The sequence below is a fragment of the Klebsiella sp. CN_Kp075 genome, assembly GCF_040065055.2.
Taxonomy (GTDB): domain Bacteria; phylum Pseudomonadota; class Gammaproteobacteria; order Enterobacterales; family Enterobacteriaceae; genus Klebsiella; species Klebsiella aerogenes.
Genome location: NZ_CM198050.1, coordinates 2,592,426 through 2,705,559, shown reverse-complemented (window position 1 = coordinate 2,705,559; position 113,134 = coordinate 2,592,426). Strand labels below are relative to the sequence as shown.

Genomic DNA, 113,134 nt, shown 5'->3' with positions numbered 1-113,134 from the left:
CGCGCAGAAAGTTGAACACTATGAAATTGCGGCCTACGGTACGCTGTGTACGCTGGCAGAGCAACTCGGCTATAAAGCCGCGGTGAAACTGCTGGCGGAAACGCTGGAAGAAGAAAAAGACGCTGATATGAAATTAACGTACATCGCCGTTGGACACGTCAATCAGGATGCCCAACAGTCCGCTTAATCCTATCTAAGGCATCAGGCAAAAAAATGAGTCTTAGTCCGGTTGTAATAAAAAGGTGTCATCTCGTCGCGGCGATAATGTGGTTTGTACTTGCTATACCGTCGGTAATATGGTGGAAAGACAGTGTCCTGTGGGTCATCATTATTAGTATTTATGCAAATATTGTCGGCCACTTATCCGGGTATAGCGCAGCGCGAGCCGACCAGGCCGCAGAAGAAAATGAAGATAAGGCTGAAGAGTAATTATCTTTTTATAAAGAGGTTGTTATGACTGATATTGAAAACTATCACGATTGGTTGCGTGACGCGCACGCTATGGAAAAGCAGGCTGAATCAATGCTTGAATCAATGGTAAAACGAACCGACAGCTACCCGGAATTATGTACCCGCCTTGAGCAGCATCTTTTTGAAACCCGTCGGCAAATTACCGTGCCGGATGATATTATTGCGCGCAATAATATTTCCCGCTCGGTTCTTAAAGACTCAATGAGTAAAATCGCCGCGATGGGACAATCTATTGGTGGAATGTTTCCACAAGATGAAGTGGTGAAAGGGGTGATCAGCGGTTACGTTTTCGAGCAGTTTGAGGTCGCCTGTTATACCTCCTTATTAACCGCCGCGCACAAGGTCAACGATCATGATTCGATTGCTGATTTAGAAAGTATTCTGGCGGAAGAAAGAGGCATGGCCGAATGGTTGCTGCATCATATACCCGATATTACGGAGCAATATATTATTCGCTCCGAAACGCCGGGTTTTGATGCCAAGCGTTAGCGGCAAAAGGTTTATAAATGATACGCCTCCTTGCCATCTTGTCACGAATTAACCAAAGCTCGCTGGCTCTAACGAGGGCGGAAAAGCAGATTATGTTAGAGATAAATTTCAGCGAGCACTGTCAGTGTCCGTCATTGACCCCGAGGCAGCAAATGATGGTAGATAAACTTGCCACACGTCCGAAGCCTGCGCAGAGAAAATAAGAGCTTATACCTCGGGTATGCTTCGGGCGCTCGTGATGTTCTGCTGATACGAGGGGGAATAATGCCTCGCCAACCGTGGTTTCAAAACGCTGTAATTTATCAGGTTGATACCTCGCTGTTTTATGATGCCAATGGTGATGGCTGTGGCGATCTGGCCGGGATAAGGCAAAAACTCTATTACTTACGTAGCCTTGGGGTGACGGTATTGTGGTTAACCCCCTTTTATCTGACCCCATTTCTCGATGACGGTTACGATGTGCAGGATCATCTGCAGCCCGATCCGCGTTTTGGGCAAATTAGCGACGTTATTCGACTGATTGATGACGCGCGCGAATTGGGGATACGCGTAATCATCGAGTTGGTTATCCAGCATAACTCTTCGCAACATCCCTGGTTTCAAGAGGGGCGTAAAAACAGGCATTCTCCTTTCCGGCAATATTATCTCTGGGCCGATTCGCCGCCCGAACAGGACGATCCGCCAATGTTTCCCGGTGTCGAAAAGAGCGTCTGGCGCTGGGATCAACAGGCGGGACAGTATTATCGCCACATGTTCTATCGCCACGAGCCGGATCTCAATCTGGTGCACCCTCCGGTGATAGACGAAATTGACAATATTGTGCGTTTTTGGCTACGCGTAGGGATTACGGTTATCGCTGATTTAGCCGCCAGCACGATTAACGGCGCTTGCGCGGGCGGCGTAGTAGTCCGCGTAATATCATCAGTCCAAATGCGATCCCTACGCCAGATGCGACTTTACCAGGCAAATCGGCGCTGACGTTAAATGAACGCTGGCGAGCGCCGGCGCTAAATGTCCCGCGAGAGCTGTGCTCGCCCCGCACGGCAGAATAGAGATCGTCTGGCTTTTCGCTACGTTTTGCTTGCGCTGTCAGCTGACCTTCCCAGGCTTTGTTAACCATCAGGCGGTCAAGTAGTGAAGGGAAGAAAAACTGGCCAACGATGGATTGAATGGTGCTTTTACCTACCCACAATTCGCGAACGGGGCGCTGAACGACGCTGAAAATCGCCTCTGCCGCCACCTCCGGCTGATAAACCGGGGGAACGGGCTGCATCTCTTTATCCATTTTATTCCTTGCCCAACCAAACTGTGTCGTATTCATTCCGGGCAGTTGCACCATGGTTAATTGGATCCGGCTGCGTTGATGCATCAGTTCGGTTCGCACTGCATCGGTAAATCCGCGAATCGCCGCCTTCGCGCCGCAATACGCCGATTGCAAAGGGATGGAACGCCAGGCAAGCGCGGAGCCCACCTGGATTATTATCCCGCGGTTTCTGGGGCTCATGACCTCCAGCGCGGCGCGTGTGCCGTTGACATAACCCAGATAGGTCACCTCCGTCACACGGCGAAATTCCTCATCACTCATCAGATGGAAGGGCGCTAACACCGTGGCCATGGCATTATTGACCCACACCTCAATGGCGCCGAGCTGGGTTTCGATTTCTGCCGCGGCCTGTCGCAGCGAGCGGGCGTCAGCGACATCAGCGCTGATAACCTGCGTCCGCACGCCGAACTGGCGGCATGCGTGTTCGGCCTCCTGTAACCCACTTTCATCGCGCGCAATAATCGCCACGTCATAGCCGGCTTTCGCAAAGCGTAGCGCCGTCGCTTTACCGGCGCCCGCACTACCGCCGGTGATAACCATTACCGTCATAGTCGCCTCGATTGGTCTGAACATGGCATTTCGCCATGGTGTATTGGTCATGAGTAATTGAGTATTATTGATTCATTGCTGGCTGGTGGTCGGAAATATCTGAGAGTACTTATTATGGCTAACAAGCGACATTATTTATTATGGCAATGGATAAATTTCGTGGTAACGCTACCTTTATAATTCAATGCCGCAAGGTTGGAGGTGGTATGTATATTAATTATGTTACTGAAAAAGAAGAAGACGACCCGACACGGGCACCTGAGTCGGGCGATAAACAACCGGAACGTGATAAGTAACGTCTCACGTTTCGGTCGGAATAATTGAAATCTGGCCGTTACGTTCGAGGATCGCAAATTTAATCTTCTCAAGTTGATATATACCATGGTGCTGTCGCGCGGCGAGCAATATGTCATCCACAGAGATATTGACCATTTTCATTTTATCGTCAGCGACAACACCATTTTCTACGACGATCGTCGGCGAACCATCAAGATAATTCTCAGCCTGCGAAAAGCGTTTCTTAATATAGCCAAATAAAATATCTACGCTGACCAGCGTGACAATCGTCAGCATTGAACCGGTGACAGAATAGTCGGTACTGAGCATGGCCTGCTGGGTGGCCTCACTGATAATCAGCAGTAAAATCAGATCAAAACTGGTGAGTTGCATAAGCGTTCTTCTGCCAGCAACTTTAAAAATAATCAATAAGATAAGATAGATTGCGACAGCTCTGAGCACCATTTCCATCGTTGTGGCTCCTACGGAAAGACAAATTGGTTAAAGGTGACGGCGGGTTGCTGATTCGCCTGCAGTGTCGTGGAAAGGTTGCCGAAAGTTTTTGGCGTGATGGATAACCACACTGAAAGCGGCGCGCCACGGCTATTTTCATTGTAAACCAGGATCAGATGACCGTTAGCGCTGTACATTTTATCGGGCTGCGGTCGAATATCGCCAATTTGGTAATGGCTTAATAACGTGGGTGAAAAATCCACTGAGGTATGAGCGAGGCTACTGTTTTTCACCTGAATATTGACTTCGGTTTCGCTCATTAGTCTGGCAAAACGGTCATAGTCTACCGTTAACGATGAAGCGGAATTCTCATGATGGGCGGAACTCAGGATGCCAGATGAAAATAAACCGCATAATGCAGCAATGATAATAATGGCGAGAAAAACCACCCCGTAGCGCCGGAAGTTATACTCGAAGCGTAGCGCCTGTAGATTCTCGTTTATCTCTGGCGGATCCTGTTGATTATTGTCCATTATTTGGGCTCCAGCATGATGTTTATATTTAACGCAGCGATAGCGACGTTGTTATTTTAGCTGATATCAGAATTATTGACGTTGTTAAAATCGCTATCAGCGGCCAGACTTTAATAACAGTCTGCTGACATGAAAGGTGAAATAATGAGGAAAAAGCTAATCGCGACACTCTGTTTGTTACTCACCGCTGGCGTCTGGGCTGAAGAAAAGGGCGGTTTTAAAAACGATGCCGCGCCGCCGCCACCGCACCAGCTGGACGACGGCTATCGCGGTATGGAGGATGGCCGGATTATGACCATTGAGCAGGCGAAAACCATGCACGACGGCGCGACTATTTCCCTGCGCGGCAATGTGATTAAGCATGAAGGCGACGACCGCTATCTGTTCCGTGATAAAACCGGCACCATTGCAGCCATTATTCCGGCAGCCGTTTTTGATGGTCAGGAAATCAAGCCGGACAAACTGGTGAGCATTAACGGAAGCCTGGATAGCAAAATGACGCCGCCGCTGGTGCGGGTTGATAAGCTGCGCCAACAGGCGCCCAATTAACCGGAGAGCCAGACGATGAGCAGAGCGCATCACTATGAACTGGATAAACGCGGTAAACACCCGGCGCGCGAAGAGCCGGGTAAACACGGTGAGATCCCACGTAAACGGGATGATAGCGACGATCACAAAAGCGATCCCTATCATCCGACGGAAAACGCCAAAGCGGTATGTTTCTGCTGAGGCTCATGATACCCCGCGCGGTGCGCGGGGTTAGCGTTTACTCACGTAACGCGTTTCGCCAGTCAGCAATCAGGTCTTGCGGATCTTCAATACCTACCGAGAGTCGGATCAACTGCGGCGTTATGCCATTCGCCAGCCGCTGTTCCAGCGGAATGGAGGCGTGCGTCATGCTGAATGGCTGGCTCACCAGGCTTTCCACGCCCCCCAGGCTTTCCGCCAGCGTAAATAACCGTAGTTTTTTGATGATGCGCCCGGCGTAGTCATCATCTCCTTTGACCACAACGGAAATCATACCGCCTGGCAGGGCCATCTGTCGGCGAGCCAGATCGTGATGAGGATGGCTGGCGAGCCAGGGGAACCACACTTTCTCGACCTGCGGCTGCTGCTCCAGCCATTCCGCCAGCAGCAGAGCGTTGCTGCTATGACGTTCCACCCGTAGAGCCAGGGTGCGAATGCCGCGCAGGGTCAGGAAGCTGCTGAATGGGTCAAGTACGCCGCCGACGGCGTTTTGCAGATAGCCCAGCTTCTCGGCCAGCGCGGGGTTGTCGCCAACCACCGCCAGACCGGCAACCACGTCCGAGTGGCCGTTGAGATATTTGGTCGCCGAATGCACCACGATATCAAAGCCCAGTTCGATAGGGCGATGAATGATCGGTGAGGCGAAGGTATTATCGGTGACGCTGATAATGTTATGTCGACGGGCAATCGCGGCGATGGCGGTAAGGTCCGCCAGCTTTAATAACGGATTGGTCGGCGTTTCTACCCAAATCATCCGTGTATCAGGGCGGATTGCGGCTTTGATGCCTGGCAGATCGTCAGGTTTGACCCAGGTGACCTGTAACCCGGCACTACGACGGCGAACATTTTCAATCAGTCGGTATGTGCCGCCATAAACATCATCTACCGCTACCAGGTGGCTGTTCTTATCCAGCAGTTCCAGTACCGTGGAAATGGCTGCGAGGCCTGAAGCGAAAGCAAAACCCCGGCTACCGCTTTCCAGCTCAGCGATGGCCGTCTCCAGCGCGTGGCGGGTCGGATTACCGCTACGTGAATATTCATAGCCGGTATGCTGGCCCGGCGCGGGCTGGGCAAAGGTGGAGGTGGCATAAATCGGCGGCATCACCGCGCCATGCTGGTCGTTAAAAATGCCGCTATGGACGCTGAGCGTCTGTAGGTTTTTCATGTTCGTTCCTTATTGTTCCAGTCGGTTACGCCAGGTGGTCAGGACGTCGCTACGGGTGATCAGGCCGATAAACCGATCGTTATCGGTGACGACCACGACGTGTCCACGGTCGAAGATATCTTTAAGCGCACTTTCCGGGGCGTGCTTATCGAGGGTTTCGACATGGCGGGTCATCGCCTCTCTGACCGGCAGCGCGAAACGCTGGCTGTCGCCCTGGACGTGGCTTATCAGATCCCATTCGTCGACGATGCCTACCACGTGACCGTTTTCCAGCACCGGCAGTTGGGAAAAATCGTACAGGCGCATACGAGCAAGGACGGCAGCCAGCGTATCGTCGGGCGCGGCGGTGACGGTTGCGCCTTCGTCATGACGCAGGGCGATAAAATCGCTAAGATCGCCGCGCGTCGGACGGCTTAGCAGACCTTGCTGGCGCATCCAGTCATCGTTGAACATTTTCGACAGGTACTTGTTACCGCTATCGCAGGCGAAGGTCACCACCCGTTTAGCGGTGGACTGCGCCTGGCAGTAACGCAGGGCTGCTGTCAGCAGGGTGCCCGTTGACGATCCGGCGAGGATACCTTCCACCTGCAGCAGTTGCCGGGCGGTGGCGAACGCTTCACGATCGGTCACCCGCCATGCTTTGCGTACTTTCTCCAGATGGGCGAGCGGGGGAATAAAATCTTCGCCGATCCCCTCCACCAGCCAGGAGCCGGTTTCACCGTATTGCCCGGTCTCTACCTGATCCGCCAGAATCGACCCCGCAGGATCGGCAAGAATAAATTCGGTTTTCGGCGAATGCTCCGCAAACCACGCCTGCAAACCGCCCAGGGTACCGCCTGAGCCGACACCGACCACCACGGCGTCAATATCGCCATCGAGCTGCTCAAACAGCTCCGGCGCGGTAGTGGTGGCATGAGCCAACGGGTTGGCTTCATTGTTGAACTGGTCAATATAAAACGCGCCCGGCGTTTCCTCCGCCAGACGGCGGGCGTAGTCCTGATAATAGGCGGGATGGCCTTTGTTGACGTCCGAGCGGGTTAACTGCACGGTGGCGCCCAGCGCGCGCAGATGGAAAATTTTCTCGCGGCTCATTTTGTCCGGTACCACCAGGATCAGTTTGTAGCCTTTCTGGGCGGCAATCAGCGCCAGCCCCAGCCCGGTATTACCGGCGGTGGCTTCAATGATGGTGCCGCCGGGGCGCAGTTTTCCCTGGCGCTCGGCTTCATTAATCATCGACAACGCCACGCGATCCTTTATCGAACCGCCGGGGTTTTGGTTTTCCAGTTTCAGGAACAGGCTGCACGGGCCGGTATCCAGTTTATGCAGCTGTAACAGCGGGGTATGACCAATCAGGTCGCTTACAGAGTGAAAGAGTGACATAACCATTTACCCATTCGTATCGAGATAGCTGAATGGTAGAACTGTAAAAACGGCATTTTAAAGAACATAAATCTGCCGTTTAGCGCAAAATGGAATATAAGATGCTTTTTAGCCATCCAGAAGGAAAGCAGGTTATCCGCCCGGGCGTATCGATTGCTGGAATAGCGGTTTTTTGCCTTGTTTTTAAGCAAATTAGCCGCTGTCTTTAACCTGTCTATGCGTTTTCCGGCAAAGCATTACTGAAAATTATCGATAGCTTGACTCTCCAGGCATAGCGATTATAAATAAATTGACTATGCCGATACGGCAAGGCTATGACCGTCACTGGATTACCACCTGGACCGATAAGGGAATACTGATGAAACTGTGGAATAAAACGCTGATTACCTCTGCATTGTGCCTGGCGTTGTTTGGCTGCGATGACTCATCGAAAGTCGACAATAAACTGGATCAGGCTAAAGATAACGCGGAACAAATTAAAGATGCGGCTGCCGATAAAGCGCGGGCCATTAAGCAAGAAGCGGATAAGCAGATCGACGACATCAAAACGCAGGCCAATAATGAAGCGGATAGCCTGAAAAACCAGGCCAGCAGTATTAAATCTGAAGCCGACAAGAAAGCCGACGCGATTGCCCAGGATGCGAAAAATAAAGCGGATGCGGTTAAACAGGATGCGCAGCAAAAAAGCGATGCGATCATGAAAGAGGCGGGAAAAATTAAAGATAACGCCATCGTTGAAGCCAACCAGCTTTCCGCCGATGCCGCCAATAAAACTAAAGAGATAAAAGAGAGTATCGCGCCGGAGCAAGCGCCAGCTCAGCAGGCGCCGGCCGGCCAGCAGTAAGATACTGGACTGCTACCGCGGCGATACCATTCTCGCCGCGGTGTATTTTATCAGGAAATAAACAGACTCAGTAATAACACCATCAACAGACCCACCACCGAGTTGATAAGCTCCAGTAAGCCCCAGGTCTTAAAGGTATCGCGCATCGAGATACCAAACGTTTCCTTAAATAGCAGAAACCCGCCGTCATACATCAGAGTAATGGTATTGCTACCGCAGGCCACCGCCAGACACATCAGCGCCGGATTAAGGTGAAACGCGGTCACCATCGGCGAAACAATGCCGGCTGAAGTAATTGCCGCCACGGCGCCCTGGCCGGTAAGAATACGAATAATCGCCGTAATCAACCAGGCGATAATAAACGGCGACAGCGGGACGTGGCTCATCATCGTGACGATATGGTCGCCGACGCCGGAATCGATAATAACCTGTTTGAGAATGCCGCCGGCGCTGATGACGAACAGGACGTTGGCAATTCTGGCGACCGAATCCGTTACGCAGTGGTTAACCTGAACGGCATTCATACCGCGGCGGCAGCCGAGCAGCCAGATTGCGGCGCCGGTCGCCAGCAGCATGCTAATTTCCGCGCTGCCGAGAAACTGGAAGAATTTTGCCGCAGAAGAGGTCGCGCCAAACAGAGACTGAATCAGCGAAGACGCAATCATTAATATCGCGGGGATCAGCGGAATAGCAATACTGACCGCAAACGACGGCAGCGCCTCGGCGGGTTTCTCCTCCTGTGGTTTAATCATGGCATTCAGCTTCATCTCGCGGATGCCCGGAAGCCAGGCGGGTAATAAAATCCCCGCACAGAACAGCGCCGGGATGATAACGATAATTCCGTACAGATAAACCTGAACAATATCTGCCTGGAAGGCGCTGACTAATGCAACCGGCCCCGGCTGTGGCGGAAATAAACTATGGCCCATGGTGGCGCCGACGACCGTCGGTATAACCAGTTTCATCCACGGGATATTGGCTTTGCTGGCGATGTTGAGAACCAGCGGCATGGCAATCAAAAACGCCACTTCATAAAACATGGCGATGCCGAAGATGACGCCGATAAACATCAAGCCGACCGCCAGATAACGGGTGCCGCAACGCCTGATGACCGTATCGGCAATCTGCTGGCTGGCGCCGGATTCAGTCATGAATTTGCCGATGATAGCGCCGAATATAATGATCAGCGCCAGGTGTCCCATTATTCCGCCCAGTCCTTGCTGAACCATCGAGACGATTTTATCGAGGGGCACGCCCTCCATAATGGCGACAAACAGGCCGGCAATTAACAAGGCGAAAATATTGTGGACTTTGTATTTCAGATTCATGATGACCAGTAGCGCAATACCGACCACCACCCATAGCAGAGCCAGGGCTGGAGACATGGCATCCTCCCAACAGAGATTTTATTATATTTTCAGTGCCGGAGAACTCCGGCACCTGAGTGAAGAGCGGATCAGGCGTGCTGGTTTTCCAGCGCTTCCCATAATCCCAGCAGGTAAGTGGCGCCGAGCGCGCGATCGTACAGGCCGTATCCCGGGCGGCCGGTTTCACCCCAGATAAAACGGCCATGATCGGGACGAATATAGCCGTCGAAGCCGTTGTCGTGCAGCGCCTGCATCACCCGGTACATATCGAGCGAGCCGTAGCGGGTAGGGTGCGCCGATTCGTAGAAATCTTTATCTTTTATGATTTTAATATTTCTGACATGAGCGAAATGAATGCGCCCGCGCTGGCTGAATTCCGCGAGGATTTGATAAACGTTATTTTGCGGCTCCTCGGCAATAGAGCCGGTACATAAGGTAATACCGTTTGCCGGTGAATCCACCGCGCGACACAACCAGTCGAGGTCGTCGCGGTTTTTAATAATGCGCGGCAGACCAAAAATGGAATACGGCGGATCGTCCGGATGAATGGCCATTTTCACGCCGACCTCTTCGCAGACCGGGATAATTTTCTCCAGGAAATAGAGCAGATTTTCTCGCAGTTTGTCATCATCGACCGCTTTATAGCTGTCGAATAACGTCTGTACCTGCGCTAAACGTTCTGGCTCCCAGCCCGGCAGGGCATAGCCGTTGGCGTTGCTGAGCACTTCCGAGACGACCTGTTCCAGCGTTTTATCGATGCCGGCTTTTTCAAAAGCCATCGTCAGCGACCCGTCCGCCAGTCGGTAGTTCATGTCGGTTTTCATCCAGTCGAAAACCGGCATAAAGTTGTAGCAGATGACCTTAACGCCAAAGGCGGCGAGGTTACGGATAGTTTGCTGATAGTTGGCGATATAGCGATCGCGCTCCGGCAGCCCGATTTTAATCGCGTCGTGAATATTCACGCTTTCGATAACTTCCATCGTCAGACCGTTAGCGTGGGCCTGCTCGACTAACGCCTTAATTTTCTCCCGCGGCCAGACTTCGCCAACCGGAACGTCGTACAGCGCGCCGACCACACCTTCCACCCCCGGAACCTGACGGATCTGTTCAAGAGTGACTTTATCTTCGTCTGGCCCAAACCAGCGCATCGTCATTTGCATGAAAACTTTTCCTTACCGCGTTGTTTATAGTCTACTACCATACAAGTTGAATTAAGGATAACGACAATGCGTAGTGGAGGACATGATCGAACTCACAAAACCATACATCGGATGAATTGCACTCGCTGACGCAATAGTCATTACAAGATGCGTAAAATCGGGTAAAAAGGGCGGCTAACGTGGCGGCATCAGGTAGAATTACTATGCTTAGAGACGAGGTCTCTTTTTTAAGTCGTTAATTTTGTTTGTATGGAGAGTGTATGGGTTTCTGGAGAATCGTATTTACTATCATCCTGCCGCCGCTGGGCGTACTGCTGGGTAAAGGTTTCGGCTGGGCATTCATTCTGAATATAATTCTGACCTTGCTGGGCTACATTCCTGGTCTCATCCACGCGTTCTGGGTGCAAACCCGCGATTAACCCTGCCGTAATCTAGCGGCGCTGATGCGCCGCTATCATTCGCTTCGTATAGTCTCAGCAATTAGCTTTTAACGTACCTTTTAGACCATGCGGCTCCGAGCGCAGATATTGCGGCGGCACGCTAACCTGGGCCCCCAGAGCAGCCGCAGCCTGCCACGGCCAGTGTGGGTTGTAGAGCGCAGCGCGGGCGATGGCAATCAGATCGGCGTCGCCGTTTACCAGGGCATCTTCAGCCTGCTGCGGTTCTGTGATTAACCCTACGCCAATGACCGGAACGTTGATCTGCTGGCGGATTTCATGGGCGAACGGTAATTGATAGCCAGGACCGACCTGAATCGCCTGCTGTGGCGACAATCCGCCGCTGGAAACGTGAATATAGTCGCAACCCAGCGCTTCAAGCTGCTGACTAAAGACGATGGATTGCGCGGTATCCCAACCGCCGTCCACCCAGTCCGTCGCCGAAAGTCGCACGCCGACGGCGATATTTTCGCTGACCGCCTCCCGTATTGCCTGGAACACCTCCAGCGGGAAACGTAAGCGGTTCTCCAGCGAACCGCCGTATTCATCTGTACGCTGGTTGCTCAACGGGGAGAGGAACTGATGCAGCAGATAGCCGTGCGCGGCATGCAGCTCTATCAGTTCAATTCCCAGGCGTTCGGCGCGCCGCGCGCTATCAACAAAGGCTTGCTTAAGCCGCGCCAGATCGTCATGGCTCAGCGCTTTCGGCGCCCGGTCGCCGTCATGGAATGCCAGCGCGGATGGGGCGACGGTTTGCCATCCGCCGTTATCCAGCGCTAACTGACCGCCGCCAAGCCAGGGTGCAGCGGCGGAAGCTTTGCGCCCGGCATGTCCCAGTTGGATACCGATGCGGGTTGCTGAATAGGCGCGAACATCTTCCAGTACCCGGTACAGGGCGGCTTCGGTTTCATCGTCCCACAAGCCGACGTCCGCCGGGGAGATGCGGCCCGCAGGCTCGATGGCGCTGGCTTCGATAATTAATAAACCGGCGCCGGAAAAAGCCAGTTGTCCGAGATGAATGCGGTGCCAGGCGGTTGCTTTGCCATTATCCGCTGAGTACTGGCACATCGGGGCGATGACAATACGGTTTTCCAGCTCCAGTTTACCAATTCGCGCAGGGCTAAATAGTTGACTCATAAGTACCTCGTAAGCGTTGTGCTGCCTGATGACCTTTAGTTGTAGCATGCCTGAATGGCGGCCTCTTTTCCGTTGTTGCGCTTAAGACGCTGTTCGTCGTTATTCGCATGCTGATGGATCACCACTCATCGCTGAACCACAGCTTGCGCCGGCGACCGCTGGCCTGTTGTGAAACCGCTCTCGCCATCGCGGCGCCGATTTCCGCGCTGGCGACGAGGCCCTGAACGAAAGGGCGGTCATGCATCAACCACGGCAGCGCGCCGAAGGCAATGCGTCCGCGAGCGCACGCCGGCGCCTGCAGGGTGTAATCGTCACCAATATCCGGGATTTCATCACCACAGGCGAGAAGCTGCTGGCGCAGCGTCGGGAAAGGGATGTCTTTACTCTTCAGCGCCTTTTGGCCTCTGGCGTCAATAAAGACGTCAAATTCGCTGCGTTGATTGTGATGGTGGATGACCGTTCGTTGTGGTTGAACTTCCAGTTGATAATCGGACCCCAGCGGCAGAATACTAATAAGCCCTGCCTCCCGTAACGCCAGCAGGCGGCGAATCGATTCCGACGGAATGGCCGCGTAATTATCGATAAATACCCGGGCGAGCCCTGTTTTAAAGCGTTCACGATCGCGTTCGTTAAGATGCGGCGCAATCATCTCAATCACTTCATGCAATCGCAGAATGGTATACCGCCACGGCACGGTATGCTGTTGCTGTTTGTTGCGTTCCACTTCCTGCAAATTGGCTTGCGCCCAGGCGAAGGGATCGTGGCGTTTTCTGTCGACAAACCAGGCGTCGCTGAATGTATCCGCGGTGAGCTGGCGTAACCCTATCTGCTTGCACCAGTGCGGCGCGGCGAGTTCCAGCTCTTTGACGATAAGTTGGAATACACGATCCAGCAATCCCTCGCTCCCCTCGGCAATGGCCGCTTCCAGCGCCTGATGGGTGACTATCTCCAGCGGTTCATAGGGGATGGGGCAGTAGAAATCGGCCTCGGGCAGAATGCCGTTTCGCGACATCAGAGTAATGTGGAGTTTGTGGCTGGCGTCATTAAGCCGAAAATGGACGCTCTCATCCTCGTCAGTCGTAAAGTGGCCATGCTGAATGACGACGGCGACGGCGGCATCAATGCCGCTGAGTGACGTCCCCATGATACCGACCCGACACGGGGCTATCTGCGCCTGCATCAAGCCGCTCCAGGGACTGGGATAAAATTCGCGGGGGGAATCATCATCCTGCGGCCAAAGATGTCCGGTGGCGATAACGGCAAAATCCGCGCGTTCCGCTGTGGGCGCGTGGTTAACCCACAGTTTGACGCCATCCTGTTCTGCCTGGATATCGGTCACCTCGCAGGACTCGCGCACGCTAACTTTGAACCCCGCTAACCTTGCTTTCTCTAACAGCGCGAGAAACCGATCGCGATAATAGTCGCCGAGGATCACACGCGGTAAAAACTGCCGCTCATGTAAGGCCTCACGCTCAATGCCATACCGGGTGAGCCAGTCTTCGCTCTGATTTTGTAGCCACGTCAGATAGGTAATATAGATGGGGGGGATTTCGATACTGGCGATATTCGCCAGCATTTGCGCTGAATTATGCTCATCGTTATAAGGCATGCCGACGCCAGCCTCTTCACCCTGCTCGTAGAGCACTATCTCCAGCGGCTCACCCCGTTCAACCAGGGAATGAAAGGTATATATCCCGGTCGGCCCGACGCCGACAATCGCCACTTTCTTCATCGTTATCCTTCCTTTGGTGCGGTTCCCGAACTGAAAGATAAGTGTGGTAGAGAAAATGACGAAAGGTGGAGTTATTTAGGCAAAGCGAGGAAAAGTGTGCGTTCCTGGGTGGTTGAGGCTTTGAATCCGTGGTGTAGATAGAATCGTTTCGCGCTATCGGTCAGAGCATGGACCATCAGGGCACGTACGCCAACATTTTCGGCAACGCGATAACTGCGTAAGAGCGCATCATGGAGTAGATCGGCCCCCAGCCCCTGTCCGTGAAAAGCGCAGTCGATCGCCAGGCGGGCGAGAATGATGACCGGGATAGGATCGGGCATATTGCGCCGCAGGCCGCCAGTGGCTTCCGTGTGATTAACGCTGCCGGTTGCTAACGAATAAAACCCCACCACCTGGTGGCTATCTTCCTTGCAGACCACAAAGGTTCTCGCGGCGCCCTGAGCCTGGTTTTTCAATCCTCGCTGTTTTAGCCATTGATCGAGAACCGTTTCTCCACAACAAAATTCCGCAATCTGGTGGTGTGAAGATAGCGGCGTCGGCGCGCTTACTTTTCCCATTGCGGTTTTCTCGCCAGCAATTTATCGAGAGCGGGGTTAGCTTCAACCGGCGCATCCAGCATGTCGATAAATTCGGCGTATTGTTCATCGCTTAAGTTAAACACCCGACGGTCGAGAATGACGTTTTCTGCCGCCTGGCAGGCCATCTCAAGAATAAAGTCGGTCCGCGATTTATGCAGAATTTCAGCGGCCGCATCAATCAGCGCCCGCTGGGACTCCTTCGCCCGGATGTTGAGTTGGATATCTGATTTCATCTTCTTTTCCCGTATAGCAATTGGTATACAGCTCATTGTAGAACAGCTGTATATCAAATGCTATACATTCTGCCTGCGCGGGGTATCAGGGGACATATACTTAATTTGAAACAAATTAGCATGCTAATTAACTTGCAGCCATACGATTGTTGGGTGTATTTAACATATGGGTAACTTAAGAAACTTTACATTTACATATGCAGTTGGCCCTGCATGTTCTTTCGGCTAGCTGCTACATCTCCAGGCCGCTGTGCCAGGATAGGGATAACACGATGTTAGGCTGGACTTCACTACAGCGCAATGCCGCCATTGCCAGCTTCTTAAGCTGGACACTTGATGCCTTCGATTTTTTCCTCCTCGTCTTCTTACTGAGTGACATTGCCCAGACGTTTCACGTTGGGCTGGAAAAGGTCACGCTGGCGATATTACTGACGCTTGCCGTACGGCCTATCGGCGCGCTCATTTTTGGTCGGCTCGCCGAGAAATATGGCCGTAAGCCGATCCTGATGTTGAATATCATCTTCTTTTCGATATTCGAGCTGTTGTCCGCCGCGGCGCCGTCATTAATGATTTTTCTGGTGTTAAGAGTGCTGTATGGCGTGGCGATGGGCGGTATTTGGGGCGTGGCGTCGTCGCTGTCAATGGAAACCATTCCGGATCGTTCCCGGGGGCTGATGTCAGGAATTTTCCAGGCCGGTTATCCGTTTGGCTATCTGATTGCCGCCGTCGCTTATGGGCTGCTATTTGATTTACTCGGCTGGCGCGGGATGTTTGTTATCGGCGCTGCGCCTATTTTGCTGTTGCCGTTTATCTGGTTCTGCGTGCAGGAGTCCCCGGTATGGCTGGCGTCACGGGCGAAAAAGGAGAGCACGGCGCTACTGCCGGTACTGAAAACGCACTGGAAATTGTGCTGTTATCTGGTGGTACTGATGGCGGCGTTCAACTTCTTCTCCCACGGCACCCAGGACCTGTATCCGGTATTTTTGAAAGTGCAGCACGGCTTTGATCCGAAAACGATCAGTATTATTGCGGTCACTTACAATATTGCGTCGATCATCGGCGGGGTGCTGTTCGGTTCGCTTTCCGAGAAGATTGGTCGTAAAAAGGCCATTATAACCGCCTCGCTGCTGGCGCTACCGGTTATCCCGCTGTGGGCATTCGCTAGCGGTTCACTGATGTTGGGAATCGGCGCATTCCTGATGCAGTTCATGGTTCAGGGCGCCTGGGGCGTGGTCCCGACCTATCTGAATGAACTGGTTCCAGCGAATACCCGGGCGGTGCTGCCGGGCTTTGTGTATCAACTGGGTAATCTTATTGCTTCGGTTAATGCGACTTTGCAGGCCACGATCGCGGAACATCATGGTCAGAACTATGGGCTGGCGATGGCAATTGTTGCCGGTACGGTGGCGATCATTATCGCGATACTGACCTTCTTTGGTCAAGAAAGTCGGGCGAAGAAGGTAAGCGGGGCGGTTGAGCAAAACGCCATGCAGCATGTGAGTCGGTAACCCGCTATGGCAAAGCGGGTAGCAATAGTCTACCCGCGCTTTGGATTAGCCCTGGTTAAGTTCGCCTTCGATAGATTTCAACCCGGCAATTGCGCAGGCTTCGTCAAAATTTCCCCCCGGCGCGCCGCCGACGCCAACCGCGCCAATGACCTGGTTGCCCATCTTAACCGGCACTCCGCCAGCTAATAGCAGAAAACCGGGTATATCGCGCAGATTCGCGGCTCCGGCGTTGGACTGAGAACCTTTCATGACAGCGCTGGTGGCGTTTTTAGTGGTTAGCGCGGTGAATGCTTTCATACGGCTGGCTTCGACGGTGTGCGGACCGGCATTATCCATTCTCTTCATCAATAGTGGCGTACCGGAACGGTCGACCAGAGTGACGGCGACGTTATAGCCATCTTTGACGCAGGCCTGAAGCGTGCTTTGCGCGATTTTATCCGCGAGCTCAAGTGACAAATTTTGCTGGCTGAGTACGCCCGTGGCGGCGCAGGCGGTAGTGACCAGACTACCGAGCAGAATGGTGCTAAGAAGAATACGTTTCATAGTGATGCTCCGTCGTGTTGAGTGGCGATAGGCCAATACTAGGGCGCAGGGAGCATGGCGACTATTGCCGCGAATACCGAACGTACCAGGTATTTTTACTTAGAACCACTGGCGACATCAGCGTAAATCTTTAACAGTTTGGGCAGCGAGTTAACTTCAAGCTTGCTAAAAATATTGGCGCGATGCGCTTCGACGGTACGCGGCGATAGCGAGCATAAACGGGCGATTTCTTTACTGGAATATCCCTGAATCAACTGCTGGAGCATTTCATGTTCGCGGGCGGTAAGTGTGGCGAGCTTTTCCTGCAGCGGCAGTAATATTTGTTGTCGTTCGAGATGCGCTTTTTGCTGCGCCATCGCTTCGCCGACCACTTCGAATAGCAGGTCGGCATCAATGGGTTTGGTTAAAAATTCAAAGGCGCCATTTTTGAAGGCGCGACGGCATAAATCAATATTACCGTGCCCGGTCATAATAATAACCGGTAAGGTTAAACCCAGCCGGCGCCACTCATCGAGCAGCGTCAGCCCGGTTTTCCCCGGCATGCGGATATCCAGCAGCATACAGCCGGTTAATTCAGCAAGATTCCCTGCCTGATGTTGAAAAGCGTGTGCGCTATCAAAAGCCTGCGCCTGCCAGCCAACGGTTGAGAGCAGCAGACTCAATGAATCGCGGATTGCCGCATCGTCATCTATTAACCAGATATACTGTTCCATTACTTTTCCTCCGTGCGTAGCGGAAACCATAGCCGGAAGCAGGCGCCTTGTCCGGTGATATTGCTCGCTTCTATCGTGCCATTAAGGCGCTGGACGAGAGTATCGGTGAGGGCCATGCCCAACCCAACGCCGTCGCTACGGGTGGTATAAAACGGCATAAATATCTGCTCCAGCGCTTCAGTCGATAACCCTGGTCCGCCATCAGTAATCGTTAAGGTAATACCGTCATTCACTCGCTCAGCTTGCAAATGAATCCATGCGCTACCGGGAGCATTTGCGCCTTGCGCCTGAATGGCATTGCTGGCGATATTATGCAGTATTTGCTCCACCCATAGCGGTGGCGCAGGAAGCGCGGGGAGGTCCGACGGAAAATGGCTGGAGATACGAACTTTCCCCGCGCCGATCTCGTTATCCAGTAATTCGCAAACGCGTAGCCACAGGGACGTAAGGTCCACCGGCTGATATTCGGCGCGCTTACTAGTGAGCTTGAGACGAAACTGGCTGAGCAGGGCGTCAATGCGTTTTATCTGCAACACTGAGGCCTCAAGTAGTTCGGGGATCCGCACGGGATCATTTTTTTTAATCAGGCGCACTGCCGCCTGGTTATAGCTCATGATGGCGGTCAACGGTTGATTAAGCTCATGTACGATGCCGGCGGCAAGTTCGCCCATGGTATTAAGACGAGTAAGTTCGCCATAGCGAGAGCGTAAATCGGCGATATCCCGTCGGCGTTTATTGGTTCGATACTGATTAACGAGATAGATAATCACCGCCCAGAACAGTGCCGGTGAAAGTATCAGCCACCACGGCAGTTGATGCCACTGCGGGTTATCGCCTGCGCTAATCCGCAGCGGCTGCGTCGGGCTGGCGACGGTTTTCTCCCAACGCCACCAGGTGTTGGCAGAGGCGGTACCTTCCTCAAGCAACGTGGTATCGTCCCAGAGAATGGCAAGATGTTTGAATGTCTTTTTCTCATTGAGACTGTTAAGTAGGGTGTTCAAATCAATCAGCAGGGAGATGCCCGGAAGATTCAGCCAGTAGCGTGCAGGGCTTTGCGCGACGATGGGGCGTCGCGGTTCAAGGGAATCGTAGCGGCGCCATTGCACGATTTGCGGCAGGATCTGCTGGACTTCGGCGGCATTTTGACCGGCCGGAAGCAGGGGGATGATGGCATCGTGCTGCGACACCTTTACCGTGATTTCTCGATACAGGATGCGGAAGTCGGCGGAGCGCGCGTCATATTGCTGTTGAAGAAACCAGGCGCCAAGCCCCGTCGAGCTTAACAACGTCAGCATGAGCCAGCAGAGGTTTTTTATCATATCGCATTTTGTGCATGATGTTTTAATTGCCAGCGCCAAACTCGATTATGTAAATAAAATGCTGAGGTTTTTACAAACATAGCGCTGTTAATGAGTTTGATGCTCCCAGCGCTAAACAATACACCAACCAAAGCACTTATAAGCAAACCGGCATGCCCGCCAAATATGAATACCGAAATGAATGCGTAAACGAGATTTCCCGCGGCGAGCGCGGCGGTCAGGAAAATCAGACCTAGATAGAACTTAAGCGCCGCCAGAAAACCCCGAGAGAACAGCGTCATCGACGGGAAGATCAGCAGACAATAGAGTAAACCTGTGGGGATGATACCAGCAAAAACAGCATGCGCGGGCCAGGAAAACCACTGAAAGATGGCTCCCCAAAGCGTTAGCTGCGGCATAGCAAAACTTATTACGCTTAACAGCGCGCTTAAAATAAAAGGCACGCCAGCCGTATGCAACCCGACAGGCGTTCCCATACGCTCCATCAAGTACATTTTCGCGGACTCTAACTGCTTAGGATCCTGCTCCTTTATCCTTTGCTCAACGATGGTGCCCAGTTTGAGACTGTCATTAATATATTTCATTATGCCGAGTGCTTTAACTATCTAAAATGAGAACGACTGTATAACGCCGATGACGTACTTACCGGATTGCGTCATATTTTGCGGGTGGCGTATTGTTCCGGTGAGCGCGCTCCCCGCGAAGGCTGAGGTATTAATAACCGCATTCGTTAATTCGCGCTGCAAAGAACGCTGTATAGCCTCAGACGGGAAACGCTTAGGGTAAAGCTGCGCCTGCATGGCCGCCTTAATTCCACCGTTAGAAATTCCTGGATTTTGGGCGCGGATGATTTCTTCTGTAATACGCTTACGCTCGGCCCGGCTCAGACTTTTGAGCCAGTTTATCGCCCCGGAGGAGGAACTGGCTTTCATTAATTTATATGTTGCAATGGTACTTTTTAAACCCGCACCAGCGCCAGCTAAAGAAACGATATCCAGGGCTGTTGAGGTTGCGGTATACCAGTCCTGGCTGTCAAGCCAGGCAATATCCTCCTCATGGCCGATACCGATAGCTAACAGACGTCCGCTACCGATAAAACACTGTAAACCGGTAGCCACACCACCTGCAGTGATCATTGCTGCCACCACGCCTGAGGCTCCGGCGGTGAGGGGGATGGCCGCGCCAGCTCCAAGCGCTAAAAAGACAGTGACCACGGCAGCGCCGCAGGCTATAGCCGTGGAGGTAATTTCATTAGCCAGTGACGGTGCTTGTAGCGTTTTGATCGTGGCTTTTGCGGCATTGTGCGGCGTCGAGGATGCAATTTTTGTCACGATAACATGGCTAACGCTACTTTGGTTTGGTGTGGCGATTCTACGTGAAGGGCGCACAAGCCAGCGATTCATTCCGTCGGAATAGATTATCCCGGCTTGAGAGAAATCACGGGAGCAGTCCAGTTGTGCGGCCAGCGCGGTAAAATCAAAATCACTACCAGAGGCTAGTCCCAGGCTACGAGCAAACCCATAGTCGGGCAGATTTGAAGAATGTGCAGGGAAGGTCATGAGCTGCTCGCTACGTGAATTGTGGAATTATAGAAAAATGAGGTTAGATGTTAAAAAAACCATAAACAACCAGGAATAGTCCGAAATAGACTAACTTTTGAACTCAATCAAGTATTTACCTGATATTGGAAGGGTACGCGTCGTACAGTACGGATGAGGGCTTGAGCAATATAATTAGGCGGTGATGAAAAATTGAAAACATCGCCTGCCAGCGATTTAGTGTATCGCCGGCAGGAACGAAGTGGATGGTACAAAGTTGTGAAATAAACTGGTGAATTATTTATTCAGCAGTGCTTCATATTGCGCCTGAAATTGCGGCGCGTTCGTTGCCCCATCAAAGAGGGTGTAGGTGATATAACCTTTATTAAGCCAGCCGGAATCGGTATCGTTCTCAACGTTCTTTAACGATGCCGGGTTGATGATTTGTTTGGCGCGTCCATCAGGTAAAATATCATAACCAATCTGTGGGGTAGGGAACATCTCATTTTCGATATAGTGCACACCTTTAATTTTTGATTTTGGCAGCGGCGGATAGTTAATGCTTAAACCCGATCCTTTAGGCACCAAAGGTGAACCAGGAACATGATTACGATTCAGGGTCTCAACAACCTCAACCACATAATCCACCGCATCAGGCCAATATTTATGTGTGCTTGGCCATTTATTCTTCATTTCATCTTCGGTAAAGATATACCCAATGCTGGCCGCAATCGCCGGGAAACCATAACGTACAGCCCTGGCTGCCGCACTTACCGTCCCTGAATTGACCTGGGCCATCCCGGTATTCGGGCCATCGTTGACGCCAGAGATAACCAGGTCCGGCTGATTATTAATGAGTAGTCCCCGTAAGCCGAAATCAACCGCATCAGCAGGCGTTCCCGGGAAGCAGTAGCGTTTATCAGCAGCTTTCTTTACATCAAAGATTTTACCCGTTTTGAAGGTAATGGCCGAACCGATGCCGCTCTGATTGGTGGCAGGAGCGACCATCCATACCTCAAAACCTTTTTGCGTGAGTTTTTCCTGAAGCGAAATACTGCCCGGAGATTCGCAACCATCGTCGTTTACAATCAAAATTTTAAGCGGGGCGGCGCTTACGGTGAAAGTGAATGCAGAGATCAGCGCTGCGGCAATACATGACTTGTTCATCGAAACTCCTGTTAATCCTAGGGTAGATACAATGCAAAAAAAAACCTAAGGCCGCTCCTGCAACGAGTACAGAAACGGCCTTAGGTTTTGCCTGAAAAAGTAACAATCCCAAGTGAATTTAAAATACGTACTGCAGATATTTACGTCCAGACGGAAATACGGTTGATATGAGGAGGATCACATTTACATAAATCATCGTTATAGATTAAGTGCAATTCAAAAGCATTAGTGATAGGGTCCGTAATAGCTGGATTGTTACTGTATCAACAGGCAAAACCTACGTTTTCTTCTCCACCTGCATGCCAGGGCGCTGAAGAGTACGTAGGTTTTTTTTTGGCTATAGAAAAGGATTCTTATAAAATGAAAAAATTATTTCTGGGGGCCTTAATGGCTGTTACCGCCGTTACCAGTCCACTGCTGATGGCGAAAAGTAACGATAAAAATGACCAGGAGGTCATCAATATTTATTTTGCGCGTCATGGGAAAACGCTGCTTAATTCGTTTGACCGCGTGCAAGGTTGGATTGATTCCCCATTGACGAAGGATGGGGTGCAGGTTGCTCAATATTTAGGTGAGGGACTCAAAGGGATAAAATTTGATCGTTTTTATTCCAGTGATGCGGGACGGCAGCGCGAAACCATGGCAGTGATTCTTAAACAGGCTGGCGTAACGGATTATCATTTAACCGAAATGACAGGCCTGCGAGAGGCGTTTTTTGGCGGTTTTGAAGGCGGTTATAATGTCGATATGGCCAATGCAGGCGCACACGCACTAGGGATGTCGGACAGTAAAGCGCTTTTTAAGGCGATGAAAGCTGGCACACTTTCGGTAAGCGAAAGCCAGAACGCGCTGGCCAAATCCGATCCTAAACAACTAGCGGAAAACTATGAGCAGGTAAAAGAACGGACACAAGCTGCGCTGGCAACTATTGTAGAAAATGCCCAAAAAGAGGGTGATAAAAATATTCTGGCCATTTCTTCAGGTACCGCGATTCAGATAATGATTTCCGATCTGACGGACGACCCGGCCAAAAATCTGCCATTGTCGAATGCTGCGGTGGTGAAAATCACTTATCACGATGGTAAATACAGTGTGCCAGAAATTGGCACCATGAAATACGTTGAAGCAGGCAAGGTTTCACTAAACCATAAATAATCTGACAGTTTAGTTTTCCGCCATAAATATGCTATGGCGGATCTTTTCTCAGGAAATAAAAATGTTTAAAAATATAACTGCCGCGTTAATAGCGTGCGGGCTGGTTACGCCTGCATGGGCCGCTACAGACGCTATTTTTGAAGATCCTTTTTTTACTGACTCACAGCTCACTGTCTCTGCAAAGAATTATTGGAAATATCTTAAGGAGGAAAATGCCAACCCTAAACATGTACACAACGCCTGGGGACAGGGATTTTCAGCAGAATACCAGTCTGGTTATTTAGCCGATATTATCGGCTTCGACGTATCGTATTATAGCGCGATAAAGTTGGGCGCCAGCGACTATTTCAACTCCCGCGGCGTGCTTTATAACAATGGGACTGGTAACAAAAAAAGCAATGCAGAAGGGTATTCAAAGTTTGGTCAACGTAATGTGAAGCTTAACTACACGCTTTCTGGTGCTCAGCTAAACGCGCGCTGGGGATGGCAGATGCTGAAAAATTATGGCGTTATTTCAACATCTAACAGGCTTTCGCCGACAACGTATTCCGGCGTAAGCAGTGCTTTAAGCTACGGTCCATTTACCATAAGAGGGGCATGGCTTGAAAATTCCATGGACAGAAACTCACCAGATAAAAAGCGATTTCAGACCAATACCGGTGAATATATTAGCCACCTGGCAAGCGGAGAAATGCTCTGGCGGGGACAAAATTTTGATGCACAGTATGCTTATGGTGAGAGCAAAGGCTATCTGCAGCGGCACCTGCTGTTTACGCAGTTTCGACCTGATACGCAGCTAACGATAGGCACTCAGGTATACGGCACCCACGCCATGGAAAGTTACCGTGCAATGCCCGCGAGTAAACGTGATTTTGACAATAATGCCTGGCATTTTGCGTTGGACGCGACCTGGAAAGGTGAACGCTGGAATAGCAAAATGGGCATTGGCTACACCAATGCTAAAAAAGCAGATGAAGTCGGGTTTTATCCACGCCACATGAGCAAAAATTCCCGGGGAACATTTATTTCTATGGCCTACGCTGGCGACGATTACATGCGTGATGGGGAACTGGTGCTGGCGAACATCACCGAATATCGGTTAACGCCTGAATTAGCCGTGGGCCTGGCGGGAAACATCGGGCAATTTAACTATAAGGGGAATCACGTGCGCACCGGGGAAATCAATGCCTTTAGCCGTTGGGTTCCAACGCAGTCCATGTTTAAAAACTTCACCTTTTGGGCAATGTTCGGGCCGGGATGGTCATACAAGACGCAAGGAAAAACGCCAGTCCTTACGGATGGCCATTATACACGTACCAACACGCTGTCTTCGGAAGTCATCATGGAATATCGATTTAAGGTGTTCTGATCGGGATGACATGGCGAGGACGAAGTCGCCCGGGAGCGATGGCGAACGATGAGCCGTGAAAACGCCATGTTGAGAATGATATTGTAGACGCGGACAACGACATAATGATGTTGTTGTTGTCCGCGATGTAATCTGACAGCCGGAGATGATTGTTGGAGAAAGAAAGCGACATGTCTGATTGCGGATATCATGAAGGCTGAATGGCGCTCGTCGCAGACAGAGCAACGATAGATGACCAGTTTGATTGGATAGCTACGAGAACGGAACAAGCACAGGCCAGCAAGAACCACAGTAATGCACAACGTTAAACGCCGTTATCCGCCACGCTCCATGCAAGTGCGCATAATGTATATTATGTTAAATGCAGTCGATTGTTAACTTACTTACTATGGTCCTGTCCTGACGATGTCCGTTATGATCCTCTTTCACGAAATAACAATGACAATATCCAGCGCCGGCAGCGCGAATATTACTCGCTGCCGCGACAGTTTCCCAACTACTCGATTTTAGTTATGGGTGATTCACAAGTTGGATGACTCCCTAATAGCCCGCTCAGTCTATGCCGTGCGGACTATTTTCCTCTTCTAATATAAAATCACGCCGTTAAACATGAATGTCTACACCGTCCGTTCCCCTAAACATCATGCGATAGAACGAGACCATTACTTGTTGCCCTTTATAAACGCTCCGGGCGTAAATCCATTAGAGGCAGCCAACTGTGCAAACCAAAGAGCGTTGCGCTTTATCTGTCGCTCCCCGCTTTCCAGATCCAGTCGCCAGAAACCGTAACGGCGTTTAAAGCTATTTATCCACGACCAGTTATCAATAAATGTCCACTGGTGTACGCCAAAGCAGTTCGCCCCCTCGCTGATGGCGCGATGGAGCTGTTCGAGGTGTTCTTCCATTAATTCGATACGGAAAGTGTCATCAATAACCCCATCAGCCAGAACAGGACCTTCTGACTGGATATCCATGGCGATACCGATTTCAGCCAGATACCACTTCATATTGTCGTAATTATCGCGGATGTTGCAGGCTATATCGTAAATCGCCTGCGGAAAAATCTCGTTATTATCGCGATACGGATTGAAGCGCCCTTCGGGATCGCTGTAGTTCTCGAAGTAATACTCTGGCGTGAAGTAATCAAGTTCATAGGGACATTCGCGCGCTTTAACCCGACGTGGAACATAGTAGTTAACCCCCAGGAAATCTACCCGCGAACTCGTTATCAGATCGACATCCGCTTTTTTTATTTCTGGCAAGCAATCATGGGTTGCGAGGACTTCACATAACTCCTTCGGGAATTCATGCTTAACCAGCGGATCAAGGAAACTGCGATTAAAGAACAGGTCGGCATACCACGCTGCTTTTTTATCCTCGTCGCTATTGTTTCGGGTATACGAGGGAGTCAGATTAAGCACCACGCCTATTTCGCCCGGTAGCTCAAGTTTCCGGTACAGTTGCACCGCTTTTGCATGCGCCAGCATAATGTTAAATGCAACCTGCGCCGCCAGCTTGCCATCTTTTTTACAAGGATAATGGAAATCATAAAGATAGCCGCCTTCGACAGGTACTATCGGCTCATTAAAGGTGATCCAGTATTTGACCTTATGACCAAATAGCTCAAATGCCGTGCGTGCAAACCGTGCGAAAAGATCCGTCACATGGGGTGATTCAAAACCGCCATACTGCTTTTGCAAAATCTCCGGCATATCGAAATGATAAAGATTAATCATTGGCTCAATGCCGCTGGCGATCATCTCATCTAAGTAGTTGTTGTAAAACCGGACGGCTTCCGCGTTTGGGGCGCCAGTTTCAAAATCATCAATCAACCGTGACCACTGAATGGATGTACGAAACGAGTTAAATCCCGTTTGCTTCATTAGCGCAACGTCCTCTTTATATTTGCTGTAGGTTTCACATACTTTCTGCGGACCAATCTGCTGGAAAAAGCGGTTGGGCTGTTCTGCATACCAGCTATCCCAGATAGAACGGTGCGGCTTATGCGCTATGCCTTCCGTCTGAGGACCCGACGCCGCTGCGCCCCAAAAAAAATCTTCCGGAAATTGATACCGATTCATAATGCCTCCTGAATGATAAAAAGCTGCCCCAGAAGGGCAGCCAAATAACTACTCTGCAGTAACTTCAATTGATTGGATGAACATATATCCCCAGTCGCCGGCGAACTTTCCAAAACTGATGGTATTTGCCCCCTCTCTGAGCGAAACAGGAACGACTATGGTCTGGCCCTTCTCATCCGTTTGCGGAAACTCAATGCTGACTGGCATCCCATCGTTCACGATGACCGAGTTTTTCTTGCTTCCCCATTTGCCGTTAAATTTCACATGTAGGGCGAATTTACCGTCCCAGGGAGCGTTAACCTGCCAGCTCACGCTGTCTCCGTCACGAGCGAAAGGACCGAGAAAACCGTCTTCTCCGATGGCTAAGGTCTCTTTTTCACTTTTAGTTGAGGTAAGTGTTCCCTTGCTAACATCAAGAGTCCCGCTGCCAAAGCGGCAATAATCTGCCGGTACAGGCCTCACAGCGGGCTTCACGCTGACATTTATCGTTTTGCTGCTTTCCAGCAACCCGTCATCAGCAGTAAAGGTCAATGCATAGTCACCCGGCGCAGAGAACCAGACTCGGGTTTCCTCTTTGCTGCTGTCACAGAAGTGCACGTTATTCTTACCGTTATGACTCCACGCTACGCTGACTTTCGTGTCAGGCAGATTGTCATCCTGCCAGGCCGCATTGAGTTGAACGCCTTTATCGACAGTGGTGGAAAGCATGTCCTGCAGAGTGATAACCGGTGGAAGGTTTTTCTGCATATGCTTCAGGCGAATTACGTTTGAAGGTGCTGACTGACCACTTTCATTCTTAGCGATTACCCGATAGTAGTAAGTCTGGCCGAGCGTCAGGCTGCGATAGTCATCGCGGAAAAGACTCATTTTTGACGGGTTCCATTCATTTTTGCCGTCGGAGATGTCCTTTCCTACGCGTGTCCATGGCCCCTGTGGCTGTGCCGCTCTTTCTACGTCGTAATAACGCCCAACGGGTGACCCCATCCAGTTAATGGCAAAGGGGGAATCGCCCTCGCGCAACCTCGGTGCTTCCGGTACCGGCAGAGCTGGCGCCTTGCTCAGACCAGCCATTTGTGCCGCGGCGGTTCGTACCAGATTGACAACCTCCATCTCCTGGTTCGCTTTCCCCTCATCCGGGAAGCCAGGCAGATGGTAGCTATAGTGCCCGGTATACTCTTTGTGCCAGTAAAAACCGCCATCATGCCGATGACCGCGAAAACCCCAGATAAAGCCACCTGCAGCCTGAGCACCATTGACCTCGGAATGGACAATGGACTGCATGATAGCGTTCAGGTCTTTTTGATCGAGCAGACCGAATTCGCCGACCAGATACACTTTTTTGCCGCCTATCGCCGCAAGATCTTTACGCACCTGCTCGGGATGATTGTTATTGGCATTGGTGTAATAGTGATTGCTGATGATGTCGACGTTCGGATCGCTGAGCGCAAAATCATTCACCTTTTTATAAGTCCCATCGACGATAAGCTGATGGGGTGCCCATTTACGGATCCAGGCTGATGTCTGATGAAGAAAATCGGCGTTAGTGTCCTCCAGTTCATTACCCGTTTCCCACGCCATAATCGCCTTTTCATCGTAGTAGTGGCGTCCCGTAATGGTGTTAGTCCGGGTTATTACCTGACGAATCACGTCCAGATAAGCCTGGAAGGTTTTACTGTCCGTCCGATAAAAATCCTCAGGTTTTTCATGATAAAATGCGGCAAGTTGTTCTCTCCCACCCCACCACCACCAGTGATCGATAAACGGTAGAATCAGGCGAAGCCCCTGCTTATCCGCTTCAGCAATCATGTTGTCATAAACTTTCATTGCCGCTTCATTCAACCGCGGCATGCCGTCAGGCGTTTCCGGTGACAGGATATGCGTTTCACGTCCGCAGGCCGCGTCGTTTTCCTGCTGAACGGATAGCACATACACGCGCTGTGCTTTAGCACCCGTTTGTACCAGGGCTTTAATCCAGTTTTCTTGCTCTTCAGCAGTAGGCCATTTGAAATATTGCCCCCACCCACGCGGATCCGCTTTGCAGGTCCCTCTCGCGTCATCCTCTATACGATGCAGCTCCGGAGCGTGGATCCCGGCAAAGCGAAAGAGCCGATCGCCGTCTTTTAACGCAGCACCATCACGAGTAATAAAATGTTCAAAATGGGATTGTTCCGCCGCCAGCGCTCCCGCGCTTCCCAGCGCGGACAGTAAGGAGACGATCAGAAGTTTTCGAATCGGGAAAGCCATCTCTTATCTCCTCAGAACCAGACTTCAGCCTGTACACCAAAATTCAGCGTATCGGTATCCCCGCTGCGAGAGTATCCCCCCGGGCTAAGGGTACCGGTGCTCCAGTCGTAATTTCTGTCCATCGCATCCGAGACGCCTTTATCCCATTTTGCGTACGTGGCAAAGAAGCGCAGCTGTGGACGACTCCAGAATCCGGAATCAAAGGTGAGCGTCGGCGCAATGGTCACTTTGGTCAGGCCACCCTTCCCTTTGCCGTTTACCCCCATGTAGTTTTTATCATCCAGATATTCGTAACCCACTTCATATTGCATGGCGAAATTCTTCGTTATCTGATGATACGGCCGGATACCCGCGACCCACATGGAGCGTCCCCAGCCGTCATCATCGCTGGTCCACCAACGGTAGTTTTTGTCTTTCTGATAAAACGCAAAGGTCGAAACTTCTACTTCGCCCAGGCTGGCCATACCATCCAAAATCACGCGCCAGGACTGGGTATCATCTAAGTTTGCCCAACCCCAGCCGTTTTTACCCAGCGAGTCAGCGGCAGCGAGCCCTTTGCCGTACTGGAAAACAATGCGGGAATAGCCACCTGTCAGCCCATAAAAACTGTCGACGTTATACAGCGCCGTCACGCCATAACCTTTTTCAGCAGAAGTGGGATGGTTTTCGTTGCGGTTCATATGGTGGCCAATAAGCTCAACATCCAGCCCGGTGCCGCCGATTTTTTTAAACCAGAGGTTAAGCGAGTAATCGTCAGGGTATCCCTGATCCCCCAGAGCCACGGGATAGGCTTTGGCTTCATCCGTTGTTGAAAACGCATAAACGCCGGCGTCAAAGCGCGCAAAGCCTAAATCCAGGTTATCAAACCCGCCCCCCGTTCCGTTGTACTGAATATACTCCCAGTCGAACTGGTGGCTGGAAAGATTGGAGCTGCTGTAACGTTTACCCGCCCAGAAAGTCATATCCGGCGCAAAATCGAGATTTGATAACTCAGCAAAACCTTCACGGAACTGGGTTTCTTTACCGTCATCGTCGGTACAGTTCCAGTCTGCGGTACATTTTGTTTGATGCGTCAGGTTGGCCTGAACACGGGCGACTGCGCCTGTGTCTGATTTCAGCGTGACCGTCGGGATAAGCTCAATCTTGGTATCTTCTTCGTTCCCCAGACGCCATTTCCCGTCGGGCATCAGTCCCACTGAATCCACCCGGTTACCGTCACTGTTGGCGAGGATCCCTGAGCGCAAATAGCCGTGGAGTGCAAAATCATATTTCTCATCGGCGCTGGCATAGCCGCTGATGACAGTGAGGGTAATCAAGGACAGAGGTATTGATTTAATTAACGTTTGCATAGGTTCCCTTTGAATTTTTATTTTCACGGTTAAACGTGCAGGGGAAATGTAAGGATCAAAAATGGAAATGTACATCCATTAACGGAAAGCGCTTTCCGTCTTTGCCGGATTGAATCACAAATTTGAGATCTTTGAGAATATTTTCGTGATTAAGGTCACGAATTAAGCTTCTGCCCACGAGAAATGGGCAGAAACAGAAAGAGGAGCGTTATTTTTCCAGCTGCATCAGCTGGCGTTCGTGAACCTTAAAGAATGGACGATAAAGCATCCATGCGTTGAAAAAGGCAAACAGGCACATACACATATTCTTCCAGCTACCGTTGGCCGACCATGCTGCACCCAGCGGTGAGGGCATTGACCATGGCAGCATTGCAACGGCCCTGTCGAGGATACCCATTTGCGTCAAATACCAGGCTATACAGGCATTTATCAACGGAACAAAAACAAAGGGCAGTAAAAAAACCGGGTTCATGATGACGGGGAAGCCAAACAATATTGGCTCATTAATATTGAACAGAGAAGGCAAAAGACCAATCTTTCCCACACTCTTCAACTGCCTTGAGCGGCTTCGCATTGCCATAAACACCAGTGGCAACGTTGAGCCGATACCGCCAATCAACAGATAAAAATCCCAGAACCCCTGGAGATAAATATGGGGTAGCACAGCCTCCCCAGCAGCCAGGGCTCGCTGATTTTCAAACAGATAGGTGAGCCAGAACGGGTTCATGATACCCGTTATGATCAGGGCACCGTGTATACCAACAAACCATAAAAGATTACACAGAAACAAGGAGATAAGCACCGCCGTAAGAGTATCCGACGCCACGATAAGTGGACGTAATGCTTCCCCAATCAGTTGCGGCAAAATCTGTCCGGTCGTCTGCAGCATCACGGCATTCATCACGCTGATGGAAAGCATAATCACCAGCAGCGGCATCAGCAGCTGGAAACCATTCCGTGTCATCACCGGCACCTCATCCGGCAAACGAATGCACCACCCTTTATTATAAAAAAACCTTATAATTTCAATCGAATATGCGCTTGAAATGAGGGCAGTAAAAAGTCCCATCCCTCCCAGGAAAACATTCGTCGCGCCATTATCCCGAAAACCGATAAACAGCAGAAAGGCGAGACATCCGGTGAGCCCGCATAACCGTTCCGGTAATTGATATTGCTTGGCAAGGCTGGCACTTGCACCAAATGCAACAATCAACGCCACCAGGCCGAGCGTCAGCTCAAAGGTTGGTAACAGCATCGGACGCAGCAGCAGATAAAAAGATCCGAATCGTGAGGTGCTTGAAATGGCGAACGGTGGAAACAGCATTGGCACCATCAGACTTCCCACGATGACAAAAGGCATTGCAAGAGAAAAGCCGTCTCGCATTGCTGTAATGTGTTGATTCTTAGTGATTATGTTCGCCACCGGCGTGAGGCGTTGCTCTATCAAATCCACAGCAACATTCATCAAATGAATGTTCATAAGTCGACCTTAGTAGTTCTTGAATAGCAGGGATGATCGCGCACATTCATACAAAGTGAAAGGTGCTCTCAAGTGATCGTGGTCACAATTACCTTATCCGTAAACGGAAAGCGCTTTCCGTTTTGTTCCGTGGTGACTATATTCCAGCCATAAATTCAAAGGAGACGTTATGAAAAAAATCATGTTGTGTTGTTCTGCCGGGATGTCTACCAGCCTGCTGGTAAAAAAAATGGTCGATGAAGCGCACAAGCGTGGCCTGGAAGCGGAAATCAAGGCGTATGGCGTTGCCGAATTTGCCGAGCAGGTTGGTCACTACCAGGTGGTATTGCTTGGACCACAGGTGAAGTACATGCAAAGCGATCTACAGAAACAAGCCGATAAATACGGGATCCGCGTTGAGCCAATCAACATGATGGATTACGGCATGCAAAAAGGGGGCGCCGTTCTCGATTTCGCCCTCTCCCTGATAGATAACAAATAACGAAGGGAAACCCTATGAGCTCTCTGTACGCAAAACTAATTCAGGTTATCGAAAAGAAAATTACTCCGATGGCGGGCGCCGTCGGCCAGCAAAAATATGTCACCTCCATTCGTGACGGCTTCATTACCGCTCTGCCGTTCATGATTGTGGGTTCTTTTATGCTGGTATTTATCTTCCCCCCCTTCTCGCCCGACACGTCCTGGGCCTTCGCCAGGGCATGGCTGCAATTCTCGCTTGATCATCGTGATGCACTCATGCTGCCCTTTAACTTCAGCATGGGAATTATGACGATCTTTATTTCCGTCGGGATTGCCGCAAGCCTGGCCAAGCACCACGATCTCGATGCACTTACCGCCGGGATGCTCTCTTTAATGGCCTTTTTGCTTGTCGCTGCGCCATTGAAGGACGGGCAGATTTCAACGGCCTACTTCTCCGGTCAGGGGATCTTTACCGCCATTCTGGTGGCTATTTATTCCACGGAACTTTACGCCTTCCTGAAGCGACACAATATTACCATCCGCCTGCCGCCGGAGGTCCCAGCCGGCGTAGCACGCTCGTTTGAGATCCTCATCCCGGTACTGGCAATCGTCATCACGCTGCATCCGCTGAACCTGCTTATTGAAGCGCAACTGGGGATGATTATTCCCGAAGCAATTATGTCGCTGGTGAAACCGCTGGTTGCCGCGTCCGATACACTCCCAGCAGTGCTACTCTCGGTGCTGGTGTGCCAGGTGCTATGGTTTGCCGGTATCCATGGTGCGCTGATCGTCACCGGTATTATGAACCCTTTCTGGATGGCAAACCTGTCCGTAAACCAGGCGGCAATCGCCGCGGGTGAAGCTATCCCACATATTTACGTTCAGGGTTTCTGGGACCATTACCTGCTAATCGGTGGTGTTGGCTCGACGCTGCCGCTGGCCTTCCTTTTGCTGCGCAGCAAAGCCATCCATTTGCGGACTATTGGGCGAATGGGCGTGGTACCAGGGGTGTTTAACATTAACGAACCCATTCTGTTTGGTGCGCCCATCATTATGAATCCTCTGTTTTTCCTGCCGTTTGTGCTGGTCCCGATGGTCAATGCCACCTTCGCATGGTTTGCACTGGATCTCGATTTAGTCAGCCGTGTGGTGTCGATGACGCCATGGACAACACCTGCACCCATTGGCGCGTCATGGGCAGCCAACTGGAGCTTCAGCCCTGTGATCCTGTGCCTGATATGCATGGTGACATCTGCTGTCATGTACTTCCCCTTCCTGAAGGCCTACGAAAAACAGCTTCTGGAACAAGAGCATGAAAACGCGGTTGAACATGCAGAAGATGCGGCCCAATCCGCCTGAAAGTAGAAAATAGAGGGAAAAAAACATGGAATTAGAAGAACAAGTTATGGGCATCATTATTAACGCGGGTCAGTCGCGCAGCCTGTGTTATGAAGCCCTCGGCTGCGCAAAGCAAGGTGATTTCGAAGCCGCAGATCAACTAATGAAAGAGGCGACTCATTTCGCCCGTGAAGCGCACCTTGTTCAAACCCAGCTCATTGAAGCCGATGAAGGCGAAGGGAAAACCAAAATGACGCTGGTGATGGTGCATGCGCAGGACCACCTGATGACCTCCATTCTGGCCAAGGAGCTGGTGACCGAACTTATTCACATTTACCGTACACGCCAGCAACAGGCATAACGACAGCAGAGAGGCCGCGGCCTCTCTTATGACAGAGGATTGTATGCATTATCTTGGACTGGATATTGGTGGCACAAAAATGGAAGCTGTATTGCTTTCAGCTCAAGGCGATTATCTCTGGCGTAAGCGCCAGCCGACTCAGAAAGAAAGTTACGCTGAATTTATGCTGCATCTGGTGAGCCTTATTGATGATGCCCGCGCGGCTAGCCCGGAACCCTTCACTGTAGGGATCGGTCTGCCAGGCGCAATTGACCCGCAAACGGGGCTCATCAAAAATTGCAATTGCCTGGTTCTTAATGGCCACGATCTGAAAGCCGATCTTGCCACACGCATCCATCAGCCAGTGTGGATTGCCAACGACGCCGATTGTTTTACCCTCTCTGAAGCGGTAGATGGTGCTGGTGCAAAGGCAGACACCGTATTTGGTGTGATTATCGGTACGGGTTGTGGCGGTGGTGTTGCCGTGCGCCAGCATTTGTTACAAGGTCCAAACGCCATTGCCGGTGAATGGGGACACAACCCGCTTCCGGGTTACGCGGCAGCGAGTGACGGTCCCGCTCAGCCCTGCTATTGCGGGAAAGACAACTGTATTGAAACCTTTATTTCCGGTACCGGGTTTGCCCGTCGCTTCCCGGGAAATCTGACCTCTCAGGAAATTATCAACGCCGCAGAACAGGGAGATCCGAAGGCGTGCGAACACTGGCGCCATTTTATTGATGTATTTGCCCGTAGCCTGGCGTCAGTCATCAATATTCTGGATCCCCAGGTCATTGTGTTAGGAGGAGGATTGTCGAATGTCAGCAGAATCTATGATGATCTGCCTGTCGCTATTATTCCTTATCTCTTTTCTGAAACCTGCCATACGCGCATTGTTCCGGCGCGCTTTGGCGATGCCAGCGGCGTACGCGGCGCAGCCTGGCTTCCCCGGCTGAACGCGCACGAAACATAAGCGTCATGACCGGCGACGGGACGATTCTTCGGGAGGGTTATGTTAAGATGATGAAAACTCACCACGCAGAAAACGCTATGCCAACGATTGATGATGTATCTCGATTAGCCAATGTTTCCAGAGCAACGGTTTCCCGCGTGCTGACGGGAACCCGAGGTGTTCGCGAAGAGAGCCGTGAGGCGGTATTGCGGGCCGTTGAAGAACTCAACTACCGCCCAAGCTTCGCCGCGCAAAACCTGGCGAGTCAGTCATCAAGCCATATCGGTGTGGTACTTTCCTCACGTGATGAAAGCAGTGGCGCGCGTATTCTTCCCGCGCTTGCGCGCGCAATGAAAGTGCTGAACAAAACGCTGATCGTCCAGTATGTGGATAATGACTTCGAACATGCAGCTTCGGTAGATGATTTACAACGGCAATGCGCCGCCGTTGTGGTGTTCGGACCAGTTGTACCAGGCAGTGGCGATAACGTGATTTCTTTCGACCGGCCCGTGGTGGATGCGAAAATTCAGGGCTACGATTTCGCATTTGCTACGGAGAGCGCCTGCCGCTACATGATAGGTAAAGGCCATCGCAACATCGCGCTGGTTATCGATAACGAGACGGATGACGCAAGCAAGCGAATGGTTGAAGGTTATCGCAACGTGTTGCAGAACTACTCATTTCCGTTTAATCGCCAGTTGGTATTAACTGCCAATGAGAGTGTCGAACGCGCGCTGTTGACGCTTATTAATAGTCTGAGCAAGTTCTCTTCCATCGTAGTTAAGCGTGATGCTTACGCTGCAGAGGCCATGCGCCTGTTCCGCGAATTTAATATTGCCGTGCCTCAGGAAGTATCCCTCCTCAGTCTTGAGGATTCTCCGTTGGCCACGCAGTTATACCCGCAACTGACCTGTATTTCCTGGCCAATGGAACCCCTCCTGCACCAGTGTGTACAGCGCATTAAAAGCATCGTTGAGGGTCGTCCGCTTCGCGAAACGGAACTGCCACCGATAATTGGTAAGCTTACGCCTCGCCAGTCGGTGCTGGAAATGAGTTAACTATTTTTCAGGAGTGAAGATATGAATGCAGCCCAGCTTTTGTGTTCTCTGGCATTGATTTTGGTCGCATCCTTTCGCATTTTTGCGCAGGAACCAGGGCTCCCGCTGAAGGAACAGATCAATACAGATGAAGGTACAATCTGCGTTTATGAACGCGGGGAACACCGTGAAAAAATTGTTATTCCTGTTGGTCAAGCGTGCCCGAAAACCTCACCCAACAATAATTAATGATGTCAGGGGTGTAGGCGCTGTCCTGGTATGTAAAATCCAATGACGATTACGCCCATCTGTGAAAAAAACTCACAACACCATTCGATGACGCATGCTGGTTCCCTTCATGTCAGTGCAATACCCTGTCACACACAGAATTGCTGGCAATAAAAGAAGGAACACAGAATGAAGTATGTGAATCTGGGTCGTAGCGGTTTGAAAGTCTCCCGTCTTTGCCTCGGTTGTATGAGCTATGGTGAACCTGAACGTCTTCCTCAACCCTGGTCCCTGGATGAAAAGGCGTCACGTCCGCTCATTCGCCAGGCGCTTGAAGCGGGCATTAATTTTTTTGATACCGCGAATATCTACTCGGGCGGAAGTTCTGAAGAGATCACTGGAAAAGCACTGAGAGAAATGGCCAGGCGCGATGAGATCGTTGTGGCGACAAAGGCCTTCTTTCCGTGGCGCAACTCACCCAATACCGGGTTTCTTTCCCGCAAAGCCATTTTTCAGTCTATTGACGATAGCCTGATGCGCTTAGGTATGGATTATGTGGATCTCTTTCAGATTCACCGCTTTGACCACTCCACGCCTGTTGAAGAGACCATGGAGGCTCTGCATGACCTCGTTAAATCAGGAAAAGTACGTTACATCGGCGCATCATCTATGGAAGCCTGGCGCTTTGCAAAAATGCAGCATATGGCAGAGCGTAACGGCTGGACCCGATTTATTACGATGCAACCGCAATACAATCTGCTTTACCGGGAAGAAGAGCGCGAGATGTTGCCCCTGTGTGAAGACCAGGGCGTTGGTGTGATCCCCTGGAGTCCGATGGCACGCGGCAGGCTCACGCGCGACTGGAGTGTCACGTCCCGACGAACGCAAAACGATGCCTTTGCGTTAAAAATGTATGAGAACGCAGCCCTTCTGGATAAGCCCGTTATTGATGTTGTTGCCAGCATTGCTGAAAAGCACCATGTGCCAAGAGCCCATGTTGCAATTGCCTGGTTGCTATCAAAAACGGTCATCACAGCACCGATCATCGGCGCGACGAAACCAGAACATCTTTCCACGGCTATCAGCGCGCTGGACTTTTCACTTAGCGATGACGAAAGCATGGAACTCGAGGCACACTATCTGCCGCACCCCGTCGACGGGATCATCCCCCCACTTCCGGATACGCCACCTTCACTCACGCCGCCTTCAGCAATACAGGACTGTTAATGCCCTGAGCGCGTTATGATTTAGTCCATTCATGTGGTTTATCCCTGACAATAACACAGAGGGAGACATTATCTACAGTCTCCCTGTGACAGTAAGTATAAAGGTGGCCATCACCGTTTAACTTTTATCAAACTGACTTTCGGTAAACGGATCTGCGCGACCGCCCTGCAATGGGATCCTGGCAAGCGCTGCATCGATTTCGCTTAATTCGCTGTCCGTCAACCGGACTTGCGGTGCACCGCTGTTTTCTATTAGGTGCGGATATTGCGTCGTACCCGGGATAGGGACAATCCAGGGCCGCTGCGCCATCACCCAGGCCAGCGCGAACTGAACCGGAGTGGTGTTTTTGCGACGGGCCCACGACTGCGCGAATTCAAGCAGTACCATGTTTTTGGCCAGGGCATCGGGCTGGAAGCGTGGCAGGTTATGCCGCCGATCTGTGCTGTCGAACCGCTGGCTTGGATTGACTGCCCCGGCAAGGAAACTGCGGGCGGTCGGGCAGTAAGGTACGAAACCGATACCCAGCTCTTCGAGTGTTGGAAATATCAGTGTCTCCGGTTCACGCCACCACATGGCATACTCACTCTGCACTGCAGCCACAGGGAGTACCGCATGTGCGCGGCGGATTGTCCCGGCACTGGCTTCCGACAATCCCCAGTGTTTCACTTTACCCTCCTGGATCAACGCCTTCACGGTTTCCGCCACATCCTCAATCGGCACATTCGGATCGGGGCGATGTTGATAAAGCAGATCGATGTGGTCCGTTTTCAGACGCTTTAGCGAACCCTCTACGGCGCGGCGGATATGGTCAGGATGGCTGTTGAGGGAGGTTGGCTTCCCCTCCTCCACGCCGAAACCGAACTTAGTGGCAATCACCACACGATCGCGAACGGGGGCCAGTGCTTCCCCGACAAATTCTTCACTGAGATGAGGGCCATACACCTCGGCAGTATCAAAGAACGTAATGCCTTGTTCGAAGGCGGCCCGGATGAGCGAAACCATGGCTTTACGATCGCGCGGACCACCGCCGTAATACCCCACCATAGGCAGACACCCGAGTCCCATGCTGGAAACCTCCAGCGAGCCGAGTTTACGCGTGGTTAAGGTCTCCTTCTGGACGGGAACAGCATCCGATGGGGCGTTCGACGTGTCCTGACCAGCCGGTTTCGCCATCACTGCACCGCTCCTGCCAAGGGTGGTTGTGGCCAATGCCAGACCGGCTCCGGCGATCAGAAAATTGCGACGATCCTGGGAAGCGGGTACGGAAGCAGAATGCTGGTCATGCATCATCTTGCTCATAAACTGGAACTCCCTATAGCGAAGAAAGGATTCATTAATTTGGTCCTTACCAGGCATAAGCCTGTGGCGCTTCTCCCCCGGGGCCGGGCCAGATTTCGTCGAGACAGCTCATGGTGTCGTCTGATAGCGTGATTGTCGTTGCGTGAAGCGCCTGCTGGAGTTGTTCGACCGTACGAGGCCCGATAAGTGGAGCAGTAACGACAGGATTCTGCAGGAGCCAGGCAAGCGCCACATCGGAAGGGGTTTCGTCGAGGTCCTCACATAATTCTTCGTAGGCTTCCAGCTGTGGACGATACTGTTCGATTAGACGGGAAAACGCGGGTCTTGCACGGCGCCCGCTTGCCATCTTTTTCAGTACGCCGCCAAGCAACCCTCCTGCAAGTGGGCTCCAGGGAATCAGTCCCAGGCCAAAATGGCGGCATGCGGGAATGACCTCCAGCTCAACAGTTCGGGCAGTCAGATTGTAGAGACTTTGCTCAGCAACCAGGCCAAGGGAATGACGGGCCGTAGCAACTGACTGCGCAGTCGCAATGTCCCAGCCCGCGAAATTACTGCTACCGATATAAAGCACTTTTCCCTGCTGAACAAGGAGTTCCATGGCCTGCCAGATCTCTTCCCATGGCGTATAGCGATCGATGTGATGCATCTGATAGACGTCAATATGGTCGGTCTTAAGCCGTCGCAAACTGTCCTCGCAGGCCTTGCGAATATGGTAAGCAGAAAGACGGCGATCGTTCGGACCCGGTCCCATAGGCTGATAGACTTTCGTCGCCAGAACGATACTGTCTCGCCGGCCACCCTGCTGGAGCCAGCGACCAATAATCTCTTCGGACAGCCCCGAGCCTTGCTGGATATCGGGTGATTGCTCAGTGCCATACACGTCTGCTGTATCAATGAAATTTATACCTGCCTCAAGCGCTTCATCCAGAATGCGGGCGCTGGTTTTCTCGTCGGTGACGTCACCAAAATTCATGGTTCCGAGACAAAGGCGGCTGACTTTCAGGCCGGTGCGGCCAAGATGCGTATAGTTCATACACGGCTCCGTTAGGTGAATGTTCCGCCCTGACCGACGGCCAGAGCGCATAATTTTCAAGAATAACGAAGCACAACGTGTTCAGTGAGAGGCGATGAGTGGATGGACTTGTGAAATAAATTCAGCAACGGATTAGCGCTAATCGGTCTATGGTGTATATCATTTCCGTATCAATACATTCGGGCCTTAACGCACAAGGAAAACGATTCTGTATGCAAATAAGCAGAGCTGATGTCGCCGATCTCATTTATTTCATGGCTATTGCACGTCATCGCAGTTTCAGCCGTGCGGCGATTGAATTAGGTGTCTGTGCATCAGCGCTTAGTCATGCTCTGAAGGGACTGGAAACCCGGCTCGGGGTTCGCCTGCTTAATCGTACGACCAAGAGCGTTACCCCTACGGCTGCAGGTGAAGAACTGGTTCAGTCTGTCCTTCAGCCTTTCGACAAGATAGAAGGCGCGCTTGAATCGCTTAACCGGTATCGTAATACCCCTACCGGACGTATCCGCATCAATGCTGCCGTTGAAGCGGCCAATCTTTTGCTTGCGCCGGTCATGCCTGCGTTTATGGATCGCTATCCCGATATTGAAATTGATATTGTGGCCAGCAACCGTATGGTTGACGTCACTGATGCGGGCTTCGATGCGGGTATCCGCTATGGTGGCACCGTCCCGGAAGACATGGTTGCCCGGCGTTTATCTGCCGATATTCGCTGGGTTATCGCAGCATCCCCCGACTACCTGGAACGTTACGGAACGCCTGAACATCCGGATGATTTGTTACACCATCGCTGTATAAGCAATCGTCTCGGCGACGATCGGATTTATCGCTGGGAACTTGAGCGAGACGGCGAAACGTACCAAATCAGTGTGCCTGGCTCTGTGACGGTCAATCAGGCTGAAACGGGCCTTGTGGCCGTATTAGGCGGAGCCGGCCTGATGTATTTTCCGGAGCCTCTTGTTGCACCCTATGTGAAGGATGGACTGCTCCGCCTGGTGCTTACGGAATGGTCCCCGCTGGAGGAAGGTTTTTATATCTATTATTCAAGCCGCCGGCAACTGCCGACCGGGCTTCGCCTTCTGATTGAGTTCATACAGGAGGCCAGGCCGCTGGGGTTGTGAAATAGCGCTTCCAAACGGGACGATGCGTTATCGTCTTTATCGCCCCGTAGCGGATATCAGAAACTCAATCAGGGCCTTCACTCTTTTCGTTTTACCCGCGTTTTTGGGGTAATAGAGATACACTGGCGGGTAGGTTTTCCAGTAGCTCTCCATCACGGGTATAAAGCGCTCCCTGTCCGGCTGTAACTGCCAGATGGGTTCAAACAAACGTCCGATTCCCAGGCCGTTACGGATCCCGTCTGCCATAACGTCAATATCGTTGCTGATTAACTGTCCGGGCATCTCAACCGTCAACTGCTCTCCGCGATCGTTCAGAATCAACGGAAGGATGCGGTTGTTAGTAATAAAACGGTAGCCAATCAGCTTGTGTTGACTGAGGTCAGCCGGCACCTCGGGCATTCCATGCTCGCTGATATAAGCTGAGGATGCATATAACCCTTCACGAAAGGGTTTCATTAACGGCCGCGCCACCACCCCACCTTCGAGGATATCGCCAAAACGGATCCCAAGATCAAAACGCTCTTCGATAACATTCACGGTACCGTCGTAAACCGAAATTTCAAGCTGTATACCCGGATATTGCTGACAGAATTTCGCCATTGCAGGCTTAAGAATTAACAGATAGGCAAAACGCGAGAGCGTGATTCGCACGATACCAGAGGGCTCCTGATTCTGGTCGCGAATGCTTTCAAGCGAATTTTCCAGCGACTCCACCGCCGCAGCGGTCTGTTCCAGCAACAGCTGCCCAGTTTCCGTCAGCTCAATACGGCGGGTCGTACGCACAAAAAGCGGATGGCCAATATGATCTTCCAGCAGCTTAAGCGCATTGCTGACGGAGGGAGGCGTAATTTCCAGTTTTCTTGCGGCTGCCGAAATATTGCCCTCACGTGCAATGCTCTGAAAGATCCGTATCTGGTTATACAGGGCGTTATTCATAATGTTTTCCTAAAGCAATCTCCGCCTGATTATTAAGTACAGTCTAAAGATGCTTAAGTCAATGCTCCTCTAATCTTCGTGAAATTCGCCTCTTATACTTTTATCTCTTTCTACAACGACCTGAGTTCAGGAGACTATGATGCGAATTTTATGTCTGGATATCCCCGCACCTGGAGCATCGCTGGAAAAATATGCTCCACACCTTAACGCTGAAGCGCTGCACGCCTGGGGATTGTATAAATCCGGCTTCATCCGCGACATCTACTTCCGTCAGGACAGACCTGGCGTCGCTATTTTTCTTGAATGTGACTCTGTCGATGAAGCGATGAACGTAATGGACGAATTCCCGCTGGCAAAAGCTGGCTTATTAAGCTTTGAGTGCATTCCGCTTGGCTCCTTTATTAACTGGGAAAATCTCTTTGCCGCTGAATACAAAAATAAATAGTGAGGCCCGATATGAAACCTGCAGATAAACCCGTGCTGTGTGTCGTTTCCAGCCATCCGATTAAAGGCGCATCCGGTGTACCAACCGGTTTTTTCCTGGCCGAGCTGACGCATCCGCTGAAAGTACTGGAAGACGCCGGACTAAAAACGATGATAGCCAGCATTCGCGGGGGACAGCCGCCGGTGGATGGATTTGACCTCAGTGATCCTGTCAACGCCTGGTACTGGAACGAAACCGATTTTCAGCAGCGCCTGGCAACAACACCAGCGTTATTCGAGTTGAACGGTACCGATTACAGCGCCGTTTTCTTTGCGGGCGGCCATGGAACCATGTGGGATTTCCGTGATAGCCAGGATGCCCAGCGTATTATCCGCGAAGTGTATGAAAATGATGGGATTGTCTCAGCCGTCTGCCACGGACCTGCGGCACTGGTTGACGCAAAGCTCAGTAGCGGCGAATACCTGGTGAAAGGCAAAAACGTGGCGGCCTTTACCAACAAGGAAGAGGAAGAAGTTCACACTACAGATGTGGTTCCCTTCCTGCTTGAGACTGCACTTCGCGAGCATGGCGCGCTTCATCATGAAGCCCCGAACTGGTCTGAAAACGTGGTTACCGACGGTCGCCTTATCACGGGGCAGAATCCCGCTTCAGCGCACGGTGTCGGTGTGGCGCTGTTAAATGCCCTCCGCCAGCCAACTTAATTCATTCATCTGTCTTTCATCGTTACTCACCCTCTTTGGCCGGTTTACGTCAGCAACGTTCCGGCCTTTTTTCAGGAGCTGAATATGAAAACTCTTCCTCCAGTCGCGCTCGGCACATGGTCCTGGGGCACAGGCTTCGCCGGTGGCGACACCGTCTTCGGCAATCATCTTTCTGATACTCAGATGGCAGGCGTGTTCACCACGGCCATGAGTAAGGGTCTCAACCTCTGGGATACCGCAGCAGTATATGGCATGGGGAGTTCCGAGGCAGCGCTGGGAACATTAGTCCGTCAGTTCCCCCGCGAGGATATGATTTTATCCACCAAATTCACGCCGCAGATTGCGAACGAGCAGTCTGCACAGCCTGTCAGCGATATGCTTGAGGCCAGCCTCGGACGCCTGGGCGTGGACGCGATTGATATCTACTGGATCCATAATCCCCTCGACGTCGAAAAATGGACGCCAGGACTGATCCCACTTTTACAAAGCGGTAAGGTCAAACGCGTCGGGGTTTCCAACCACAATCTGGCACAAATCAGACGCGCCAACGAAATCCTTAACGCTTCCGGTTATTCCCTCAGTGCAGTACAGAATCACTACAGCCTGCTCTATCGCGCTTCTGAAGAGGCCGGGATCCTTGATTATTGCCGACAAAATAACATCACGTTCTTTGCTTACATGGTTCTGGAGCAAGGCGCGCTCAGTGGTCGTTATGATTCAAATCATCCCATGCCTGCCGGGAGTGGCCGGGCCGAAAGTTATAACGCAGTACTGCCGCAGATAGAAAGATTAACCGCCGCCATGAAAAAAATGGGAGCCGAAAGGAATGCCAGCGTGGCACAGATAGCCATCGCATGGGCTATTGCGAAAGGTACCCTTCCCCTCGTTGGTGCGACTAAAGTCCATCACGTTCTGGACGCCGCCTGCGCTTCAGACATCCAGTTACGCGATGAGGAAATCATCCTGCTGGAACAACTCGCCGCAGAGACCAGAGTGGATACACGAGGCGCCTGGGAAAAACCGATGGTGTAAAGCCCGTCCGGAACAGACTGTCATGAATGACACACACGAACGGGCTGTTCCGGGTGATTCTAATCTGTATCACTTTTACTGCTTTGTATGAATGGTGAGAATATGAAAATCATTTGCCTCGAAGAACATTATCTCGACAGCGAGTTAGGGCGAGCGTGTATGCCTGTTGCGCTTGAGCAGGCACCTTTCCTTGGCGACTGGGGTAAAACCGTCGCTGATGGTCATAATCCTGACCGAAGCCGGCCGCAGATAGAAAAGAATGCGCTGATAAACGCGAAAGGCGCTGATTTGGGAAGCCGCCGCCTCAGGGATATGGATGAGGCGGGAATTACCCTGCAGATACTCTCTGTGGGCGGATTCCCCCAGCTGGCACCCGAGGATGAAGCGGTAACATTAAATACGGTGGCAAACGATCGCGTTGCCGGGGCGGTAAGAAATCACCCGGATCGCTTCGCGGCATTTGCCACACTTCCCTGGGCACAGCCGGAAGAGGCTGAAAAAGAGCTTGTCCGCGCAGTTGAAGAACTGGGGTTTAAGGGGGCACTTCTGAATGGACGACCCTCTTCATGCTTTCTCGATAATCCTGACTATGACTCCCTACTTTCCCGCTTTAATAAACTGAATGTGCCACTCTATCTTCATCCCGGATTACCGTTTAAAAGCGTGCAACAGGCCTACTTCACGGGCTTCAGCGCAGAGGTCAACGCCCGGCTCTCTATGTTTGGCTGGGGCTGGCATCACGAAGCCGGAATCCATTTGTTACGGCTGATGTTATCGGGCGTATTTGATAAATATCCCCACTTGCAGGTAATCAGTGGCCACTGGGGGGAGATGCTGCCCTTCTGGCTGCAGCGTCTTGATGACAGCCTTCCACTGGCTGCAACGGGTCTGTCACGCACGCTAACGAGAACCTTCCAGGAGCACGTTTACGTTACCCCGTCAGGTATGCTGTCGCTGCCGCACTTCCAGTTTATCTACGCGTTAATGGGGGCAGAAAGGATCCTGTTCTCCGTCGATTATCCCTATCAGACCCTGGACGGTGTAAAAACCTTTATCGACAGTCTGCCTGTCAACAAGGCTGAAAAAGAGGCCATCGCATTTCGCAATGCAGAACGTTTACTGGGCATCACGGCGTAGTTCACGGGTTCGTGATGACCGGTACAATGAGAACAGTCGACCATTATTAGTTTTTGTCTAAAAGTGAATGAGTCTTTACTGCTCTAAAAAAAATAATGGTGTCACTCTATACTGGGTTAAACATTCACCAAATATATTTAACTCATTGAAATGAAAAATATCCTTATTGTTTCAGGTCATCCTGAGCTTACCCATTCCGTCGCCAATGCCACGATCCTTGATGAAGTGGCGACCGCCCTTCCCGATGCTGAAATTCGTCGTCTGGACTGGCTCTATCCGGACGGCAAATTCAATATCGCTGCGGAGCAGGAAAGCCTGCTCAGGGCCGATGTGATTGTCTGGCAGTTTCCTTTTTCCTGGTATGGGCTGCCCGGGTTAATGAAACAATGGCTGGACGAGGTCTTTGTCCACGGCTTCGCGCATGGCTCAACGGCGAAACTGGGCGGTAAAAAGCTGCTCCTCTCCTTCACTACAGGGGCGCCACAGGCGCTCTATACCGCTGACGGTTTCTTTGGCCATGCCATTGAAGAGTATCTTATTCCGTTCGAGACCACGGCAAAACTGTGCAATCTTGAGCTGCTGGCGCCGGTTTATACCTGCGGTATCAGCTATGCCGACCGGGATGCCGACAAAATCGCGCAGCAAAAAACGCTTGCCCGGGAACACGCTTCAAGGCTTGTCGATCTGCTCAATTCCGTCGTGAATAATCCAGAGAGAGAATAACGATGCAGTATACCCGGCTCGGTAAAAGTGACTTACTGGTCTCCCGCATCTGTATGGGATGTATGGGGTTTGGCGACCCGTTAACGGGCCAGCATCGCTGGACGCTGGACGAAACAGCAAGCCGGGACATCATCCGCTACGGTCTCGAAAAGGGTATCAATTTTTACGATACCGCCATCGCCTATCAGAACGGCTCCAGCGAGCGATACGTTGGCCGGGCGCTGCGGGAGATGGCAAAACGCGAGGACGTGGTGCTGGCCACCAAGTTTCTGCCACGAACCGCCGCGCAAATTGCTGCGGGGATCGGCGGAAAAGAGGCAATAGCCCAATCGCTCGACCAGAGCCTGCAGAATCTGGGGATGGACTACATCGACCTCTACATCTACCACATCTGGGATTACAACACGCCAGTTATTGAGGTGCTTGAAGCGCTTCATGCCGCCGTTACTGCGGGCAAAGTGCGCGCTATTGGTATTTCCAATTGCTATGCCTGGCAGCTGGCGAAGGCGAACGCCCTTGCAGAACGCGAAGGGCTGACGCCCTTTGTCTCCGTGCAAAGCCACTACAACCTGATTATGCGTGAAGATGAACGAGAGCTCTTCGGTCTGTGCGCTGAAGATGATATCGCAATGACCCCCTATAGCGCGCTGGCCAGCGGTCGTCTCTCCCGGAAAGAAGGCCACACGCGGCGAGCCACGGAGGATGATTATGCGCGTGGAAAATATGACAGCACGGCTGAACAGGATCGGCTCATTATTGAGCGTGTCGCCGAACTTGCCGAACGGCATCAGGTGTCTATGACGGAAATATCTCTCGCTTGGTTGCTGACAAAAGTCACGTCACCTGTCGTCGGGGCCACAAAAAAAGATCACGTCGATGACGCGGTAAACGCCGTAAACCTTCAACTGAATCCGGAGGAAATCCGGCTTCTGGAAGAAACCTACCAGCCGCATGTTCTGACGGGGATCATGGGGCAAAACACGCCGCAAACGAAAGACGTTAAGCAGGTCTGGACGCGGTAGCAAACAGTAATTTCAGTAAAAGGATCATCGTGAAAAAGCCCCTTATGCTTTTAATTTGTATGCTCATAAGCTGCCCTGTCTTTGCAACAAAACTGGACGCGCCGGATAAGGTAATGATGAATATCTTTGAGCTCGGCGTCAGGCACGATCGGGACAAAGATTTTGCAGACGTAGCCAGACAGACGATTTCCGCTTCGGTTGATCATGAAGCAGGTACGCTGGCGATGTACGCCCTGCACCGCAGCGACAATCCACGTAAGGCATTCATGGTCGAACTCTATGAAAACGAGAGTGCTTACCGCAAACATCTGAATGCCGAACCATACAAGGCATTCGCTGCCCGGGCACCTGACATTATCGATCGGAAAAATAAAATCACTCTGGAGCCCCAGTTTCTGGGGGACAAACACATCATACCGAATGAGCGAACCATTAATAATCTGGTGATCGTCGAGGTAAAGCCTGAATTACAGACCGAATTTAAAAACATCGTCATGCCTGAAATGGCTGAGTCACTCAAAGTAGAGAAAGGCGTGTTAGCCATGTATTCCGCTACAGACTCACAGACTCCGAACCGCTGGTATTTCTATGAGATTTACGCCAGTGAGGAAGCGTATCAACTGCACCGACAAACGCCACACTTCCGTGACTATCTCAGGCAAACGGCGCATATGAGCACCAGTAAGGACGCTATCCCGGTAAAACCGGTATTTCTTCGTAACAAAGGCGGAATCAAACAGGATCCGCACCGTTGACCAGTGAGGATTGACATGAAAAGCGTAATTGCAGCAGCGGCCATGTCGCTTGTTATTTCTGATTTTGCTAATGCTGAGGAAACAAGAGGTAAAACTATGATGAAAATTGAACCTTCAGCGATTTCTGAAGCTGATATTCGTTCTGTCTCACCGGCTCTTGCGCGCTTTGGTCGAGAAGCTATTACTGAAGATCTGTGGACACGCGATGCCCTCTCGCCCAGGGATCGTAGTATGGTGACCGTCGCCATGCTAATTGCCAGAAACCAGCCTGGCGACCTTAAGCACTATATAGACATTGCCCTTGATAATGGCGTTACACCAGCGGAATTGTCAGAAATCATTACCCATCTGGCGTTCTACTCAGGTTGGCCAAATGCAATGTCAGCCGTCAGCGTGACCAAAGCAGTATTTGAAACTCGTGGCGTCACGGCAGATGCACTTCCTGAAGCTTCTCCGGACCCGCTTCCTCTCAATCAGGAAGCAGAAAAGCAGCGTTCAGAGACAGTGGAAAAAAATGTTGGCCCAATATCTCCAGGCCTGGTTAAATTCACTGCTGATCCACTCTTCCTGGATCTCTGGCAAAGACCCGCGCTGAAACCCCGCGACAGAAGCCTGATTACGGTCAGCGCCTTAATCGCATCCGGACAGAGCGCGCAGATTGGCTATCACCTCAATAGAGCAATGGATAATGGACTTTCTGTTGAGGAAGCTGGTGAGATCGTTACCCAGGCCGCCTTCTATGCTGGCTGGCCAAACGCATTTACCGCTGCTCCGGTTGTGGGAGAGGTGCTAAACAATCGATCATCGAGTAAAAGGTAACATTACTGAACACTAAAACCTGACGCACATCACAAAATTAGAACGATCAGTTCATGAACCAACAGACGTGACATCGAGTGATTTATGGACAGCGTTTAACACAGTTATGAACCAAAACTGAGTTCATAACTGTGAGCTTGAATCGCCATTTGATTAATATCCATTTAAAACAGTTTGTTATACTGTTTCTGGTGCTGTCGTAAATTATGTATATTCCTCAAACCCAGAATAGTTAAATCACATTAAGCATACCTGACGATCTCCACATGGGATTATGAACCTGGTAATTTGTGGTGATTAGCGACCTCCCGCAAAGCAGACCAAACTGCCCTTTTTTCTTCTTAAGTAAAAGCAGCTTGATCTAAACGAGTCGATGCCGCAGATTCAAGACTCCATTTGTTCATGGAGTCAGCTCAATCAGCCGCAAACTCAGCAGACCGTTACTGTCTGAAATGTCGCTGGGTGGCCGGTTCATTAACCTGACAGGCCTGAAACCTGACATCAAACCATCGCTGGAGGAAGCATGCTTAAAAAATCGATAGTCGCCCTTTCATTGTTTTTCGCTCTGACGCCCGCCGTTTTTGCGGGCAATAGCGAAAGCGAGCTGTTGAATAAAAAGAATGTCATTGATTTTTATAATAAGGCCTTAAACGACAAAGACTTCTCTGCCGCCAGGCCCTATCTCGGGGATCGCTATGTACAGCACAATCCGATGGCAAAAGATGGCGTGGAAGGCTTCGAGCAGTTTATCGCTTTTCTGAAGAGTAAATATCCCGACTCGCACAGCGAAATCAAGCAGGCATTCGTCGACGGAGATAACGTGATCTTGCATGTTGAAGTAACCGGTCGTGAGCCAGGCGTTACGCGGGCTATCGTGGATATCTTCCGCCTCAACGAACAGCACAAAATCGTTGAACATTGGGATGTTACCCAAAACGTTCCGCAAAAAACCGCCAGCGGCAACGGCATGTTCTAAGACCTTTGACTCACGCTCTTGCTTTCCCTTTTTTCATTCGTATAGAAGATTGCTTGTTTAAATAATTTATTTACTTTACTGTAAAGTAAATAAATTCATGAGATCACACTGATGCTCAACGAAAGAAATTGGGGAAAGCTTCTTTATTTCATTGGCTTATGGCTTTTTAGCTCCAGTGCTGATGCTGGTTTGCCAAACTTCAGCAGTGAATACTTGCGCGCATCACCATGTGTTGCAACCCGCAAATTGTTCACAATCAACTCCTACGGCGTGGCAAAACAGATACCGCCCTTGCCTTTTTCTCCTCTTCCGGCTGACGACGAGCTAAACGAACCAACTGACGCGTTTGCTATGCAAAAATCCCTTAACTGACTAAAGGTGAATAACAATGCTGGCCCGTTTTTTTGTCTTTCGCCCGGTTTTTGCCGCGGTCATCGCCATCTGCATCATGGCAACCGGCGCTCTCGCCATGATGACTTTGCCGGTGGAACAGTATCCGGATATCGCCCCGCCTGCTGTTAATGTCACGGCTAACTATACTGGCGCTTCAGCAGAAACCGTCGAGGATAGCGTTACTCAGGTGCTGGAGCAGCAGATCAAAGGTATCGATGGGTTGATCTACTTTTCCTCAAGCAGCAGTTCAGCTGGCCAGGCCCGCATTAGCCTTAGTTTCGATCAGGACGTTAACCCTGATATGGCGCAGGTACAGGTACAAAACGCGGTAAATCAAGCAATTACACGATTACCACAAGAGGTGCAGCAGCAAGGAATTACCGTTACCAAATCTCAGGGGGACAGCTTGATGGTGGTAGCCCTGTATGACCCAAGCAGGCAATTAACCAGCCTTGATATTAGCGATTTCCTCATCAGCTCTTTACAAGAACCGTTGAGCCGCGTCGAAGGCGTGGGTGAAACCACTGTTTTTGGCGCGCAGTATGCCATGCGCATCTGGCTCAATCCGCTCAAACTAACCAGCTATGGATTGATGCCCTCGGACATACAGGCCGCGATCGAGGCGCAGAATTCGCAAGTGACCAGCGGTGAAATTGGTTCTCTGCCGACGATTGAGGGACAATATTTGAACGCCACGGTGACGACGCAGTCCCGCCTTGGTCATCCGGAGCAGTTTGAGAATATTATTCTACGCACCCATCGCGATGGCTCAGTAGTGTACTTGCGCGACGTTGCCCGCGTGGAAATCGGCGCGGAAAACTATCAAAACCAAACGACGCTCAATGGTTACCCTTCCGCTGGGATCTCAATTCAGTTGGCCTCGGGAGCCAACGCGCTGGAAACGGCGGAGAAAGTTAGGACTGAAGTCGAACGCCTTTCTCCCCGCTTTCCACAAGGCGTAATCGCCGCCTTTCCACGCGACAGCACTCCGTTTGTGACGGTATCGATCGAAAGCGTGGTGCATACGCTGATTGAAGCGATACTCTTTGTCGTGGCCGTTATGTATCTTTTTCTTCAAAGCTGGCGTGCAACGCTTATCCCGACCCTGACGGTACCGGTGGTTCTGTTGGGCACTTTCGGCATTCTCAGCCTGCTGGGCTACAGCATCAATACACTGACCCTTTTTGCCATGGTGCTGGCAATCGGGCTGCTGGTAGATGACGCTATCGTGGTGGTGGAAAATGTTGAACGTTTGATGGCAGAGGAAAACCTCACTCCACAGGAGGCCACGCTGCGCTCGATGAATGAGATAACCGGGGCGCTGATAGGTATTGCTCTGGTTCTCTCCACCGTTTTTATCCCGATGGCGTTCTTTGGTGGCTCTGTGGGGATTATCTATCGTCAGTTCACCGTGACCATTGTTTCAGCAATGGCGCTGTCTGCATTGGTCGCTCTGACGCTGACGCCAACGCTGTGCGCCCACCTGCTCAAGCCTGGACACATAAATAAAGGTCGTTTTTTTACCCTCTTCAATCGCGGAGTAGCGATAAGTCAGAACAGCTACCTGGCCACACTTCGTCGAATGACCGCCCATCCACTCCGTTTTGTTTGTCTGGCCCTGATACTAACTTTTTTGATGCTCTGGCAATATCAAAAGCTCGCAAGCGGATTTTTGCCCGAGGAGGATCAGGGCGCGGTTATGGTTCAGTACTCGCTGCCGTCTGGTTCGCCGATGTCGATGACCGAGGCCGTTGGCGCGGATATTACCCACTATTTTATGACTGAGGAGAAAGATAACCTCGACGTTATTTTTATGGTCACAGGAAGAAATAATGCCGGTAGCGGGCAGAACGTCGGTATGGCATTCGCTGAGTTAAAACACTGGGACCAGCGTCCCGGGAAAGAAAACAGCGCTCAGGCCATTATTCTACGCGCGAACCAGTATTTTAATAAAAATGCCAGGCAGGCCAACATAAGCGTGATGTCACCCCCGACCATTCGCGGTCTCGGACAATCCAGCGGTTTTGAATTATGGCTGCAGGACAGCGCCGAAAATGGCAGTGCGGCACTTATGCAGGCACAAACCACCCTGCTCAATGCCGCCAGAGAGAATCCTGCTCTTAACGCGGTAAGGATTAATAGTCTGGAGGAAAAGGCGCAGCTGCAGGTCGATGTCGACCGACAAAAAGCGCAGGTTCAGGGGCTGGATCAGGCCGATATCAACAATACGCTTTCAGCGGCCTGGGGGGGCATATATGTTAACGACTTTGTCGATCGAGGGCGGGTTAAACGCGTGTATATCCAGGGAGACGCGCCCTGGCGTTCAACACCAGAAAATTTATCCGCCTGGTTTGTCCGTGGCAACAGCGACAACATGGCGTCCTTCGACAGCTTCTCGACGCTTCGCTGGACCAGCGGACCGCAGATGCTTCAGCGTTTCAATGGGCTGTCGGCCGTGCAGTTTCAAGGAGGTGCTGCGTCTGGCGTCAGCTCCGGCGTGGCAATGGCTGAAATGTCCGAAATGGTCAGCTCGCTGAACGGATTTGACCTGCAATGGAGCGGTTTGTCCTGGCAGGAGCGCTCATCTTCGGTGCAAACGCTGTGGGTCTATCTGGCATCGCTAGCCTTTATGTTTCTGTGCCTCGCTGCCTTATATGAAAGCTGGTCGATCCCCATTGCCGTGATGTTGATTATCCCGTTGGGCATCATTGGCGCGATCAGCGCTTCGTTGCTCGCCGGTTATGAAAATGATATTTATTTCCAAGTGGGGATGTTAACAACAATGGGCCTTTCGGCCAAAAATGCGATCCTGATCGTCGAATTCGGGCTATCGCAGTTTCAGCAAGGAAAAAGCCTGACGGAAGCCGCACTGGAAGGCGCACGGCTGCGCTTGCGTCCGATTATTATGACCTCACTCGCATTTGTTGTCGGCGTGATCCCTCTGGTACTCTCTGCAGGTGCCGGCGCTGCCAGCCAACAAGAAATTGGGACGGCGGTGATTGGTGGCATGCTTTCAGGGACGCTACTGACGTTGCTTTTCGTTCCACTATTTTTCCTGCTAGTGCAGCAAGGAATCATGCGACTGAAAAGTCGCAAACAGTAAGGACTCAATTGATGGTCAATCAACGCGGGCGGCCGATGAAAGCTCGCCCTCGCATTTTGCAAACCGCGCGTGAGCTGTTTCTCCAGCACGGACTGGACGTGTCTTTGGATACCATCGCCGCCGAAGCGGGCACCACGCGTCCGACGCTGTACAGCCATTTTCCCGGTGGTAAAGATGCGCTGCTGCTGGAGACTTTTGCGTTTCTGAATGACACAATGCAGCCCCCCCTACGCCAGCTTTTACAGGAACGTCAGCAGGATTTTCCCGCGCTGCTGCACGGATTTGCAAACGTTGTGCAGCAGCACTTCTATGCCCCTGAGAACATCCATTTTCAGCGCTTACTGATCCAGGTTCTCGTGCAGAAACCCGAGCTATATGTCACGCTTGAGCAACGGCCCTCCGGTCGCGTACTGCAGGCACTCAGCGAGATCCTTGCGCAAAAACGAGACGAGGGACTGTTGACCATCAACGACCCGGAACTGCAGGCAACAGCGTTTCTCGGCGCAATTATGGGTTACCCGCTGCCTGGGGCGCTCATTGCACAAAAAGCAATAGATCCAAAAAGGCTGGAGCAACTTGCCGACTGCGCAATTGAGGGGTTTCTCAAAGCATGGGGGTACAAGCCGTAATGCTTTGCCACAACTATCTGAAAAAACAAGGAGAATACCTGAGGTACTCTCCTTGTTTTATAGGTGGTTAATCACCCCGACATATATAAGTGGGATAATGCCGATCCTGGATCAGCCACACCGAAGGCGCAACCTCGGAGATGGTAAGATAGTAGCGGGCGGTTGGATTGGCAAAGCTTCCCCATTGCGCATCCGGCGTGTTGTCATTGTGCCTGCGCCAGGTTTTGGTGTAACTCAATACCACCACTTTATCATCATCCCGCCGCGACCAGATAAAATCGACATCTCTGTCAACGATCATACTCTGGCCATTTGCCCAGGCAGCGCCTTTATAGGCAGTCAGGCCAGTACCGTCGCGGTGAAAATAGAACTGAGCAACAGTATTAACCCGCACTTCACTGGCCTTCCCTTCATTGCGCGTAAAATTAAATTCTGTACTGCAGGCCAGTACATCACGTTTACCAACTCCGGTAGAACAGTAATAAAGCGCCATTCCGCCACCGAGCAGAAAAATACCGAGGCCACAGAAAACTTTAATTTTCATTTTTCTGCTCCACTTTTATAGCGAATGGTTTTACACAAACTGGCTTTATTGATCGGGCATGCGCCGATAAACACTTCATCCGCAGCGACCAGGGAAAAACGAGCGCTGAAATAATAGACGTTGTACTCCTCGCGCTGGCACGCTACGTTGTTTTTATCCAGCAACGCGGCCAGTTTCGATAATACCAACGGTCGCCCATGATCGTTAATAAGCCAGATGCTACATTTAGCGATTTTTTGCTCAACCGGCTTTAGCTTTATCGGCGTCGTTATATTCTGTTGTTGGCGAATAATTATACCAATACCGAATACCGACGCTAATAATGCCGTGAATACCAGCCACCATTTCAGACGTCGTGGTTGCTTCCTCTTTTCAGCGTTTTGTCGCTGGGGTTGAGGTTCGCTTGCGTAAGCGTTTTGCGCCGGTTGAAAAATAACATCCGCCTCAAACCGGAAACCATAGCGTGGTATGGTCACAATCAATTCATGATGTTCTCCCAACGCCTGGAAGCTTTTGCGTAACTCACTTATCGCTTTGTTGAGATTATTTCCCGAAGGCGTGAAACCGAATTCCTGCCACACGCGGGTAATCAACTCCTCACGGCTAAGTTCGCTTCCTTTATGCCGAATAAATTCCTGTAACAGACGCACGGCGGGCGCCGAAAGCGTTAATACGGACTCAGGCTGTCCAACAATACTTAATGTGTGAGCTTCAGGATCAAATAACAACGAATTGTTGCATATAAAAAACATATTTCATTCTCGGCTGTTGCCGCTTGCTTTTTATCCCTGTAACTGCAGGCAAGAAATCCCCTTCTGAATTAGCTTATTTTTTCATCAGTAGGAATTTTCTCCCCATCCTGGGTTGCGGCATTTTCTTTTAACTATACAACTTTAAAGCCTGGATTGCAGGATAAAGAACTGTATTTTTTAAGTTAACTAATACAAATTTTCACAACCTGCTGTTCCGGTTAAAGTTTCCCTGTCCTGAAGCGATACGAAAGCAGACGGTGTCGTGGTGTAAAAACGCCGTACATGAACTCAGAGCAGGCAGAATGAATGTGAAAGTAAAAAACAGAGTAAACAAGTCCACTGCGCTTTATCTCGCTGCCCTGTCGATGTCATTTTTCGCAGAAATGACACAGGCTAATATGAGCGTTTACCCGATGGAACTTAACGTCGACAGTTCCGGGACGGCCCAAATCAGAGTGGCCTCTAAAAGCGATGATATTCAGTTCATTCGGGTGAGGCAAAAGAAAATTCTTAATCCGGGTACGCCACAGGAAAAAGAAGTTGAGATGGCAGCCTGGAAAGACGGTGGCGTTGTCGTTACCCCTGAAAAATTCGCCTTAGCGGCAGGCGCTTTACGTATCGTGAGGCTGGTATCTCTGACCCCGCCAGAAAAAGAGAGTACCTGGCGCGTTTATTTTGAAGGGGTAAAACAGCCGGATAGTATTCTGCCTGCAGCATCCGCGGGAACGCCGGCTTCGGCCAAACTCGGCGTTAACGTTATCTGGGGAGCATTGGTTCATTTGGCGCCGGAAAAGCCGGTGGTTTCTCTGCGAATAAATCCCGCAGCTGGAACTTTAAAAAATGACGGCTCTTTGCGGGTACCGCTGAAAGAAATTGGCGCTTGCGATGTTAATGATAAATGCAGGTGGTTTAAAGAAGATGCGACTATTTATCCGGACACCGAGCGAAAATTAAAAGTGCTCACTCAGGTTCGTGGCCAAAAATATAAATTCCGCTATTTCAACTGGATTAATAAAACAGCTGAAGAAGCCGACTTACCCGTCGTGCAATAACACGACATCACTGTCAAAACCACGTGTGGTTTGTTTAAAGAGCTAATGGAGCTCGTTTATAAATATGGAGATATCAATGAAGAAGTATATTAAACCTCTGATGATCGTTGCTGCGATGTCGACTGCGTTCAGCGCAATGGCTATTCAGAAGGATATTACGGTTAATGCCAACGTAGATTCCCAGTTGGATATGACCCAGGCCGATAATACGCCATTACCAGCCAGCATCGATATGCAATATCTGCCGGGCCGTGGGCTGGAAAGCTACCGTCTGAATACCAAGATCTGGTCGAACTCAGCCACCAGCAACGTCAAAGTGCGTCTGGTTAGCGCAGCGAATCTGACCAATGAAGATGGCGCCGAAACGGTACCGATGACCGTAAAACTGGGCGATAAAACCCTGAATACCACCGATGCTGAATTCACCGGTAGCGAACTGTTCCCGGGCAGCGTTGAAAACGGTTCTGCGGTCCTGCCACTGACCATCTCTCAGACCACCAAAGGCATTCTGAAAACCGGTCAGTACAGCGGCGTGGTGAGTCTGATGCTGACTCAGGCGACCACCGCGGAAGGTGGCGCGTAACCCCACAATACGTATAAGGAAGTACATCAGAGGGCGCCTGCCCTCTGATGTCAGGATGACGTCGAGGCTCGTTCATGGCTTTTCACAGAAATGCTCTTCTTTTTGTCGTTTTGTTACCCGCTTCCGTTCAATTAGCCAGCGCCACTATCGTCGTACCTGCGGGCTTTGAGGATCTGGCGAAAACGCAGCGCCTGTGGACAGAAGTGAGTCTGTATGGCACTTCGCTTGGCCTGTTTGAAGCCGATATTACGCTTGAAACGGTAACCTTCGTGGCGCCGGAAACGCTTGTCGCGGCAATTAAACGTCAGTTCAACGATGATCCTGCCTTGATCGCCTCGGTGACCGGCGCCCTTTCCTCTCCGCTTGCGCGTAACGGCAATCTCGCCTGCAGCAGCAATGGTTCCGCGCCGGGCTGCGATTTTATCGACACCAAAAGCGTGGCCCTGATTTATGACGAGAATAACGCGCGCATAAACCTGTTTTTCGACAGGCGGTATCTACCCAAACAAACGGCGGAAAATCAGTGGTATCAGCCTACGCGTAATACCGAAAACGCGCTGATCCACCAGCAAAATATCAACTTCGTGGCCGATGAAAACTATCAGTCGATGACCGTGCAGGGAAACGGCGCGCTGGCCATGACTGAGAATGGGTATTTTAACCTCGACTGGACCTGGCTTGGGCAGCGCTCTCGCCATCAACAGCAGCAGGAGATCACGGTGAATAACGCCTGGTTCCGTCAGGATCTATGGCACGAATATTACGTTCAGTTAGGTGAAATGGATACGCGCGATCTCTTCAGCGCGGCCGGCGGCAATATCAACCTCAGCCAACTGCCGCTTGGAAAAATTCGCGGGCTGCGTGCCGGCTCGACGCGAGCGTGGATCAACCCCGTTCAGCAGTCCAGCGGAACGCCCATTACCGTGCTGCTTTCCCATGACGCGCGTATAGACGCCCGTAGGGGGAATCAGCTGCTGGCCAGTTTTTATCTTAATGCCGGGGCGCAAACCCTGGATACCCGTTCGTTTCCGGACGGGAGCTATACCGTGACGATGGCGATTTATGAAAACAACCGCCTGACCCGCACCGAGCAGGTTCCGTTTACCCGCACCGGCATCACGCCATTCGACCGCGTCGAGTGGTTTATGCAGGCCGGTGAAACCGATAACGACGATATGAGCGACGAACGCAGCGCCGTGGTGCAGGCGGGTATTCGCCTGCCTGTAACTTCTACGCTGGCGGTCACCAGCGGCGCAACGGTGAAAAAGAACCAGCGTTTTGTGGAAAGTGCCGTCGACTGGAGCCGCGGATTCAATACCGGCCCCATCGATGGCGTCCTCAGCACACGCTTTAGCTACCTTTATGGCAGCCAGGGCCAACGCGGCAATATCCAGCAAATCAGCTACAACGATGGCTTTTCACTAAGCTTCTATCGTAATGCCTTATCGGCTGACAACTGTGACTCCAGCAGTACCGGGTTTGATGCGGTGAATGGTTGCTACCGAAGCCTCTCGGTAATGTTCTCCGTTCCTGTCGGCTCGTGGTATGCCAACCTCGGTTATTCCGATAACCGCAATGAAGGTCGCTATGTTTCGCGGCGTGAATTACCGAATAGTGACGATCGGCGCGACAACGGTTTGCCCTGGGAATCGGTGTATATGACCCGCACACGCTCGCAGGCATGGCAGGCCGGACTGAGCAATTCGTTCAGCACCCGCGGGCTGAATATCAACAGCAGCATAAACCTGTTTATGCGTAACGATCATTCTGGTGATGGCAAGGATAAAGGCGGCTTCCTGAGCGTAAGCCTGTCGCTGGCTCATAACCGTCAGGGCGATGCCTCCAGCTACACCTCCGTGGGGGCCACGTGGCAACAGCAGAAGCATGAAAAAAATCAGCTCAACTATAACATCGCGCACAACTGGTACACCGATGCGCGCGGTGAAAACGAATATGGTCTTAACGCTTCCGGGATTAATAGCGACTCGCTAAATACTTCGGCCTATACCCGTCAGGGCGGCCGTTTTGGTAACGGAAGTTTGACCGTCAGCGATTCGTGGGATCGCCAGGATCATCGCCACCGGTTCAGCAGCAGCGGTAACTACAGTTCTACGCTGGCGTTATCTCGTTCTGGCCTGTGGTTTGGCCGCTGGGGTGACGGACGCCCGGCGTCAGCCATTGCGGTCAACGTCGACACGCCGGAAGCGTCTCCTGATTCCCGCATTGCCGTTTCGCTTGATAACAGCGGTAGCGCCGATATCCCGGCAAACGCCCGCGCGCTGTTCGCCCTGCCCGGCTATCAGCAAACCACGCTCACTATTAATGAGTCGACGGACATTTCCCACGGCGCCAACAGTGAAATTACGCAGGGGTCGGGAAGCAGAACGGTATTCATGGTGCCAGGAAAAATGCTGCACAGAGAGGTGCAAACCACCACGCGTTACACCTGGCTTGGCCAGTTGACCGATGAACAACATACGCCGTTTATCGGCGGCATGCCGCTCAACGTCAGCGGCTGGAGCGATTTAGGTAATGGCGGCTTTAGCGCGGAAAGCGACAGCCTGATCCAGTCGCTCTATCTGGTGAAACAACAGCAGTTTTACCAGTGCGCGCTGAAGGTGAAGACCATGCGTGACGTCGTGCGTTATGTCGGCACGGTGACCTGTGAAGAACTGACTTATTCCGCGTTACCGGAAACCGTGCAGCAGCAGGCGCAATTACTGCTGGCTGGCCGTACGCCTGCGGTCAGCCCAACGGCGATGAATAACTCAACTCTCTCTACAGGAAAATGATGTGATAACACGTCTTTTGATTTTACTGCTTGCCTGCATCTGTTTTGCCGAGGCTCAGGCCGGTAGTCCCGCCGGCAGAAATACCAGCGTGGCGTTCGCCTTCGATCGCCAGTCTCCTCCTGCCCGGTTGGATATCTGGCTGCACGAGTCCGGCGGTTATGATTCCAGCGATCCGCAAAAATGGGGACGAAATACCCTGACCTGCCAGTCGCGTACCGATACAACCTATGGCGCCTGCATGACCGCGCCGGTATGGTTTTCGGCAAACCCGGCCGCGCCCTATCCGATAAACCTGCGTTTTACCCACGCAATAACCAACAAAACGGTGGACGTAAAAGTCTATGGCGAACACCGTATGTTTATCAATAACAGAACCTTTGTTTTCGCCAGCTACGTAACGGGCGGTACAGTAGATTTGCCAGCCTGGAACAGTGCGCCCTATTTTGATTTTTACATCGTTCGTAGCGAATTAAACAAACTCGATCAGGCCGGTATCTGGACGGCAACACTGAAACAGAATTTGCGCGAATGGGGCACCGCCGACTGCAACGGCAACTTTAATGACGTCAATGTTGGCTGCCCAGGCTACCTCACTCTTGCTAACTGGCAGGCAAACCTGCGTATTGAGGTGGTCGACCCGGGCAATCAGCAGATTTACTTACCTGCATTTCCGCACTCCACGCCGGTGGTGAACCTCAACCTCACCAATTTCCCAGGCAGACCCGGCGGCAGTGAGATTAAGGGCGAAAACTCGCTGGATATGTGCCTCTATGATGGCAACAACAGTTCCAGCTCGCGGGCGTTTCTACGCTTTGAAGACGATGGACTTGACGCGACCGGGCGTGCCGAAGGGGCGTTCTCCATCCGGCGACGGGGGGGCAGCCAGACAGATCCAAGAGATCGTCTTGATTATCAGGTGCTGGTGACCAACCCGACCACCGGCGCAACTGAAGTTGCCGCTAACGGTAAAACGTTGACCTGGGAGGGCACCAACAATCGCCGTTATTTGCGCCAGGTTGTCCTGCCGGGCGGCCGCGAAAGCGTGTTATGCATCCCGGCGCCCATTACCCTGAAAACACCCGCCTTTGCCGCCAGCAGCAAAAACGCGGGTGACTATACCGGTACGTTACGCGTTATCTATACCCCCAGTACGTTATAAAGAGGCTACTGTGAGCTACGTTGTTCTTGATAATAATCGCTTTTATGCGGAGGGACTGCGCTACGCCCTCCTCCGTCGTAACGTTAAGACGGAAGTGCATAGCGGCACGGTGCAGTGGCAGCCCTTACTGTTAGAGAGCACCACCCTTGTTATTCGCTGCCGTTTCTCCATCAGTGGTACACATCAGTCGCTGGTTGAAATTTTGCTTACCCTCGAGGCCCATTGCTGGCAGGGTACGGGCTATCTGGTGTGTAATGAAAAAAGCTGGGGGCTGGCCACCTATCTGCGCAAGCGCTTTGAAACGTTAACGTTGCATATCATTGATGACCGGATTTCCGTTGCGGATGCCGCCTGGCTGTTATCTAAAGAGCCAAGGCGGATCCGCACCCTGCGCTGCTGCCTGACCGAGATGGAATTTAACGTCCTCGACAGACTGGTTAAGGGGCAGTCGGTAAGATATGTCGCGCATATGACGAAGATGAGTGAAAAACAGGTCTCGACCTATAAATGTAATGCGCTGAAGAAACTCAATGCGAATAATCTTCTACAGCTTCTGGTGTAACGACTTGTCCATGCGGCATATCGCCACTATTTTCTCTCTAAGCCAGCGGTGAGCGGGATCGCGTTCCATTCTCGGATGCCACATCTGCGAGACGGTAATCCGCCGGCTTTTAAAAGGCAGTTCAAAAAGATGCACCTGCTCAACTACTTGCTGATTGACTAAATAGAGGGCGGGGATCATAGCGATAAGATCCGTTTGCAGCGCCACGGAAAGCGCGGTCGGAAATCCGGGTACGACGCTGGCGATTTTGCGTTTCATGCCGAGTTCGGCCAGTACATCATCGACGGACCCGTGCAGCGTACCTTCTGGTGAGGCCACCACATGACCCCAGGCAACATAATCCGCCACGGTTATCTCTGTCAGGGCGGCCAGCGGGTGCCCCTTACGCACCACCCCCACAAACCGATCTTCAAATAGCCGTTGCAGACGGATTTCAGGCCCCATATTGCTCTGGACGCCAATCTCCAGATCAACCAGTCCTTCCCGTAGATAGCGTGACGTTTTTTCAGGCTTAGGCGCAAAGCGTAGACAGACATTGGGCGCGGCTTCGGCTACTGCCGCAATCAGCGAAGGGCCAAACGCCACCACAAACCCATCGTTTGCCCTGATGGTAAAAAGACGCTCCAGATTTTGCACGTTGAGCGCTTCGGCCGCTGGCTGCAGCACCGCTTTCGCCTCGAAGACCGCGCGACGGGCGCGATCGCGGGTCGCCTCCGCCCACGGCGTCAGCACCATGTTACGCCCGGCGCGAACCAGTATCGGATCGCCGGTGACGTCGCGTAACCGGCTTAGCGTGCGGCTCATGGCTGACGTACTGAGATTCAAACGACGTGCCGCGCCCGCCACGCTGGCTTCGTTAAGTAATACGTCGAGTGCAATCAATAAATTAAAATCGGGGTCTGACATGACCATCACTCCTGGAACATTCAGATAAGGCGTTTCATGCAACTATAGAGTGTAAATGGTGCGCCTTCCGCCCGGTAAAAGCCATCTTTATAGTTTCGTCATCCAGATATCCTCTGCAGGAGACAACACGATGACACTTTTTTCCAGCCAACCTGGCGATGACGGGCTGCCAGGCCCGGCGCGAGCGCGGGTCATGGCCGCGGTAATGACCACCACGTTAATGGGTGTCTTTGATGGCACCATGGTAAACATTGCCCTGCCGTCGATGGCGCAGGAACTGCAGGCGTCAGCCAGTACCGCCGTCTGGTTCGCCAACGGGTATCTGCTGGCGGCGGCGATGACGCTGGCGATATTCGCCGCACTGGCGGCGCGTTTCGGCTACCGCCCGGTGTTTCTGGCCGGACTGACGACATTTATTTTGGCATCAGCAGGTTGCGCGCTGGCGACGACGCCTGAGCTGCTCATCAGCATGCGGGTGCTGCAAGGGATCGGCGGCGCGGCAACGCTCAGTATCGCGCCCGCCATATTGCGCTCCGTTTTTCCCGGACGACTGCTGGGGCGTATTCTCGGGATACACGCCCTGCTCATCGCTTCAAGCTCCGCCATCGGGCCGGTGCTGGGCGGCACGATCCTGCATACCTTGAGCTGGCAATGGCTGTTTGCAATAAACGTGCTCCCCGGCATCGTCGCCTTACTGCTGGCGGTCAGAGCGCTACCGCGGCCGACAGTAGGCGGGCAAGCCGCTTTTGATACGCCCGGAGCGATATTGTCGGCGCTGCTATTGGGTTCAACGATCATGGCGGCGAATAGCTTGCAGAGCGCTTCGCAGCATATCGATAGTCTGTACTGGACGTTGCTCGCGGCGATAAGCGGTACCGCCTTTATCTGGCGTATCCGGCGTACGGACAACCCGCTGCTGCCGCCTGCGATGTTTAAGAATGAACGTTTTACCCTTTCGGCCTTTACGTCGCTGATCGCCTTCGTAAGCCAGGGGATCACTTTTATTGCGCTGCCGTTCCTGTTCCAGAACGAGTATGGCTATAGTCCGATGCTCTCGGCGCTGCTGTTTACTCCGTGGCCATTAGGGATAGTGCTGATCGCGCCGCACGCCGGCCGTTGGGCGGACTCAATCTCTGCTCCGCTCATCTCGACGCTGGGATTGATGATTTTTGTCGCGGGTTTAATCCTGCTGGCGATGCTGCCCGCTACGCCCGCCGCGTGGGATATCTGCCTGCGGAGCCTGGTATGCGGTATTGGCTTTGGCTGCTTCCAGAGCCCGAATAACCGCGAAATGCTGTCAAACGTGAGTCGCGAACAGGCGAGCTATGCCTCGGGCGTTTTATCCATCATGCGCACGTTCGGGCAGTGTCTGGGCGCCGCCTTGATGGGCGTACTGTTGGCAAAAGACGAAAGCGCCGTTCATATTGCGCTGTGGATCGCCGCCGCGGTCTCGGCGTTGTCGGCGGCCGTTAGCGCCAGCCGACTGCGGAAAATAGCTCTTCCTGCGGGAGCGGGATAAGTCTGCGGCGCATCCCCGAAAAGAGGATGCGCCCGTTATTGCTTTACCCGGCAAGTTTTATCACCGCCCGGCTGAACGCATCAATCGCCAGTTCGACATCGGCTTCGCTGACCGATTCCGCCGGATGGTGACTAATTCCCCCTTTACAGCGCACAAACAGCATCCCCACCGGCCAGCGCTCCGCGACAGCAATCGCATCATGTCCGGCGCCGCTTGGCAGCGTCAACGCCGCGCCCTGTACCTCGCATACCGCTTCGGCAATCACCCCCTGTAATCGCGGATCGCAGGTGGTTGCCGCAATGCGATAGAACTCCTCAGCGGCAAACTGCAGGCCGCGACGCCCGGCAATCTCTGCGGCTGACTCCAGCAATGAATCCAGTAATGCATCCAGCGGTTGATCCTGCGGACCGCGGATATCAAGAGTCAATGCGACTTCGCCGGGAATGACGTTGACCGCCGCCGGCGAGCAGCGCAATGTCCCGACGGTAGCGACCAGATTGCCTCCCTGCTGGCGCGTAGTGCTCTCAATACACAGCATCCACTCCGCGGCGGCGGCAAGCGCGTCGCGGCGCTGGTCCATCGGCACCGTGCCGGCATGACCCGCCTCGCCGGTAAAACAGCAATTGAGGCGCCGCGCGCCGTTGATCGCCTCGACCACACCGAGTGCCGAACCGGCCTGTTCCAGTCGCGGACCCTGCTCGATATGCAGCTCCAGATAGGCGGAAAAATCTTCCGCCGGGCGCGAGGATGAGTGAACGCGTGATGGATCCAACCCGGCGTTGACCATCGCCTGCGCCAGGCTAATGCCTTCGGCATCATGCTGGTCGAGCCAGGCATGTGGCCAGCTTCCCGTCAGACCCTTGCTGCCTAATAGCGTGATACCAAAGCGCGTTCCTTCTTCATCGCAGAAACCGACGATTTCGATGGCCTGCGCCAGTCGGCGCTCCTGATTATGTAAGCTCTGCACCACTTCGATGGCGGCTAACACCCCCAACATGCCATCATATCGCCCGGCGTTGCGTACCGTATCGAGATGCGATCCAAGCAAAATCGCCGGCGCCCCTTCTTCACGGCCTTCATAGCGCCCGCAAATATTACCGACGCTGTCCTGCCAGACGAGCATGCCTGCCTGGCGCATCCAGTGGCCAACCTGCTGATTAGCTTCAAGATGCTGTGGCGAAAGGTAAACCCGCGTCAGGCCTTCCGGCGTTTCGCTTATCGCCGCCAATCTCTCAGCCCGCGCCATCACTCGCGCTGCGGCCAGGTTCATAGCGGCTTCTCGCTGCGATAATGATCCCACGCCGCCTGCATGGCTGCCCCTTGCGTGGTGGGGAATTTCAGGTAATTGAGTACTGATTCCAGCGCGCTGAGGGTAGTCATGACGCAATCTTTACGCGCGTTGTAACCCATTGTGCCTATACGCCACACTTTGCCGTGCAGCGGGCCGAATGAGGTGCCAATCTCAATGGCGAAATCATCCAGCATCAGTTGGCGGACCTGGTCGCCATTAATGCCCTGCGGGATGATCACGCCCAATACGTTATTCATTTTGTGTTGCAGGTCGCCAAAGATTTCCAGACCCATCGCCTGAATACCTTTCACCAGTGCGTCGCCGTGCAGTTTGTGGCGGGCAATGCCGTTATCGAGCCCTTCCTCAAGAATCAGACGCGCGCATTCGCGGGCGGCGAACAGCGCGGATGTCGCTTCCGTATGGTGGTTAAGGCGTTCTGGCCCCCAATAATCCATCACCATCCCGAGATCGAAATAGTTGGAGTAAACCATCTCATCGACGCCATCAAGGTGTTCGGCGGTACGGATCCCCTGCTCAACGCATTTACGTCGACGGATAGCCTCTTCCATCCGCGGGCTCAGGGTAATGGGCGAGGTGCCGGAGGGGCCGCCGAGACACTTTTGCATCCCCGCCGATACCGCATCCAGTCCCCAGGCATCGGTCTCCAGCGCATTGCCGCCCAATGAGGCGGTGGCGTCGGTATAAAACAGCACATCATAACGACGGCAGATCTCGCCCAGCTCCGCCAGCGGCTGCAACATGGTGGTCGAGGTATCTCCCTGTACCGTCAGCAGCATACGTGGACGCACCCGTTTGATCGCATCTTCAATCTGCTCGGAAGAGAACACTTCACCCCACGGCACCTCAATGGTATGCACTTCCGCCCGGCAGCGGCGGGCAATTTCACACAACAAATGGCCAAAGCGGCCAAATACCGGTACCAGCACGTTGTCGCCGGGGCGGATCGCGGAGATCAGAATGGCTTCAATCCCCGCTCGTGACGTGCCATCCACCAGCATGGTCCAGCGGTTGCTGGTGCGGAATACCCCGCGGTATAACGCCATGACTTCGTTCATATAGTGCGTCATAGCCGGATCGTATTGGCCGATAAGCTGGCTGGACATCGCGCGCAGGACGCGCGGGTCGGCGTTGATCGGCCCCGGCCCCATCAGCAGACGATGCGGAGGATTGATTTGTGAAAATTGAGCGATATCCATCGTAGATTCCTTTATTAATTCAGTCCGCGCACGGAGGAGATAAATTGTTTGAGTTCATTGGTTTGTGGCTGGCTAAACAGCGTTTTGCTGTCGCCCTGCTCCCAGACTCGCCCCTGGTGCATAAACACCACCCGGTCGCCGACTTCACGGGCAAAATTCATTTCATGGGTAACCAGAATCAGCGTCATTCCTTCCGCGGCCAGCTGTTCCAGCACTTTAAGCACCTCTCCCACCAGTTCCGGATCCAGCGCGGAGGTGATTTCGTCACAGAGTAAAACTTTTGGCGACATCGCCAGCGCGCGGGCGATAGCTACCCGCTGCTGTTGCCCGCCGGAGAGGCTGGAGGGATAGAAATCCAGCCGATCGCCAAGCCCGACTTTACCCAGCATTTGCTGCGCCAGTTCGCGGCACTCGGCAGGCTTTTTTTTCAATACCCGCCGCGGCGCCAGCATCACATTTTCCAGCGCCGTCATGTGCGGAAATAAATTGAAGTTCTGGAATACCATGCCAACGGAGCGGCTAATCTCCCGCGCCTGCGAGTCACGATCGGTAATGGTCATGCCGCCGAGCTTAATACTGCCTTCCTGGTACCCCTCCAGCCCGTTAATGCAGCGCAATAAGGTGCTTTTCCCCGAGCCGCTTCGGCCGATGATGGAAATCACTTCGCCCATATTGATATCGAGATCGACCCCCTTCAGCACGTGGTTATCGCCGTAGAATTTCTGCACCTGATTAATGGTGATGAGCGGCATTGAATTTATTCTCCAGATAGCGGCTGTAACGGGACAGCGGATAACACAAGATGAAGTAGCCCAGCGCGACCAGCGCGAAAACCTTAAACGGCTGATACGTCACATTGGTGAGCATGGTGCCAGCCTTGGTGAGCTCGACGAAACCGATAATCGACGCCAGCGCGGTGCCTTTTATCACCTGCACGGCGAAACCCACGGTGGGAGCGATGGCAATCCGCACCGCCTGCGGCGCCACTACGCGACATAACGTCTGGGTGAAATTTAATCCCAGGCAACGCGATGCCTCCCACTGTCCTTTCGGCAAGGCCCGGACACTGCCGTACCAGATATCCAGCAAAAAGGCGCTGGTATAGAGGGTCAGCGCCAGCGCGGCGGCGGTCCACGGCGACACATCGATCCCGAATAACGCCACGCCGAAAAAGGCGAGAAACAGCTGCATCAGCAATGGCGTCCCCTGAAATAGCTCGATATAGCCGCGAATGAGGCGCTGCACCCACAATTTACCCCGCAGGCGCAGCAGCAACAGCGGTAATGTCACCAGCGCGCCGCCAATAAAAGCCGTCAATGACAGCAGCACGGTCCAGCGTCCGGCCAGCAGCAGATTGCGTACGATGTCCCAGTCGGTAAAGGTTGTCATCATGCCTGCACCCTCAGCCATTTACGTCCAGCAGCCATTAGCAGCTGGCGCATCGCTATCGATAACGCTAAATAGAGACACGTCGTCACCAGATACACCTCGAAGCTCAAAAACGTTCGCGATTGAATTAAGTTGGCGGCAAAGGTCAGCTCTTCATAAGAGACCTGCGATACCACCGACGATCCGAGCATCACGATAATGCACTGGCTCACCAGCGCCGGATAAATACGCTGCAACGCCGGCGGCAACACCACCTGAATAAAGGTCTGACTCCGGCTGAGCCCCAGTACCCGGCCGGCTTCCCACTGCCCTTTTGGCGTCACCTGGATCCCGGCGCGGACAATCTCCGTACTGTAGGCGCCCAGGTTGACGATCATCGCCAGTAGCGCCGCTTCGCCCGCCGTCATCTTCAACCCCAGATTCGGCAGGCCGAAAACAATAAAGAACAGTTGAACCACGAACGGCGTATTGCGGATAACCTCAACGTAAGCCCCCCATATCCGACTCAGCCAGCTTGCCCGCCCGCTACGCAGAGCCGCGCCGACGATCCCGATGGCCAGGCCGCCGAGTGTGGCGAGTACAGTGAGTTGGATAGTGACCCAGAGTCCCGCCACGAGCTCCGGCCAATAAGGCCAGAGCGCGGAAAAATGTAATTGCTCCGTCATCGCCGTACCTTAAGCGGCAAAGTCGCTGGGCAACGGCGCTTTCAGCCACTGCTGTGACAACGTATTGAGGGTGCCGTCCTTAATGCCCTGCGCGATTAAGGCATTCACCTTTTCCTTCAGCGCCGGTTCATTCTTTTTCAGGCCAATCACGCACGGTGAATCCTTAAGCATAAAGTTGGCGACCGGGGCTTTCGCCGGGTTTTGCCGCGAGATAGCCGCCACCACCAGGTTACCCGTCGCTACGTATTGCACCTGACCAGAAAGCCAGGCCGACAGCGTGGTGTTGTTATCTTCGTAACGCTTAATCTGCGTCGCTTTCGGCGCAATGCTGGTCAGCACCATATCTTCCACCGCGCCGCGGGTCACGCCGATACTCTTACCGCTCAGTTCGGCCGCATCTTTCAGGGTACTGCCCTGCGGGCCGAAGACGCCAAGGAAAAACGGCGCGTAGGGTTGGCTGAAATCGATGACCTTTTCCCGCTCGGCGTTCTTACCCAGGCTTGAGATCACCAGATCCACTTTATCGGTCTGCAGATACGGTACCCGGTTGGCGCTGCTCACCGGAACCAGCTGCAGTTTTAGCTTCATCTGCTTTGCCAGATAGCGGGCCATATCGATGTCATACCCCTGTGGCTGGAGATCGGTGCCGACGGAACCAAACGGCGGGAAATCCTGGGGAACGGCGACGCGGATCACGCCGCGTTTTTCAATATCCTGGAGTTGGTCCGCGCGTGCGGCGGTGATTTGTGTTAACAGACAAGCGGCCCCGGTCAGCGCGATCAGCAGTTTTTTCATCATCATTCCCCGTTACGTTAGTATGAAACAAAAGATTCTTTAAATAAACTTCTGCAACTAATGTGCCAGATGCGGACAAAACAAATTTGCGCCGGCTAATCGGCTTTTAGCGGGAAATGACGGGAACATTAACCATAGCGGTAAGAAGAATTGGATTTCTTCTTACCGCATTTTGGCACCAAAAAGGTGCAAAGCACCAGCATGACTCCCCATTATCGTTGTTCAAGCTCATCCAGTTGTTGGTATAACGTAGCGATGTCATGAATGCGCGGGCGACCGCTATCGAGAATTTCATGTAGCAAGGCGTTCGCCAGCAGGTTGATAAGACTATTGGCCGACGCGTAGCTGTCGAAAGCCGACACGCTGTCCAGTGGGGCGCAGAGCCGCCAGCGCGCCAGAGGAAACAGGCTATGCGCCTGCGGCTCACAGATTAGCAGCTGCGGAACTCCCTGCTGTTGCAGTTGCTGCATCAATGGGCGAATAATTCGCGGCCGACGGCGAAACGCCATCACCACCACCATATCTTCCGCGCTTAAATCGACCAGTTCTTCACTTAGGCTTTGCCCCGGTTGCGGCAGCACCACCACTTGCCCGCGCGCCTGCAGTAACTGCTGACGTAGATGCAACGCCAGCGGCCAGGAGTTACGCATCCCAATAATGACGACGCGCCTGGCATTCACCAGTGCGTTAATGGCTTCGGCAAACTGCCGGGCATCCAGCGCGTTGACCCACTGCGTCAGGTTTGCCATCTCCTGCTTATAATGCCGCGCCAGCAAGGTATTACCCTGCACCGCCTCGCGATGATCGGTCAACGGCATCCCGCTCTGGCGTAACGTGCGCAGCTCATCGCGCATATCGCGATACTTTTCATACCCCAGCCGTTTAAACAGGCGGCTTACCGTCGCTTTAGATACCCCGCTCAGCTGGGCCAGCTCGGCGCTGTTGTAGCTAATCAGGTCATCAAAGTGGTCGACAATGAAATCCGCCACCCGCTGCTCCTGGGGTGACAACGACGCATATTGCGCCTTCAGCCGTTCATCGAGTTGTTCCATAGCGCCTCTGTAACTTTTGTTTCACTGAACTATACCGCTAACCCCCTTCACAATGCATGCCACAATGAGAAAAGAAAATGATAACCGCAACATTGAAACTTTCTTTTCAAAGTGGAACAGCTTTTGCACGGACAGCGTTTGCAGCAGTGGCTGCACGATTCGTTACGAGGATAATTTATGCAGAGTCATTTCTCGACCCAGGGGATGGCGGTCGCCCCCCATCATCTGGCTAGCCAAAGCGCGCTGTCCGTGCTGCGCGAAGGCGGAAGCGCAATAGAAGCGATGGTCGCCGCCGCTGCGACCATCGCGGTGGTCTACCCGCATATGAATGGTTTAGGCGGCGATGGGTTCTGGCTGATCGTGCCGCCGCAGGGCGATCCGATCGCCATTGACGCCAGCGGCGCCGCTGGTTCACTGGCGACGCCGGAAGCCTATGCCGGGCTAACGCACATCCCGCATCGCGGCCCGCAATCCGCCCTGACCGTCGCCGGCACCGTCAGCGGCTGGGATGAGGCGCTGAAAGTTTCACAATCCCTGACCGGTAAATCACTACCGCTTTCGCGCCTGTTACAGGACGCGATTGGCTATGCCGATAACGGTATTCCGGTGACCGCGTCACAAGCCAGCGCCACCGCTGGAAAGTTAGATGAACTTCAGCGCCAGCCGGGCTTCGCTGAGACTTTTCTGGTCAATGGCCGCCCTCCTGAAAGCGGCAGCCGCTTTTGTCAGCCTGCGCTGGCCTCCACGCTAAAACGGCTGGTTGAGGAAGGGCTCGATAGTTTCTATCGCGGCTCGCTGGCGGAACAACTGGCGGCCGGCATGGCCCGTTACGGCCTGCCTATCACGCTTGACGATCTGCGCCAGCATCGCGCGCGCCGCCCGCAACCACTGCGGCTACAGCATCAACACGGTGAGTTATGGAACCTGGCGCCGCCGACGCAGGGGCTGGTGTCGCTGGCCATCCTCGGCATCACTGACCGGCTGGCGATGGAACAGGCCGACGATGCGCAGACCATCCACCGTATCGTGGAAGCGACAAAACAGGCCTTTAGCCTGCGCGATAAACATATTACCGACCCGCTGCATCTGGACGTGGATATTCAAAGTTTGCTGTCCCTGCAGGCGTTACAACCGCTGGCGGAGAAGATCGACGACCAGCGCGCCGCGCCATGGGGCGCAGGCAAAGGCCCCGGCGATACCGTCTGGATGGGCGTGATGGACAGTAGCGGGCTGGCGGTCTCCTTTATCCAGAGTCTCTACCATGAGTTTGGCAGCGGCGTGGTGCTTCCGGACAGCGGTATTGTCTGGCAAAACCGCGGCGCGTCGTTCAGCCTCGACCCGGCGCATTTGCTGGCGCTGGCGCCCGGCAAGCAACCCTTCCATACCCTTAATCCCGCCGCCGCACGCCTGAACGATGGGCGGGTGATGGTTTATGGCTCAATGGGCGGCGACGGCCAGCCGCAAACCCAGGCGGCGCTGTTCACCCGTTATATCCTGCAGAACGTCCCGCTTCAGGAGAGTATTTCTCGTCCGCGCTGGCTCCTTGGGCGCACCTGGGGACAGACCTCGGACTCACTAAAAGTGGAAGGTCGCTTTGCGCCGCAAACCCTCGCCCGACTCAGGGAACTGGGGCATGAAGTTGAGGTACTGGCCGACTTCAGCGAGGCCATGGGGCATGCCGGGGCCATTGTCCGCCATCCTGACGGCCTGTTTGAAGGTGCGTCCGATCCGCGCAGTAACGGCACCGCCGCTGGCTATTAGGAGGAGAAGCATGACACAAACCGAAAAAGAGTGGCGCGACTGGCTTCTACAGATGGAACAGATCCTCGCCCTTGAACTGGATGAATCGCGCCGCGCTGAGCTGCTGACGCAATTTCGCCGCATTGCCGATATGGCTGAACCGCTGATGGCCTATCCGCTCGATCAGCGTCTGGAAATCGCCGGAGTGTATAAAGCATGAAGCTACATCAGATGACCATTGCCGACATTCAGCAGTCGCTGAGTCGCGGTGAATTTAGCGCCAGAGAGCTGGCTCACCAGACGCTTGATGATATTGCGCAAAGTAACCCGCGGCTCAACGCCTGGACGACAGTCACCGGGAAACGGATGCTCGACGAAGCGGACGCTATTGATGCCCTACGGCGTACGAATCAGCCGCTGCCTGCGCTGGCAGGGGTTCCCTATGCGGTCAAAAATCTGTTTGATGTCGCAGGGGAAACCACCCTTGCCGGCGCGCAACTGTTCAGCGATAACCCGCCTGCCCGCGTCGATAGCTGGGCCGTAAGTCAGATCCATAGCGCAGGCGGCCTGCTCAGCGGGATGCTGAATATGGACGCCTATGCTTACGGTTTTACCACGGAAAACAGCCACTATGGCGCGACGCGCAATCCGCACGATCTTAACCGCATTGCCGGCGGCTCCTCCGGAGGCTCGGCGGCGGCGGTCGCCGCCGGATTGGTTAATTTCTCGCTCGGTAGCGACACCAATGGTTCGATTCGCGTTCCGGCATCCCTGAGCGGGATTTTTGGTCTCAAGCCAACCTTCGGCCGCCTGTCGCGCGCCGGCAGCCACCCTTTTGTTCCCAGCCTCGATCATATTGGTCCGTTTGCCCGCACGGTAGAGGATTTAGCCACAGTCTACGATGTTCTGCAGGGGCGAGACGTCAACGATGGGTTTCAGGCCGAACGCGGCGTCGCCCCTGCCACGCCGCATCTACGATATGGCCTCCAGGGGCTGCGTTGCGCGGTTTTAGGCGGCTATTTCAGCCGCTGGTGCGATGACGATGGCCGCGCGGCGGTGGCTCGCGTCGCCCGTTATCTCGAAGCCTCTGAAGAGTATCTCTTCCCCGAAGCGGAGCTGGCGCGCGCTTCTGCGTTTATCATTAGCGCTTCTGAAGGCGGAAACCAGTACCTTCCAGCCTTACGGCGCGAGCCGGAGCGCTTTGAACCGCACTCGCGCGAACGTCTGCTGGCGGGCGCGATGATCCCTTCCGCCTGGTACCTGCAGGCGCAGCGCTTCCGTCGCCACGCTCAGCAGCGAGTCGCCTCGCTGTTCACCCACGCCGATGTGCTCATTGCCCCGGCAACACCGTGCAGCGCGACGCTTATTGGCGAGCAGACGATGGAGATCAACGGCGAGTCTTTACCGATACGCGCAAGCATGGGCATGCTCACTCAACCGATCTCGTTCATCGGTCTGCCGGTGGTGACCGTCCCGCTTCGTTCCGCGACGGGGCTGCCTGTCGGGGTGCAGTTAATTGCCGCGCCGTTTAATGAACAGGCCTGTCTGCGCGCCGCCTATGCGCTGGAAGCGATGGGAGTAACCGATTCTCGTCCGGTGGGGGTAGCCGCATGATCGCATCGCAAGACATCAATCTTCCGCAAGTGGTCGCCGAAGTTACGGCGGCCTTTTATCGCTATGAACAGGCGCTGGTGAGTAACGATATCGCAGTGCTGGATGCGTTGTTCTGGCACGATACGCGCACGGTTCGCCTCGGCGCCGGGGAGAATCTATATGGTATTGATGAGATCCGCGCCTTCCGCGCCGCGCGCCCCGCCGCAGGACTTGCGCGGGAGTTACGCCATACGGTGATCACCACCTATGGAGAGGATTATGCGGTATGCAGTACCGAGTTCACCCGTGAAGGCAGCGAACGTATTGGCCGTCAGCAGCAAACCTGGGTGCGGTTTGCCTGCGGCTGGCGTATCGTTGCCGCGCAGGTCAGTTTGATGGGGCATTGATGCCGTTGTCGCCCCCTGCTTGCGCTGCGCTTAGCAGGGCTACCAACTCACAATGGCACGGATCGTAGGCCGGATAAGGCGCAGCCCCATCCGGCGCGAAAGTGGTTCTTTACCCGCGGTTATTGCCCGGCGGCGCTACACTTACGTGGGCCTACAGATCACATGCCGGCGTAGATACTGTTATCGATTTGCAACGGTTTTGGTCTGGGAAAAACATGTGCTTTGTGTTAATTCTGAGCACATTGCGCTCCCGGTTAATTTTTTCCGCAATATGTTTTCCGTGGCGCTGGGAGCGCACAGAGGGCGGCCAGTCGCCGCCGCCCTCTGTACTCGCGGGCTCTGGCCGCCAAAATCGCCACTTCGTGGTTCCTTCGACTTATCCCGGCAGGCTCCGGGTCGGGCCGAGGCAGCATCCCTGCAAATCACGGCCCTCAGCCCGCATCCATGCGGGCTGCCCCGGCCTTCCGGGAACGTCTCAGCGATTTTGAGGCCACCAACACCGCAGTTTCAGTAGCCATTTACAAGATAGAGATCTTAAGCTCACAACGGTACGGACCATAGATACTGTTATCGGTTTGCTACTTTTTTAAGGGGTTTTCCCGGACGCGGCGCGTTGCGCCTTCTCCGGGCTACCAAATCGCAAAGCGATGTAGCCCCGGTAAGCGGCAGCGCCACCGGGGATTTTGAGGCTACCAACACCGGCAGTATAAATTAACGGCAGGCCGCACGGACCGTAGGTCGGGTAAGGCCTTAGCCGCCACCCGACAAAACAACGGCGCAATGGGCCTGCCGCTATGGCTGGTACGGATGTACCTGCCGCCAGTGGTCGGCAATCTGCTGGCGGGTACAAATCCACACGCGCTCATGCTGCTGCACGTAATCAAGAAAACGTTGCAGAGCGCGGAAGCGCCCAGGGCGCCCCAGCAACCGGCAGTGCATGCCGATAGACATCATTTTCGGCGACGTTTCGCCTTCCGCGTACAGCACATCAAAGCTGTCTTTCAGATAGGTATAAAACTGTTCAGCGGTATTAAACCCCTGAGCGGTGGCAAAGCGCATGTCGTTGGCATCGAGCGTGTAAGGCACGATGAGATGCGGTTTACGCTGCCCGTCGGCGCAAGGCACTTCCGTCCAGAACGGCAAATCATCGCCATAATAGTCGCTGTCGTAATCAAACCCGCCATGTTCCACCACCAGTTGCCGGGTGTTAGGGCTATCGCGCCCGGTATACCAGCCGGTGGGCGGTTTGCCAAACAGGTCGGTCAGCACCTGCACCGCTTTATGCAAATGGTCACGCTCCTGTTCAATCGCCATATGCTGATAATGGATCCAACGCCACCCGTGGCTGACCACATCGTAGTTGGCCGCTTTGATCGCCGCGACGATATCCGGATGACGCGCCAGCGCCATCGCCACGCCAAACACCGTTAACGGTAACCCCCGCTCCTGAAAGGCATGATGGATACGCCAGAAGCCCGCGCGGCTGCCATATTCATACAATGAGTCCATTGACATATGGCGGTCGGGGTAGCTGGCAGCGCCGATGATATCGGAGAGAAACTGTTCGGAACCCGCATCGCCGTGCAGGACGTGATTCTCGGCGCCCTCTTCGTAATTAAGCACAAACTGCACCGCGATACGCGCCTGATTTGGCCACTGCGCGTGCGGCGGTTTTCCCGCATAGCCGCGCAAATCGCGCGGATACGATTCTGCTGCTGGTATCATCTCCCACCCCTTCATTTAATCATTAAACACGGCAAATTTACCGCTAAGCGTTTTACGTTCCGGATAGGCTAAATCACCGTGCTTGCCGGTTGTCAGTCCTAGCGACACCAGAGATTCAACCATCTTCACCGCCGCGCTGACGCCATCAATAACGGGTACCTGAAGTTCCCGGGTCAGTTGCTGCGCCAGGGTCGCCATGCCGCCGCAGCCCAGCACGATAGCGCCGCAGCCGTCCTCCTTTAGCGCCTGAATACAGCGGGCGCGTACTTTTTCCTGCGCCACGCCGCTGCCATCTTCCAGCGCCAGCACCGGTAGATCGATCGCATGCAGACCGGCGCAATGGTCATGGAATCCATACTGATGTAGCAGGTGGCGAGCGATAATCAGCGTGCGCGGCAAGGTAGTGACCACCGAGAAGCGGGTAGCGACCAGCGTCGCCATATGCATCGCCGCTTCGGCAATACCAATAACCGGCCCCTGGGCCAGTTCACGGGCGGCCAGTAGTCCCGGATCGCCAAAACAGGCGATGACATGGCCGGAAACGCCCTGCCGCCGCCCGGCTTTAATCTGCTCCAGCACGCCGACGGCGGCGATGGCTTCGTCAAAATGTCCTTCAATCGACGGCACGCCGTCCGGTGGACACACCGCGAGAATATCGGTTCCTGGCGACGCCGCGGCGCGGGCCGCCTCGGCGATGGTTTGCGTCATACTGGGATCGGTATTGGGATTGATAACTTGTATACAGATGGTGGACATTACCGCTCCTTATAGCCGGCGAATAGCCGGGCGAAATCGGGAACCGACTCCCCCGTGCGGGAAAAACATAAACTGGCGACGATGTGTTCAAAGTGATGGTTGAGCGCCTCGGTCAGCGCGGTTAGCGCTTTTTCGCGCAGCAGGCCGACAAGGCGCTCGTGATCATCGCAGCGGCACCCTTGCCGCCACGGCGCGCCCCAGGCGGCAATCACCAGTGATGAGCGTTGACTGAGTCGGGTGACCATCTCCGTTAGTACCTGGTTGCCGGAAATGGCCTGTAACTGAATATGAAAATTAGCGGAGTGGCGGATAGCCGCCGGGCCATCGTAGGCCTCATGCGCCAGTTGCTCTTGCTGAATAATGGCTTCCAGCGCCGCCAGATGCGGAGGCTGGCAGCGTTGCAGGACATCCGGCAGATTCGCCACTTCCAGTAGCGCGCGGGTGCGGAATATTTCCCGTGCCTCGTCGACCGTCGGACTGGCGACCTGTGCACCACGTTTGGGCGTTAATGTCACCATTTGCACAGCGGCGAGTCGTTGCAGCGCTTTGCGTACCCCCGTGCGACTGACGCCGAACACCTCCGCCAGCGCCTCTTCCGGCAATTTGCTGCCCGGCAGCAGCTGTTGCTCGACAATCGCGGTCAGCAAGGCTTCGTAGATAGACTCATCCTTGTCATGCAGTCCGGCTGCGGCCTGCAGCGGATTTTCATTGCCCATTGGTCTACTCCACTTTCCATTTTGATATCAAATCGTATACATAAAATAAATATTTTGTATACAAGATTAACCATTCTGGCCTGAATCCTGCAACGCCTTCCGCTATCAACGGCACAACGTTTGTCTTCAGAGGAGCAGGATCCATGCCAAATACACAAAATACGCATCAGCTCAACGCCGGAGACCCGGCATCAGGCTACAGCCCGCGTCTTTGCAACGAGGATCTGGCGCCGACGCGCGAGCAAAACTGGAACTGGTACAACATTTTTTCTTTCTGGATGTCGGATGTGCATAGCATGGGAGGCTATGTAGTGGCGGCGAGTTTCTTTACGCTGGGGCTGGCGAGCTGGCAGGTACTTATCTGCCTGTTGGCCGGAATTGTTATCGTCCAGCTTTGCGCTAATCTGGTGGCCAAACCCAGCCAGATTGCCGGCGTGCCCTATGCGGTCATTTGTCGTCAGGCGTTTGGCGTCTTCGGCGCCAATATTCCGGCGGTGATACGCGGACTGATTGCTTTCGCCTGGTACGGGATCCAAACCTATCTGGCTGCGAACGCCTTGATGCTGGTGCTGCTGAAGTTCTGGCCCTCGCTGGCGGCAATGACGCAAACCTCATTGCTGGGTCTTTCATCGCTTGGCTGGATCTGTTTCGCTACCATGTGGCTGTTGCAGGCGATGGTGTTCTGGCACGGCATGAGCGCGATTAAGCGTTTCATCGACATCGCCGGCCCGGCGGTATATGTGGTGATGCTGGCGCTGGCGGGCTGGATTGTATACAAGACAGGCCTCGACGGTATCTCCTTTACCCTCGCCAGTAAGACGCTGACCGCCGGCGAGCAAAGCTGGCAGATGATCACCGCCACCGCGCTGGTGGTCTCTTACTTCTCCGGTCCGCTGCTCAATTTTGGCGATTTCTCCCGTTATGCCAGAAGCATGGGCGAAATTCGCCGCGGTAACCGCTGGGGGCTGCCGTTTAACTTCCTGCTGTTCTCGGTGGTGACTGTAGTGATCGTCTCCGGGACGCAATCTTTATTTGGCCGGATGATCACCGACCCGATTGAAACGGTGAGCCATGTGGGTAACGATCTGGCGGTGGCCATCGGCTTGCTGACCATGATCACCGCCACTATCGGCATTAATATTGTCGCCAACTTCGTCTCGCCGGCATTTGATTTTTCCAACTGCGCGCCACAAAAAATCAGCTTCCGCACCGGCGGGATGATTGCCGCCGTCGGCTCGATACTGCTCACCCCGTGGAACCTGTTCAACTCCCCTGAGCTTATCCACTACACCCTGGATGTATTGGGAGCGTTTATCGGGCCGTTGTTCGGCATTCTGCTGGTTGATTTCTATTTGATTAAACGCGGGCAGGTATCGGTCAACGATCTGTTCGATGACACTCCGAAAGGCAAATACTGGTACCGCAACGGCTTTAACCCGAAGGCCATCGCCGCGCTGCTGCCCTCGGTAGCGGTTGGCCTGATTATCAGCTTTATTCCCGCTCTGCATGAAGTGGCCAATTTTAGCTGGTTCATCGGCGTGCTGCTAAGCGGCAGCCTGTATCGCTGGATTGCCCGCGATGAGCGGCAGGCCGCTTCCTCCGCCCGCTTTACCCCCGGCGCGCTGGCGCAGAAAGAATAATCCCGCCCGGCCGCGGCATCTGTCGCGGCCTTCTGGCATTAAATTTGCGAAACATTTGCGTAATAGATATCTCCACACTCAAATAAGGCGGCAACATGCTGGAATACCACACCGCGCTACGCGGTGCGTTTTTTGATATTAGCCAACCCGCCGCCAGCGCTGACGATATCGCCCGCTACGCGCGATATATTGATGATGGCGTGCTGTTTATTTACGCCGGAAAGATTCAGGCGCTACTGCCATGGCAGGAAGGCGAAGCATTACTCGATCCACAGAAAGGCTATCGCGATCTGCGCGGCAAACTGCTGCTGCCGGGGTTTGTCGACGCCCATATTCATTATCCTCAAACCGAAATGATCGGCGCCTTTGGCGAACAGCTGCTGGAATGGCTGACCACCTATACCTTCCCGGTGGAAAGCCAGTTTGCCGATGAACGGTACGCGGCAGATATCGCCCGTTTTTTTGTCAACCAGTTGCTCAGCCATGGCACCACCACCGCGCTGGTATTTTGTACGCTTCATCCGGCGTCCGTGGATGCCCTGTTTACCGAGGCGTTGCGCCTGAACATGCGCCTCCTGGCCGGTAAGGTGATGATGGATCGCCATACGCCGGAGTATTTAACCGAAACCGCCGAACAAAGCTATCGCCAGACCCGCGAACTGATCCAGCGCTGGCACCGGCGCGGTCGTCTGGGCTACGCCATTACGCCGCGTTTCGCCCCCACCTCCACGCCGGAGCTGCTGCAAGCTGTTCAGCGTCTGCGGGAGGAGTTTCCCGATACCTGGCTACATACCCATCTGAGTGAAAACCTAAATGAAATAGCGTGGGTAAAGCAGTTATGGCCGGAGCATGAGCACTATCTTGATGTTTATCATCACTATCAATTGACCGGTGAGCGCAGCGTCTTCGCCCACGGGATCCATCTGGCGGAGAAAGAGTGGCGGTGTCTGCATGAGACCGGTTCGGCAATTGCTTTCTGTCCGACGTCAAACCTGTTTCTGGGTAGCGGGCTATTTCGCCTGCCCGCCAGCTGGCAACATCAGGTCCGGATCGGCATCGGCAGCGATGTTGGCGCCGGGACCTCCTTCAGCCTGCTGCGTACTCTCGGCGAGGCCTATAAAGTGGCGCAGCTACAGAGCTATCGCCTGCGCGCCAGCGAAGCGTTTTATCATGCGACGTTGGGCGGCGCGCACGCGTTACGCCTGGATGACAAAATAGGTAATTTCCAGTCGGGAAAAGAGGCCGATTTGGTGGTTATCGACCCGGCGGTGACGCCGCTACAAAGACTACGCAGCGCCCGCTGTCAGGATGTGTATGAACAGCTGTTCGTGTTAATGACCTTAGGCGATGAACGGAACATTAGTGAGACCTGGGTCAATGGCGAACAGGTATGGTGTAACGAAGGATGAACCGCTGCCCGGCACTGTATTCTGACCGGGCAGCGGACTCAATTTAACTTCCGCGATAGGTCGACCAGCCGCCGGGGGCAATTAAAAACGGCAGATGAAAATGGTCTTTGTCATCAATGGTAATCATAAAATCGATCTGCGCCTGTCGGTACAGGGTCTGGCGGCCATCGCGCGCAAACCACGATTGCAGTTCGGCCACCAGCTGATAGTTTCCGGGACGCAGCTGTCCCGTCGCCAGCTCGCCCAGACGGCCATTGCTGTCTGTCACGCCTGATGCCAGGCTGCGCCCTTCGCATAACAGGGTGACCGCCACGCCTTGTGCAGGCTTGCCGGTGGAAATATCAAGAATATGGGTGCTCAGGGTGATCATGCGCTAATAACTCCCGCCAGTCTGAGTAAGGTGATTTCACGTAATTGTTCCAGTGTCGCTTCAATTTCCTGCGCGTCATTATGCGTCAGCCGTTGGGTCAGCGCCTGCAGGATCTCGGCGGCGCTGCGCCCTTTGGCGCGGATCAGAAACACGCGGTCAAAGCGGGCTTCGTAACGGGCATTCCCTTCTTTCAGCGCCCGGGCGATAGCGGCATCGTCGGCATTAACCTCCGCCTGCTCCTGGCGAGACAGCGCGGCATGCGCTTCCCCGCCTGTCGGCTTCTCTCCGATCCGCGGGTGGGCGCAGAGCGCCCGCGCCAGATCTGCCTCTCCCCAGTGCTGCATCAGCTGTTGTGCGCGGTCCGTTAAGGCCGTCAGTGTGGCATAGGGTCGCCCCAGCGCCAGCGCTTCGCGCCAGGCGGGGAGCGCCACGCAGGGTTCGAGCAGTCGCAGAGCTTGCGCCTGCGGCAGCTGATTAAAGTGGTTGAGTGTTATCATCATTGCTCCTTGCCGCTGCCGTCATGGCGGCTTTCTCTTGCGGAATAATCAGATTCAATACAATCGCCACCAGCCCGCCGCTGGTAGCGGCAGATCCAAACAGATTGCCGATGATGGGCGGGAAATGGGCAAGGAAAGCGGGAACCGCCTCAATGCCGAGGCCAAAACCAAATGCCAGGCCCACAATCAGCATATCGCGGCGGGTTAGCGGGGTCTGGGTGATAATGCGGATCCCGGCCGCCACGACACAGCCAAACATGACCATCGTCGCACCGCCTAACACCGGCGTGGGGATCTGGCGCAGGATTTCGCCAAATGGCGGGAATAGACCAAGCAGAATCAGCAATACGCCGATATAACGCCCGACATAGCGGCTGGCGACGCCGGTCATCTGGATGACGCCGTTATTCTGCGCGAAGGTGGTATTGGGAAACGCGCAGATCGCCGCGGCGATCAGGCAGCTAATACCATCCGCGAGGATCCCGCCTTTCAGGCGTGAGCGAAACGCGCCATCATCGATGGACTGTTTTGAGATCAGGCAGTTGGCGGTTAAATCGCCGACGGCTTCAAGAATGCAGACCAGCGACACCAGCGCGACCGGTAAAAAGATGGCGCTATTAAACTGAAAGCCAAAAGGAAAGAGCGCCGGCAGACGAAACCAGCTCTCGCCGACCGGCGCCAGATGAAATTTCCCGCTCAATGCGGCGGCGATACAGCCCACCGCCATGCCGATGACCACCGACGATAAACGCAGCCAACGGTTTTTCGCGCAGCTTAATAACACGATAATCCCTAAGGTCACGCTGCCCAATGCGATATTGCCCGGGCTGGCGAAATCCTTCGCGTGCTCGCCGCCGCTCCAGTTAATAATACTGACCTTTATCAGGCTGATGCCGATCAGCGCAATGACGCTGCCGGTAATAATGGGGGTAAAGAGTTTTTTCAGCGGTTCGATAAAGCGGCTGACGACGACCGGTACCAGCGCGGCAATAACGTTGACGCCGAACAGCATAGCCATAATGTCCTGCGGGCCGCCTCCCTGCGCTTTTACCCACATGCCGCCGCCAATCGCTACGCCGAGAAAAGCGAAGCTGGTGCCCTGCATACAGATCATGCCCGCACCGATCCCCCAGACGCGGTTAGCCTGCAGAAAGGTGCCAATCCCGGAAGCTATTAGCGACATACTAATTAAATATGGCAGCCATTCGCCAAGCCCCAGCGCGGCGCCAATAATCAGCGGCGGCGTAATAATGCCGACCAGCCCCGCCAGCACGTGCTGTAAGGCGCTAAAAAAGGCCGGCAGCGGCGGGATGCGCTGCTCGAGGCCATAAAGCAGGTTGCTGTTCTTTTCATCAGACATGGGGTCACCGTCTCGTCGTGGATAAGCGTTGACGATGTAGTGCACAAAGCAGGCCACATTGCTGACTCCCTCTATCTTTATCCACCTAAAAATCGGTTTATCTATTATTTTTCAGTGGAATAGCTTCATTAAAGAGCGGGGGTTCCGTAACGATCGTTGGCGCAAGGTGATGAAACTTTTGATTCCTTAATTCATTTAAAGAAATCTTTGATTCATAAAAAGGCAACATTATCGCAACTTTGCCCTTCTTTGGTGCGCACTCCGCCCATCACCCTTCCATTTTCCGCTGATTTCGTATGTTCTGCTACCTGGTACGCAAATTGCTGAACCCCTTAAACAACACACCTAAGGGGAAGACAATGAAAGCAATCGTGATTGGCGCGGGAATCGGCGGCTTGAGCGCCGCGGTGGCGCTCCGTAACGCAGGCATCGCATGCGAAGTGTTCGAAGCGGTAAAAGAGATTAAGCCGGTTGGCGCCGCGATTTCTATCTGGCCCAACGGCGTCAAGTGTATGAACCGCCTGGGGATGGGCAAGATCATCGACGCTTACGGCGGCCCGATGCATTATCTGGCGTATAAGGAGTATCAACGCGGAGAAACGCTCACCCGCTTCAGCCTCGCGCCGCTGGTTGAACGTACGCAGGGCCGCCCTTCGCCTGTGTCGCGAACGGAACTGCAGCGCGAGATGCTCGATTTCTGGGGGCGTGAGCAGGTGCGGTTCAGCAAGCGGGTTACCCGCGTGGAAGAGCATACCGACGGCGTAACCGTCTGGTTTACCGATGGTAGCGAGGCGCACGGCGATGTGGTCATCGCCGCCGATGGCAGTCATTCGGCGCTGCGGCCATATGTGCTCGGCTATACGCCGGAACGCCGCTATGCCGGTTACGTTAACTGGAATGGTCTGGTCGATATTGATGAGTCCATTGCTCCCGCCGATCAGTGGACGACGTTTGTCGGCGAAGGGAAACGCGTGTCGCTGATGCCGGTGGCGGGCGGACGCTTCTACTTCTTCTTCGATGTGCCGTTGCCGGCCGGATTAGCGGAAGATCGCCTCACCCTGCGCGACGATTTAACCCGCTACTTCACCGGCTGGGCGCCGCCGGTGCAAAAGCTTATCGCCGCCCTCGACCCGCAGACCACCAACCGGATAGAAATTCACGATATTGAACCTTTTGATAAGCTGGTACGTGGCAAGGTGGCTCTACTGGGCGATGCCGGACACAGCACCACGCCGGATATTGGCCAGGGCGGCTGCGCGGCGATGGAGGACGCGGTCGTGCTGGGGAATGTACTACGCGAAAACAGCGATATTGTCACCGCGCTGCGCCAGTACGAAGCATTGCGCTGTGAACGGGTGCGTGACCTGGTGCTCAAAGCGCGTAAACGCTGTGATATCACCCACGGTAAAGATATGGCGTTAACCAAAGCCTGGTATCAGGAACTGAAAACGGAAACCGGCGAGCGTATTATCAATGGCTTGTGCGAAACAATTCAGGGCGGGCCATTAGGCTGAGAGTGAGCAGCGCTACGCATCTCCTCCATCACCAGCGTGAGTTTTTGAATCGCCATTTGCGCCGGACGAGATAGCTGGCGCGATGGCGCGGTGCATAGCGCCAGGGTCAAAGGCCGCAGCAGCTTATTACGTAGCGGCACAAACGCCAGCGAACCGTTGTTTACCTCGTCCTGCACGTCGAGCAGGCTCAGGACCGCCACCCCGCCGCCTTTAAGCACCAGCGATTTAATCAGACGAATATCATTGCAGCTAACGGTGTTGGGCGGCGAAAAATCATAATGGCGATAGAGCATTGTCACCCGGTCATGCACTATTAACGGCGCGCCGGGAATAATATGCCGTTCATCGCTAAGTTCCCCCAGCGAGATCGCGGGCGCAGCGGCAAAAGGATGGTGCGGATGCAGTACCACCCCGACTTCCATTTCAATAAACGCCAGTACGTTGAGACCCGCCTGACCTTCAGGATCGAGGATCAGACCAAAATCGACATCGGCCTGACGCACTCTGTCGCTGATGCTCTGGCTATCGGCGACCTGCAACATCAGTTCCAGCCACTCGCACTGGTTGATAATCTCTGCCAGCGCCGCGGCAAAACTCCCTTCGGCTAGCGCCTGCACCATACCGACATTCACCGTTCCGCGTTTTAGCCCCTGCAGTTCATCAAATTTCTGTTGGGTTACGCGAAACTCTTTTTGCCAGCGCAGCAGATTGTCATACAGCAACTCGCCTGCGGTGGTCATCCGCAAACCTTCCGGCAGCCGCTCAAACAGCGGCGTGCCGAAGGACGCTTCAGCCTGCAGTATCTGGCGGTTAATCGCCGAAGCCGAAATATGCAGTTTTTCCGCCGCCCGACGCAGGCTGCCGCTGCGGGCCACTTCCATAAAATAGCGAGCAAAGCGTGAGAAAGGACTCATCGGTTACCTGTACTGATTTTTGCAACGGATAGCTGAATTAATGCTGATGGATGTCAACACCCTACTATGGCAACAATTAACTCACAACAATTAAACAATCACTTTAGCCATCAGGAAGCAAAACGATGAACAGACAACCGCTCACGCCCCCCGCGCATTGCACCTTTGAACCCCAGGACTGGCTGCGGCTGGCAAAATGCTGGCATCCGGTGGCGCGTAGCGCGGATATCGGCCGGCAACCGGTGAAGGCCACCCTGCTGGATGAAAAGCTGGTAATCTATCGCCTGCACGAAAGCATAGTGGTCGCCCGCGACGCTTGCCCCCACCGCGGGGTACCATTGACGTTAGGTTTTCATGACGAAGAAGGTATCATTTGCCCTTATCACGGCCTGCGCTTTGGGGAAGATGGCCGCTGTAACCGAATCCCCTCCAGTCCAAATCAGCCGATACCGGCGAAATTAAATCTGACCAGCTACGCGGCGGAAGAGCGCTATGGTCTGGTGTGGGTCTGTCTCGATTATGATGCTGACAGTCCCCCGCAGTTACCGACCATGCCGCACTGGGCAGACGACGGATTTCAGCAACTGACCTGCCCGGCTTTTGAGGTCAATGGCTTCGCAGGCCGTCAGGTTGAAGGGTTTCTTGATGTGGCGCATTTTGCGTGGATCCATACCGACACCTTCGCCGATGCGGATAATCAACAGGTTCCTGACTACCTGCCTGAGGAAACGGAAAATGGGTTTGTCGTCGACTACTGGAGTACGGTCGGCAATTATCCGGCAAGCGCCGGCTACCGTGCTCCGGAGGGTTTTCAATGGCTGCGTCGCTTTGAGATGCATTTGCCCTTTACCGCCACCCTGACGATTCATTTCCCCGGCGAAGCCCGGCTGGTAATTATGAATGCCGCCTCGCCCGTCTCATCACGGATCACGCGAATGTTTGCCCCTATCGCCCGCAATTTCGACCTGCATGTGCCGGTGGAGGAAGTCTACGCCTTCAACCTTCGCGTGTTTGAAGAAGACCGGCTGATGGTAGAGAGCCAGCGTCCGGAGACGCTTCCTCTGGATCTTACCCTGGAAGCACATATTCCTGCCGACCGTAGCTCAATTGCCTACCGTCGCGGCTTGAAGCGGCTGGGTTTCGGTGAATTTTTCCTGGTCTGAGCAAGGAGTTATATGATGAGTACTCTGATTGAGGTGGTTGTCGATGGTCTCTGGCGCGAAGGCGAACATAATCTGGCGGTCAGGCTGGTGACGGCTGACGGCGGCCCATTACCCGCATGGCAGCCCGGCGCCCATATCGATCTGCATCTGGCGAGCGGCGTAACCCGTCAGTATTCACTCACCGGCAGCCACAGCAGGCTGGAACGTTATCTGATTTGCGTGGCCAGAGCGGCAGAATCGCGCGGCGGTTCGCGCTACATCCATGAGACGCTGCGACCGGGTCAGAGGATGATGATATCACCGCCGAGAAATCAGTTTACCCTGCAGACGGCGCGACACGTCACCCTGCTAGCCGCCGGGATTGGCATTACGCCGCTGTATAGCATGGCGCGGGCGTTAGCGGCGCAGGGAAATCCGTTTACCTTGCATTATTACCTCAACCGTCGAGAAAACGGCGCCCTGCTAGCCGCGATTGCCCGCAAGCTGGCGCCAGAAAACGTGAGAATTTATAGCTCAGCTGAAGGCGGGAGCCCGCGAGAAAATCTGGCTGGCAGATTGAGCGTTCCTCACCGTGAGGATCGGCTTTACGTATGCGGTCCGGCGGGATTTATGGCCGCCGCGCGCCAGGCGGCGGCGATACAAGGCTGGCAGGCTGAGCAGATCCATGAGGAGGCGTTTCAGGCGTCAATGCCCGCGAACGACGCCCGGCCAGAAGAGACGTTTACGGTGACGCTCGCCTCTTCTGGCCAATGCTGGCCCGTTGCCGCCAATCAAACCATCGCGCAGGTATTGCAGGAAAATGGTGTGGCAGTGCCGCTCTCTTGTGAGATGGGGATTTGCGGCGCCTGTCTGACCAGAGTCGTTGAGGGAGAGGTGGACCATCGTGATACGGTGCAGTCAGCAGCAGAAAAATGCGCCATCGTGCAGCATGTCGCGCTGTGCTGTTCCCGCAGCCGCAGCACGAATCTGCTCATTGATTTATAAAATAAGGCCAGGCGAAAACTGCCGGTTGTTGCCGCCCTTTTCTAACGTGAAGCGCGGCGCGGCATTTGGCGCTGAATATTAAGCTGTTTTCGCCAGACCCTGTTATGTAAATAAAGGGCGTTTGCACGGTAAAAAGTCTGGCTATTTATGCATCGGATACAGCCGAAAATGAATAATAGTCCCAGCACGGCGCTGATGAGAAATCCCAGTTTGAGTCCGGCGCCGAATAATGCCCCGAGGCAAACAGAAAGAAAATAAACACTCGCAACCAGACCACTGAAAACCATCAAAGCCAGTGATAATTTAAGCGCCAGAAAATTGCCTCTGGCAACGAAGTACATCGCCAGAACCATTACCAGACTATAAATTAGCGATACAGGCACAATCGCCGCCATCACGGCATACTGCGGCAGCCCAAATAGATCGAACATCGCCAGGCAGAGATAAGGTTGAGCCAGGGCAAAAGCGAGCATGCTCAGAATCATTGCCCCTATCAGCGGTATTCCTGACATATGCCAGCCGACCGGAATACCCATCCGGTCTTTTAATCTGTCTTTAAGCTTCTCCAGTTGCTGCGGATCGTTGGTTTTTATTCTGTCCCTGACGACCGCACTGAGCAGCAAACTGTCTTTCATGAACTTCAGCATCCTCTGAACATCCTGTTGTCGAGATGGATATACGCGCCAATTATGGCCCTTCCGTCGACGGCGGTGTCGTCGTCCGTAAACTGTTTTCCTGCGATAAGCGCCAGAAATCATGCCCGGCGGGATACTGGTATAGACGCAGTGAAAACTGCCCGGCCACGGCGGTAATGTATTCAAAAATAGCGGATTGCGTGTTCTCGTAATCCATCCATAGCGTCGATGAGGTAAAGCAGTAGATTTCCAGCGGCAGCCCGGACGGCGATGGTTTTAACGTCCGCGCCACGATGTACATATCTTTAATGATATCTGGCCGTTCGGCGAGATAGCTCATCAGGTAATGGCGAAACAGCGTCAGGTTAGTCAACCCGTTATCAATAAACCAGCGATCCGCGACGCCGCCCGGATCCCGACCATCCAGTAATTTACTGAGCGGCTCACCCACCCCGCGGATTGCCAGCATCGGGGTTAACATCTCCTGATTCAGGAAGGTTACCGAGTGCTGATCGATATTAATGCTACGCATGATCCGCCGTGCGCCGGACGAGAACATCGCCTGCCAGTTGGTATACGTTTCTGTGAGGAAATTCTTGGTCGGAATACGCGAAATGGTGTTGTCCCAGTTACGGATAGTAATGGTATGCAGCGCGATATCCGTCACTTCCCCGCTCAGGTTCTTGTCGGGCATTTCGATCCAGTCGCCCAGTTGCAGGACATCGTTGGACGATAGCTGGACGTTGGCCACCAGCGACAGCAAGGTATGTTGAAACACTAACATCAGCACCGCCGCGACGGCGCCGAGGCTGGAAATGATAATCACCGGTGATTTATTCGACATCACGGCGAGGATCATAATCGCGGCCAGAATGTGAACTAAGATTTTACCTATCTGGATATAGCCTTTGATGGAGTGGTTTTTACGTTTGGTCTTACGCAGATAAGAGCTATTGACGATATCCAGCATTTCGTTGAAGAAGATCGACAGAAAAATAAAAAACAAAATTCCGCAGATGGTATTAATCGCCGTTACCAGCGATGCCGGCATATTGGGCATAAACTGCAGAACGTAGTAGACGATAATAACCGGAATGAAGTTTGACAGTTTCTCGGCGATACGGCGGTCTTTTTCCAGCGGCACGTCCTGTTTATGGCTGGCGAAGAACACCTTGCGTATCACTTTAATCAGCAAAAACTTGCACAAAAGATGGGCAAAGATGCCGGAGACGACCAGCAGAATAAGGTTAAAGCCGATCGCCAGAGCCGGATTACTTTCAATAAACGTCAACAGATGATTCAAATACGCCATGCGTTATCGCCTGAATTAATATGCCCTTTTGTATTAGCCATTTACTATCAGCTATTAATACAAAAATTTAACCAATGTGCATCATGACATGTCAAAGCCGCATAAGTCCACGCTTTGCGCGGGGGATCACATTCATTGTATAAATATGTTCATTTGCATTAATGATGCTCTGCGCCCACTATTAAGGGGCCCGAAATGAGGACATATCAACTCCAGGAGGAAACATGTTCAAAGCACTTGCCGCCGTCGTCGCACTCACTGCATCCGCCAGCGTCATGGCGCAAAGTGATGTCACGCTGACTTCACTTGCCAAAGATAATGCGACCAAAGCGTCGTTCAGCCAGATGGTTAAAGGCCATAAACTCCCGGCCTGGGTTAACAGCGGTGGTACCGGATCCCCGGCACAAACCGTGAAACTGGGATCTGAATCCTGGCAGGTATTAAGCGCCTGTAAACCACACGATTGTGGTAGCGAACGTATCGCCGTGATCTGGTCGGAAAAATCCAAACAGATGTCGGGCGTCTTCTCGGTGGTAGATGAGAAAACATCGCAGGAAAAACTGACCTGGCTTAACGTCAGCGATGCGCTGTCGATTGATGGCAAAACCGTGCTGTTTGCCGCGCTGAGCGGCAGCCTTGAAAACCATCCTGACGCGTTTAACTACCCGCAATAAACAAAACCCCTGGCTATCCGTTGATAGTCAGGGGTTGCTCACCGTCTTCGCCGCTCTCTATTTACGCTGCCGGCGTAGTTTGCCCGCGAGAAGAGCCAACCGCTGGCTACGACAATAAATCGCGTACAGCACGAATCCCTGGCGGTTAAATATTAGCCGGCAACACAGTAATGCCAGCGCGGCGAACGCCAGCGGCCAGAGACTTTCACCTGCGCTAACCATCGCTCGCAATGCTTGCACCACCGTTGACGCTGAGAGGATAAGAAATAGCGCCAGAAATCCCTTCAGCCCGAGGGTATAACCGCGAGCCAGCAACACGCCGCTGGTTAACAGAAAAAATATTATCACCAGCGCCGGTACAAAAAAACTCGCTACCCGTATCGGTGCCGAGAATGGCGGGAGCGTCTGCAAAAATGGTAGCAAGTTGAATGCAAAAGCCACTAAGAACAGAGGGAATAGCGCGGCGACCGGAAATGGGTTTTGCCGGGGAAGTTCGCCTGGTGGACGCGAAAAGTAGCCTTCAAGTCCTGGCGTGGAGTGATTCAGCAAGCTGGCGTCCCGGCGCGCAATAGCGCGGTCTATCTCCCGACCATGCTGCAGGAGATCGTAGAAGACGGGCCCCACTATCGGAGAAACTATCGACATCAGATGAGGGCCTGGGCGCGAATTATTGCTGCAAAAATAGCGCTGAATGTTTGTGGGCCGCTGAGACGCTCCACCACCTGACCATCGCGGAAAACAAGCGTATTGGGTAACCCCCAGACGCTATATTTCGCCGCCAGCACCGGAGCCTGAACAACATTTACTGTACCGACTAAAACATCAGACGGTAGCCGGTCGGCCGCCTGGAGAAAAAGACTTTCGCTGCTTTGACAAGGGCCGCACCACGGCGCATGAAAACGCACAACAGCCACGCCGTTATAGCGTTCAACTTGCGAGAAATTGTCTTCATTCCACTGAATGACGCTCGGATTCATCTTGACCCTTATAACTCTGCACAAAAAGTGATTCAGTTGGGCGATTGTAATCGTTTTCTCGCATAGCCGACAGCTTACGGCGCCAGCATCAATACCTTGAACTGGCTGGGGACGATGCGCATACCGACCGCGTTTGTCGAATTTTGCAGGCTAACGCTGGTTAGACGCGTTGCCGGCGTGCCTTTCAGCAGCACGGTAAATGCGCCGGTCAGATGACGCGATGGCCCCATCACCGTACCTGACGCCACCCCGGTCGCCACGCCGGGGTTATCGCCGTTGGTGAGCGGCGTCACCGTCGCCATATTGTGCGCGGGCATGCCCATAAACAGAATATTGAGCGCGTTAGGGATCGCCGTCGGCCCCAGCGCGATATCCGGATAGGGAATCGGCGTTGGCGCCGGCATCGGCGTCAGACAGACGTCGGGAAAGGCTAAATCGACACCAAAAAGCTGGCAGTTGGCAAACATGATTAGCTCCTTAGCCCATGTGGATCTGTTCTGAATCGACTTTGGTGATCGCTTTTGAGGTGATGACCGTATTGTGCGCATGCAGCCGGGCGTAATCTTCCGCTTTCATATCCAACTGCCCGGCGCGCACCTGCTCGGTCTGCCGGGTGGTGCGCAGCAGATTGTGGCTAATTTGCGTCACCGTTTGCCAGACCGATTCGGCGCGCTTGCCGACAATACGTGACAGTGTCACCCATACCGAGAGCTTATCGCCGCTGTAGTTCATCTCGCTGATATGGCAGTCCCCCTGCGCGGCATTGACGCACAGCCGCTGACCGCTGAGGCTGAGTTCCCCCTGACTTTGAATATGCAGGTCACCCGGTACGCTGAGCTCCGCCTGCCGGCTTTCATCACGCTCCAGCACCGCTAACAGCCAGATCTGGTTGTCCACGCTGCTGATGAGTACGCGATCCCCAGCCTGCGGCGCGATCAGACAGCTGACCGCTCGCCGACAGTGCCAGCCGCGCCCTTCGCTCTCGACGGTCACGCTACCGTCGGCAAAGCAATGGGTCACCGTGCCGGAAGCCTGCGCCGGCGGCATCACCGCCTGGGCCAGTTTGTGATTAATAGTTGTCATCTGTTGTCTCCTTAACAACGGCTGTGGCGCTGGGCGCTCCACGCCTCAGCGGCTAATAACTCTTCATCGTATTCCAGGATCCCCTGGCGGCCGGTAAACAGCGCTTCGTCCTGGCGGGCGCGATGCAGCCGGGTGCGGGAAAAGGTCGCGCCGCGCAGATCCGCCTGGCGCAGGTCGGCGGCGGAAAAATCACTCCACGTCAGATCGCAGAGCGCGAATCGCGCCCCAGCGGCCTGAACCCGCTGTAAAACGCTCTGGAACAACCTGCTCTGGCTAAAGTCGGCCTGCTCCAGGATCGCGCCGACAAATATCGCCTGGTCGAACCGGCTGCCGCGACACTGGGCGCCGCGCAGATCGGCCTCCATAAGCAGCGCCTGGCTGGCGTTCACCTGATTGAGCTCTGCTTCACGCAATGACGCGCCTTTGAAATTGCACTGGGTTAGCTGGGCGCCGTTAAACTTCGCGCCGTCCAGCGGACAATCGGTGAACTGGCAGCCGGTAAAGCCCTGCCTTGAATAGTCTTTGCCGCGCTGATCGCACTGGAAAAACACCAGCCGGTCGCACTGCATTCCGTTCAGCGCGGTGTCCCGCAAATCAATATGGTAAAAGGTGGTCAACAGACCGCGGCTTTGCGCAAAGCTGGCGTGAGTCAGGTCAGCCTCATAAAACACGCTGCGTTCCAGCGTTGAACCGCTAAAACGGCTCCTGCTCATCTGGCAACGCATAAACTGGCTGCTTTGCAGCGTCGTTGCCGAGAAATCGCTCTCTTGCAGGTCGCACTGATTAAACACGCAACTATCAAGCGTGGTTTCAGCGGCCTGAAGATGGGCCATTTCACACTGATTGAAGGTCGTCTGCTTAAGTTGGGCGCCTTGCAGCTGCAGGTTCTGCAGCTGGCACTCGGTAAACAGGGCTTCATGCAGATTGGCATTTTGCAGATTAGCGCCGCGTAGCGACACCTCCTGAAACAGTCCGCCGGAGAGATCGCAGCCCTGCAGGTTGATACCATCCAGCGATATTTCATTGAGTGGCTCGCCGTTTTTGATGCGCTGAACGATCTCCTCCGGGCTCAGTATCGTCATATCACTTCTCCATCGCGCTTCGGCAGGGTTTTAATGCGTTTGGTCCATGCGCCGTCCAGCCGCGTGGTTTTACTGGTAAAGGATTGTGAAAGATCGGCGCGGAACAGATTGGCGCCTTCGAAATTGACCCCGGCAAGCTGGCTTTTTTGCAGCAGCGCGCCCATCAGGTTGGCGTCGGTAAAATCGGCCTCGCGAAAATCGGTGCGAATAAACAGACTGCCGACCAGATTCGCGCGTACAAAGCTGGCATCACGGCAATCGGCCTCACTCAGATCGCTGTTTTCGATTTTTGCCAGCGCAAAGCGCGCGCCCTGTAATGGCGTCTGGCGCAAATTGCTCTGCTGCAGCGTAGCGTGGCTGAAGTCGGCGCCGATAAGTGAGCTTTCCGACACCGCAGCGCTGGCTAGCCATGTTGCAGCGCTAAAATCAGCGTTCTCCGCTATAGTCTGCACCAGCGAACAGCTTTCCAGCGTCGCCTGATGGAAAATGGCATGCTCCAGTTCAGATTGTAAAAACGAGCATTTGTGCAGCCGCGCGTGGCTGAAATCAGGTTGTGCCAGCGTCAGTTCCATAAAGACGCAGCCATCCAGCTCGGCGCGCTGAAAACGGCAGTCAATCAGGCTGATTTCTCGAAGGATCAGCGTTTTTAGCGTCGCGTTATCGAAAATGCATTGCGCAAACAGCGCGTTCTGTAGCTGACTATCTTCAAAGCGAGCGCCGGTGAAGTCGCTTTGATGGCACTCCGCCAGTACCAGGCTGGCGCCGCTAAAATCACAGTTACGCAGCGACGAATGTTGTAGCTCCGTTCTGGCCAGCACGGCCCCCTGAAAAGAGGCGTTATCCAGCTGACAGTGGCTGAGGTCCGCGCATTCCAGTAACGCCTTTTCAAAATTGGCGCCGCGAAAATCCATGCCGGAAAAATCAACGCCGGTCAGATCCATCCCGCTAAAATTGCCGCCCTGCGCCATGGTACGCTCGGCGCGTTGGCGCAGGATCATCGCCAGATCGCCCTTCAGCCGGACCGCCGGCGGCTGATGCTGCACCGCGGCCAGGTACATCTGATGTAGCGCCTCGCGCGTTTGCGCACGCTTTTTCTCACTCAGTTCCTGCTGGTGCTGATGTAGCATCTCCTGCATCCGGTGCATGGATTCGGGGCCGCGCGGTTGGTTTTCATCGTTATTCAACTGCGGATAGTGCGCCTCCATCTCACACTTGCGCTGTTGTGCATCATTCTCCATTTCCTGCGCCTGACGCTCCATGTCGGCGATAAACTCCGGCAGGTCTTCAAGCTTAGGCAACGTGGGCTCGTCGATATCCGCCAACAGGCTATCGATATCACCGCCGCTGGCTTCAATGGCGGCGCGGTGCTGTTCACGCAGCAGACGAGCGCGGTTTTTCATATTCTCCTGCTGCGGACTCGGCGACTGTTCAATTTCATTGTCGATCCACGGGCCGATGGTCTCTTCCGGTATGAGATCCTTTTCGCGAAAGGAGAAGAGCGCGCCCTTCTCTTTATCCATTCGCTGGGCCAGTACCTTGCGATAGTGATTAAGCGAACGGGCGGCGCCCTCTTTTTCCAGCGCCGGGATCAGCTGCAGGACGTCGGCGGCATCGTCTTCATTGATACGAATGTGCCCCTGCCAGATAAGCATCATCTGTTCCCGATGGGGAAAGAACCATACCGTGGTGGCGCGTAAGGCAATTTCTTCGAATAGCGTTTCATCCGCGCGCTGGCGATGAATAAAACAGCGAGCCTGCCACGGCGGCAACTGGCCCTCCTGCATTGGTTTCTCTGGATGCATATTCCAGATCCGCCATTTCGCCCCTGGCGGCAAGGTATCCCGGTCCTCCCACCATTGGTCCGAACTGGCGGCGTTAAAGACTTTCCAGTCAATATCGCGGGCAAAACCGGGAAACTCCTGTTGTAGCCAACTGGCATCATATTTTTTGCCCATTCGGCTAAACCGCCGCGGCCACTGAATATCCAACGGGCCAAAACTTGCCGGCTGCGGTTTCTGCTGCGGCGAGCTTACTCTTCCCTCCAGCGGTTCAATATTCGGCAGAGGATGACGCTCGCGCCCCTGCTGTTTTACCGGCGCGATACCAAGACCGTGCGGGTTGTCGGCATAATCACCGCCGCCAAAGGCGCGGCTCCAGTCCAGGCGCATTTCGCTAAACGGCTGCGGTCGGGTCATACGTTGCCCCGTCCACTCGCGATCGCCGAACACCACCAACGACTTACTCAGTTTGTCGATATCGATGCGCGCCACGCAGGCGCTTTTTTCCTGCTGATGATGGGTATAGGCAAAACCGGTGGCAAGAAATTCGGCGCGGACTTTAGGGATGGCCATATCCACCACGCCGCCGCTGGTTTGCAGTTCGTCGGCGGCAAGCTGCCACAGTTCCATCTCGGGGCGCAGCTGCGGGTTTGGCCCCATATCCGCCAACGCCAGCACCGAAACGCCAAGATAATTTTTGCCCTGCCAGCGGAATGGCCGGTTCAGTACGCTCAGGCGTAAGGGTTTAATGATTTTCATATAGCCCTAATGCGATAGGTTCTTAAGGGGAATTGATGCTTAGCATCAGACATTACGATAATCGAGGTAGTAGAAATGTTGTGGGTCGTCCTGGTGAACGCGAATATTGATTAATTGATTCACCTGAACCTCAGATTGGTCTTGCGCGGGGAATATAACGCCGCGGATGCCCTGCAGTTCTTGCTCATGCCAATGATAACGAAGGGTCAAAATGGCTGAGTAGTGATTATTAATTCGCTGGTCGCGATCGTATTTGATCTGCAGGATGGTGGCCTTAACATTGACACCATTCATTTTCGTTTTTTTATCTTGTCGCGCAGAGCGTATATTCTGCATCGCAACCCAGGCCACAAAGAGCAATACTACCAGCGGAATGGCCCATGCCATGGTTAGCATTATGGTAGAGACGATTTCCATGTTATCTCCTGATTAGCTGTCACAAAAAAAGCGGCCTGTCATATAGCGCAATTCTCTGCGGGTTCGCCGGATCGTATTTAATCGTTGTGCCATTACCCGGCTTAAAACGTTCAATGTCGCTGAAATTCAGGGTGTGATTCAGGCTAGCTTGAACTTCAACCTGCTCGCGGGTCTTAAACTTAAAGGTGATACGATAGATCGGTTTACTTCCGCTCCAGGCGCTGGTCTGGTGTGCGGCAATGATATCCGCGTTGACCGCAATCCCTGATTGCAGGACCTCACTGTGGGTAAAACTATCCTTTAAGTACGGGTAAACATCCTGATAAAGAAAACGGGCCATGGGATAGATACCAAACACCAGGACAATCAGCCCCATGACGATAAAAAAGAGTATATCCATAGTGAATTAACCCACATCACCGATTTGCATAATAGCAATCTTATTGCCGCGTCCTTTCTTAACGACAATGGACAGCCCTTTACGTAATAGATGTATTTGTGCTGGTGCAATCAGCGCCTTGGCGCAAAATAATTGAGGCATTTCATCGATGCGAAAATATATATCGAAAAATAGATTATTACCGAGCATTACATTAGTTTGTAGCCAGAATTCAATCCGCGACCTCAGTAAGTCTCCTCGCCAGCGCTCGCGTTTTAAAAAGATTTTCACTGACTTTAGTTGTAACGATGACTTTCTGAATGTGAAATAGGTGGCTATCATGAATAATATACTTACTGACAAACCAATAATCACGGGTATCATTTCCCCTGGAGACATATTGGTGATCCATTTTTCAAATGACATAATTATCCCTGGTGGGTTTCAGTTCAGGCTTCACAATTCATGATTTTAGGTAAAAAGACATCTTGGTTTTCTCACAATATAGAGAGACTCCATCACTCCATCTCCCAAGGTGTTGGTAATAACTCTTTGGGATTATCAGGCATGTAGTAGATGTAAATAGTATTGTTTCTCATGATTTTTACCATATTTTGCGGGGAAATATACTGTTTAGCCGTTGCCGTCACCAGACCTGAGTCAGTATTGAAAGATAATTCCATTTTAAGTTTAGTGCTCCCTCCGCCACTCGCGCCAATTTTTTCCATGCTTAATATTTTAGCCTCGGTACGAATGCCATTTGCCTTAAACTTATCATAATTGGAGCCTGAACGATAACAATATAAGAACAAACCAAACAAAATTAAAATGGCTAATATTAATGTTTCCCACATAGAGTCAAACATAATGATCCATTAATGATGAAGTTCACCACATATTAGAAATTCTGTGAGTGTTTTTAAGTGGCCACCTAAATGGCCACGAGCATAGAAGTCTAGTGGATACCCTGTTTATTCATAATCCACATCCATAACAGCCATTCGTTTTGGCGGAACGCCCTCATGCTTTATAGTTAATTGAAGTCCCGGTTTTAATTTGGGGATTTCTGAAGCACGTACCACGGCGGCAGCATTATACTGTTTTGTCGTACCCTCAATGTTCGCCTCAAAGGTAAATACAAAATAATAATCAAAATTATTGGTCGCGTTAGTTTGACGCCAACTTACCAGAGATGCGTTTTTTATCTCACCGGGCCAGCGCTCACGGCTTAGCCAGTTTTTTATTTCAGTAAGGTCCCCGCCCTGTCCTTTGAGACTTCGCAACGAACCGAACAACAGAAAAAAGCTAAATGCAACCGATGCAATAACAATTAACAAAGAGTGTTGATAAATAAAGTTCATTGTTAGCTCTTTTAGGTTTTAAATATAAATAATTGTCACATTATAAAAATAATGGTCTGTCATAAATTGCGATTCGTTTAGGATTTTTAGCGTCGTATTTTATTGTTGTCCCATTGCCGGGTTTAAATCTCTCAATTTCTTCAAAGCTTAGCCCCATATCAACACTCGCTTCGGTTTCAACACCTTCAAGAGTTTTAAATTTTAAGGTCAAATGGTATATTGGCTTATTTCCACCCCACATACTAGTTTGATGAGATGCAATAATATCGGCATTTACTGCGATTCCTGTTTTAAGAACAGCGCTTTCAATAAACCCAGCCTTGATCATAGGGATAACGGAACTACGAAAATTCCGCCCAATAATATAGAGTGCTATAAGGCATGCCACAAGCAGAATATAAAACCATTTTGTATTTAGAAAATCCATTTAATCAATTCCAGGTTGTGATTTTATAGGTAGAATGAAATATCAAATACTACAGCACCATTACACATTTAATAATTAACGGAAGTAACGGTTATCTTTACAAGCGTGTCATTACTGTACTTTACTGATAATAACATTCCTTTCTTTAATTTATGAATGTCACCGGGTCTTACAATGCCTTTCGCAATGTATTTTTTTACATAACCGTTTATATTTGCACTAAAATAGAAATCATAAATATAATCATTGCCGTACTTTGTTTCTGTCTGACGCCATGATTCTAGCGGAACCTGGATTGTTTGACCGGACCACTTATCTCTCGATAACCAGTTTTTAATTGCTGAGACTTCAGATTTATTCGGTTTGAATGCAGCGAATGATATACCTAATGCTATGATTGTCACCACAATGCCAAAGATAAAAGATGATTCCGTGATGACATTCATAGGGTTGCATCCGTGCTGTTAACAAAAACTATCATCAATAGTTTACTCCATATCTCCAGGAACAAGGTAGACTTTTTCAGGGGCACCTGGGAGGTAATATAAAAAAACTGTATTTTTCCTACCAATTTTAACCATTTCTTCCGGAGTTATAAAGCGACGAGCATATGTGACGACAACTCCATCGGGAGTCATAAATTCCAATTCAAACTTAAATTTCATATTTCCGGTGCCAGAGGTACTTATATGTTGTTTACTAATGATTTTAGCTTCAACTTTAATGCCTTCCTTACGAAACTTCTCATCATTATTTCCTGACTTCATTATACTGTATAAGAACCACCCCAAAACTAAAATGGTTATAAAGATAGACCACATTGTTGAATTTGACATCGTAAAATCTTACATTAAGTGAACCATTGATGGCTGTCTTATTTTAAATGCAAAAAATTGAGAAATCGTTAGGTTCTGGATTGATTATTTATTACCAGCTAAAACCAATGGAAAGGAAACGCAGCATTTGGAGGCCGTTTCTATGCCATGTTCCCTATCAAAGGGTAAAGCAGCAATTATATGTCGTGCATCGACTAGTATTAGCCTACGCTCATGACTGCTGTTTTTTTTGGGGGTACTCCCTGGTATTTGAACATTACAGGCATATCCTTTTTTAATTTAATGACTTCAGAGGTCTTTAACACAGTTGCTGCTTTATATGTTTGAGCTTCACCACTCAAATTAGACTCGATAGTAAAAATATAGAAATGGTCAAAATTATTGGTAGTTGATGTTTGTTTCCATTCTTTTAATTTCCCTGTTGCTAATTCGCCGTTCCAGTTGTCTCTTGCAACCCAATTTCTTATTTCACTAAAATCTTCCTTCTGTCCCTTTAATCCTCTGAGACAGATGAAGATGAATATCAACATTACACCTAACGCAATAGGGCCTGAGTGTTCAGAAAGAAAATTCATACCTGCACCTGGCATGTTAAAACGCGTCGTTTCTAACGAGGCACATTAGAAATTGCCAAAGGTTTCCCATTGGAAGGGTCTGTAACAAAAACAATGGATTTAGTTTTACTATCTAGTTTAGCTCTATAAATAGAACCAACCTGGTAAGCATCAAGAGCTATTAATTGTATGGTTTCATCATGTTTTTCGAGTAGCCATGTTTTGTTATCAGCAGCATTTGCCACCCTCAAGTCCATTGTTACTACAGGATTGTTGTTTATGAAAACTCCGCTTTGCTTCATTGATAAAATTGTAACATAAACATCATCTCCCTGTTCCATTATACTGTGCTCTCTCTGTTGTGAATTTTTCACTATTCTATTTGCGAAATAAAAACACACAAAAATAATTAAAAACGTCAATACTGCATTTATAACCCAAGAGATAGACATATAATCCTCTGACTACATTAACATATGAAGTGCAAATAATGCGGTTCTTAGACTGCCGCTGTCAACCCGAGCCCCTTCGACTCGTTGAGCATTGATAACGGTACGACCAAATGTCATTCCTTGATGTGAAATATTTATTCCTGTTGCTGCATAGCTAACACCCTTAAAGGCGACACTTCCTGTTGAAATTGTAACATATTGGCCGATGAAATCCATTGCATTTTGGGCAAAGCTTTTCTTTTCTACATCGTTATGTTCAAAAACGGGAGAGTCAATAAAAACTTTTGTTTTGCTTTTTATTACTATTTCTTCTGGTGATTCAATCTTCACTTTTCCTGTAACGGTTTGCATCCAGGCGCCATCTATATCTACATTAACTTTCCCCTGAATATTTTGTTTTTGCCCTCCAGATTTTATAGTGAATACATCTCCGTTACCAATTGTCGTTTCTTTTTTCCCATTGATATGAATGGTTTCATTGGCGAGAACTTCCTCATTGTTATTCCCATCCAGAGTTAGCTCGCGATCACCTTTAATTTTTCGGATGTCACCTCCATTTTGTATATCTGTTTTTCGACCGTTTTTAATTATAGTTTCTTCACCATTATTATATTCTTGCAGCTCTAGATCTTCTACCTTAGTTGTTCTTTTCTTCTGATAATGAAAGGATGAATCACCAACGACAGTATCACTTTGCTCTTTTCCTATTGTGGTAGTACGGCAACCATCAATAGTTACATGTTTATCATTCTCTACCGAGATCTTCATATCTTTCTCTGAATGCATCTCGACGGATTCATTGCCCGGATTATCTTCGAAGAACAAGAAACTGCTGTTATCAATATTCCCATCCTTACTCCGCGTCATAAAGCCCATCCGGGTGGCGTCGCCGGGGAGATCCCATGGCGGCATGCTGGCTTCATTATACACACGTCCGGTGACGATCGGGCGGTCAGGATCGCCGTTGATAAAATCAATGACCACTTCATCGCCGACGCGGGGAATTTGCACTCCGCCAAAGCCCTGGCCTGCCCAGGCGCTCGACACGCGAACCCAGCATGAGCTGGTGTCATCGCCTTTGGCGTGGCGGTCCCAGTGAAACTTCACTTTGATGCGTCCATACCTGTCGGTCCAGATGCTTTCCCCTTCAGGCCCGACAACTTTCGCCGTCTGCGGGCCATAGGTGCGCGGCCAGTCGGTTACCTGCGCCGGGCGATAGACTACCGAAGAGGGGATCACTCTAAAATGGATTTGGTGCGAGATATCGCTATTACCGCCGCTGGCGTAGCTGTTCTCTTCAAACAAGTAATCTGCGGAGGTCGTCAAATATTCGCCGTTATCGCTAAAGAATGGCGCATTGGTTAGGGTAAACGTTGCGCCGGGAGCGATGCCCACCGCGGTGGCGGACGCCTGAATTTGCTGATGTTCTACCTGCCAGCGCTCCTGGCGGATACGGGCGTAGAATTCACCGTGTCCGTGATCGACAAACCGCCCCGGCCAGTCGTACACGTCGATACTGCCCGGAGAGGGCGATGCCGGGTTCTGCCGCGCCTGAAACAGCCAGGCGTTAGGTTTACGGAAATCATAGTCATCGAGGCTGTAAATCCCCGGCGTCACGCTATCTTCCAGCGCCCACTGACCGATCCCCTCTTCAGTGGTAATACCGCCCGATGCCGTCTGGTGGTAGGGAATGGTTTCATAGCCGCTTACCGGTTGATGCTGGGTGGCTGAATCGGTCAGAACCAGCGTATGTTTACCCGCCTCGTGACGGAAATGGTAGGCAATCCCCTCCAGCTCCATCAGGCGGCTGATAAAGGCGAAACTACTTTCCTGATACTGGACGCAGTAATCCCAGACGCGGTAACTGCCGTTCAGCTTATCCTCAACGTTGACCTGGTATTCACTCAGCAACGTATTGATGATCTGCGGTACCGTCTGCCCCTGGAATATACGCAGGTTGCGGTCGCGTTTCATCGGCCATAAGTCGGGTTCAACGATCAGTTGGTAAGCGGCGTAGCGGATACCGCTCAGTTCAACGGCGCTCACCGCCACGCGGGTAATTTTACCGTTGAAATAACGCGAACTCAGCGCGTTTTGCGTCGGAATGGTCACGGTGACCGGCTGGCCAAGCAGCTTGCTGCGATCCAGACGCGCATCGCTGCCAAGCAGCGTTAAGCTGAGCTCGAACATTTCCGACATGGCTTCATGTCCGCTGAGTTTCCAGAAAAGCAGCCCCTCAACGGGGAGCTGAACGGTGATCCTGTTAGACATAATATTATTCCATTCAGGGGGATACAGTTTGTGCAGCGCTAGCTGCGCGTTAACAGTGGGTTCGGCAGATCGACCAGCACCTGTTGCGGGTCAAGGCGCAAGTAGCGTAACGGAATCGGCTTTCCCGGTTGAAAGTTTTGGATACGCGTAATATCAATAACGATATCCCGCTGACCGGTCAGCAATTCACCTTTTTCGTTAACGTAATTAAAATCGACGCTAATATTAATAAACCCGGAATTACCGCCCGAGCGGCTTCTCACATTTGTGATGGTGCCAGACACCGCAACGCCATCATTGTGGATAGCCGCTTTGAGTTTTTTATTTTTCGCATCGCGAATCAGCAATGACGCAAAAATATAAATAAACAGTAGGACCACGGCCAGAACGATTACGTTAGTAAAAATATTCATCTTTCACTCGTCAGTTTTGGCTTATCGTTTATATCTATTACAAACACAATGGCGTTATCTTTTGGATCTAGTTTTGCCTCATAATTCACTCCGACCTGCCAGGCATCGAGGGTAATTAGCAAAACCGTTTCCTGGTGCTTTTCCACAAGCCACGTTTTTCCATTATTTAAATCCTGTACCCGCAGATCCATATCAATGACAGGATTGTTGTTGATAAATAATCCGGTTTGCCGCATTGCGAGTATCGTAACCTGGATATCGTTCCCGTTTTCGATAATCCGCTGCTCTCGCCGTTGCGAGTTTTTTACTATGCGGTTGGCAAGGTAAAAGCTGATGAAAATAATAACCAGCGTCAATACTGCGTTGATAATCCAGCCTGGCGTCATTAAACACTCCTTGTTGACCAGTGATATCTTGCTAAATGATTAGCCCCCCCGCCGTTCATTTCCGGCGGAGGGATTTCGCTCTCAATTGCACCATCTAACTCGATGGATTAATAAGCCAGGTTCCCGGTTTGGCGATCTCCAGTGTCTGCTCGCGGGTTTGTCCATTACCCTGCAGGGTAATTTCATAATGCCCCGGCGCCAGCTTCAGCGAGGCGAAGCCGTTCGTGGCCGGTTGCGTATTATGAGGTTCGCCATTGAGTTTGAGCTTTTCCCCTTCCCGCATGCGCACGTAAACCTGAGCAACAGGCGCCGCCGCGGCGGCAGATTTACTCTCTTTAACGGCAACGGGCGGAGCGGGCTGCGCGTTAGCGGTCTGCGTTGTTACCGGCGGCGTAACCGCCGCTGGCGGCTGGGTGCTGGCGCTCTGTGATGGTTGCGCCTCGCTGCCGCCGCCGCTGAACAGCATACTGCCGGCAAAAATGCCGACCAGTACGCCTGCGGCGACCATCCCCGGAACCTTATAGCGCCGCCAGTCTGTCGCGGCCGGCGCCTGTTCTTCCTCTTCGACCAGCGCCAGCATGGTGCCGGTTTTTTTGACCGACAAGACGTCATCGATACTGGACACCGGCATTTCAATCAGCTCGGCAAACGCGTCAATTGACTGGGGACGATCCTCCACCCGCAGCGCCAGAGCTTTATCCACCGCCTGTAGCAGCGGCAGCGAGTAACCTGCCGGCTTCAGTTCCGCCAGCGGCTGATAGTTGTCCTGAATACTCCGCACCACGCTCACCGGCGGCGGTGAACCCACGATCAGCGTATGCAGCACCGCGCCGACGGCATAAATATCGGTCCAGGCGCCCTGTTCGCTGTCATTATCGTCGGTATACTGCTCGATAGGCGCATACCCCGGGCGCAGCATGGTTTCGGTTTCGTCGGACAGATTACCGATGGTCCGGCGCGCCGAACCGAAATCAAGTAGCACCGGCAGGCCGTTATCCTGGATCTGGATATTTTCCGGTGAGATATCACGATGCAAATAGCCGGCGTCGTGAATGGTTTTAATGGCGCCGAATAGCATCGGCAGCATACGGCGGATCCATGCCTCATCGATGAGGTTTGGCTGCTGTTCGCGCAGGCGGCTCAAGGTGGTGCCGCTATAAAACAGCGTGCCCATATAGGCGGTGTCGTTCTGAACCCAAAAGCGCAGCACGTGCAGCAAGTTGGGATGATTAAAGCGCGCCAGCAGCCGCGCCTCCTGGATAAAGCTGTTTAATCCAGCGGAGAACGCTTTGCTAAAGCGCTCGCTACGCAGTACCAGGGTCATATCTTCGTTACGTACCGCCAGCGACGAAGGCATAAACTCTTTAATCGCGATGGTACGTTCCAACTGATGGTCCCAGGCGCGATACACGATGCCGAAACCGCCGCCGCCAATCACTTCCTTTATTTCAAATTCGTTAAAACGATACCCGACCGGCAGCGCGTTCAGGACAGTCCGATTGTTTTCGTGATCCGTCATCTTAAGACTCACTTTCTGATGGTGTTACGCGGCAAACTGACAATGAAACTCGCCTTGCGCATAGCTGATGCGCAGTTGCGTAAACTGCTCATCGTTACGGTTGGCGGTTAACAGAATTTGGCTCATCTGCGGCAGCAGCGTGTTGGTCAGAATCGCATCGACCATACGCCCGCCGGATTCCACTTCGGTACAACGCTGAACCACCTGCTCGACGACGCTGTCGTCAATCTCGCAGACAATGTTGTGATTGTCATGCAGACGGCGCTGAATACGCGCCAGCTGCAGGCGCACGATTTGCCCCAGCATCGCATCGCTCAGCGGATAGTACGGCACGACCAGCAGGCGGCCGAGCAGCGCTGGCGGGAAGACCTGTAACAGCGGCTGACGCAGCGCGCCGCTCAGCGCTTCCGGCTCGGGCATCAGATCCGGGTCGGCACACATGGCGCTAATCAGCTCGGTACCGACGTTGGACGTTAAGATAATGATTGTGTTGCGGAAATCGATATGGCGGCCTTCACCGTCTTCCATCCAGCCTTTATCAAACACCTGGAAGAAGATTTCGTGCACGTCCGGATGCGCCTTCTCGATTTCATCCAGCAGCACCACGCTATACGGGCGGCGTCGTACCGCTTCAGTCAGCACCCCGCCTTCGCCGTAACCCACATAACCCGGCGGCGCGCCCTTCAGGGTCGAGACGGTATGCGCCTCCTGGAACTCACTCATGTTGATGGTGATAACGTTCTGTTCGCCGCCGTACAGCGCTTCCGCCAGCGCCAGCGCGGTTTCGGTTTTACCTACGCCGGATGGACCGCATAGCATAAAAACGCCGACCGGCTTATTGGGGTCGTCGAGCCGCGCGCGTGACGTGCGCACACGTTTGGCGATCAGATCCAGCCCGTGGCGTTGGCCAATCACTCGCTGGTTGAGCGTGTCGGCCAGGCTCAGTACGGCGTCAATCTCATTTTTGACCATCCGCCCCAGCGGAATGCCGGTCCAGTCAGCGACCACCGCCGCCACCACGTTCTCATCTACCGCCGCGAACAGCAGCGGCATCTCACCCTGCAGGGTTTTTAGCGCCAGCTGTTTTTCATTAAGCGTCTGGCGCAGCGCTGGCTGGGCGTCGTCATCGGCCTCCTGCAATTGCGCGCGCAACGCGATGACTTCATCAACCAACGCGCGTTCCTGCTCCCAGCGACGACTCAAGGTATCGCGTTCAGTTTCCTGCTGCTGACGCGCCTGCTTGAGTTGCTCAATGCGCTGGCCATCGCCAATCGCCACCCGGTTCTCGCGTTGGGCAATCTCCAGTTCCACATCCAGGGCGGCAATGCGCTGCAGGCAATCTTCCAACTGCGGCGGCGGCGCGCTTTGGCTGACGGCGACGCGGGCGCAGGCGGTATCCAGCAGCGCTACCGCTTTATCCGGCAACTGCCGCGCGGGAATATAACGATGCGACAGCTTCACCGCCGCGTTGACCGCTTCATCAAGCAGCAGCACCCGATGGTGTTTCTCCAGCGGCGATACGGTACTGCGCAGCATCAGCAACGCTTTCTCTTCATCCGGCTCGTGGATTTGCACCGTCTGGAAACGGCGGGTCAGCGCCGGATCTTTTTCAATATATTTTTTGTACTCCGCCCAGGTGGTCGCGCCGATGGTGCGTAATTGTCCGCGCGCCAGCGCCGGTTTCAGCAGGTTCGCCGCATCGCCGGTGCCCTGCTGGCCGCCTGCGCCAATCAGGGTGTGGATCTCGTCGATAAACAGCACGATCGGCGTCGGGCTGGATTGCACTTCGTTAATTAACGCCTGAAGACGGGCTTCAAATTCGCCTTTCATGCCCGCACCGGCCTGCAGCATGCCGATGTCCAGCAGCCACAGCTCAATATTACGCAACGGCTGCGGAACATCGCCTGCGGCGATCCGCCGCGCCAGCCCCTCCACCACCGCGGTTTTACCGACGCCAGCTTCCCCGGTCAGCAGCGGGTTGTTCTGCCTGCGGCGCATCAGGATATCCACCATCTGGCGGATCTCTTCATCACGGCCGACTACCGGATCGATTTTGCCCTCCTGCGCCCGCTGCGTCAGATTCTGTCCGTACTGGGCCAGCGTGCCCTGCGCCGTCGGCGTCGCGCCCGTGTTGGCCGTCTCCACTGCCGCCTGCTGGCTCTCTTTACTGGCGGCCAGCAGCGTCTCAAAGCTCTCGCTCAACGCATCGACATTGATTTTGCTAAACTGCGGCGAAATACCTTTCAGAACATTAGCCAGATTCCAGGTTTTCAGCAGCCCTATTAACAAATGGCCGCCGCGGATGCGGTTGACGCCATATTTCAGCGAGCCATAAACCCACGCGCGTTCGACGGCGCTATCGATATGCTCAGAAAGGTCGGAGACAGAGCTGGCGCCGCGCGGCAGCGCATCCAGGGCCGCGATGATATCGCGGGTCAGCGCCTGCTCATCAAGGGCGAAATGGCGGATAATGTGTTGCAGGTCGCCGCCCTGCTGCTGCATCAGCTGATGCAGCCAGTGCACCAGCTCAACGTAAGGGTTGCCGCGCAGTTTACAAAAGGCGGTTGCGCTTTCCAGCGAGGTAAACAACAGCGTATCCAGTTTGCCGAAGAGTACGGCACGGCTGATTTCTGACATGTTCGGTTCCATTGATAACATTAATAAAGGTGTCAGAGAGCAGACGACATCAGGCGTCGCTCTGCTCCACGCTAAACACTAAATCGCCACGCGGCGCGGGGGCTGGCTGGCGGCCAAGCCAGGTGCTGTAGCCGAGTTTGCCGTCGCCGCTGAGGACCGTACCGGGTACTTCATCGCCGCGGATAAGTACCCTGACGTCCCATGCATATTCGATCCCGAGATACTGGCGGACCCAATCGCGTAATTCGTTCACCGCGTTTTCACCCGGCAGAAAACGGGCGTATTCGGCGGCGCTAAGCGGGCCGATTTCAAGGCGGAATTTATGCTGAACATCGCGTACCGCGACGCCGAGAAACGCCGAGACGCCCAGGCGAGGCAGACGCCTTCCCGCCCCCAGCTGCGCTTGTTCTCGCGAGGTCAGCGGCATCCATTGCGGCACGTTGCTGATAATGTTGACCGGGACTTTGAAGAAATTTCGCAGGATCTTCTCCAGTCCTTCCGGATCCCGACCGTGGCGGCTGAGATGGCCTGCGTGGGTGAAACGCGCATGCGGGCTCAGGTCGCCCTTTTCCAGTTGCCCCGGCTGGCCCATGCCGATGAGTGAGGCGAGGTAGCGCTCAAAGCGGCGGTTATCCGCACGGTCTAACGATACCGTTGGCTGCGCGTCGGCCCAGGCGCGGTAGAACAGCAGCGTCAGGCGGTGGTGAAAGAGATCGGCAAAAGCGCTCAGGCTGTCGTCCTGATGATGATGAATACGCTCGCGGGCGTATTCGGTCATATGAACCGGCAGCGGGCCATTGGGGCCGAACAGACCGAAGCTGAGAATCGATATCTCATGCACCGCGCTATTTTCCCGTTTTTGCGCGCTGGCCAGCGTCGCGGGGGCAAACCCCATTGATGGCGTTTGCCCGATGCGCAGCGATTCAAATTTCGGCAGCGGCGCGCGTCCAAGCGGGTAACGTTCGCCCCCTTGCGCGTCAATGCGGCGCAGCAGATGAAAAAGATCGTAGCGCCAGGGCGCGGCGGTAACCTCGCGCCAGAAAACGTCCGCCAGCGGCGTCAGGCGATGAATGGTAGCCATCGTCTCACTCATATCAGCGCCCTTTTACCCATTCGCGGCGCCCAGTAGCCGATTTCGCCGCGCTGCTGGCTACATAAGGTGAATTCGGTAAAGCTGTTGAGCGACACCAGCCGGGCAAAGACCCTTTCCAGTACGCTGCCAAACAGCCACGGGCTGGCGCCGGAAAAAGCGCGCTCATCTACGGTTAAGGTAATGCCGATACCGCGGGCGAAGACGATGGGTCCCGGCTCCGGCACCCGGCGATGAACCGGCTCCAGCACGCAGTGGCGTACCCCTTCGATTTGGCGGGCCACGGCGGTCTCCGCCAGCCCGGCATACAGCCCAAGCAACTGGCGTAGCGCCGCGGCGCCTTCGCCATTTTCACCATCCATCAGGCTGAGATAGTTCATCTGCAGCTGGCTTATCAGCCGCCAGGTGCTGAGCCCTTCCGCCAGCGCCGGTCGCGGCGGCGTTGGGCCGCTACGCATTTTCAATGTTTTTACCGGTAGCGAATCCGCCAGCACAAATTGCCCCAGCTCCTGTTGTAGCATCAACGGCAGGTCGCGGCTGGTGCACAGCACCTCGGCGGTGATATAACGCAGATCTTCCTGCCACGGCGCATGCTGCTCATCGACCAGTGAGACAAAGGTCTCAGAGCCGGTATAGCCGGTACGCGTGCCATAACGCAGCGCGTGTTCGGAAAGCACCCGCTGTTCGCGGCGCAGTGAAAAATAAGCGCCGTAATCTCCGGCATCCTTGCTCCACGAACTCCAGAATGGACGGAACTCGCGATCGTCGCGGTGGCCATCGGCGCTACCGTGAATTTTACTCACCGAATAGATTTCGTAGTCCAGCGGGCGGATGTTATCGACCACCAGATGGTATTCATGCTGGCTATCGCTTAGCGACTGGCGGGCGGCGATTTTCGGAAACAGGTTAATCACCGGCGTGCAGTGCAACGCGAAGTGGTTAGCTTCCACCACTTGTTCCAGGCGGTCGTCGGTTTTATCCAGCAGAATGATGATATCGAATGATTTTTCTTCCTTGCACTGCCCAATTAGCTTGCTCAGGCCGTTAATACTGATAAAGCGGAAGCGCGCCGGGAAGGCAAAGTATTCGTGCAGCAACCGGTAGCCGTCAAAATTGCGAAGATCTTCCGGTAGGAGCGCCTGATTGGCGGCGAATCCCTCTTGTTGGATAGCCTCTTCGCTCAGCGAAAAACGCAGCGGATCGCGCCCTGTGGTCTGGCACACCACGCCGACCTGGTGGGCAAGAATCAGCTCCAGCAGGCGCAGCGCCTCAATATCCGGGCCGCTTAAGAAAAACGCCAGCCGGTCAAAGGTCAGATGGCCAAGATGTTGAGCCCCTTCACAGCTGATGCGCAGGCGCAAAGCGCTGACGGCGCCGCGCTGGCCGAGCCCAAGTGCGGCCAGCGGCACATCGGCGGGGATCCCGCCAAGTTCGGCTTTCTCAATACGCAGCGGCAACAGCGTGACATCGTGCGCGGTGGTGTAGCTACAGGTGACACCGTTTTTCTTCAATACCTGGCTGTCCATCATCGTACCGCGCGGTACCACGAAACCTTTACTCAGATCGCCTTTATTGATGTCCGGCTGCAGTTCGGCTATCGCCATCGACGGCGTAGGCGCCAGATAATTGGGCGCGATCATCTCCAGCAGGCGCTGTGAAAAGCGCGGGAATTCGGCGTCCATTTTTAGCTGGACGCGGGAAGTCAGAAAGGCGAAACCCTCCATCATCCGCTCAACGTAAGGATCGGCGACCTCAATACCGCGCATGCCCAACCTGCCGGCAACCTTCGGATAGCGTTCGGCGAATTCAGCGCCCATCTCACGCAGATAGGCCAGCTCGCGGTTGTAATATTCAAGCAGTTTGCCTTCCATCGTTACCCCGCGTCTTTCAATTCAAAGTGGCCATTTTCGAGATCTACATCGGTACGGAACAAAAACTCTAATGGATACGGTACGCACCACAGACGCCCTTTAATTTCAATCGACAGGACGTTATGTAAATCCAGTGACTGGGTATCAGAAATACAGCGGACCTGAAGCCCCTGCGGCAGAATGCGCGGTTCGAAGCTGATAATTGCCTCGGTAAGTTTGCGCTGAATATCCTGCCATTCAATGTCCGACATCCGTTTCCCGGCCAGCGGCGCGACGCCGAAATTAACCACCGAACGGCGCACGTGCGCCAGCGCGGCCAACGCCTGCGGATCGTCATGATTGATGGTATTGAACAGCCACTGCAGATCGCGCAGCACGTGACGGCGCAGCGTACTGTGGGTGATCAGGTTGCTGTTAAGTGGCTCCGATTTTTTCTGCGGCTGATTATCGGTCAGGCGGTCGAGCAGCGACGGCTGCATCTTATCGCGGGCGCCAATGGTCTCTTGCTTGCTACGCGCCTGCCAGCCGCTGCGCAGCGCGTCACCGTCGCGTACCGGTTTGTTCATGCAAAACTCACCACGTCGAGAGAGAGAATCGGGAATTCATCGTTATCGTTAAGCCACACTTTCTGCCCGTGGCCCTGATACAGCGCGCCTTCGTCGTCCAGCGGCTGCCATTCGGTGGCGCGGCCCAGTTGGAAGCGCGCCTCCGTCTGCGGCGTGACAGGGTAACGCGCGGGGATCTGACACACCTGCTCGCTTCCATCGGTCAGGCGCACCAGCGCATGGCGCCACACCAGATCGGTGACGCTCGCCGGGGCCTGAAAACGAATTTCGGCGATAGCGGCGAACGGCAGCCAGCAATACCGGCCATTGACGATAAGTTCGCAAACCGGCCCCAGACGCGCGTCGCCGTCCATCAACCAGTGAAAAGCGACCGCGGGGGTATCCGCCTGATTGAGATTGCCAGGATTAAGGGGCGCCTGTTCAAAGGCGGCCAGCCGCTGTCGCTGGGCGGTTTCTGAATCAGCACAAAGCGCGGAGGCCAGCGCAGACAACCACGGCCACTGGCTGTCCGGCATCTGCGGGCGTGCGCTACCGGCAAATACCGCATCGCGCTGCTGCTCGCCCTGAATGCTCTGTTCCAGCAGGGTGACCGTTGGCCGGGCCTGCGGCTTCAGCGCCAGCCAGCTTTTTAGCTGCGCCAACGCGCGCGTCCAGTTACCGCTCAGGCATAGAAACTGGACGAACGCCGCGCGCAAGTCGGCATCGGCGGGACGGCTTTTGATGTCGCTTTCCAGGCGCTGCAGCGCCGCGTCGACGCTTTCGCCAGCCAGCTGTTGATATAGCGTGTTCATCGTCGCTCCTTAGTTTGCCGCGCGCCATGCGCTGGCCGCCGGATTACGCAGCAGCGGGTGCAGGCCGTCGATCAGCACAACGTTGAGTTTGATATCCGGCGCCAGCCACGGCGACCAGACGCTCCGCGCCGCCTCTATCCGCGCCTGTAGACGCGACGGATCGTTGGCCAGTTCGCGGGACATTTCGATAGCCAGCGTGCCGGTCATCTGCCAACCGTTTTGTCCGGCGACATAGGGCAGGATCATCCAGCTTTGTTGGGCGTTTTCATTGCTGACTACCATGCGTTGGTTATTGACCGCGGTGATCAGAAGTTTGTTGGGGTCAGCGGCGGCATTGAGACCCACTACCGGGAAGCCATGCACGAACGTGACGGTGCTCTGCTTTTCTTCGCCGTTCACTGATTGAGTGATGACGGTGCGTCCGCTCAGCCAGCCCCCCTTTTCACAACTACCGGATTCAACGGCGGGAATGAATAAGGCGGCGGCGCTTTCCTGCCAGAAGGTGCGCAGTCGGCAGCCGCCCTGCAGCGTAAACTCCTGCCACGGCGTGCGGTCGGCGGCGGGAGACAGTTTTTCCGCCTTCTCTTCCGGCGGCAGCCAGGCTGGCGCAACGGGCTTTTCCGCCGCCGCGACGGTCTCGGCGGGCGCGACTTTTACCGCCCATCTTTTGTTTTTCGCCGCGCTACCCTGGGCGATATGCCCATTATTCGCGTCAACCAGCGTCCAGTTCAGCTGCTGTAAACGCGAACACTGATGCTGCATTAAGGCGCCGACGCGCGGCAGGAAGTTATCCAGTATTTTGACGTTCTTATTGCCGTTGGCGACGATGCGTAGCGCCACTTCATCAGCGCACCAGTTCTGCGCGGTGTTGCCCTTGATGTTATCGATCCAGACATCCAGTTTTTGCGAAGGCGATTGCACGATACGGTAGTTTTCCGCCTGCGCGACGCCGGTGGCGGCAAATATTGCCGCACCCAATATCCAATGTTTCATAAAAATCCTTCTTAGCCTGTCTCAATCCCGCAGTGGGAAAAATTGCGCGGCGTCGGCCAGCGAGTGCAGCAGCGTCGCCTCTTCCGGACTGCCCATCCATACCGCAACGGCGCTGTAGTTGTCCTGCGAGGCCTGGTCGCCGTCATTGTTTCTCTGAAGATACTGATTCATCAGGGTTAACCACTCCTGCGGGGTATTGACCATCTGCAGGGAGGATTTCATCTGCTCTTCGCCAACGCCGTGCCAGAAACCATCGGTACAGAGCAAAAAGGCATCGCCGTCTTCCACCGGCACCACATCGCTATAGCTGGCTTCCGCGCCGTCGCTGGCCATGCCTAACGCCCGGTACAGCAGATTACTGTTAATATCGTCGGTCTGATGTCCGGCATCTTTCATCTGTTGGACCAGACTGTGGTCAGTGGTGACGTGGTACAGCCAGCCGCGGCGAAACAGGTATAACCGGCTATCGCCGGCGTGGGCCCAGTAGGCCAGCTTATAATCGCGATCGATAAACAGGCTCACCAGCGTGGTGCCCATTCGCCGATAATCCGGCGTCGCCTGCTGTTGTTGGAGAATGGCGCCGTTGGCCTGCTGCACGTACTGACGAATGGTCTGGGCGTTCAGATGATTATCGCCGTCAAACCGATCCAGAATCGCGTTGCGCGCCAGTTCCGCCGCCACCTCGCCGCCGGGCAACCCGGCAATGCCGTCGCAGACCACAAAGCAGGCGGAGCGCTCACCGACGCATTCGCCGGTCTGATCCTGATTGCTGGCGCGCGTTCCCTGGCGGGAAAGAGAAGCCGTGGTAATGTCCATTATTCTTCCGATCCGCTCTGTGAGTCTTTGTACTGATTCACTTCCATGTCATAGGCATAGAGGAACGCTTCGCCAAACAGGGTGTGGAAATCGTCTTCAATTTCCCCGGCGGTTTCGCCGTAGGTACGGACAAAATAGTCCCATAACGCCGCTTTCCGGCTGGCCGGAAGCGCCAGGCGCGAAGTGTGGCCATCGCGTTTAGCCTCTTCTTCCAGCTGCTCGGGGTTAAAGGACTGCAGCATCGCGGCGATAATGGCGCGGATCCCCGAGATCATCCCTAACTGATGGGCCTGCAGGTCGATCAATGCGTCGCGTACCGATTTTTTCGGCGGCATAAAGCCCGGCATCCGCGCGCCGAACATCTGCATCAGCACGGTTTTCCCGGAAGGCAACAGCTTGAACGGGTTGTTGGCGTCGTCCAGTACCATGGTCATATCGGCTTTGACGCCGCGTTTGAGGATCGAACGCGAAGAGAGCAGCGCGACGGTGCCCTGCGAGAACATGCTCAGCATTTGACCAAGCTGACGCATATTCTCTTTGTCGAACTGCGGCACCGGCTGCATATCGCCGAGCCCCATGCCTTCCAGTAAGGCTTCCAGTAACTCTCCCTGCAGCACCTCGCCGTTACCCGGCTGCGTCGTGCTGGTCGCCTGATGTTCATGACGTACGGGATCGATACGCAAGCGCCCTTTTGGCGTCTGGGCGGCTTGCCGCGCCACGGCCTGCGGCGTCGGTAAGGTTATTTCCGGCGCTTCTTCGCGCGCTGCCGCGGGCGGCTCCTGCGGCGGCTGGGTCATTAATAATGGCGAATCAAAAGCGGCATCAGGCTCGTCGGCAACCGTTTTAGCAGGCTCTTCGGTGCTGAAGGCATCTACCGATGTCAGCGGCGCGCCGCCCATTAGCCCCAGCGGATCGTCATGACGCGCGGTTTTGGCGCTCGCGTCGC

General features: G+C 53.4%; 117 protein-coding genes and 2 pseudogenes (2 of these 119 only partly in view). 48 read left to right on the top strand and 71 right to left on the bottom strand.

Annotated features, from left to right (window positions below; genetic code table 11):
• The 4 genes and pseudogenes from ABLV78_RS12935 to ABLV78_RS12920 all read left to right on the top strand — a co-directional run.
• On the top strand, positions 1-187 hold the end of the coding sequence (locus tag ABLV78_RS12935) for a YciE/YciF ferroxidase family protein (RefSeq protein WP_047048227.1). Its footprint begins 314 nt before the window's first position; only the last 187 of its 501 coding nucleotides appear in the window; the start codon falls outside the window, past its left edge; it ends in the stop codon at positions 185-187.
• Positions 188-213: 26 nt separating this feature from the next.
• Entirely contained in the window at positions 214-429 is a 216-nt protein-coding gene (locus ABLV78_RS12930; RefSeq protein ID WP_032705768.1) for a hypothetical protein, read from the top strand.
• 24 nt (positions 430-453) lie between these two features.
• The gene (locus tag ABLV78_RS12925) at positions 454-960 is read left to right on the top strand and encodes a ferritin-like domain-containing protein (protein WP_047048229.1); all 507 of its coding nucleotides are present in this window, start codon (positions 454-456) and stop codon (positions 958-960) included.
• 264 nt (positions 961-1,224) lie between these two features.
• Positions 1,225-1,809, top strand: a pseudogene (locus tag ABLV78_RS12920) (alpha-amylase family glycosyl hydrolase); the annotation flags it as partial.
• Positions 1,810-1,837: 28 nt separating this feature from the next.
• On the opposite strand, the gene ABLV78_RS12915 reads toward ABLV78_RS12920, so the two are convergent.
• The 3 genes from ABLV78_RS12915 to ABLV78_RS12905 all read right to left on the bottom strand — a co-directional run bounded on the left by ABLV78_RS12915 (position 1,838) and on the right by ABLV78_RS12905 (position 4,095).
• Positions 1,838-2,824 (bottom strand): SDR family oxidoreductase, encoded by a 987-nt coding sequence (locus tag ABLV78_RS12915; protein ID WP_226473397.1) that lies wholly within the window; start codon positions 2,822-2,824, stop codon positions 1,838-1,840.
• 309 nt (positions 2,825-3,133) lie between these two features.
• Positions 3,134-3,580 (bottom strand): DUF421 domain-containing protein, encoded by a 447-nt coding sequence (locus tag ABLV78_RS12910; protein ID WP_045394445.1) that lies wholly within the window; start codon positions 3,578-3,580, stop codon positions 3,134-3,136.
• A gap of 11 nt (positions 3,581-3,591) precedes the next feature.
• On the bottom strand, positions 3,592-4,095 hold the full coding sequence (locus ABLV78_RS12905) for a hypothetical protein (RefSeq protein WP_047048243.1): 504 nt from the start codon (positions 4,093-4,095) through the stop codon (positions 3,592-3,594).
• Positions 4,096-4,239: 144 nt separating this feature from the next.
• Between ABLV78_RS12905 and ABLV78_RS12900 the strand changes: the two genes are divergently transcribed.
• On the top strand, positions 4,240-4,644 hold the full coding sequence (locus ABLV78_RS12900; protein WP_045394442.1) for a YdeI family stress tolerance OB fold protein: 405 nt from the start codon (positions 4,240-4,242) through the stop codon (positions 4,642-4,644).
• Between the two features lie 15 nt (positions 4,645-4,659).
• Positions 4,660-4,824: a hypothetical protein gene (locus tag ABLV78_RS12895; RefSeq protein ID WP_072251600.1), complete on the top strand. Its 165-nt coding sequence runs from the start codon at positions 4,660-4,662 to the stop codon at positions 4,822-4,824.
• Between the two features lie 37 nt (positions 4,825-4,861).
• Here ABLV78_RS12895 and ABLV78_RS12890 read toward each other — a convergent pair whose 3' ends face one another.
• Together ABLV78_RS12890 and ABLV78_RS12885 are read right to left on the bottom strand one after the other, a co-directional pair.
• Positions 4,862-6,007 (bottom strand): trans-sulfuration enzyme family protein, encoded by a 1,146-nt coding sequence (locus ABLV78_RS12890; protein WP_047048246.1) that lies wholly within the window; start codon positions 6,005-6,007, stop codon positions 4,862-4,864.
• Between the two features lie 9 nt (positions 6,008-6,016).
• A complete protein-coding gene (locus ABLV78_RS12885) occupies positions 6,017-7,393 on the bottom strand; it encodes a pyridoxal-phosphate dependent enzyme (protein ID WP_165430647.1) in 1,377 nt (458 codons plus the stop codon).
• Positions 7,394-7,745: 352 nt separating this feature from the next.
• Between ABLV78_RS12885 and ABLV78_RS12880 the strand changes: the two genes are divergently transcribed.
• On the top strand, positions 7,746-8,231 hold the full coding sequence (locus ABLV78_RS12880) for a hypothetical protein (RefSeq protein ID WP_045366309.1): 486 nt from the start codon (positions 7,746-7,748) through the stop codon (positions 8,229-8,231).
• 50 nt (positions 8,232-8,281) lie between these two features.
• On the opposite strand, the gene ABLV78_RS12875 is transcribed toward ABLV78_RS12880, so the two are convergent.
• Together ABLV78_RS12875 and uxuA are read right to left on the bottom strand one after the other, a co-directional pair.
• Positions 8,282-9,616, bottom strand: a complete 1,335-nt coding sequence (locus tag ABLV78_RS12875; RefSeq protein WP_045394438.1) for a gluconate:H+ symporter — start codon at positions 9,614-9,616, stop codon at positions 8,282-8,284.
• 71 nt (positions 9,617-9,687) lie between these two features.
• Entirely contained in the window at positions 9,688-10,758 is a 1,071-nt protein-coding gene (gene uxuA / locus ABLV78_RS12870) for a mannonate dehydratase (protein WP_045394436.1), read from the bottom strand.
• Positions 10,759-11,018: 260 nt separating this feature from the next.
• Between uxuA and ABLV78_RS12865 the strand changes: the two genes are divergently transcribed.
• Positions 11,019-11,177, top strand: a complete 159-nt coding sequence (locus tag ABLV78_RS12865) for a YqaE/Pmp3 family membrane protein (RefSeq protein WP_002903230.1) — start codon at positions 11,019-11,021, stop codon at positions 11,175-11,177.
• Between the two features lie 54 nt (positions 11,178-11,231).
• Here ABLV78_RS12865 and ABLV78_RS12860 read toward each other — a convergent pair whose 3' ends face one another.
• From ABLV78_RS12860 to ABLV78_RS12845, 4 genes are all read right to left on the bottom strand, one after another.
• Entirely contained in the window at positions 11,232-12,332 is a 1,101-nt protein-coding gene (locus tag ABLV78_RS12860; protein WP_047048252.1) for an NADH:flavin oxidoreductase/NADH oxidase, read from the bottom strand.
• Positions 12,333-12,450: 118 nt separating this feature from the next.
• The gene (locus ABLV78_RS12855; protein WP_047048254.1) at positions 12,451-14,064 is read right to left on the bottom strand and encodes an FAD-NAD(P)-binding protein; all 1,614 of its coding nucleotides are present in this window, start codon (positions 14,062-14,064) and stop codon (positions 12,451-12,453) included.
• Between the two features lie 71 nt (positions 14,065-14,135).
• Positions 14,136-14,621 (bottom strand): GNAT family N-acetyltransferase, encoded by a 486-nt coding sequence (locus ABLV78_RS12850; protein WP_047048257.1) that lies wholly within the window; start codon positions 14,619-14,621, stop codon positions 14,136-14,138.
• On the bottom strand, positions 14,609-14,875 hold the full coding sequence (locus tag ABLV78_RS12845) for a type II toxin-antitoxin system TacA family antitoxin (protein ID WP_015705366.1): 267 nt from the start codon (positions 14,873-14,875) through the stop codon (positions 14,609-14,611). The genes ABLV78_RS12850 and ABLV78_RS12845 overlap by 13 nt, the downstream gene beginning before the upstream one ends.
• Positions 14,876-15,147: 272 nt before the next feature.
• Between ABLV78_RS12845 and ABLV78_RS12840 the strand changes: the two genes are divergently transcribed.
• The gene (locus ABLV78_RS12840) at positions 15,148-16,383 is read left to right on the top strand and encodes an MFS transporter (protein ID WP_047048260.1); all 1,236 of its coding nucleotides are present in this window, start codon (positions 15,148-15,150) and stop codon (positions 16,381-16,383) included.
• Positions 16,384-16,428: 45 nt separating this feature from the next.
• Here ABLV78_RS12840 and ABLV78_RS12835 read toward each other — a convergent pair whose 3' ends face one another.
• The 6 genes from ABLV78_RS12835 to surE all read right to left on the bottom strand — a co-directional run bounded on the left by ABLV78_RS12835 (position 16,429) and on the right by surE (position 21,663).
• Positions 16,429-16,926 (bottom strand): GlcG/HbpS family heme-binding protein, encoded by a 498-nt coding sequence (locus tag ABLV78_RS12835; protein ID WP_047048263.1) that lies wholly within the window; start codon positions 16,924-16,926, stop codon positions 16,429-16,431.
• A 95-nt stretch (positions 16,927-17,021) separates the two neighbouring features.
• Complete coding sequence (locus ABLV78_RS12830) at positions 17,022-17,639, bottom strand: response regulator transcription factor (RefSeq protein WP_047048266.1); 618 nt, start codon at positions 17,637-17,639, stop codon at positions 17,022-17,024.
• A complete protein-coding gene (locus ABLV78_RS12825) occupies positions 17,639-18,958 on the bottom strand; it encodes a sensor histidine kinase (RefSeq protein WP_047048269.1) in 1,320 nt (439 codons plus the stop codon). Before ABLV78_RS12825 ends, ABLV78_RS12830 begins: the two co-directional genes overlap by 1 nt.
• Entirely contained in the window at positions 18,955-19,542 is a 588-nt protein-coding gene (locus ABLV78_RS12820; RefSeq protein ID WP_047048272.1) for a hypothetical protein, read from the bottom strand. The genes ABLV78_RS12825 and ABLV78_RS12820 overlap by 4 nt, the downstream gene beginning before the upstream one ends.
• Before the next feature lie 21 nt (positions 19,543-19,563).
• A complete protein-coding gene (gene ssp4, locus ABLV78_RS12815) occupies positions 19,564-20,517 on the bottom strand; it encodes an Ssp4 family T6SS effector (protein WP_047048276.1) in 954 nt (317 codons plus the stop codon).
• A gap of 276 nt (positions 20,518-20,793) precedes the next feature.
• Positions 20,794-21,663, bottom strand: coding sequence for a 5'/3'-nucleotidase SurE (gene surE / locus ABLV78_RS12810; RefSeq protein WP_045394414.1), 870 nt, complete (start codon positions 21,661-21,663; stop codon positions 20,794-20,796).
• Positions 21,664-22,023: 360 nt separating this feature from the next.
• On the opposite strand from surE, the gene ABLV78_RS12805 reads away from it, so the two are divergent.
• Positions 22,024-22,818, top strand: coding sequence for a histidine phosphatase family protein (locus ABLV78_RS12805; RefSeq protein ID WP_049060921.1), 795 nt, complete (start codon positions 22,024-22,026; stop codon positions 22,816-22,818).
• Positions 22,819-22,879: 61 nt separating this feature from the next.
• A complete protein-coding gene (locus ABLV78_RS12800) occupies positions 22,880-24,187 on the top strand; it encodes an OprD family outer membrane porin (RefSeq protein WP_072251423.1) in 1,308 nt (435 codons plus the stop codon).
• A gap of 662 nt (positions 24,188-24,849) precedes the next feature.
• On the opposite strand, the gene ABLV78_RS12795 is transcribed toward ABLV78_RS12800, so the two are convergent.
• The 4 genes from ABLV78_RS12795 to ABLV78_RS12780 form a co-directional block, all read right to left on the bottom strand.
• Positions 24,850-26,268 carry a glycoside hydrolase family 1 protein gene (locus tag ABLV78_RS12795; RefSeq protein ID WP_047048277.1) on the bottom strand — a complete coding sequence of 473 codons (1,419 nt, stop codon included), beginning with the start codon at positions 26,266-26,268 and terminating at the stop codon, positions 24,850-24,852.
• Between the two features lie 48 nt (positions 26,269-26,316).
• Positions 26,317-28,512: a CBM35 domain-containing protein gene (locus ABLV78_RS12790; protein WP_047048280.1), complete on the bottom strand. Its 2,196-nt coding sequence runs from the start codon at positions 28,510-28,512 to the stop codon at positions 26,317-26,319.
• 11 nt (positions 28,513-28,523) lie between these two features.
• Positions 28,524-29,861: a maltoporin gene (locus tag ABLV78_RS12785; RefSeq protein WP_024908494.1), complete on the bottom strand. Its 1,338-nt coding sequence runs from the start codon at positions 29,859-29,861 to the stop codon at positions 28,524-28,526.
• Between the two features lie 208 nt (positions 29,862-30,069).
• Entirely contained in the window at positions 30,070-31,341 is a 1,272-nt protein-coding gene (locus tag ABLV78_RS12780; RefSeq protein WP_047048286.1) for a PTS sugar transporter subunit IIC, read from the bottom strand.
• A 169-nt stretch (positions 31,342-31,510) separates the two neighbouring features.
• On the opposite strand from ABLV78_RS12780, the gene ABLV78_RS12775 reads away from it, so the two are divergent.
• From ABLV78_RS12775 to ABLV78_RS12745, 7 genes are all read left to right on the top strand, one after another.
• A complete protein-coding gene (locus tag ABLV78_RS12775) occupies positions 31,511-31,822 on the top strand; it encodes a PTS sugar transporter subunit IIB (RefSeq protein ID WP_015366647.1) in 312 nt (103 codons plus the stop codon).
• 14 nt (positions 31,823-31,836) lie between these two features.
• A complete protein-coding gene (locus ABLV78_RS12770) occupies positions 31,837-33,159 on the top strand; it encodes a PTS sugar transporter subunit IIC (RefSeq protein WP_047048289.1) in 1,323 nt (440 codons plus the stop codon).
• A gap of 25 nt (positions 33,160-33,184) precedes the next feature.
• Positions 33,185-33,499 carry a PTS lactose/cellobiose transporter subunit IIA gene (locus ABLV78_RS12765; protein ID WP_047048292.1) on the top strand — a complete coding sequence of 105 codons (315 nt, stop codon included), beginning with the start codon at positions 33,185-33,187 and terminating at the stop codon, positions 33,497-33,499.
• 43 nt (positions 33,500-33,542) lie between these two features.
• Positions 33,543-34,448, top strand: coding sequence for an ROK family protein (locus ABLV78_RS12760; protein WP_047048294.1), 906 nt, complete (start codon positions 33,543-33,545; stop codon positions 34,446-34,448).
• A gap of 77 nt (positions 34,449-34,525) precedes the next feature.
• Positions 34,526-35,485 (top strand): LacI family DNA-binding transcriptional regulator, encoded by a 960-nt coding sequence (locus ABLV78_RS12755; protein ID WP_047048296.1) that lies wholly within the window; start codon positions 34,526-34,528, stop codon positions 35,483-35,485.
• 21 nt (positions 35,486-35,506) lie between these two features.
• The gene (locus tag ABLV78_RS12750; RefSeq protein ID WP_047048299.1) at positions 35,507-35,713 is read left to right on the top strand and encodes a hypothetical protein; all 207 of its coding nucleotides are present in this window, start codon (positions 35,507-35,509) and stop codon (positions 35,711-35,713) included.
• Between the two features lie 168 nt (positions 35,714-35,881).
• Positions 35,882-36,919 (top strand): aldo/keto reductase, encoded by a 1,038-nt coding sequence (locus ABLV78_RS12745; RefSeq protein ID WP_047048302.1) that lies wholly within the window; start codon positions 35,882-35,884, stop codon positions 36,917-36,919.
• A 117-nt stretch (positions 36,920-37,036) separates the two neighbouring features.
• Here ABLV78_RS12745 and ABLV78_RS12740 read toward each other — a convergent pair whose 3' ends face one another.
• Both ABLV78_RS12740 and ABLV78_RS12735 read right to left on the bottom strand, forming a co-directional pair.
• Positions 37,037-38,218, bottom strand: a complete 1,182-nt coding sequence (locus ABLV78_RS12740; RefSeq protein WP_047048988.1) for an aldo/keto reductase — start codon at positions 38,216-38,218, stop codon at positions 37,037-37,039.
• 46 nt (positions 38,219-38,264) lie between these two features.
• A complete protein-coding gene (locus ABLV78_RS12735) occupies positions 38,265-39,251 on the bottom strand; it encodes an aldo/keto reductase (RefSeq protein WP_047048305.1) in 987 nt (328 codons plus the stop codon).
• Between the two features lie 212 nt (positions 39,252-39,463).
• On the opposite strand from ABLV78_RS12735, the gene ABLV78_RS12730 reads away from it, so the two are divergent.
• Positions 39,464-40,372 carry a LysR family transcriptional regulator gene (locus ABLV78_RS12730; protein ID WP_047048307.1) on the top strand — a complete coding sequence of 303 codons (909 nt, stop codon included), beginning with the start codon at positions 39,464-39,466 and terminating at the stop codon, positions 40,370-40,372.
• 36 nt (positions 40,373-40,408) lie between these two features.
• Here the strand turns inward: ABLV78_RS12730 and ABLV78_RS12725 are convergent, their stop codons facing one another.
• A complete protein-coding gene (locus ABLV78_RS12725) occupies positions 40,409-41,308 on the bottom strand; it encodes a LysR family transcriptional regulator (protein ID WP_047048310.1) in 900 nt (299 codons plus the stop codon).
• A 139-nt stretch (positions 41,309-41,447) separates the two neighbouring features.
• Here ABLV78_RS12725 and ABLV78_RS12720 point away from each other — a divergent pair, with 139 nt between their 5' ends.
• From ABLV78_RS12720 to ABLV78_RS12660, 13 genes and pseudogenes are all read left to right on the top strand, one after another.
• The gene (locus tag ABLV78_RS12720) at positions 41,448-41,753 is read left to right on the top strand and encodes a hypothetical protein (protein WP_047048313.1); all 306 of its coding nucleotides are present in this window, start codon (positions 41,448-41,450) and stop codon (positions 41,751-41,753) included.
• Positions 41,754-41,764: 11 nt separating this feature from the next.
• The gene (locus ABLV78_RS12715) at positions 41,765-42,454 is read left to right on the top strand and encodes a type 1 glutamine amidotransferase domain-containing protein (protein WP_047048316.1); all 690 of its coding nucleotides are present in this window, start codon (positions 41,765-41,767) and stop codon (positions 42,452-42,454) included.
• A gap of 84 nt (positions 42,455-42,538) precedes the next feature.
• Positions 42,539-43,486: an aldo/keto reductase gene (locus tag ABLV78_RS12710; RefSeq protein WP_088389852.1), complete on the top strand. Its 948-nt coding sequence runs from the start codon at positions 42,539-42,541 to the stop codon at positions 43,484-43,486.
• A gap of 102 nt (positions 43,487-43,588) precedes the next feature.
• The gene (locus ABLV78_RS12705; RefSeq protein ID WP_047048321.1) at positions 43,589-44,623 is read left to right on the top strand and encodes an amidohydrolase family protein; all 1,035 of its coding nucleotides are present in this window, start codon (positions 43,589-43,591) and stop codon (positions 44,621-44,623) included.
• 150 nt (positions 44,624-44,773) lie between these two features.
• Positions 44,774-45,346 (top strand): NAD(P)H-dependent oxidoreductase, encoded by a 573-nt coding sequence (locus tag ABLV78_RS12700; protein WP_047048324.1) that lies wholly within the window; start codon positions 44,774-44,776, stop codon positions 45,344-45,346.
• 2 nt (positions 45,347-45,348) lie between these two features.
• A complete protein-coding gene (locus ABLV78_RS12695; protein WP_047048327.1) occupies positions 45,349-46,368 on the top strand; it encodes an aldo/keto reductase in 1,020 nt (339 codons plus the stop codon).
• A 59-nt stretch (positions 46,369-46,427) separates the two neighbouring features.
• Positions 46,428-47,123, top strand: a complete 696-nt coding sequence (locus tag ABLV78_RS12690) for a putative quinol monooxygenase (protein WP_047048993.1) — start codon at positions 46,428-46,430, stop codon at positions 47,121-47,123.
• 15 nt (positions 47,124-47,138) lie between these two features.
• Positions 47,139-47,942 carry a carboxymuconolactone decarboxylase family protein gene (locus ABLV78_RS12685; protein ID WP_047048330.1) on the top strand — a complete coding sequence of 268 codons (804 nt, stop codon included), beginning with the start codon at positions 47,139-47,141 and terminating at the stop codon, positions 47,940-47,942.
• Positions 47,943-48,291: 349 nt separating this feature from the next.
• A pseudogene (locus tag ABLV78_RS12680) lies at positions 48,292-48,425 on the top strand (hypothetical protein); the annotation flags it as partial.
• 40 nt (positions 48,426-48,465) lie between these two features.
• A complete protein-coding gene (locus ABLV78_RS12675; protein WP_047048333.1) occupies positions 48,466-48,918 on the top strand; it encodes a nuclear transport factor 2 family protein in 453 nt (150 codons plus the stop codon).
• Positions 48,919-49,029: 111 nt separating this feature from the next.
• Positions 49,030-49,290 carry a hypothetical protein gene (locus tag ABLV78_RS12670; RefSeq protein ID WP_047048336.1) on the top strand — a complete coding sequence of 87 codons (261 nt, stop codon included), beginning with the start codon at positions 49,030-49,032 and terminating at the stop codon, positions 49,288-49,290.
• Positions 49,291-49,306: 16 nt separating this feature from the next.
• A complete protein-coding gene (locus ABLV78_RS12665; protein WP_047048339.1) occupies positions 49,307-52,414 on the top strand; it encodes a multidrug efflux RND transporter permease subunit in 3,108 nt (1,035 codons plus the stop codon).
• Between the two features lie 11 nt (positions 52,415-52,425).
• Complete coding sequence (locus tag ABLV78_RS12660; RefSeq protein ID WP_020078793.1) at positions 52,426-53,043, top strand: TetR/AcrR family transcriptional regulator; 618 nt, start codon at positions 52,426-52,428, stop codon at positions 53,041-53,043.
• A gap of 67 nt (positions 53,044-53,110) precedes the next feature.
• Here ABLV78_RS12660 and ABLV78_RS12655 read toward each other — a convergent pair whose 3' ends face one another.
• A complete protein-coding gene (locus ABLV78_RS12655; protein WP_047048342.1) occupies positions 53,111-53,587 on the bottom strand; it encodes a hypothetical protein in 477 nt (158 codons plus the stop codon).
• The gene (locus tag ABLV78_RS12650) at positions 53,584-54,339 is read right to left on the bottom strand and encodes a winged helix-turn-helix domain-containing protein (RefSeq protein ID WP_047048345.1); all 756 of its coding nucleotides are present in this window, start codon (positions 54,337-54,339) and stop codon (positions 53,584-53,586) included. Before ABLV78_RS12650 ends, ABLV78_RS12655 begins: the two co-directional genes overlap by 4 nt.
• A 308-nt stretch (positions 54,340-54,647) precedes the next feature.
• On the opposite strand from ABLV78_RS12650, the gene ABLV78_RS12645 reads away from it, so the two are divergent.
• The 5 genes from ABLV78_RS12645 to ABLV78_RS12625 all read left to right on the top strand — a co-directional run bounded on the left by ABLV78_RS12645 (position 54,648) and on the right by ABLV78_RS12625 (position 60,487).
• Entirely contained in the window at positions 54,648-55,391 is a 744-nt protein-coding gene (locus ABLV78_RS12645; RefSeq protein WP_458294217.1) for a fimbrial protein, read from the top strand.
• Between the two features lie 76 nt (positions 55,392-55,467).
• Positions 55,468-55,974, top strand: coding sequence for a CS1 type fimbrial major subunit (locus ABLV78_RS12640; RefSeq protein WP_015366620.1), 507 nt, complete (start codon positions 55,468-55,470; stop codon positions 55,972-55,974).
• A gap of 74 nt (positions 55,975-56,048) precedes the next feature.
• Positions 56,049-58,766 (top strand): TcfC E-set like domain-containing protein, encoded by a 2,718-nt coding sequence (locus ABLV78_RS12635; protein ID WP_047048348.1) that lies wholly within the window; start codon positions 56,049-56,051, stop codon positions 58,764-58,766.
• Between the two features lies 1 nt (position 58,767).
• A complete protein-coding gene (locus ABLV78_RS12630) occupies positions 58,768-59,925 on the top strand; it encodes a CblD like pilus biogenesis initiator family protein (protein ID WP_047048351.1) in 1,158 nt (385 codons plus the stop codon).
• 10 nt (positions 59,926-59,935) lie between these two features.
• Positions 59,936-60,487: a LuxR C-terminal-related transcriptional regulator gene (locus ABLV78_RS12625; protein ID WP_045394397.1), complete on the top strand. Its 552-nt coding sequence runs from the start codon at positions 59,936-59,938 to the stop codon at positions 60,485-60,487.
• Here ABLV78_RS12625 and ABLV78_RS12620 read toward each other — a convergent pair.
• Positions 60,470-61,393 (bottom strand): LysR family transcriptional regulator, encoded by a 924-nt coding sequence (locus ABLV78_RS12620; protein WP_047048354.1) that lies wholly within the window; start codon positions 61,391-61,393, stop codon positions 60,470-60,472. The two genes, ABLV78_RS12625 and ABLV78_RS12620, sit on opposite strands and share 18 nt — an antisense overlap.
• Positions 61,394-61,523: 130 nt before the next feature.
• Between ABLV78_RS12620 and ABLV78_RS12615 the strand changes: the two genes are divergently transcribed.
• Positions 61,524-62,912, top strand: a complete 1,389-nt coding sequence (locus ABLV78_RS12615; protein WP_047048357.1) for an MFS transporter — start codon at positions 61,524-61,526, stop codon at positions 62,910-62,912.
• A 43-nt stretch (positions 62,913-62,955) separates the two neighbouring features.
• Here ABLV78_RS12615 and hpxK read toward each other — a convergent pair whose 3' ends face one another.
• The 7 genes from hpxK to hpxU form a co-directional block, all read right to left on the bottom strand.
• Positions 62,956-64,182, bottom strand: a complete 1,227-nt coding sequence (gene hpxK, locus ABLV78_RS12610; protein WP_047048359.1) for an allantoate amidohydrolase — start codon at positions 64,180-64,182, stop codon at positions 62,956-62,958.
• Positions 64,179-65,420 carry a (S)-ureidoglycine--glyoxylate transaminase gene (pucG, locus tag ABLV78_RS12605; RefSeq protein ID WP_047048361.1) on the bottom strand — a complete coding sequence of 414 codons (1,242 nt, stop codon included), beginning with the start codon at positions 65,418-65,420 and terminating at the stop codon, positions 64,179-64,181. Before pucG ends, hpxK begins: the two co-directional genes overlap by 4 nt.
• Before the next feature lie 14 nt (positions 65,421-65,434).
• Complete coding sequence (locus ABLV78_RS12600) at positions 65,435-66,172, bottom strand: amino acid ABC transporter ATP-binding protein (RefSeq protein ID WP_045394384.1); 738 nt, start codon at positions 66,170-66,172, stop codon at positions 65,435-65,437.
• Positions 66,153-66,809 (bottom strand): amino acid ABC transporter permease, encoded by a 657-nt coding sequence (locus ABLV78_RS12595; protein ID WP_047048996.1) that lies wholly within the window; start codon positions 66,807-66,809, stop codon positions 66,153-66,155. The genes ABLV78_RS12600 and ABLV78_RS12595 overlap by 20 nt, the downstream gene beginning before the upstream one ends.
• Entirely contained in the window at positions 66,809-67,474 is a 666-nt protein-coding gene (locus tag ABLV78_RS12590; RefSeq protein WP_047048364.1) for an amino acid ABC transporter permease, read from the bottom strand. The genes ABLV78_RS12595 and ABLV78_RS12590 overlap by 1 nt, the downstream gene beginning before the upstream one ends.
• A 9-nt stretch (positions 67,475-67,483) precedes the next feature.
• Positions 67,484-68,269 carry a transporter substrate-binding domain-containing protein gene (locus tag ABLV78_RS12585; protein WP_045394380.1) on the bottom strand — a complete coding sequence of 262 codons (786 nt, stop codon included), beginning with the start codon at positions 68,267-68,269 and terminating at the stop codon, positions 67,484-67,486.
• 212 nt (positions 68,270-68,481) lie between these two features.
• On the bottom strand, positions 68,482-69,321 hold the full coding sequence (gene hpxU / locus ABLV78_RS12580) for a MurR/RpiR family transcriptional regulator HpxU (RefSeq protein ID WP_047048366.1): 840 nt from the start codon (positions 69,319-69,321) through the stop codon (positions 68,482-68,484).
• Positions 69,322-69,498: 177 nt separating this feature from the next.
• Here hpxU and hpxW point away from each other — a divergent pair, with 177 nt between their 5' ends.
• Genes hpxW through hpxZ form a run of 4 tightly spaced genes read left to right on the top strand, consistent with a single transcriptional unit; the run spans position 69,499 to position 73,061 of the window.
• Positions 69,499-71,082, top strand: a complete 1,584-nt coding sequence (gene hpxW, locus ABLV78_RS12575) for an oxamate amidohydrolase (protein WP_047048369.1) — start codon at positions 69,499-69,501, stop codon at positions 71,080-71,082.
• 10 nt (positions 71,083-71,092) lie between these two features.
• Positions 71,093-71,281: an oxalurate catabolism protein HpxX gene (hpxX, locus tag ABLV78_RS12570; RefSeq protein ID WP_047048372.1), complete on the top strand. Its 189-nt coding sequence runs from the start codon at positions 71,093-71,095 to the stop codon at positions 71,279-71,281.
• Positions 71,278-72,675, top strand: a complete 1,398-nt coding sequence (locus ABLV78_RS12565) for an AtzE family amidohydrolase (RefSeq protein ID WP_047048375.1) — start codon at positions 71,278-71,280, stop codon at positions 72,673-72,675. The genes hpxX and ABLV78_RS12565 overlap by 4 nt, the downstream gene beginning before the upstream one ends.
• Positions 72,672-73,061, top strand: a complete 390-nt coding sequence (hpxZ, locus tag ABLV78_RS12560; protein WP_047048378.1) for an oxalurate catabolism protein HpxZ — start codon at positions 72,672-72,674, stop codon at positions 73,059-73,061. The genes ABLV78_RS12565 and hpxZ overlap by 4 nt, the downstream gene beginning before the upstream one ends.
• A gap of 792 nt (positions 73,062-73,853) precedes the next feature.
• Here the strand turns inward: hpxZ and puuE are convergent.
• Genes puuE through ABLV78_RS12545 form a run of 3 tightly spaced genes read right to left on the bottom strand, consistent with a single transcriptional unit; the run spans position 73,854 to position 76,258 of the window.
• Positions 73,854-74,786 (bottom strand): allantoinase PuuE, encoded by a 933-nt coding sequence (gene puuE / locus ABLV78_RS12555; RefSeq protein ID WP_015366602.1) that lies wholly within the window; start codon positions 74,784-74,786, stop codon positions 73,854-73,856.
• Between the two features lie 15 nt (positions 74,787-74,801).
• Positions 74,802-75,542 carry an allantoin racemase gene (gene hpxA / locus ABLV78_RS12550; RefSeq protein ID WP_047048379.1) on the bottom strand — a complete coding sequence of 247 codons (741 nt, stop codon included), beginning with the start codon at positions 75,540-75,542 and terminating at the stop codon, positions 74,802-74,804.
• Positions 75,542-76,258, bottom strand: a complete 717-nt coding sequence (locus ABLV78_RS12545) for a GntR family transcriptional regulator (protein ID WP_015705421.1) — start codon at positions 76,256-76,258, stop codon at positions 75,542-75,544. Before ABLV78_RS12545 ends, hpxA begins: the two co-directional genes overlap by 1 nt.
• 143 nt (positions 76,259-76,401) lie before the next feature.
• On the opposite strand from ABLV78_RS12545, the gene ABLV78_RS12540 reads away from it, so the two are divergent.
• Positions 76,402-77,898: an NCS1 family nucleobase:cation symporter-1 gene (locus ABLV78_RS12540; protein ID WP_047048382.1), complete on the top strand. Its 1,497-nt coding sequence runs from the start codon at positions 76,402-76,404 to the stop codon at positions 77,896-77,898.
• A gap of 95 nt (positions 77,899-77,993) precedes the next feature.
• Positions 77,994-79,307 (top strand): guanine deaminase, encoded by a 1,314-nt coding sequence (gene guaD, locus ABLV78_RS12535; RefSeq protein WP_047048384.1) that lies wholly within the window; start codon positions 77,994-77,996, stop codon positions 79,305-79,307.
• A gap of 43 nt (positions 79,308-79,350) precedes the next feature.
• Here guaD and uraH read toward each other — a convergent pair whose 3' ends face one another.
• Genes uraH through ABLV78_RS12520 form a run of 3 tightly spaced genes read right to left on the bottom strand, consistent with a single transcriptional unit; the run spans position 79,351 to position 81,534 of the window.
• Positions 79,351-79,677: a hydroxyisourate hydrolase gene (gene uraH / locus ABLV78_RS12530; RefSeq protein ID WP_047048387.1), complete on the bottom strand. Its 327-nt coding sequence runs from the start codon at positions 79,675-79,677 to the stop codon at positions 79,351-79,353.
• The gene (uraD, locus tag ABLV78_RS12525) at positions 79,674-80,174 is read right to left on the bottom strand and encodes a 2-oxo-4-hydroxy-4-carboxy-5-ureidoimidazoline decarboxylase (protein WP_047048389.1); all 501 of its coding nucleotides are present in this window, start codon (positions 80,172-80,174) and stop codon (positions 79,674-79,676) included. Before uraD ends, uraH begins: the two co-directional genes overlap by 4 nt.
• A complete protein-coding gene (locus tag ABLV78_RS12520) occupies positions 80,152-81,534 on the bottom strand; it encodes a nucleobase:cation symporter-2 family protein (RefSeq protein ID WP_047048392.1) in 1,383 nt (460 codons plus the stop codon). Before ABLV78_RS12520 ends, uraD begins: the two co-directional genes overlap by 23 nt.
• A gap of 359 nt (positions 81,535-81,893) precedes the next feature.
• Between ABLV78_RS12520 and hpxO the strand changes: the two genes are divergently transcribed.
• A complete protein-coding gene (gene hpxO, locus ABLV78_RS12515; RefSeq protein WP_047048394.1) occupies positions 81,894-83,048 on the top strand; it encodes an FAD-dependent urate hydroxylase HpxO in 1,155 nt (384 codons plus the stop codon).
• Here hpxO and hpxR read toward each other — a convergent pair.
• A complete protein-coding gene (gene hpxR, locus ABLV78_RS12510; protein ID WP_047048397.1) occupies positions 83,027-83,962 on the bottom strand; it encodes a LysR family hpxDE operon transcriptional regulator HpxR in 936 nt (311 codons plus the stop codon). The genes hpxO and hpxR overlap by 22 nt on opposite strands.
• A gap of 125 nt (positions 83,963-84,087) precedes the next feature.
• Here hpxR and hpxD point away from each other — a divergent pair, with 125 nt between their 5' ends.
• A complete protein-coding gene (gene hpxD / locus ABLV78_RS12505) occupies positions 84,088-85,125 on the top strand; it encodes a molybdenum cofactor-independent xanthine hydroxylase subunit HpxD (protein ID WP_047048400.1) in 1,038 nt (345 codons plus the stop codon).
• Positions 85,126-85,140: 15 nt separating this feature from the next.
• A complete protein-coding gene (locus ABLV78_RS12500) occupies positions 85,141-86,109 on the top strand; it encodes a PDR/VanB family oxidoreductase (protein ID WP_047048405.1) in 969 nt (322 codons plus the stop codon).
• A gap of 41 nt (positions 86,110-86,150) precedes the next feature.
• Here ABLV78_RS12500 and ABLV78_RS12495 read toward each other — a convergent pair whose 3' ends face one another.
• On the bottom strand, positions 86,151-86,756 hold the full coding sequence (locus tag ABLV78_RS12495) for a hypothetical protein (protein ID WP_226473394.1): 606 nt from the start codon (positions 86,754-86,756) through the stop codon (positions 86,151-86,153).
• A 40-nt stretch (positions 86,757-86,796) separates the two neighbouring features.
• Positions 86,797-88,056, bottom strand: coding sequence for a mechanosensitive ion channel family protein (locus ABLV78_RS12490; protein WP_047048406.1), 1,260 nt, complete (start codon positions 88,054-88,056; stop codon positions 86,797-86,799).
• 224 nt (positions 88,057-88,280) lie between these two features.
• Between ABLV78_RS12490 and ivy the strand changes: the two genes are divergently transcribed.
• On the top strand, positions 88,281-88,730 hold the full coding sequence (ivy, locus tag ABLV78_RS12485) for an Ivy family C-type lysozyme inhibitor (RefSeq protein ID WP_047048409.1): 450 nt from the start codon (positions 88,281-88,283) through the stop codon (positions 88,728-88,730).
• A gap of 57 nt (positions 88,731-88,787) precedes the next feature.
• On the opposite strand, the gene ABLV78_RS12480 is transcribed toward ivy, so the two are convergent.
• The 28 genes from ABLV78_RS12480 to tagH form a co-directional block, all read right to left on the bottom strand.
• The gene (locus ABLV78_RS12480) at positions 88,788-89,375 is read right to left on the bottom strand and encodes a hypothetical protein (protein ID WP_047048412.1); all 588 of its coding nucleotides are present in this window, start codon (positions 89,373-89,375) and stop codon (positions 88,788-88,790) included.
• Positions 89,375-89,707: a thioredoxin family protein gene (locus ABLV78_RS12475; protein WP_047048415.1), complete on the bottom strand. Its 333-nt coding sequence runs from the start codon at positions 89,705-89,707 to the stop codon at positions 89,375-89,377. The genes ABLV78_RS12480 and ABLV78_RS12475 overlap by 1 nt, the downstream gene beginning before the upstream one ends.
• Positions 89,708-89,781: 74 nt before the next feature.
• Positions 89,782-90,174, bottom strand: coding sequence for a DUF4150 domain-containing protein (locus ABLV78_RS12470; RefSeq protein WP_015366584.1), 393 nt, complete (start codon positions 90,172-90,174; stop codon positions 89,782-89,784).
• Between the two features lie 10 nt (positions 90,175-90,184).
• Complete coding sequence (locus tag ABLV78_RS12465; RefSeq protein WP_047048419.1) at positions 90,185-90,790, bottom strand: DUF3540 domain-containing protein; 606 nt, start codon at positions 90,788-90,790, stop codon at positions 90,185-90,187.
• Positions 90,791-90,801: 11 nt separating this feature from the next.
• Positions 90,802-91,872: a pentapeptide repeat-containing protein gene (locus ABLV78_RS12460; RefSeq protein WP_047048422.1), complete on the bottom strand. Its 1,071-nt coding sequence runs from the start codon at positions 91,870-91,872 to the stop codon at positions 90,802-90,804.
• Positions 91,869-94,409, bottom strand: a complete 2,541-nt coding sequence (locus ABLV78_RS12455) for a DUF2169 family type VI secretion system accessory protein (protein ID WP_047048424.1) — start codon at positions 94,407-94,409, stop codon at positions 91,869-91,871. The genes ABLV78_RS12460 and ABLV78_RS12455 overlap by 4 nt, the downstream gene beginning before the upstream one ends.
• A gap of 45 nt (positions 94,410-94,454) precedes the next feature.
• On the bottom strand, positions 94,455-94,826 hold the full coding sequence (locus ABLV78_RS12450) for a hypothetical protein (RefSeq protein ID WP_045394322.1): 372 nt from the start codon (positions 94,824-94,826) through the stop codon (positions 94,455-94,457).
• A gap of 19 nt (positions 94,827-94,845) precedes the next feature.
• Positions 94,846-95,226: a DUF3592 domain-containing protein gene (locus tag ABLV78_RS12445; protein ID WP_047048427.1), complete on the bottom strand. Its 381-nt coding sequence runs from the start codon at positions 95,224-95,226 to the stop codon at positions 94,846-94,848.
• Positions 95,227-95,232: 6 nt separating this feature from the next.
• Positions 95,233-95,631, bottom strand: a complete 399-nt coding sequence (locus tag ABLV78_RS12440) for a hypothetical protein (protein ID WP_047048430.1) — start codon at positions 95,629-95,631, stop codon at positions 95,233-95,235.
• 92 nt (positions 95,632-95,723) lie between these two features.
• Complete coding sequence (locus tag ABLV78_RS12435) at positions 95,724-96,071, bottom strand: DUF3592 domain-containing protein (RefSeq protein WP_047048433.1); 348 nt, start codon at positions 96,069-96,071, stop codon at positions 95,724-95,726.
• A 105-nt stretch (positions 96,072-96,176) separates the two neighbouring features.
• Positions 96,177-96,566 carry a hypothetical protein gene (locus tag ABLV78_RS12430; protein ID WP_015705440.1) on the bottom strand — a complete coding sequence of 130 codons (390 nt, stop codon included), beginning with the start codon at positions 96,564-96,566 and terminating at the stop codon, positions 96,177-96,179.
• Positions 96,567-96,606: 40 nt separating this feature from the next.
• Positions 96,607-96,993: a DUF3592 domain-containing protein gene (locus ABLV78_RS12425; protein WP_042897410.1), complete on the bottom strand. Its 387-nt coding sequence runs from the start codon at positions 96,991-96,993 to the stop codon at positions 96,607-96,609.
• A gap of 68 nt (positions 96,994-97,061) precedes the next feature.
• Positions 97,062-97,439 (bottom strand): hypothetical protein, encoded by a 378-nt coding sequence (locus ABLV78_RS12420; RefSeq protein WP_047048436.1) that lies wholly within the window; start codon positions 97,437-97,439, stop codon positions 97,062-97,064.
• 42 nt (positions 97,440-97,481) lie between these two features.
• The gene (locus ABLV78_RS12415; RefSeq protein ID WP_225526355.1) at positions 97,482-97,829 is read right to left on the bottom strand and encodes a hypothetical protein; all 348 of its coding nucleotides are present in this window, start codon (positions 97,827-97,829) and stop codon (positions 97,482-97,484) included.
• A 200-nt stretch (positions 97,830-98,029) separates the two neighbouring features.
• Positions 98,030-98,404, bottom strand: coding sequence for a hypothetical protein (locus ABLV78_RS12410; RefSeq protein ID WP_021469585.1), 375 nt, complete (start codon positions 98,402-98,404; stop codon positions 98,030-98,032).
• A 32-nt stretch (positions 98,405-98,436) separates the two neighbouring features.
• Complete coding sequence (locus ABLV78_RS12405) at positions 98,437-98,835, bottom strand: hypothetical protein (protein WP_045360889.1); 399 nt, start codon at positions 98,833-98,835, stop codon at positions 98,437-98,439.
• Positions 98,836-98,847: 12 nt separating this feature from the next.
• Positions 98,848-101,106: a type VI secretion system Vgr family protein gene (locus tag ABLV78_RS12400; protein WP_047048440.1), complete on the bottom strand. Its 2,259-nt coding sequence runs from the start codon at positions 101,104-101,106 to the stop codon at positions 98,848-98,850.
• Between the two features lie 38 nt (positions 101,107-101,144).
• Positions 101,145-101,519 carry a DUF3592 domain-containing protein gene (locus ABLV78_RS12395; RefSeq protein ID WP_015705446.1) on the bottom strand — a complete coding sequence of 125 codons (375 nt, stop codon included), beginning with the start codon at positions 101,517-101,519 and terminating at the stop codon, positions 101,145-101,147.
• The gene (locus ABLV78_RS12390; protein WP_047048443.1) at positions 101,516-101,905 is read right to left on the bottom strand and encodes a hypothetical protein; all 390 of its coding nucleotides are present in this window, start codon (positions 101,903-101,905) and stop codon (positions 101,516-101,518) included. The genes ABLV78_RS12395 and ABLV78_RS12390 overlap by 4 nt, the downstream gene beginning before the upstream one ends.
• 94 nt (positions 101,906-101,999) lie before the next feature.
• On the bottom strand, positions 102,000-103,424 hold the full coding sequence (locus tag ABLV78_RS12385) for a serine/threonine protein kinase (RefSeq protein WP_047048446.1): 1,425 nt from the start codon (positions 103,422-103,424) through the stop codon (positions 102,000-102,002).
• 24 nt (positions 103,425-103,448) lie between these two features.
• Positions 103,449-106,061: a type VI secretion system ATPase TssH gene (tssH, locus tag ABLV78_RS12380; protein ID WP_047048447.1), complete on the bottom strand. Its 2,613-nt coding sequence runs from the start codon at positions 106,059-106,061 to the stop codon at positions 103,449-103,451.
• Positions 106,062-106,110: 49 nt separating this feature from the next.
• Complete coding sequence (gene tssG / locus ABLV78_RS12375) at positions 106,111-107,154, bottom strand: type VI secretion system baseplate subunit TssG (protein WP_047048451.1); 1,044 nt, start codon at positions 107,152-107,154, stop codon at positions 106,111-106,113.
• On the bottom strand, positions 107,151-109,022 hold the full coding sequence (tssF, locus tag ABLV78_RS12370; RefSeq protein WP_047048452.1) for a type VI secretion system baseplate subunit TssF: 1,872 nt from the start codon (positions 109,020-109,022) through the stop codon (positions 107,151-107,153). Before tssF ends, tssG begins: the two co-directional genes overlap by 4 nt.
• A gap of 2 nt (positions 109,023-109,024) precedes the next feature.
• On the bottom strand, positions 109,025-109,588 hold the full coding sequence (gene tssE, locus ABLV78_RS12365; protein WP_015705452.1) for a type VI secretion system baseplate subunit TssE: 564 nt from the start codon (positions 109,586-109,588) through the stop codon (positions 109,025-109,027).
• Positions 109,585-110,379, bottom strand: coding sequence for a type VI secretion system accessory protein TagJ (locus ABLV78_RS12360; RefSeq protein ID WP_047048454.1), 795 nt, complete (start codon positions 110,377-110,379; stop codon positions 109,585-109,587). Before ABLV78_RS12360 ends, tssE begins: the two co-directional genes overlap by 4 nt.
• Positions 110,380-110,388: 9 nt before the next feature.
• On the bottom strand, positions 110,389-111,372 hold the full coding sequence (locus ABLV78_RS12355) for a hypothetical protein (protein ID WP_047048457.1): 984 nt from the start codon (positions 111,370-111,372) through the stop codon (positions 110,389-110,391).
• Positions 111,373-111,393: 21 nt separating this feature from the next.
• Complete coding sequence (locus ABLV78_RS12350) at positions 111,394-112,188, bottom strand: PP2C family protein-serine/threonine phosphatase (RefSeq protein ID WP_015705455.1); 795 nt, start codon at positions 112,186-112,188, stop codon at positions 111,394-111,396.
• Positions 112,188-113,134 carry the 3' portion of a type VI secretion system-associated FHA domain protein TagH gene (gene tagH, locus ABLV78_RS12345; RefSeq protein WP_047048460.1) on the bottom strand. Its footprint extends 781 nt past the window's final position, so 947 of the gene's 1,728 nt are visible here — the last part of the coding sequence; its start codon lies off the right edge, out of view; it ends in the stop codon at positions 112,188-112,190. Before tagH ends, ABLV78_RS12350 begins: the two co-directional genes overlap by 1 nt.

Coding starts and splice junctions, on each gene's coding strand:
- ABLV78_RS12690 (WP_047048993.1), top strand. CDS start 46,428: ATGCTCATAAGCTGCCCTGTCTTTGCAACAAAACTGGACGCGCCGGAT.
- hpxK (WP_047048359.1), bottom strand. CDS start 64,182: ATGAACCTGGCCGCAGCGCGAGTGATGGCGCGGGCTGAGAGATTGGCG.
- ABLV78_RS12665 (WP_047048339.1), top strand. CDS start 49,307: ATGCTGGCCCGTTTTTTTGTCTTTCGCCCGGTTTTTGCCGCGGTCATC.
- ABLV78_RS12620 (WP_047048354.1), bottom strand. CDS start 61,393: ATGTCAGACCCCGATTTTAATTTATTGATTGCACTCGACGTATTACTT.
- ABLV78_RS12495 (WP_226473394.1), bottom strand. CDS start 86,756: ATGCTGAAGTTCATGAAAGACAGTTTGCTGCTCAGTGCGGTCGTCAGG.
- tssF (WP_047048452.1), bottom strand. CDS start 109,022: ATGGAAGGCAAACTGCTTGAATATTACAACCGCGAGCTGGCCTATCTG.
- ABLV78_RS12460 (WP_047048422.1), bottom strand. CDS start 91,872: ATGACGATACTGAGCCCGGAGGAGATCGTTCAGCGCATCAAAAACGGC.
- ABLV78_RS12500 (WP_047048405.1), top strand. CDS start 85,141: ATGAGTACTCTGATTGAGGTGGTTGTCGATGGTCTCTGGCGCGAAGGC.
- hpxA (WP_047048379.1), bottom strand. CDS start 75,542: ATGTCCACCATCTGTATACAAGTTATCAATCCCAATACCGATCCCAGT.
- ABLV78_RS12350 (WP_015705455.1), bottom strand. CDS start 112,188: ATGGACATTACCACGGCTTCTCTTTCCCGCCAGGGAACGCGCGCCAGC.
- ABLV78_RS12745 (WP_047048302.1), top strand. CDS start 35,882: ATGAAGTATGTGAATCTGGGTCGTAGCGGTTTGAAAGTCTCCCGTCTT.
- ABLV78_RS12415 (WP_225526355.1), bottom strand. CDS start 97,829: ATGTCAAATTCAACAATGTGGTCTATCTTTATAACCATTTTAGTTTTG.
- ABLV78_RS12880 (WP_045366309.1), top strand. CDS start 7,746: ATGAAACTGTGGAATAAAACGCTGATTACCTCTGCATTGTGCCTGGCG.
- ABLV78_RS12875 (WP_045394438.1), bottom strand. CDS start 9,616: ATGTCTCCAGCCCTGGCTCTGCTATGGGTGGTGGTCGGTATTGCGCTA.
- ABLV78_RS12410 (WP_021469585.1), bottom strand. CDS start 98,404: ATGAATTTTCTTTCTGAACACTCAGGCCCTATTGCGTTAGGTGTAATG.
- ABLV78_RS12740 (WP_047048988.1), bottom strand. CDS start 38,218: ATGAGCAAGATGATGCATGACCAGCATTCTGCTTCCGTACCCGCTTCC.
- ABLV78_RS12735 (WP_047048305.1), bottom strand. CDS start 39,251: ATGAACTATACGCATCTTGGCCGCACCGGCCTGAAAGTCAGCCGCCTT.
- ABLV78_RS12405 (WP_045360889.1), bottom strand. CDS start 98,835: ATGTCTATCTCTTGGGTTATAAATGCAGTATTGACGTTTTTAATTATT.
- ABLV78_RS12470 (WP_015366584.1), bottom strand. CDS start 90,174: ATGTTTGCCAACTGCCAGCTTTTTGGTGTCGATTTAGCCTTTCCCGAC.
- ABLV78_RS12850 (WP_047048257.1), bottom strand. CDS start 14,621: ATGGGAAAAGTAAGCGCGCCGACGCCGCTATCTTCACACCACCAGATT.
- ABLV78_RS12480 (WP_047048412.1), bottom strand. CDS start 89,375: ATGTCGATAGTTTCTCCGATAGTGGGGCCCGTCTTCTACGATCTCCTG.
- ABLV78_RS12355 (WP_047048457.1), bottom strand. CDS start 111,372: ATGAAACATTGGATATTGGGTGCGGCAATATTTGCCGCCACCGGCGTC.
- ABLV78_RS12640 (WP_015366620.1), top strand. CDS start 55,468: ATGAAGAAGTATATTAAACCTCTGATGATCGTTGCTGCGATGTCGACT.
- ivy (WP_047048409.1), top strand. CDS start 88,281: ATGTTCAAAGCACTTGCCGCCGTCGTCGCACTCACTGCATCCGCCAGC.
- hpxZ (WP_047048378.1), top strand. CDS start 72,672: ATGATCGCATCGCAAGACATCAATCTTCCGCAAGTGGTCGCCGAAGTT.
- ABLV78_RS12830 (WP_047048266.1), bottom strand. CDS start 17,639: ATGGAACAGTATATCTGGTTAATAGATGACGATGCGGCAATCCGCGAT.
- uxuA (WP_045394436.1), bottom strand. CDS start 10,758: ATGCAAATGACGATGCGCTGGTTTGGGCCAGACGAAGATAAAGTCACT.
- ABLV78_RS12910 (WP_045394445.1), bottom strand. CDS start 3,580: ATGGAAATGGTGCTCAGAGCTGTCGCAATCTATCTTATCTTATTGATT.
- ABLV78_RS12915 (WP_226473397.1), bottom strand. CDS start 2,824: ATGGTTATCACCGGCGGTAGTGCGGGCGCCGGTAAAGCGACGGCGCTA.
- ABLV78_RS12780 (WP_047048286.1), bottom strand. CDS start 31,341: ATGAACATTCATTTGATGAATGTTGCTGTGGATTTGATAGAGCAACGC.
- ABLV78_RS12900 (WP_045394442.1), top strand. CDS start 4,240: ATGAGGAAAAAGCTAATCGCGACACTCTGTTTGTTACTCACCGCTGGC.
- ABLV78_RS12820 (WP_047048272.1), bottom strand. CDS start 19,542: ATGAAATATATTAATGACAGTCTCAAACTGGGCACCATCGTTGAGCAA.
- uraH (WP_047048387.1), bottom strand. CDS start 79,677: ATGATCACCCTGAGCACCCATATTCTTGATATTTCCACCGGCAAGCCT.
- tssG (WP_047048451.1), bottom strand. CDS start 107,154: ATGAGTGAGACGATGGCTACCATTCATCGCCTGACGCCGCTGGCGGAC.
- surE (WP_045394414.1), bottom strand. CDS start 21,663: ATGAACAAGTCATGTATTGCCGCAGCGCTGATCTCTGCATTCACTTTC.
- ABLV78_RS12895 (WP_072251600.1), top strand. CDS start 4,660: ATGAGCAGAGCGCATCACTATGAACTGGATAAACGCGGTAAACACCCG.
- ABLV78_RS12840 (WP_047048260.1), top strand. CDS start 15,148: ATGTTAGGCTGGACTTCACTACAGCGCAATGCCGCCATTGCCAGCTTC.
- tssE (WP_015705452.1), bottom strand. CDS start 109,588: ATGAACAAACCGGTACGCGACGGTGACGCGCTGCGCAGCGGCTGGCAG.
- ABLV78_RS12725 (WP_047048310.1), bottom strand. CDS start 41,308: ATGAATAACGCCCTGTATAACCAGATACGGATCTTTCAGAGCATTGCA.
- ssp4 (WP_047048276.1), bottom strand. CDS start 20,517: ATGACCTTCCCTGCACATTCTTCAAATCTGCCCGACTATGGGTTTGCT.
- ABLV78_RS12825 (WP_047048269.1), bottom strand. CDS start 18,958: ATGATAAAAAACCTCTGCTGGCTCATGCTGACGTTGTTAAGCTCGACG.
- ABLV78_RS12905 (WP_047048243.1), bottom strand. CDS start 4,095: ATGGACAATAATCAACAGGATCCGCCAGAGATAAACGAGAATCTACAG.
- ABLV78_RS12425 (WP_042897410.1), bottom strand. CDS start 96,993: ATGGATTTTCTAAATACAAAATGGTTTTATATTCTGCTTGTGGCATGC.
- ABLV78_RS12600 (WP_045394384.1), bottom strand. CDS start 66,172: ATGCCGCTCATCACCATTAATCAGGTGCAGAAATTCTACGGCGATAAC.
- ABLV78_RS12565 (WP_047048375.1), top strand. CDS start 71,278: ATGAAGCTACATCAGATGACCATTGCCGACATTCAGCAGTCGCTGAGT.
- ABLV78_RS12675 (WP_047048333.1), top strand. CDS start 48,466: ATGCTTAAAAAATCGATAGTCGCCCTTTCATTGTTTTTCGCTCTGACG.
- ABLV78_RS12475 (WP_047048415.1), bottom strand. CDS start 89,707: ATGAATCCGAGCGTCATTCAGTGGAATGAAGACAATTTCTCGCAAGTT.
- ABLV78_RS12650 (WP_047048345.1), bottom strand. CDS start 54,339: ATGTTTTTTATATGCAACAATTCGTTGTTATTTGATCCTGAAGCTCAC.
- ABLV78_RS12855 (WP_047048254.1), bottom strand. CDS start 14,064: ATGAAGAAAGTGGCGATTGTCGGCGTCGGGCCGACCGGGATATATACC.
- ABLV78_RS12545 (WP_015705421.1), bottom strand. CDS start 76,258: ATGGGCAATGAAAATCCGCTGCAGGCCGCAGCCGGACTGCATGACAAG.
- ABLV78_RS12715 (WP_047048316.1), top strand. CDS start 41,765: ATGAAACCTGCAGATAAACCCGTGCTGTGTGTCGTTTCCAGCCATCCG.
- ABLV78_RS12520 (WP_047048392.1), bottom strand. CDS start 81,534: ATGTCTGATGAAAAGAACAGCAACCTGCTTTATGGCCTCGAGCAGCGC.
- ABLV78_RS12835 (WP_047048263.1), bottom strand. CDS start 16,926: ATGAAACGTATTCTTCTTAGCACCATTCTGCTCGGTAGTCTGGTCACT.
- ABLV78_RS12890 (WP_047048246.1), bottom strand. CDS start 6,007: ATGAAAAACCTACAGACGCTCAGCGTCCATAGCGGCATTTTTAACGAC.
- ABLV78_RS12420 (WP_047048436.1), bottom strand. CDS start 97,439: ATGAATGTCATCACGGAATCATCTTTTATCTTTGGCATTGTGGTGACA.
- ABLV78_RS12785 (WP_024908494.1), bottom strand. CDS start 29,861: ATGCAAACGTTAATTAAATCAATACCTCTGTCCTTGATTACCCTCACT.
- ABLV78_RS12445 (WP_047048427.1), bottom strand. CDS start 95,226: ATGGATATACTCTTTTTTATCGTCATGGGGCTGATTGTCCTGGTGTTT.
- ABLV78_RS12465 (WP_047048419.1), bottom strand. CDS start 90,790: ATGACAACTATTAATCACAAACTGGCCCAGGCGGTGATGCCGCCGGCG.
- ABLV78_RS12435 (WP_047048433.1), bottom strand. CDS start 96,071: ATGTTTGACTCTATGTGGGAAACATTAATATTAGCCATTTTAATTTTG.
- ABLV78_RS12695 (WP_047048327.1), top strand. CDS start 45,349: ATGCAGTATACCCGGCTCGGTAAAAGTGACTTACTGGTCTCCCGCATC.
- uraD (WP_047048389.1), bottom strand. CDS start 80,174: ATGATAACACTCAACCACTTTAATCAGCTGCCGCAGGCGCAAGCTCTG.
- ABLV78_RS12360 (WP_047048454.1), bottom strand. CDS start 110,379: ATGAACACGCTATATCAACAGCTGGCTGGCGAAAGCGTCGACGCGGCG.
- hpxO (WP_047048394.1), top strand. CDS start 81,894: ATGAAAGCAATCGTGATTGGCGCGGGAATCGGCGGCTTGAGCGCCGCG.
- ABLV78_RS12860 (WP_047048252.1), bottom strand. CDS start 12,332: ATGAGTCAACTATTTAGCCCTGCGCGAATTGGTAAACTGGAGCTGGAA.
- ABLV78_RS12845 (WP_015705366.1), bottom strand. CDS start 14,875: ATGAAATCAGATATCCAACTCAACATCCGGGCGAAGGAGTCCCAGCGG.
- ABLV78_RS12585 (WP_045394380.1), bottom strand. CDS start 68,269: ATGAAAAAACTGCTGATCGCGCTGACCGGGGCCGCTTGTCTGTTAACA.
- hpxX (WP_047048372.1), top strand. CDS start 71,093: ATGACACAAACCGAAAAAGAGTGGCGCGACTGGCTTCTACAGATGGAA.
- tssH (WP_047048447.1), bottom strand. CDS start 106,061: ATGTCAGAAATCAGCCGTGCCGTACTCTTCGGCAAACTGGATACGCTG.
- ABLV78_RS12440 (WP_047048430.1), bottom strand. CDS start 95,631: ATGTCATTTGAAAAATGGATCACCAATATGTCTCCAGGGGAAATGATA.
- ABLV78_RS12760 (WP_047048294.1), top strand. CDS start 33,543: ATGCATTATCTTGGACTGGATATTGGTGGCACAAAAATGGAAGCTGTA.
- ABLV78_RS12770 (WP_047048289.1), top strand. CDS start 31,837: ATGAGCTCTCTGTACGCAAAACTAATTCAGGTTATCGAAAAGAAAATT.
- ABLV78_RS12705 (WP_047048321.1), top strand. CDS start 43,589: ATGAAAATCATTTGCCTCGAAGAACATTATCTCGACAGCGAGTTAGGG.
- ABLV78_RS12635 (WP_047048348.1), top strand. CDS start 56,049: ATGGCTTTTCACAGAAATGCTCTTCTTTTTGTCGTTTTGTTACCCGCT.
- ABLV78_RS12385 (WP_047048446.1), bottom strand. CDS start 103,424: ATGACGGATCACGAAAACAATCGGACTGTCCTGAACGCGCTGCCGGTC.
- ABLV78_RS12390 (WP_047048443.1), bottom strand. CDS start 101,905: ATGACGCCAGGCTGGATTATCAACGCAGTATTGACGCTGGTTATTATT.
- hpxR (WP_047048397.1), bottom strand. CDS start 83,962: ATGAGTCCTTTCTCACGCTTTGCTCGCTATTTTATGGAAGTGGCCCGC.
- ABLV78_RS12400 (WP_047048440.1), bottom strand. CDS start 101,106: ATGTCTAACAGGATCACCGTTCAGCTCCCCGTTGAGGGGCTGCTTTTC.
- ABLV78_RS12595 (WP_047048996.1), bottom strand. CDS start 66,809: ATGACAACCTTTACCGACTGGGACATCGTACGCAATCTGCTGCTGGCC.
- ABLV78_RS12865 (WP_002903230.1), top strand. CDS start 11,019: ATGGGTTTCTGGAGAATCGTATTTACTATCATCCTGCCGCCGCTGGGC.
- hpxU (WP_047048366.1), bottom strand. CDS start 69,321: ATGGAACAACTCGATGAACGGCTGAAGGCGCAATATGCGTCGTTGTCA.
- ABLV78_RS12450 (WP_045394322.1), bottom strand. CDS start 94,826: ATGGAAATCGTCTCTACCATAATGCTAACCATGGCATGGGCCATTCCG.
- ABLV78_RS12790 (WP_047048280.1), bottom strand. CDS start 28,512: ATGGCTTTCCCGATTCGAAAACTTCTGATCGTCTCCTTACTGTCCGCG.
- ABLV78_RS12795 (WP_047048277.1), bottom strand. CDS start 26,268: ATGAATCGGTATCAATTTCCGGAAGATTTTTTTTGGGGCGCAGCGGCG.
- pucG (WP_047048361.1), bottom strand. CDS start 65,420: ATGGATATCGCTCAATTTTCACAAATCAATCCTCCGCATCGTCTGCTG.
- ABLV78_RS12925 (WP_047048229.1), top strand. CDS start 454: ATGACTGATATTGAAAACTATCACGATTGGTTGCGTGACGCGCACGCT.
- ABLV78_RS12720 (WP_047048313.1), top strand. CDS start 41,448: ATGCGAATTTTATGTCTGGATATCCCCGCACCTGGAGCATCGCTGGAA.
- ABLV78_RS12540 (WP_047048382.1), top strand. CDS start 76,402: ATGCCAAATACACAAAATACGCATCAGCTCAACGCCGGAGACCCGGCA.
- ABLV78_RS12670 (WP_047048336.1), top strand. CDS start 49,030: ATGCTCAACGAAAGAAATTGGGGAAAGCTTCTTTATTTCATTGGCTTA.
- ABLV78_RS12430 (WP_015705440.1), bottom strand. CDS start 96,566: ATGAACTTTATTTATCAACACTCTTTGTTAATTGTTATTGCATCGGTT.
- ABLV78_RS12660 (WP_020078793.1), top strand. CDS start 52,426: ATGGTCAATCAACGCGGGCGGCCGATGAAAGCTCGCCCTCGCATTTTG.
- ABLV78_RS12710 (WP_088389852.1), top strand. CDS start 42,539: ATGAAAACTCTTCCTCCAGTCGCGCTCGGCACATGGTCCTGGGGCACA.
- ABLV78_RS12885 (WP_165430647.1), bottom strand. CDS start 7,393: ATGGTTATGTCACTCTTTCACTCTGTAAGCGACCTGATTGGTCATACC.
- ABLV78_RS12685 (WP_047048330.1), top strand. CDS start 47,139: ATGAAAAGCGTAATTGCAGCAGCGGCCATGTCGCTTGTTATTTCTGAT.
- ABLV78_RS12750 (WP_047048299.1), top strand. CDS start 35,507: ATGAATGCAGCCCAGCTTTTGTGTTCTCTGGCATTGATTTTGGTCGCA.
- ABLV78_RS12805 (WP_049060921.1), top strand. CDS start 22,024: ATGAAAAAATTATTTCTGGGGGCCTTAATGGCTGTTACCGCCGTTACC.
- ABLV78_RS12755 (WP_047048296.1), top strand. CDS start 34,526: ATGCCAACGATTGATGATGTATCTCGATTAGCCAATGTTTCCAGAGCA.
- ABLV78_RS12800 (WP_072251423.1), top strand. CDS start 22,880: ATGTTTAAAAATATAACTGCCGCGTTAATAGCGTGCGGGCTGGTTACG.
- ABLV78_RS12590 (WP_047048364.1), bottom strand. CDS start 67,474: ATGACGGAGCAATTACATTTTTCCGCGCTCTGGCCTTATTGGCCGGAG.
- hpxW (WP_047048369.1), top strand. CDS start 69,499: ATGCAGAGTCATTTCTCGACCCAGGGGATGGCGGTCGCCCCCCATCAT.
- hpxD (WP_047048400.1), top strand. CDS start 84,088: ATGAACAGACAACCGCTCACGCCCCCCGCGCATTGCACCTTTGAACCC.
- guaD (WP_047048384.1), top strand. CDS start 77,994: ATGCTGGAATACCACACCGCGCTACGCGGTGCGTTTTTTGATATTAGC.
- ABLV78_RS12930 (WP_032705768.1), top strand. CDS start 214: ATGAGTCTTAGTCCGGTTGTAATAAAAAGGTGTCATCTCGTCGCGGCG.
- ABLV78_RS12765 (WP_047048292.1), top strand. CDS start 33,185: ATGGAATTAGAAGAACAAGTTATGGGCATCATTATTAACGCGGGTCAG.
- ABLV78_RS12730 (WP_047048307.1), top strand. CDS start 39,464: ATGCAAATAAGCAGAGCTGATGTCGCCGATCTCATTTATTTCATGGCT.
- ABLV78_RS12775 (WP_015366647.1), top strand. CDS start 31,511: ATGAAAAAAATCATGTTGTGTTGTTCTGCCGGGATGTCTACCAGCCTG.
- puuE (WP_015366602.1), bottom strand. CDS start 74,786: ATGATACCAGCAGCAGAATCGTATCCGCGCGATTTGCGCGGCTATGCG.
- ABLV78_RS12655 (WP_047048342.1), bottom strand. CDS start 53,587: ATGAAAATTAAAGTTTTCTGTGGCCTCGGTATTTTTCTGCTCGGTGGC.
- ABLV78_RS12700 (WP_047048324.1), top strand. CDS start 44,774: ATGAAAAATATCCTTATTGTTTCAGGTCATCCTGAGCTTACCCATTCC.
- ABLV78_RS12615 (WP_047048357.1), top strand. CDS start 61,524: ATGACACTTTTTTCCAGCCAACCTGGCGATGACGGGCTGCCAGGCCCG.
- ABLV78_RS12455 (WP_047048424.1), bottom strand. CDS start 94,409: ATGAAAATCATTAAACCCTTACGCCTGAGCGTACTGAACCGGCCATTC.
- ABLV78_RS12490 (WP_047048406.1), bottom strand. CDS start 88,056: ATGGCGTATTTGAATCATCTGTTGACGTTTATTGAAAGTAATCCGGCT.
- ABLV78_RS12395 (WP_015705446.1), bottom strand. CDS start 101,519: ATGAATATTTTTACTAACGTAATCGTTCTGGCCGTGGTCCTACTGTTT.